This window comes from Pseudonocardia sediminis, assembly GCF_004217185.1.
GTDB lineage: Bacteria > Actinomycetota > Actinomycetes > Mycobacteriales > Pseudonocardiaceae > Pseudonocardia > Pseudonocardia sediminis.
This window is the reverse complement of the sequence record NZ_SHKL01000001.1, coordinates 1,408,593-1,505,000: the sequence shown is the minus strand read 5'-3', so window position 1 is coordinate 1,505,000 and position 96,408 is coordinate 1,408,593. Positions and strand designations below refer to the sequence as shown.

Genomic DNA, 96,408 nt, shown 5'->3' with positions numbered 1-96,408 from the left:
TCGGCCAGGGCCTGTTGCTCGAGGTTGTCGGTCGCCGCGACGAGCGCGTTCGACATCTCCTCGGCCAGGTCGACGTCGCTGAGGTCCCGGGGCAACCGCGCGTCGAGCTCGGTCAGGGCCGCCACCGTCACCGCACTCGCGATCTCGCCGTGCGCGTGGCCGCCCATCCCGTCCGCGACCACCAGCAGCCGGCCGGTCGTCGCTCCGGAGTCCTGGTTCGACGTCCGGCGGCGACCCACATCCGACCCGATCGCGGATCGCAGTCCCAGAACCATGGGGACAGTATGGAGGCCACCCCGTCCCGGGGTTGCAGGCGAGGCCCTTTCCGCGTGCGTGTCAGCCGTAAGGATGGCTCCGACCGGCGGGCCGGGCCCGTCGCACCAGGCGATCTTGGTCCGACGACGGGTGACGCCCGAGTTGGGCTCCGGCGTGTTGCGCTCGGACGATAGGCTCCGACGGTCGGCGCGGAGTCGCCGACGGACGCCCTCGTAGCTCAGTTGGATAGAGCACGGGCCTTCTAATCCTGTGGTCGCAGGTTCGAATCCTGCCGGGGGCACACAACACCAGGTCAGCAAGTCGGCCCGGTGTGACCGTCAAGATCCACCTACCGAATACCTACCGTTTACCCGGCTCGCCGAAACCGTCCAGGGCGACCGAGGCAGCGGCGCCGGCCACCCGCCGGGACATGTAGACGTCCTGCGTCATCGACACCTTCTCGTGGCCCAGGTAGTCGGCGATCTCTCGTGCCGATAGACCAGCTCCGTCGAGCCGTGTCGCAACCAGATGACGGAACGCGTGGGGGTGCAGGCCCTTCCACTCGGTGGCGGCGAGGACCTGGCGCAACTGCTTCCGGGTGTTGTCGGGATCGCGCAACGTCCCCGCCGTAGACGGGAAGACCCACGGGCCATGCGACACCTCGTGGCGCCGACGCAGCGCGTCCAGCACCCATCCCGGAGGACGGACCGTCCGCATGCTCGCGCGCGACTTGGTGTGCGGTTGCACGATGAGTCCCTCGCCGGGGACGCGGATGACCGTTCCTTCGATTGAGAGCGTGCACGCGACGTCGTCGACCCGGGTCCAGTCGAGGGCGAGCAGCTCCCCGATGCGGCACCCCAGGCCGGCCAGCGCCGTCACCATGTCGACGAGGTCGTACTTCTTCGCATCATCGGAGTCGGCCAGGAACGTGGCCAACCGGTCGACGCTCGCTTCGGTGAGGATGAGCTTCTCCGTCCGCGACTTGCGGCTCGTCGGACTCAGCTCACGAACCGGGTTCGCCTCCAGGGCGTCGTGCCGGACGGCCAGACCGGCGATCCCCGAGAGGACCACCTTGGCGTGATGGGCCGAGCCGCTCCCCCGTCGCTCTCTGATCTCCCGGACGGCCCGGTCGACGGTCGACACGCGAAGGTCGCTCACCCTCAGCTCCCCCACCGCCGACTCAAGAGATCGGCGCCAGGCATCGCGGTACGTCACCTTCGTCCGTAGGGCCCGGTCGGACTCGTCCAGGTCGCGCAGCCACATCTCCGCGACCACACGAACCCGTGTGTCCCCGGTGATCTCCCCTTCCAGGGAGTAGCGGCTGCGGTCCCTCAGAGCCTCCTTCAGCTTCTTCTCGGACGCGGGGCCGGTCGCGGCGTACCTCTGCACCCGGCGGGTGACGCCGTCGTAGTCCCGGTAGTTGGCCCACGACCGGAACCGCCCCGGGCCGAGCTTCCGGGTCAGGATCTTCCCGTAGGTACCGATGGGGAGTGGTGGGCGTGCCATCAGGCCGCCCCGTCCTCGTCGAGGTCGTCGAACCACTGCCGGACCACATCGGCCTCGTAGCGGAGGTATCGGCCGACCTTCTTGGCGCGCGGGCCGTAGCCCTTGCAGCGCCAGTCGTAGAGCGTCCCGACCGGGATGCCCAGGTAGTCCGCTACGTCCTGCACAGTCCATAGACGCGGCTTGATCTCCATCGCTGTCACCTCCTCTCCTCTAGTCCCGGCGCTTCTCGCCCGGTGGTGTGTCGGTCCCATCTCGCTGTCCTTTCAGCCGGCCGTTGCGGTGGTGAGTTCCTCGCGAGCCGTGCGCCTCCTGTCCCGGGCCTGGGCGGCGGCGGTGCTGGCGAGCAGGGCGTCGGCGGTGGTGTGCCAGCCAATCCCGGCGTACTGCAAGGAGCTGATGACGACCTCGGTGGTGTCCTGGCCATCGTCGAGGCGTTCGACGTCGTCGGCCGGGCCGGTGGTGGCGTGCGCGAGCTGCCAGTCACGGCGGGCCTGCCGCAATGCGGTCAACGTCGTGGAGTACCGGCGCGAGCGCGTCGAGAAGTGCCCGGCGAACCCGAGCATGTGCGCCCACCGCCACAGCCGACCCCACGACGTCGCCCACTCCTCGGCGTCGTACCCGCGGAGTCGTTGCCCGAGGCGCCAGCACGCGTCGATCTGACGACCGGTGTGAGTGGCGAGGTCGGTGTAGGACCGCACCGTGTCCGGCCGCAGCCGGGTCGAGAGATGCCCGGCGGTCTCCGTGGCCTTGGTCGCGTACTTGGCGAGATAAGCGGCGACGGCGGTCGTGGTGATCTCGGCCTGGTCGTCGAGATCCTTCGCGGCGAGGCGGATCGGGCGTGGGTCGACCTGGGAGCCCCAGGTGATCTCCCATCCGGCCGGGCGGTAGGGATGCGGCCCGGTGGTGAACGCGGTCCCGCCGACGGCGGAGCGCAGCAGCAGCGCGAGCTGTCCAGCGCTGATCCCGGGCGGCGGCGCCAGGGTGGCGAGCGGGTTGTCGGGGTCGCGGCCGTCGAGGCGGACCAGGGCGTGCAGGTGCACGGCGCCCCGGGCCTGAAACTCGGCAACCTTGGTGTAGCTCAACCGCATCCGGGTCTTGTGCAGGCGCTCGAGATGCCGCAGGTCGCGGTTGGCGCCGATCATCGTGCGGCGCCAGAGCTCACCGACGTGCATGTTCCACACCGCCTGGTGCGGGTGGTCGTAGCAGTCCAAGCACATCGGCTGCCCGACAACGGAATCGGTCTCGGCGTGGCGTTCCCAGCAGGCCGGAGCGACACCGTGCTCGCAGAGCGTCGCGTCGCGTCGCGGGTGGCACGGCAGCAGCCGGCCATTCGAGCCGGTGCGGTGAGAGTGCACCGCACCGAACGAGGGAGCGGTGACGGTCAGGAACACCGTCGGATGCCCGGCCACCGACGCGGGGGTGCCTTTGCCGCCGACGAGACCGGCGGTGACGAGCTGGAAGGTGTCGGCCCGGTAGGTCTCGGCGCACGACGGGCAGACAGAGGCGCGGCGGTTGCCGCAGGCGGTGTAGATCAGCCCGTCGGGCATCTCCGAGGTGTGCCGCTCCGAGGTGATCCGGCCCGTGGACTGCTCGACCCGGTAGACGGTGCCGGAGAGCTTGACCGGGTGCGCACAGCCAGCAGCCGGGGACACGTGGTCGAGCCAGCGCCCGTAACCCTCGTCGCCAGCGCGTGCGAGCGCGTCGGCGGTGCTGAACTCGCGGGCGAGGCGGGCACGGCGACGCGCGCCGATCTCGTCGACGGTCAGCCGGTCACGGGCGGTCGAGGTCATGGCCGGCTACAGCCATAGCGCTGGTGCGCGGCCTGCCGACTGGTGCCCAGACGAGCGGCGATCTCGGCCCAGGAGAACCCTGCGGCGCGCAGTCCGGTGACTGCGTCGGCGGTGATCGCGTCGATCTCGGTGGGGAGGCGGGACAGATCGGTGAGTCCTTCGATGTCCCCGGAGCCGATCCGGCGGGCGTGCGCGGCGAGGATGCGGCGGGTGAAGCGGGCGTAGTCGTCGTTCTCCACCACCCGCCGGGCACCACGTGGGCGGGCCGGTGCGGGGCGGTCGGGTGTCAACCCGGTCCTGACAGTCGGGGCGCTCACGACGCGCCTCCGGGCTGACCGGCGGGCCCGGCATCCGCGGCCGGGGCGTGGGTGCTCAGACCGGCCGCGAGGCGGCGCAGGGCGGCCCGGTCGGCGAGGGCGTAGACCTCGTCGTCGGAGAGGTAGGCGGCTTTGACCCGGCGCGGGATGCCGCCTTCGGCGAGCAGGAACCCGATCCCCTTCGCCTCCGGCGCGACCGAGCCGGCGGTGTAGCCGCGTGAGGCCCAGCCGTGCCCGAGCACGATGTCCGAGCTGGTGTCGGTGGTGCAGCGGAACGCCCACCGGTAGCCGAACAGGTCCCGCAGGCTGGTCGGGATGATGTCCGCGGACGGGCGCTGCGTTGCGGCGATGACGATGATCCCGGCGGCGCGGCCACGGGCGACGACATCCCGGACCAGGACCGAGAAAGCTTCCTGCTCGCGCTTGGTGCCGACGGTGGCTGAGAAGTAGGCCAGCTCATCGAGAACGACCACGATCGGCTCGACCCCGTCGGAGCGTGCGATCTTGCGGCGCCGCTCGTCGTCGAGGACGGCGTAACGGGAGTCCATCTCGGACTGAAGGTCGAGCAGGGCAGCAATGGCATCGTCAAGGCTGTTGGCGACGAACCGGTCTGCGCACGAGCGCCACAGGCCGAGTTCGACGATCTTCCCGTCGAACAACCAGAGTCGGCAGTCCATCGACAGGGCCGCGTGGGCGACGATGTTGTTGAGTCCCACCGACTTCCCGGCGCCGGGTTCGCCAGCGAGGAGCATGTTGCGGTAGATCAGCGGGACGCGGACCGGGCGTCCGTCCTCGCGGATGCCGAGGTGGATCGGCTCCCAGATCGAGGGCCCGGCAGGGTCTCGGCGATCGCGGCGGGCCTGAGCCGCATCGATCATCCGAGCCAGCACCGCCAGCGGACGCACCAGCAGCCGGGGCGACGGGCTGCCATCGACGGCGTGCAGCGAGAGCGTGGGTGGGTTCAGCTCAGACATAGTCCGACCAGTCCCCCGCACGCCCAGCGGCCGGGCCGTCGCCAACAGCCGGCGCCGGAGCCGGAACGGGCCACTCACGTGCCGGACGCTCGGGGCGCGGGGACGGGACGTCGGTCCAGGGGCCGTCGTCGTCGCCGGTGCCGCCCGCCCAGCGGAACACCTCGGAACGGATGGTCGCCGGGGCGAGCGGGTCACGGCGGATGACCTCGACCCGCACCAGGGCAGTCATCGACGGCCAGGGCGTGACACGGGCCTCCCGGGCGTAGCAACCGGCGGCGATCTCCTCGACCTGTTCGGCGACGTCGTTCGGGCTGATCCCGGCACGCAGGAACAGCCAGACGACCTCACCGACCCGCGTCGGCCGGGACCAGAGGAACAGCGGGCAGGCGCGGGAGAAGTTGACTACCCGGCATTCGACGAGGGTCTGACGCAGTCGATGACGGGTGACGACCGCCTGAGCGCGGTGGAACAGGAACCGGCGGGTCCACGGCAGCAACGCGAGCAGCATCAGAGCCCCGACGCACACCGACGCACGGGCAGCGAGGTCGAGGCCGGTCCCGGGGACAGCGACCGGGGCCCCGTCCGCGCCGGTGACGTGGTCCGGGGTGAGCGCGATCCACACCGTGAGGCTCAGGGTCAGGACGAACAGCTCGACGCGCAGCCTGATCAGCAGTCCGAGGACCCGGCCGACCGGGTGGCGCGGCGGGGCGGAGATGATCTCGAAGGAGTCGACGCGGGAACGTCCCCGGGCTGTCGACGGGCGGGCGGGGGATGCGGTGCGAGGCATGACAAGGGCCTTCCGGGCGCAGTACAGGCAGCGAGGTTGATGCGTGACGTGCGCCGGGGAGAGAGGTCCGGGGCTCTGAGGAAGCGAGTCCCGAGCCCCTCTCCACCGACCAGATGGCGGGCGTGGCGGGTGCGCGGCTCAGGACGCCTTGGACGACGGGGCGTGGATCGGCTCGATCGCGTCGGCCTTGAACGCGACACCGGCGCGCTGGCCCTGCTGCCACGGGATCGCGACCAGGTTCACCGGCCGCACCTCCGCGCCCTGATCCACTGCCGGAGCACCCGGCGTTGTGATCGAGAGGATCTCCGCGCCCTCGGCGTCGACCTTCACCAGCTGCGTGGTGAACAGCGACGCACCGGTCACCCGGTCCTGCCGCTGCCGCCCTTCCATGTCCGTCTTCGGCTTCGCGACCGCGCCGACGGTGTAGCGGGCGCCGGTGGTGTCGACCTTGATCATTGCCATGACCGTCCTCCAGGGACTCGATGTGTGGCCCCTCCGTTCGGGGCGATACCGAGAATCCGCATTTAAGAGGGACGCCCACACCACACTGATGGATTTCTAGGGACGTCTCTGTCAAGATTGGACGTCCTAGACGTCCCCAGGGGGTTCGGATGGCGAACGACCGGCTACGCGATGCGATCAACCGCAGCGGACTCAGCGTCGACGACGTCGCCCAGAAGATCGGCCTGGACCCGAAGTCGATCGAACGGTGGATCACCCAGGACCGGGTCCCATACCCGAAGAACCGGCACGCCATCGCCGCGCTGCTGCGCGAATCCGAGTCCTACCTCTGGCCCACCGCAGTCAGCGACGAGAAGGCCACGGAGGTCTCCGGTTCCGAGGTCGTGCAGGTCTTCCCCAGCCGCAACGCCATCCCGCGCGACCTCTGGGATCGACTGCTCGACCAGGCCACCGGCCGCGTGGACATCCTGGTCTACGTCGGCATGTTCATGACCGAGAACCCCGACCTACTCCCCGCGCTCACCGCGAAGGGAGCCGCAGGCGGGCGCATCCGGCTCCTGTTCGGCGACCCCGTCAGCCGAGAGATCGCCCGGCGCAGCGCCGACGAAGGCATCGGGAAGAACGCGATTGCGGCCAAGATCCGCAACGCCCTGGCCTATTTCGGGCGGATCGCCGACGAGCCTGGCGTAGAGATCCGCTGCCACGGCACAACCCTCTACAACTCGATCTACCGCTACGACGACGAGATGATCGTCAATCCGCACGTCTACGGGCTCACAGCCCCGCACGCCCCCGCGCTTCACCTTCGCCGGCTGTCGGCGGGATCACTGTTCGAGACCTACTCCCGCAGCTTTGACGCCGTGTGGGAGACAGCGAAGGCGCCTAGGTGGTAATCCTGGCTGCGTGACCAGGACCGACTACTACGACGACCCCACCGCACCGAAGGCCAACAGCCTCGTCGTGGCCGTCGTCGTCGTGGCCGTAGACGACGGCCGGGTCCTGATGATCCAACGCACCGACAACGGCCGATGGGCACTGCCCGGCGGCGGCCAGGAGCTCGGCGAGTCCGTTCGAGAAGCCGCCATCCGCGAAACCCGCGAAGAGACCGGCATCGACGTCGAGGTGACCGGCGTCGTGGGGATCTACTCCGACCCGCGCCACGTCATCGCCTACGACGACGGAGAGGTCCGCCAGGAGTTCGCTCTGTGCCTCAGCGCGAGACCAACCGGCGGAGTACCTACGCCGAGCGACGAAAGCCACCAGGTCCGGTGGGTGCCGACGGACGAGCTAGACCAACTCGACGCCGCGGAGTCGACACTTCGCCGAATCCGGCACGCCGTGGACCACAACGGGCCTCACGTCGACTGAGCGCCGTTCGCCGCGAGCATCCGCTCCTCGGTGCGGGCGACAGCAGCCCGCAGCGCCGGACCCGCCTCGTCGAGGAACTGCGTCACCACATGCCCCGGCCCGTAGCGCTCGCGAACCTCCGCCCAGCGGTCCTCCGGACTGAAGCGCTCACCCCGTGGGCCGGTCGTGGCGTCGCAGTACCAGAGCGCATCCCGGGTGGCGGTCACGTCGTCGGTGAACGAGTCCAGGCCCTCGACCCCGCGTAGCCGGGCCTCGGTGACGGCGCTGGAGTGGTGCGCCACCAGTGCGACCACCGTCGGATCGAAGTCCCGAGCGGCAAGGAACCGAGCACCGTCGAGCGGGTGGAAACCAGTGTCGGCCAGCTCCGGTGAGTACCCGATGTCGTGGAGCGTCGCGGCCTGGACCAGACGAGCCGCATCGACGCACTCCAACGCGGCGCCGATCATCCGTGCCTGCGACGCGACCGCCTGGACATGGAGCCAGCGATCCGGCAACTGCTGAGCCAGCAAGCCCTCCGCCAGCGCGTAGGCAGCCTGATCCACTTCCGCCACATCACCAACCTTAGAACCGACCACGTTGCGCGCCGCCTGCCGACCTGCCGGACCCGTTCTGCCCGGTGAGGACTTTCTTTACGTCTTCAAGCCGGCCCTGACGGGCCGGACGGGCGGCGTCGCAGCCGGTACGCCTACACCTTCGGCCCGACGACCGGCGCGCGCACGCCCGCCAGACCAGCCTGACACCACTAAGCACCAAGCATCTCAACCGGCCCTTGTGGTTCACTTCGCGAGATGAAGTTGACTCCCCGTGGGCGCACTTTCGATCCCGTCAATGTCGTCCTGTGCTTAGCGCTCTTGATGCTCGGCGCCTCTATCCTAAGCGTTGGAGTCCTCCTAGAGTCAACGGACTTCTGGATCCGGCATCCATTTCTAACTAATGTTGCCAGTGGAGTTGCTACGGCATGTTTCGGCATTCCGTTCGCGATAGTAGTTCTTTCCCGGATTTATAGACGCCAGGCGGCAATAACAGAGCGACAGCAACTAGGGCAATCGATAGACCGAGAAATCGGCCTACTCCAAGATATCTTTAGTCGCCAAGCAACGACCGTAAATGATCCGAAGTTGACAAACGCACTCAGTGGAATTTTGAAAGCGCATGAGGAGATCGAGACAGCTAGATATGACCTTCTGCGAGAGAGACTGAAGCTCCTGAAAGAGATCGAAGCAGATCCCTTTGGTGGGGATCGTCAAGCTCGGACGCCTCTTCTGATGGCCGCCGCCTCATTCGAGTTTAAGGGGCGGACAGAAAAGGCATTAAAGGCTCTTAGTGAAGAGCAGACAAGACTTGCAAACTCACTCCCCTCGCAAGAAACTGACTCTGCATCCTGGCTGAGTGCGTCCACATCGTGGCGGATACTAGAAGAGTCGATTCGGCCGCGTGCAAACGACGCGGACGTTGAGATCCCCAAGCTTGCGACAGCGAGAACATACCTCACAAAGACGTACTCACCCCTGCGCGAACTGATTGATGTCGCCTTTCACAAAGTCCCAACCTATATTGAGTACTGGCAACTTGCAAAGGAAGACTCGACTAAGCTCACCGGCGAAGATCGAATCGAAGATCGAACCGCTGTTGATTTTGACGTCATCCAAAGGGCACGAACTGCCCTTACCGAGATAACTGCTGATTTAAATTCAGCTCGATCGTAAATATCAGGCCGAGAATCGACGACCGACGTATGTTGGGGTGCCGTAGGCCCGCGGGATTAAGTTAGATGATCACCCATCCAGCGATGTGGAAACATAGTGCAAGCTTCATCTTGCAAGGTGATCTGCCAGGAGCTTCTGGACTGCGCTGGCCAGCGCGTCGTCGTCTGACTCGTCTGCCCAACTCACCGGAACTATATCGCTATCACTGCTATCTCGTAGCGCGTCCTGAAGATGCAGCGAAGGTGCGCTATTGGATACCAATAAAATCCGCAAGGAGCGGCTCTTAGCTGCACGACGACCTAGATCCAAGAGCCGGGCCCGGCTCATGGGTCGAGACGTGTACTTGACAACAACACCGACACTACCTTCGGGGAGATCAATGAGAAAATCGATACCCTGATCTTCCTGGAGACTTGCGACCTGAGCATTGGGAAGGACGCGCTTAAGCGCTGCCCGAACATTGGCCTCGTATTCGTCGGCCACACGAGCGAGCGTGGACCTGCGAGCTAACGATTTTGGTCGCGCTGCAGCTATCTGCAGCTTGTCTCGCAGGCGCTGGATTCGACGATTCGCTTCACGCTGTTCGGTCGACTCGAGACGACGAACACGCTCATGAACCAGAGAGTTTCGCAATTTCATTATTCGACTAAAATTCAGCGAATCAAGTTCATTAAATACTCGGCTTCGCTCAAGTTCTTCGAGCACTGTCACGATGCTTTCATCTCTTCGACCAGCAACGAGCTCAGCCGCTGAGCGAGCAAGGAGCTCGAGCTCGGCAACTTCCCGCAAGAACTCTTCGGTACGTCCCCGAAAGTCGTCGTATGCGCGTGCAACTGTCAGATTTGCAGTCAACACACCCACCGAGACTATCAAAGAAGAAGCAACACCAACTAAAATCGCGGCAATGGAAACTGTACGTCCTCCGATCGCACCGAACAGGAATTCGGCGGATACACTAACCAAAGCCCCTGCGAGAACGCTAACAATGACGACTAGGCCGGCCCAATATCGTCTCCATAGCGGAGAATTGCGACCGGAAGCCGCTGCCCGCTTCACATCTCCAAGTCGGATTTCCGACTCTCGCCCACGACCATCACGCACAGCCTGAAGAATTAAGTTCGACCGATACTGGGTTACGTACTCTTCCAGTAGCTCACGCGCTGCCGGCGTAAGATTCGCGTTGTCCTCGACGCCGTCAGTGGAGGGGGGCCCTTGTGTCACTTCCTCAACCTCCCTATTACTGCGACAACTGCGTAGATCTGACAAACGACCGCAAGCGCACTAGCCCCAAGCAGGCCCGTCCACTGCCACCCCGAGTTTAGGTAACTTCCGAAGACTCCGGCAGTGATGCTCGTCGGCAGGACTGCGACCTGAGCAACGATCAAAGCCCAGAGCGGTCCGGCTGCCTCCGGGCGCGGGTTGCGAACAGCGTCGTTTGCCCTGGTCACCATGCTCGGCGTGACTACCGGTTCGCCCTCCCCGTCCGCACGGGCATCAAGTTCGAGTCGAGACGTCTCTTTGGCGAGGTCGACCGCGAAGCGCTCCACGTAGCTCCGAAAACGCTCCGCAGCCGCTCCAGCTGGCTGCCCCGGCAAGTCGACAGAGACGTGCAGCTTCCTCGCGTCCAAGCTGGACGACTCCGCGGACGAGTCACCCGAGGCATGTACCTGGCCTTCCGCGGGGCGCACCTGAGCAGCCCGAGCAGTCGCTTGCTCGTCTTGTCCATCCGGGAGCACTGTCGCGTCCATCCTCCGATTGAGTTGCGCAGGCTACCGCAGACGGACGAAGCAGCTTGATGCAACACAGCATCGCAAGAAGCGAACCTCGACACCACCCGGCCCCGAGCCAGAACACGATGTAGGTGGTCGGGATCCCCGTCTCCTTCAGCGTCCACGCCGCGGCGCCGGCGTCCAGGGCGCTACGCGTCGCTGCGCGATGGCCTGACGGCCACCCTGGACACCACCACCACGACGAGGTGCGGGGTCAGGACGAGGGAGCCGGAGGGGTGTGGGCCCAACCCCTCCGATGGTCGCCGAAGATCGAACCCCACGTTTACCTACCCGGAACCACCCGCAGCGACGGCTATCGGCCACGGACGTCCGGAAACGTTCCCGCAGGTCAACGGCATCATCCGGCACTCCCCCGCACCGTCCGAGACAGCGATCTCGGAATCCTGTGGTCGCAGGTTCGAATCCTGCCGAGGGCACACAGTCAGCAGGTCAGCGCATCGCGGCTGATCCGGCATCAAGATCGACCCCACGTTCATCCCGCGCCTCGACCCGGGCGGAGTGATGCGGGAGGGGCCCGACGTCGGCGCGTCGGCCCCGAGACCGCAGACACCGGGCAAGATCATCACATGATCGCCGTGGAGCGCAGCTTCGCCGTCGCCACCCAGCTCCCCACGGTGGTGGGCTACCTGACCGACTGGGGCAACTCGCGGGAGTGGGACCCGGGCACGGTCACCTGCACGAAGATCAGCGACGGGCCGGTCGGGCTGGGGACCGAGTGGCGCAACGCCCTACGCCTGCTGCACCGGACGGTGATCGTCGACTTCCGGCTCGAGCACCTCGATGACGACCGGCTCGTCTTCTCCGGACGGAACCGGGGAGCCACCTCGACCGACACCATCACGTGCACCCCGCGCGACGGCGGCGGGACCTCGATCCACTACGACTCGGTCGTGCACCTCCACCGGCTGGCCCGGCTGGCCTCGCCTCTCCTGAGGCGGGAGTTCGAACGGATCGGCGACGAGCTGATCGGGCAGATGACCGCCGCGCTGGAGAGGCAGGTCTGATCCCCCGGGCGATCAGACCCGGTGACGGTCGACGGCGTCGTCGTCCCAGACGACGCCGCTGCCCGGTTCCTCGGACAGGACCACCGCGCCGTCGACCACCGTCACCGGCTCACGCCGCAGCCCGGCCGCGACGTCGATGTACTCCAGCAGGAACGCGCCCGGCGACACGGCGAGGAGCGCCGCACTGACCTCCGGCCAGAAGTGGCTCGACAGCGGCAGGCCCGCGGCGTGGGCCACCGGTGCGGCCTGCAGCCAGCCGGTCACGCCACCGATGCGGGCCACGTCGAGCATGGCGTGGTCGCCCGCTCCCGCGCGGATGCTCGCGGTCATCTCGTCGACGCCCCACCAGCTCTCGCCCAGCTGGATCGGCGTCGACACCGAAGCCCGGATGCGTGCGTGCCCGGCGGCGTCGTCGGCACGGGTCGGTTCCTCGACCCAGAGCAGGTTCTCGTCGGCGAGGGCGTGGATGCGCCGCATCGCCTCCGGGACCGGGAGTGTCTGGTTGTAGTCGACGGCGAGGTCGCAGCCGGGACCGACGGCGTCGCGCAGCGCGTGGATCACCTCGCGGTCGCGGGCCAGGCCGGCGGACCCGACCTTGACCTTGTACGCGTCGAACCCCAGTGCCGTGAGCTGCCGGGCCTCGTCGTGGACCGCCTCCGGCGCCATCGACCGCAGGCTGCCGTACGCCCTCACCGGACGCGGTGCGCCGCCGAGCAGCCGCACCAGGGGCAGCTCCGCCCGGCGGGCGAGCGCATCCCAGCAGGCCATGTCGATCCCGGAGATCGCCATCGTCACCAGGCCCTGCGGGCGCAGCAGCCGCATCCGGCCCCGCAGGTCCGCCTCGACGGCGCGCGGCGCGGCCGCCGTCCCGGCGACGGCCTCCCCCATCTCCCGGACCAGGCTCGTCAGGGCACCGAGGACCAGCTCGGTGTAGCAGAAGAGGTAGGCACTCCCGGTGACGCCGTCGGAGGTGGTGACGTCGACGAGGACCAGGGGCGCCACCGGCACCTCCCCGGCGGCGGTCTGCAACGGCGGGTCGAGCGGGGCGAGGACCGGACGCACGGACACGGCTCGCACGGTGGGCTGCTCGGTGGCTGTGCTCACGGCCCCGGACGCTACCGGCTCGGCGCCCGCGGACCAGGGCATCGCGGACGTCACCACGGTGCCGGTCGGATCGGGCTGTTTTTTCGACCGGGTCCGGCGTCCTACCGTCGGTCGATGGACATCCGTACCGCGACGCACGCCACGTCACGTCCGTGACCGGTCTGATGGCCCGTCTGTTCGCGGAGGACTCGGGGCGACGTGATCCGCACGCCGACGTCGGGTGGCCCGCCGTGGCCGGGGGACCGCACGTCACCGATGCCCTCCGGAGCAGCGACGCGCTGGTCGTCGTCGCCGACGACGGGTCGGTGCGCGGGTACCTTCTCGCGCGGCGGGCGCCGGCGAACCCGTTGCGTCCCGGTCTCGTCGTCGCCGACCTCGAGAGCATGTACGACGCGTTCACGTCCTGGGCCGCGTCGATCCCGGCCAACGTGCTCTCGGTGACCGCCCACGCGGCCAACGACGGCGCCCGGCGTCTTTACCGCCGACGGGGCTTCGTCGAGCACTCGATCACGCTGGAGTGCCCGTCCCGGGCCGGTCCGGGCCCTGACTAGCTCGACGAACGCACCGCCACGGCGGCGAACGGTCGTCCACACACCGTCGCAAACACGTCGGGGCCATCACCCGTCGGAGTGCACGGCGGCCGCGGCTGATCGCGTCCGGTGACGATCCGGAGGTGGAGGCCCGGTCCCGGCCGCTAGCGGACGCCCGGACGGCCGCATGCCCGACCCCGGTCCGAACAGGACGCCGCACGGACGCTCGACCACCGATCGCGTCCCCCGCACCGGTCGTCGCGAAAACTGGAACGAACTTTCATTGAGGCTTGATTCCAGTGATCGTGATCCGTACGACTTGTCCTCGCACCGGCGACGGTGCTCGTCCGCAGAAGCACAGTTCGAGAAGAGGAACCACCATGAAGCGTTCGCACCGCGTGGCCGCCATCGCCCTGACCGCCGGGGTCACGATGGCCGGGGTCGCCGGCGTCGCCAGCGCCGGGGACTACTACGACCACGGTTCGGACTCGGAGACGGTCCAGCACGTGCACGAGCACCACTACCCGGCCGAGCAGACCGAGGAGAAGCCCGGCCTCGTCGGCGGCCTCGTGGACGGCGTCGGCGGCCTGCTCGGCGGCGTCGCCGACACCGTCGACGGTGTCCTCGGCCTGTAGTCGCCCCGCCCGGATCGACGGCGGCACCGTGAGCTGGGGAGCCCGCGGTGCCGCCGGGACCCGGGGGCCGGAGCGGTGGCAGGGACGTTCCGGCCCCCGGGCCCGCCCCGCCTCGCGCCCGCTACGCCCGGACGCGAAAATGTTGCGGTGACCGATGGCGACGACACGACGCGCCCCCGTGGCGGGCGCCGCGCGGAGGGCAAGGCCCGTACCCGTGAGGCCGTGCTGTCCGCGGCCCGGACCGTGTTCGCCGAGCGCGGCTACGGCAGCGCCTCGGTGGAGGAGATCGCCCGCGAGGCCGGTGTCGCGATCGGCTCGGTCTACGCCCACTTCGGGGGCAAGCAGGCGCTGTTCGCGGCGCTGATCGACCGCACCACGGCCGACGGGCTGGCCCGCGCGGAGAAGTCGTTGGCCGGCGGGACCACCGAGGCCATGCCGCATCTGGTCGCCCAGCTCGGCGAGATGGCCGACGACCGGATCCAGGCCCTGCTCGAGGCCGAGACCTGGCTCTACGCCATCCGCAACGACGACCCGCTGGCGAAGCACCTCGCCGACGACGACCGCCGCATCCGGGACGGGATCGCGCGGCTGCTCGCCTCGGAACCGAGCGACGGCCGCTTCACCGACTCCGAGCAGGCCACCGTCCTGAACGCGCTGTTCCACGGCCTGATCCGGCAGCGCAGGCTGTGCCCGGAGGCCGTCCCGGACGACCTGTTCCGCCGGGCCATGGAGGTCTTCGGACGGGTGCCCGACGCCGGGGACGCTCAGGCCAGCGCGAACCCCTCGTAGTCCTTCGCCGCGACGTCGTCGCACCGCTGCCGGTATGGCCCCACACCGCCGACGTAGGCCATGAACACCCGCGGTTTGCCGGGCACGTTCGCCCCCATGTACCAGGAGTCGGCCTGCGGGAAGAGCGTCATGTTCCCGACGGCCTCGACGTGGGCGACCCACTCGCCCTCGGCACGGGCTTCCGCCTCGATCGTGGAGAGCCCACGGCCGCGCACGGCCAGGACCGCGTCGGTCACCCAGTCCACGTGCTGCTCGATCGAGACGACCATGTTCGACAGCACCGACGGGCTGCCCGGGCCGGTGATGGTGAACAGGTTCGGGAACCCGGCGACGGCCAGACCGAGATAGGTGCGCGGGCCCTCGCTCCACTTGTTCGTCAGCGCGAGCCCGTCGCGGCCGCGGATGTCGATCGCGTTCAGCGCGCCGGTCATGGCGTCGAAACCGGTCGCGAACACGATCACGTCGCAGCCGTGGTCGGCCTCGGAGGTGCGGACACCGTCCTCGGTGATCTCCTGCAACGGCGTGGCGCGCAGGTCGACCAGGTGCACGTTCTCGCGGTTGAACGTCTCGTAGTAGCCGGAGTCCAGGCAGGGGCGCTTCGTGCCGAACGGGTAGGTGCGCGGGGACAGCGTCTCGGCCGTGGCCGGGTCGGTGACCGTCTCGCGGATCTTGCTCCGGACGAACTCGGCCGCGGTGTCGTTGGCCGCGACGTCTGTGCGGACGTCGGTGAACGCCCCGCCGACGGCGACGAGGACGCCCTTCTCCCACGCCGCCTGGTAGCGGGCGGCACGCTCGGCGTCGTCGACGTCGAACGCCGACTGCGTCGCCGGCACCGTGGGGATGCCGAAGCCGGACGCGCGGGCCGCGGCGCGGTACTCCGGGTAGGCCGCCTTGCGCTCCGCGATCTCGCCGTCGTCGAGCGGGCGGTTGCGGGCGGGCATGGAGAAGTTGGGGGTCCGCTGGAACACCGTCACCTCGGCCGCGGACGCGGCGAGGATCGGGATCGACTGGATGCCCGACGAGCCGGTGCCGATCACCGCGACCCTCTTGCCCGCGACGTCGACACCCTCGTGCGGCCAGTGCCCGGTGTGCGCGACGACCCCGCCGAAGCGCTCCTCCCCCGGCACCTCCGGCGCCTTGGACATCGACAGGCAGCCCGTCGCCATGATCAGGAACTGCGCGGAGACGGTCTCCCCGCCGTCGGTGACGACGGTCCACCGCGCGGCGGCCTCGTCGTAGTGGGCCGACAGCACCGAGGTCGAGAACGTGATGTCGCGGCGCAGGTCGAAGCGGTCCGCGACGTGGTTCAGGTAGGACAGGATCTCGGGCTGGTCGGCGTAGCGCGAGGTCCAGGTCCACTCCTGCTCGAGCTCCGGGGAGAACGAGTAGGAGTAGGCCATCGACTCGACGTCGCAGCGGGCCCCGGGGTAGCGGTTCCAGTACCAGGTGCCGCCGACGTCTCCGGCCGCGTCGAACACGCGGGTGGACAGGCCGGCCTCGCGCAGCCGCAGCAGCTGGTACATCCCGGCGAACCCGGCCCCGACGATCACGGCGTCGACCTGCTCGGTCACGTCGGCGCTCACCGGGAGTGCACCACGACGCCGCGCAGGTTGCGCCCGGCGTGCATGTCCTCGTAGCCCGTCGCGATCTCGTCGAGCGAGTACCGCGTGGTGATCAGCTCGGAGAGCTTGAGCTGCCCGGCGCGGAACATCCGGATCTGGCGCTGGATGTCGTAGTTCGGGTTCGACGAGCCGAACAACGTGCCCTGCAGGCGCTTGCCGTAGAGCGTGAGCTGGCTCAGCGGGATGTCCGCGCCGATCCGCGTCATGTTCCCGACGCCGGTGACGACGCAGGTCCCGGCCTTGCGCACGGTCGCGAGCGCCTCGCCGACGTGCTCGGGCCCGGTGACGCCGACGGTGACGATCGTGGCGTCGGCGCCCTGGCCGTTGGTGTCCTGACGGGCCAGCTCGTCCGCCTCGGCCATCGTCGCGACGGCGTGGGTCGCACCGAGCTGCATCGCCGACTCGCGCTTGAACGCCACCGGGTCGCAGGCGATGATCCGCGTCGCCCCGGCGTGCGCGGCGCCCTGCACGGCGTTGATCCCGACGCCTCCGATGCCCATCACGATCACGACGTCACCGGGTGCGACCTCGGCGTCGTTGACCGCGGAGCCCCAGCCCGTGCCGACGCCGCAGCTCAGCAGCGCCATCTCCGGGAACGGCAGGTCCTTCTCGATCTTCACCACGGAGTCGACGGAGACGACCGAGTCCTCGCAGAACGTCGACACGCCGGCCATCTGCCCGACCGGCGCGCCGTTCTCGGCGAGCTTGAGCCGGAACGATGTCGGGTCGGAGATCCGCGCGCCGCGCAGCGCCCCGGCGCCGAGGTCGCAGAAGTTGTGCTTGCCGATCGAGCAGAAGCGGCAGTGCCCGCAGGAGGAGACGAACGAGAACACCACGTGGTCGCCCTCGCGGATGTTCTTGTGGTTCGGCGGCGCGTCGGTGACGATCCCGGCGCCCTCGTGCCCGCCGGCGAACGGGTAGACCGCCACCGGCAGGTCACCGGTCGCGACGTGGTCGTCGGAGTGGCACAGGCCCGCGGCCTGCACCCGGACCCGGATCTCGCCCGGCTCGGGGGCGTCCACCTCCAGGTCCGTGACCTCGTAGGTACCGGGGGCCTGACGGATGACGGCGCCGCGCGTCTGCATTGACTACTTCCTCCACGTCGAGGTGACGGTTGACCGAATCACCTCGTCGGGAGGGGCGTCAAGCGATCATGGCCGGGCGGTCGGAACAGGCGTTCAGGGGCGGGCCTCGTAGACGGCGTTGAACGGCGTCTCGGCCGCGCGGCGGAACCTGCCGAACCCGGCCTCGGTCGCGATCTCGCGGATCGCGGCCTCGCCGGCCTGCGCGCCGAGGGTGTGTGTCCCGCCCTGCGACTTGGCGTTGGGTACGCACAGGTAGCTGGAGAACGAGTAGTACACCCGGCCGACCGGGTTGAGGTTCTCGGCGACCGTGTCCCCGGCGATCGGCTCGACGATCAGCCAGGTGCCGTCGTCGGCGACCGCCTCCCGGATGTGGCGGGCCGCGGCGAGCGGGTCGCCCATGTCGTGCAGGGAGTCGAACGTGGTCACCAGGTCGTAGCCGGATCCGCCGAACGTGGCCGCGGTGGCCACCTCGAACGACGTGCGGTCGGAGAGCCCGGCCTCGGCGGTGCGCTTGCGGGCCCGGTCGATCGAGGCCGAGTGGTAGTCCGAGCCGGACACCCGGGTGCGCGGGAACGCCCCGGCGAGAAGCGTCGTCGACGCCCCGTGCCCGCACCCGACGTCGGCCACCCGTCCGCCCCCGGTCAGCTTCGCCTCGACGCCGTCCAGCGCCGGGATCCAGGCCGGGACGAGGTTGGCCAGGTAGCCGGGGCGGAAGAACATGTCGCAGCCGTCGAACACGTCGGCGTGCTGCTCGTGCCAGCCCATCCCGGCGCCGGTGCGGAACGCCTCGGTGATCCGCGGCTCCGCGCGCAGCGTGCCCAGGGCCAGCACGAACGCGCCCGGCAGGTAGAGCGGGCCGTCGGGGTCGGCGAGCGCGAAGGCCTGCTCCTCGGTCAGCGAGTACGACTCCGTCGCGGCGTCGTGGGTGACGTAGCCGCCGGCGGCCTGGCTGCGCAGCCACTCGGTGATGTAGCGGGCGTCGGTCGAGGTCCGCCCGGCCAGCTCCTCCGGCGTGGCCGGGCCCTCGGCCAGCGCCCGGAACAGCCCCAGCCGGTGCCCGGTGACGATCCCGCCGGCCGACACCGTCGCCCCGAGGTCACCGACGAACCGGTGCAGGAGCTCCATCACCTTGTCCTGGTCCACTGCCATGTCCGCTCCCGCAGTCTCCGGGCCCGGCGCGCCGGGCCGACCGGAGCGGGTGGCGGCTCGCCGCCCGCTCGGGGCCAGTAGAGCCACCGGCGCGGCGCGCGCCAAGGACGGGAACTACGTACGCGCCGCCTCAGCGCATCGACAGCACGATCTTGGCCTGGCCGCCGGCCGGGGCGACCGCGAGGTCGAACGCCTTCTGGGCGTCGTCGGCGGGGACGACGTGGGTGACGTAGTCCCGCGCCAGCGACGGGTGCCGCACCAGGTACTCGTCGGCGGCGGCGAGGACGCGGCGCCGTTCCAGCGTGACCCCGGAGCGCAGGGTGAGGTTCTTGCGCAGGAACGAGCGCATCGCGAACGGGTAGCTCGTCTCGTCGGCGACGCCAAAGTAGAAGATCTCCCCGCCGAACCCGACGGCGTCGACGGCGTGGTTCAGCGTCGCGCTCTGGTGCCCGATCGCCTCGAACACCACCTCCGGACGCTCGCCGGCCGGCAGGTCGAGCGCCCACGCGTCCGACGAGGCGTGCACGACCTCGTCGACCCCGAACGCGGGACCCAGGTCGGAGCGGTCCACCCGGTCGACACCGACGACGCGGGCCGCCCCGGCGGCCTTCGCGACGTGGCTGAACAGCAGCCCGATCGGCCCCTGCCCGATCACCGCCACCGAGAGACCGGCGAGCGGGCGGACCTGCTCGACCGCGTAGAGCACGCACGCCAGCGGCTGCAGCAGCACCGCGGTCTCCGGGGCGACGTCGGCGCGGTGGCGGTGCAGCCCGTCCCCGGCGCAGACGGCCAGCTCGGCGATGCCGTCGAACCCCGACGCCCAGCCGACGACGTCGTCGCCGACCGCGATCTCCGGGTGCCGCGAGGCGAGCACCCGGCCCGCGACCTCGTGCATCGGGAAACCGGGGTCACCGAAACCGGCGCGTGCTCCGGCGGTGTCCGGTGCGGCCGCGCCGCGGAAGAACGGCAGGTCGCTGCCGCACACTCCCCCGGCCGCCACGTCGAGGAGCACCTGCCCGGGAGCCAGCGCATCCGCGGACGGTGCCGGGGTCTCGCAGGCGGCGAAGCGCTGCGGCGCGACGAGACGCTGGGCCCACACGTCAGGCCCCGGCTCGGGCCGCGCTCGCGCGGACCGGGACGACGTTCCATCCCCACTGGAAGCTCGACGGGTGCCGGACGGCGGCGTCGGCGTCGATCTCGTAGTCCGACACCCCGGCGAGGAACTCCTCGATCAGCACCGCCACCTCCAGCTTCGCCAGGTGCACGCCGATGCAGAAGTGCTGCCCGCGGCCGAACGACAGGCTGCGCGCGATCGTGCGGTCCCAGCGGAACTCGTCGGGGGCGTCGAACTCGCGCTCGTCGCGGGCGGCGGAGGCGACCAGCGCCATCACGCGCTGCCCGGGGCGGACCGGGGTCCCGGCGATCTCGGCGGGCTCGCGGGCGGTGCGCAGGAACCACTGGGCCGGCGCGCAGTAGCGGATGGCCTCGTCGCGGGCCGTCACCGCGTTCGCGGCGAGGTCGGCGCGGACCGCGGCCAGCTGCGCCGGGTCCTTCGCCAGCTCCCACAGCCCGTGCGCGGCGACCTTCGGCACGGTCTCGGTGCCGCCGACGAACACGCACACCAGGTTGACGGCGATCTCGTCGTCGGTCAGCTCGCGCCCGGCGAAGTCCATGTCCAGCAGGCCGCCGACCATCGGGCTGCGCGCGTCGGCGTCCGCCCGGGCCTTCGCCACCTGCGGGGAGAGGATCTCCATCGACCGGCGGAACAGCGTCACCTTGTCCAGGCCGCCCTCGGTCAGGTGCGTGCCGGTCGAGGAGTTGACGACGTTGAGGACGTCGGCGGCCAGCTCGGTCGGCAGGCCCATCAGGCGGCAGACCGCCCCCGCGGCGACGTGCCCGCCGTAGTCCTGGGCCAGGTCGAACGGCTCGCCGCGGTCGAGCAGCTCACGCAGGCGGGTCCGGGCGCGGTCGTGGATCCACCCGGTCAGCCGGCCCACGCCGCCCGGGCGCAGCGGTCGGCCGGTGGCGTGCCGGAACCGCTCGTAGACCGGGGAGCCGAACATGTTCGAGCTGCCCATCGGCTCGGTCGGCGGGTCCGGCACCGGGCCGTCGTTGTGGGTGCGCAGGGTCGAGGGCAGCGGCAGGCTCGACTCGCTGGACAGGAACGCGCCGGAGACGTCGCCGAGGGTGTTCCAGACGTCGTCGAACCGGGAGACCGCGAACGTGTCGTACTCGGGGAGGTAGTGCACCGGGTCGTGGTCGCGCAGCGCCTTGTAGAACGGCAGCGGGTTCGCCATCACCGCGGGCGAGAAGGGGTCGTAGGACTCCACCAACGATGTCGTCAAGATCGCCTCCGCGCGCCGTCGCGCCTCGTTCCCGGTGTGCGGCCCCAGGTCGGTCACCCGTTCCGGACGTTAGCATCGCGCAGGTACGCAGAGATCACGAAGGAGTGCTCGATGGGCCAGTTCGGCGCCAGCGCGGAGACCGTGTTCACCCAGTCCCCGGAGGAGATCTACGACTTCGTCTCCGACCCGCACAACTGGCCCAAGACGTTCAAGGGCAGTGCCGGGATGGCGAGCGGGATGACGCTGCCGCTCTCGATCGGCGACTCCTGGACCGAGCAGATCCGGGTCGGCGACTTCGAGTGCCGCTCGACGTGGACGTTGATCACCGCGGTGCGGCCGTCGAAGTTCGTGTTCCAGCAGGTCAACGGCATCGCCGAGCAGCCCGACGGCACCGGCGGCCTGGACGGGATCACCACGATCTCCTACACCCTCACCCCGCAGCCCGGCGGCGGGACGCTGTTCCACCGCTCGCTGCACTGCGAGGTCCCGCGCGGGACCCGGATCCCCGAGCCGCTGCTGATCGCGCGCTGCCAGGCCGCGAACATCGAGGGCTACCACGACGCCGTCGCCCGCGAGCTGGAGAAGGCCGCGGCGGAGGGCTGAGGACGCCGCACATGATCGGCGGTCCGGTACCGATCGAGGCCATCCGTGGCCACCATCGGGACCGATCCGCCGATCACCGGTCGTTCTGCAGGGCCGCGAGCTCCCTGGCCGCGCCGGCGGCGACGAAGTTCCGGTCGCTGCCGACGGTGACCATGGCGACGCCGCGGGCGATCAGGTCGCGGGCGTGCCCGGTGCTCGACGCCGTCGTGGCGACGACGCGCCCGTGCGCGCGCGTGGCGGCGACGCAGCGGTCGACGGCGGCGAGGACGTCGGGGTGGCGCATCGACGGGTCCAGGCCCAGCCCGAGGCCGAGCGCGAGGTCGACCGGGCCGAGGAACACGCCGTCGACGCCGGGGGCGCCGGCGATCTGCTCGGCGTTCGCCAGTCCGGCCGCCGTCTCGATCATCGGCAGGCAGAGCACCCCGGAGTTCGCCGACGCGACGTCGGGGAACCGGCGCCGCAGCGGGCCGAACGAGCGGTCCCCGTCCGGCGGGTAGCGGCACGCCCGCGCGGCGCGAACGGCCGCGTCGGCGTCGTCGACCATCGGGACGATCACCCCGGCCGCGCCGAGGTCGAGCGCGCGCATGATCGACGCCGGGTCGTTCCACCCGACGCGCACGACCGGCGCCGCCCCGCCCAGCTCGACGGCCTGCAGGACCGGCAGCAGCGTCTCCCAGGTCGGGGCGCCGTGCTGCAGGTCGGCCACGACCCAGTCGAAGCCGGCCGCACCGAGCACCTCGGCGCTCCAGGTGCCGGGCAGCGTGCACCAGGTCCCGATCGCCGGGTCGCCCCGGTCCAGCGCCGCGCGCAGACGATCAACCACCCGGGCGAGTCTCCGCGCCGGCCACGCCCGGCACCACCCGGGGCACCTGCCCGACCCACCCGAGCCCGTCGTTCGGCTCGTCCTCGCAGCCCAGCGGCGTGCAGCCCTCGCCGCCCTGCGGGCCGAGACCGGTGGCCGAGCCGAGGCCCGCGCCCGGCGGGTTCACGAACGGGTCCACGTCGACGGCCAGGTCGGCCGGCCGGTCGTAGGGCCCGGAGTTCTGGATCGTGGACCGGACGTCGCCGGGCATGTCGGTGACGGCGTCCATCAGCAGGCGGAAGAACTCGTGCTCCCCCGGGCCGCCCGCGTTGCCCGGGAACGCGCCGTGCAGGTCGCCGCGCAGCGCGCCCGGGACGGTGTCGAGCTCCTGGTAGCCGCTGCGGGTGACGACCATGTCCAGGCTCGGGATGACGAACGTGTTCGTGCCCAGCCCGAGCGAGTAGTACATGTCCGACGGCGCGCTCCGGATCCACGCCTCACCCGGGTACTCGCGGCGCGACGGGTAGTCGGTGTTGACCTGCGTCTGCCCCGGCTCGCAGCTGTTGAGCCACATCGAGAGCCCGAACCCGCAGTTCGCGTCCGACCCGGTACGCATCTCGTCGACGAAGCCCTGTGACAGGATCCGGCGCCCTCCGAGCTCGCCGCCGGTGCGCAGCATCTCGCCGAAGCGGCCGTACTCCAGCGCGCGGAGCCACAGCTGCGAGTAGCCGGTGGTGGTGCCCGCGCGGTCGCGCTGCCAGAAGTACGCGCTGCGCGGGATGCCCAGCGGGTCGAACAGCTCGCGCTGGGTGAAGTCCTGGAAGTCCAGGCCCGGCTCGTGGGCGTCGATGATCCGTTGCAGGACGTACACGACGACCGACGGCGTCGTCTCGTCGAACTCGTAGTACTCCCCGGCCGGGTGCTCGAGGCGCTGGGAGAAGTACTCCCGCGCCCGCGACTGGTCGCCGACCATGTTCAGGCCCTGCACGTGGTTGACCTGCACCCCGGAGGTCAGGTTCAGGAACTGGCGCAGCGTCCGGGAACGGTGCTCGGCGTCGCCCAGGTCCGGCTGCAGGTACTCGTCGATCGGGGCGTCCAGGTCGACCCAGCCGCGGTCGGCGACGATCCCGGCGACCATCGCGACGACGGCCTTGGTCTGCCCGGCGTTGAGCTCGGGCACCCGTTCCAGCGCGGCGTCCCGGAAGCCCTGCCCGGCCAGGCAGCCGTGGCGGAACACCTTCACCGTGCTCGAGCCGTCGACGGCCGCGTAGTCCAGCGCCGCGCGCAGCTTCGCCGGGTCGAACCCGACCTCCCCCGGCGCGGCGGCCGGGTACTCCTGCTCCGGAACGATCGCGCAGCTGTGTCCGGCCGCCTCGGCGGGGGTCTCGGCGTGCACCACCGACACCCCGGCGACACCGAGGCAGGTGACGACCAGCCCGGCGACGAGACCGGTCCGCACCCGTGTGCGGGTCATCCCTCGCTCCCGCCGTCGGGACGGGTCTCGGCGCCGACGGTCCCGGGCACGACGCGCGGGGCGTCGGTCACGAGACGCTGCACCCCGTCGTTCGGCTCCCCCGCACAGCCGGCCGGGCCGCAGTCCCCCGGCGGCAGGCCGAGACCGGACGTCGTCTCCACCGGCGCGGTGGGCTGGTTCGTGTACTGGGTGACGTCGAAGCCGACCCGCGGCGGCCCGTCGTACGGGCCGGAGTTCTCGATCGTCGCGCGGACGTCGTCGGGCATGTCGGTGACCGCGGCCATCAGCCTGCGGAAGAACTCGTGCGTGCCCGCGGCGCCGGGACGTCCCGGCACGGCGTTGTTCACGTCGCCGCGCGCGACCGACGGCAGCAGGTCGAGCTCCTGCTCGCCGTTGCGGGTGACCACCATGTCCAGGCTCGGGATCACGAAGATCCGGGTGCCGACGCCGTCGGTGAAGATCATGTCGGCGGGCGCGCTCGCCACCCAGGCCCGGCCGTCGTCCACCTCGCGCTCCGGCACGCCGACGCCGACCCGCTGCTCGCCCGGCTCGCAGTTGTTGACGAACGTCAGCACCGAGTAGCCGCAGTTGGCCTCGGTCCCGTCGTCGAACTCGCGCATGTAGTCCTGCGACACGACCTGCTCGCCCTGGAAGGCGCCGTCGCGCAGGATCAGCTCGCCGAAGCGTCCGAACTCCAGCGGGCGCAGGAACAGCTGCGAGTAGCCGCTGGTCAGGCCCGTGCGGTCGCGCTGCCAGAAGTAGGCGCTCCGCGGGACGCCGAGGCGGTCGAACAGCGCCGACTGCGCGAACTCCTGGTAGTCGACGGCGCGCCCGGCCTGCTCGGAGATCGCCCGCTGCGTCACGTAGACGATCACCGACGTCGCGGTCTGGTCGTAGAAGTAGTACGAGCCCGGCTCGTGGGTGATCGGCTGGGCGAACCAGTCGCGCATCCGCGAGTCGTCGGCGACGAAGTTCAGCCCGCGCACCTGGTTGACCTCGGCACCCGACGTCGCGTGCAGCAGCTGGCGCAGGGTCACCGCGCGGTGCGCGGCGTCGCCGAGGTCGGCCGGGAGGTGCTCGGAGATCGGGGCGTCGAGGTCGACCGCGCCGCGGTCGGAGGCGATGCCGGTGAGCAGCGAGACGATCGTCTTCGTGTTGCCCCAGGTGTCGTCGACGACGCGCTCCAGCAGCGGGTCGCGCAGTCCCTCGCCGACCAGGCAGCTGTGCCGGAACACCTTGATCGTGTGCGAGCCCATCACCGAGGCGTAGTTCAACGCGTCCTGCAGCCGCGCCGGGTCCAGGCCCTGCTGCGCGGCCTCGGCCCGCGGGTACTCACCGGTGCGGGTGATCTCGCAACCGTCCGCCGGGGCCGCCGGAGCGGCGTTCGCCGACACCGCCGCCACCCCCAGCGATCCCGCGAGGAGGGCCACCACCACCCCGGCCCGGGCGAGACGCCCGCCCGGTACGCGCCGTCGCATCATGTTCGTCGTCAGCCTTCCCGCCGCACTGCAGGTACTTGAACGGAGTAACGACGGTCACGTGTCCGGATCACGGGGCGGTCCGGACGTCACCCTTTCGGGTCGCGGCGGGGCGTGTCGGGGCACGCGACGGGGGCCGCGTTGCCGCCGCCGTCACCGGAGGTGCAAAGTCGTTAGGGACAGCAACACTCCGACCGGGGACCTGGGGGACAAGGGTGGACGACCGATCCGGTCACGAGGGGACGGACCGTGACGACTCGGGCCGCAACGGTGCCGCGCTCGCAGTGGTCGGCACCGTGTCGGGCGGGCAGGGCGCGCCGATGGCGGGCGCCGTCGTCACCGTGACCGACCTGTCCGGGCGCCAGCAGGGCCGGACCACGACCGACGCCGGCGGTGGCTACCGGATCGGTGTCGGCACCGGCGGCACGTACCTGGTCGTGGCCGGGTCCGGCGCGCTCGCGCCGCACGCGGCGATGGTCGCGGTCGCCGACCGCACGGTCCGCCACGACGTGACGCTCGCCGGCAGCTCCGGGGTGCGGGGCACGGTCGCCGACACCACCGGCGCGCCGCTCGCGCGGGCCACCGTCACGCTGATCGACGCGCGCGGCGACGTCGTCGCGACGACGGTGCCCGACGCCGACGGCCGCTACCTCCTCGACGGCGCACCCCCCGGGCGCTACACGCTCACCGTCAGCGCGGAGGGCTACCAGCCCGTCGCCGCCTCGGTGGACCTCGACGGCGTCCTCGACCGGGACGTGACGATGCCCGGACGCTCCGGGCTGACCGGGACCACCTCGGCCGCGGCCGGCGGGGACCGGGTCGCCGGCGCGCTCGCCACGCTCGTCGACGCCGACGGGCGCACGGTGGCGACCGCGGTGACCGGCCCCGACGGCGGGTTCGCGTTCGGCGACCTGCCGGCGGGCACCTACACGCTGACCACCGCGGGCTACGCCCCGGTGGTGACGGTCGTGCAGGTCGGCGCCGGTATGACGACGACGGTGGACGTCGAGTTCCCGGAACCCGGAACCCCTGGACACACCGGCACGGAGGCGGGACGGCGATGAGCGAGGTCTACGGACGGTTGAGCAGCCCGGACGGCTGGCCGATCGTCGGCGGCACGGTGACCGTGGTGGACGCGACCGGCGTGCAGCGCGGCCGGGCGACCAGCCGGGCCGACGGCGGGTTCACCGTCGACGGCCTGGACCCGGGCACGCACACGGTGGTGGCGGCGGGCGCGGGCTACGAGCCCAGCGCGCGCAGCGTCGCCGTCGGGCCGGCCGGGATCGGGCTGGGCGTGCTGGAGCTGACGCGGGCCGGCGGCGAGATGCTGCCGGCACCGGGTACGTGGCGGATCGACCCGCAGCACTCGAGCATCCAGGCCACGGCGCTGCACCTGGGGATGAGCCGGATCCACGGGCGGCTGCGCCGCTTCGGCGGTCAGATCGTGGTCGCCGACCCGCTGGAGAACTCCTCGGTCGAGGTGACGATCGACCCGTCGTCGGTCGACTCCGACGACGACACCCGCGACGAGCACCTGCGGGCGCCGGACTTCCTCGACGTCGCCGCGCACCCGGAGATCGGCTACAAGAGCGACGGGCTGACGCGGCTGGACCCGCGGCACTGGCGGGTCGACGGGGTGCTGACGCTCAAGGGCGTGAGCGGGCCGGCGGCGCTGCAGGTCACCTACGGCGGGACCGGGCCGGACCTGTGGGGCGGGACCCGTGCCGCGTTCACGGCGACCACGGAGATCTCCCGCGACGACTTCGCGATCGACTGGAACCAGTCGGTGCTGGCCGGCGTCCTGGCCGTGGGCCGGACGCTGCGGATCGACATCGACATCCAGGCCGTCCTGACCTGAGCGGTCGCCGACGGCCCGGGCGGGATCGGTGCCGGCGCCGCCGGGAGCCGGCGCCGGCACCGATCCGCGAGCGGGGTCAGCTGAAGGAGCCGACCACGCCGTAGGCGGGGGCCAGGACGTCGAACACGCCGAACGTCGGGTCCTCGATCGGGACGCCCGGGGCGTCCTTGAGCAGGTAGGTCTGGTTGACCCCCGAGGTCTCCTGCTCGAGCGCCGGGGCGGAGTCGGTCTCGTCCGCCGGGGTGTCGGCGTGCGCGGCTCCGGCGGCGAGGCCGGACAGTGCGCCGGCGCCGGCGACGGTCAGCACGAGACGTGCGGTGGTGCGGTTCATCGGACTTCCTTTCTCAGGGAGCGGTGCGGGGTTCAGCAGATGGAGTCGGCCGGCTTGGGGTTGGCCAGGCCGAACAGCGGACGCAGCCGCAGCCCGACCCAGGTGCCCCCGAGCGCGACGACCCCCCAGATCCAGCCGTGCAGGCTGAACGAGGCGATGCCGGAGAAGTAGGCGCCGATGTTGCAGCCTCCGGCGAGGCGTGCGCCGTAGCCCATCGCGATCCCGCCGAGGATCGACCCGAGCGCGAGCTTCCACGGGATCTTCTTGTGCAGGACGAACGCGCCACCGACCGCGGAGGCGATCAGCGCGCCGACCATGATCCCGAAGTCGAGGTTGGAGACCCGGTCGGCGAGCACCGGCCCGGCCAGCGACTTCGCGTTCGCCGGGACCTGCCAGTACGCCAGGCCCGACAGGTCGATGCCGACGGCACCGAGGATCTTCGAGCCCCACAGCGCGAACGCCGACGTGACGCCCCACGGCTGCGAGGACACGAACAGCACCGCGGCGTTCAGGACGGCCAGCACGATCGCGCCGACCCACATCGGCCAGGAGCCGCGCAGGATCCGGGCCACTCCCCTCGCCGACGGCGGACGCTCCACCGGCGGCGCGTTGCGACGGCGGGCGACGACGTAGGTGGTCACCGCGATCGCGGCGAGCACGAGCAGTGTCAGCAGCACCGCGCCCGGGTAGCCGAGCAGCGTCGCCAGGTTGATCGTCGGTCCCTGCGGGACGGTCTGCGTCCAGAACGTGAAGGTGAAGACCGCCAGCAGCGAGCCGACGATGAAGCCGAACAGCGTGAGCACGATCGCGCTCTGCCCGGACCCGACCGCGAACAGCGTGCCGGACGCGCAGGAGCCGCCGACCTGCATCCCGATCCCGAACAGGAACGCGCCCACGACGAGGCTGATCCCGACCGGGCCGGTGAGGCCGCGCGGGTCACCGGCCAGGCCGAACCCGCCGGCGAGGATCACCGCGAACAGCACGCTCGCCACGCCGAGCATCAGCATGTGCGCGCGGATTGCCGCGCCCTGACCGACGGCCACGAGCTGGCGCCAGCCGGAGGTGAAGCCGAACCGGGAGTGGAACAGGGTGAAGCCCAGCGCGATGCCCAGCGCGGCGGTGCCGACCATCGTCGCGGGCGCGACGGTGGACACCCCCCACAGCAGGAGCGCGGCGAGCACTAGGCCGATCGCGACGACCGGCCACTGGACGGGCTTGGCGTCGCGGTCCTGCGGGCCGAACGACGCGCGCTCGTCGAGCGGCATCTGGCGCAGGGCCCGCACCAGCGGGCTCTTCGGTTCACTGACCACGGACATGGCTTCTCCTCCTCGGTTCGGGTAGTGCGTGCGGGTGGGTCATGACGGGTCCACCGGCCGGCCGATCTGCACGACCGTCCCGTTCGGGAACCAGGCGGCCATGTTCGGGCCGCCGTGGTGGCCGGTCGAGCCCTCCGGCTCGACGCTCATCGGCACGCTCACCGGGGCCGCCCCGTACAGGGTCGGCGACTGCGTGACCGGACGCCCGGCGACGGCCGCCCAGCTCAGGAAGCCCGACGTCGACGGCGCGGCACCGGGGTAGGTCCGGGCCAGGCTCGCGACGTAGTTCTGGGCCAGCGGCTCCTGCGGGGTGAACGTCAGCGGGAGCACCGCGTTCGGGGTGGCGTTCAGGACGTCCCCGGTGAGCAGCCACGGGGCCAGGTACGTGCCGCCGAGGTAGGTCGGCGTCGACGCCGAGCGCAGCTTCGCCTCGTGCAGGGTCGCGGTCGCGCCCTGCCAGCCGGAGACGACCAGGACGGCGCTGTTCGGGTCGGTGGCCGCGTTCGGCGGGAAGTCCAGCCCCGCCTTCGCGCCCTCGGAGCGGACGAGGTTCGCCGCCGCGACCGAGCGCGGCGAGGAGTCCGACACCAGCGACACCGACGGGACGCCGTGCTTGGCGAGCACCTGGACCAGGGCGCGCAGCGCGGTGGCCTGCCCCTGCTCCAGCGACTGGGCCGGGCACTGCGTCGCGGTACCCGCGGACGGTCCCCCGGCGACGATCGCGCCGAGCACCGCGGACGCGCACTCGGGCCCGTCCGGTCCGGTCGCCCCGGCCGGCGCCGCGGCGGCGTCGGTCCCGACGTCGATCGGGACGGTGCGTTCGGTGCCGTCCGCCGAGATCGTCAGCGAGTCGGTCCCGGCGGGGATGTTCACCACGGCCCACTCCCCGGGCGCGCCGCGGCGGGACTCGAACGCGACGGTGGAGTCGCCGGCGGAGACCGTGGCGGCTCCTGACATGTCATGGCCCGCCATGGCCGACATGTCGTGGCCCGCCATGTCGTGGCCCGCCATGTCGTGGCCCGCCGTGTCGTGGCCCGCCATGTCGTGCCCGGCACCGTGCCCGCCGGCCGCCGGAGCGGCGCTGAGCTGGACGAGGTTCGGTCCCGGGCGCATGGGGGTGACCAGCATCGCGACCGGCCCCTCCCCCAGGTCGACGCCGCGCAGCAGCGCCTGTCCGGGGACGGCGTCCGCGGCCGGGACGGGGAGGGCGGCCAGGGCCGCGGCGGCACCGACGCCGGCCGCGGCGACCGCTCCGAGCGCCCGTGAGGGCGAGACGGAGCGCAGGGGTCCGGGCAGCAGGGCCGCGGCCCGGGAGACTCCGGAGGGGACCACCTCGGACGCGACGAGCACCGCGACGACGAGCAGCGGCGCGACGACCGCGGCCAGCGCCGCCCAGCCGTAGCCGGTGCCGAGGAGGTCCTGGGCCGCGTACGGCCCGGAGAGCACGATCTGCACGACCGCCGCGACGACGGCGAGCACACCGGCTCCGATCGTGACGCGGCGCAGCGTGGCGGTGTCGCGGGCGGCGGTGTGCAGCACACCGCCGACGAGGACGGACGCGGCGAGCGCGTAGACGACGTCGACGGCGAACGCGACGCCGGAGTGCACCGAGCTCAGCTGCACCGCGACGAGGGCCGCGACGCCGAGGGACGGCAGCACCACCCACGTCGTCGGAAGCAGCAGGGGGACGGCCACGGCCAGCGCGATCTGCGCCAGCGTGCCGTAGACGTCGACGTCACCGGTGAGGTAACCGGTGGCCGCCGCCAGGGTGACGAGAGCGGCACCGACCCACGCGGTCGGGCGCTCGTGGCGGCCGGCTGCACCCACGAACGGCCGGAGCAGTCCGAGCCCGGCGAGTACGGCACCGGCGACCAGGAGCACGACGCGCACCAGGGTCGTCGTCGACCCCGCGCCGTCGAACGGCCCGGCGGCGGCCGCGAGGGCCGTCCCGGAGGTCGTCAGGGGGGACATCGCCGGGGAGTGCACCGTCTCCGCCGCGAGGGCGGGGACGGCCCCGACCGGGCCGGCGAGCAGGAGCACGCCGGCCGGCACGAGAGAGCGGGCCGCCGCCCGGCGGCGCACCGAGGTGCGCCGCCGGGCAGGGGAACTACTTGATGTCCGCGTCATTGGTGACGAAGAGCATCGAGTGGGGCTTGGCGTTGCCGAAGTCGCCGTGCGGCCAGCTCTCACGGTTGAACGAGACACAGGGTGTGTCGGTGTTCTCGTCCTTGAACGACTCGTCCTGCGTCAGCTTGCCGTCCTCCCCGATGTCCACCATGCAGACGCGGTGGTCACCGTCGGTGCCGGTGCGGGCCACGAAGTAGTTCGCGGTCGCGAGCCGGTCCGGCTGGGAGTCGTGGTGGTAGAAGCCGTCGTCACCCAGGGACAGGTTGTCCAGGGCGCCCCAGTGCGGGCCGTCACCCTTCTTGTCCGGGTTGATCGTCTGGGTGCTGCGCAGCGTCGGGCAGTCGTCCTCGGCTCCGCCGGCGGTGATCTCCTCGGTGGTGTCGATCGAGCAGGTGGTGGCGTCGCCGGAGTTGACCAGCTTCTCGATGTCGAGAGCGATGACGCCGCCCGCGGTGCCCTTGTCCTCCGGGCCCAGCGTGCCGGCCTTACGGCCGATCACGGCGTGGTAGAGCGTCTTGTCGTCCTCGCTCGTCTGCACCCAGCCACCGTTGGCGCTCGGGCCACCGTTGACCGCGCCCGGGTCCAGGTCCGGGTAGGCGGCGGAGAGGTCGAAGACCTCACGCCAGACCGGGTTCTTGGCCGTGATGTCGGGCGTGTAGTGGATCGCCCCGCCCTGCATGGTCTGGGCGAACGCGCCCTTGTGACCCGGCTGGTTGGTGACCGTGGTCTCCATCGCGGCGCGGTTCTCGTTGCGCAGCGGGTCCTCGCCGTTGGACCGCGGCCCGGTCGGGAGGTAGGCGACGGACTTCACCTGGGGACGGTTCCGGTCGGTGATGTCCCAGGTACGCACGGTCGGCCGTCGCAGGTACGGCGACGGGTTCTTGACCGGGTCGAGGATGATCGCGCGCGGCTCGGCGTAGTCACTGGTGACCATCGTGTTCAGGTCTTCGCGGACCTGGACGCCGTGCGGGTTCGCGCACGTCGGCTGCCCGAGTGCCGGGGTGTTGAGGCACTGCGTCGGGTCCTCGGGCGTCTCGGTCGCGGCCGGGGCCTCGACGAGGTTCTTGCCGTCCTCACCGAAGCGGATGACCGCACCCGGGGAGCCCGCGAAGCCGTTGCCGGTGCGGACCTCGCCGTTGGAGTACCTGCAGGGGCCGGGCACGACCGGACCACCCATGTAGGTGCCGTAGGCGGTGCCGTCCTTGAGGACCCAGTAGGCGTCCGGGACCGATCCGCACAGCGTCTGCGACGGCAGGCTGATGCCGGAGAGCTTGAGCTCCGGCAGGGCGGCCACGTCGAAGACGTAGGTCGCGGCGCTGTAGAGGCCACCGGCGTAGATCTTGTCGCCCTTGCTCCACGTGTACTGCATGTGGTGCGGCTCGTTCTCCACCAGCGGCCCGACGGTCGCGGTGTTGACGACCTTGCCGTACTCCGGGGAGCCCTTGGTCGCGTCGATGACGGCCATGAAGTCCGGGCCGGGCGCGGCGTCGCGCACCTTGTCGGCCGGGTCGGTGATCGAGCCGGGGAGCTTCTTGACGTCCGGGACGACGGTGTCGCCGACGTTCTCGTCACCGGCCCAGACGATCATGTACTCCTTGCGCTTGCCGTCGGCGGCCTGCGCGGTGGCCTGCTCCTCCTTGGCCCCGTCCTTGAGGTTGTTCTCGACCCAGTAGTTCTTGCCGTCCGAGCCGGTGATCTCGGACTTGACCTTGTCGATGCTCGACGCGGCCGTGGCCGGGATGACGGTGACGCCGGCCACGACGGCCGCGCCGACGAAGGCGAACAGCGACCGCTTCGCCCAGCGGGAACCCAGGATGCTCATTCGTAGCCCGCCCCGGAGCCGCTGCCGCCGCCACCGAAGGTCGGGGTGATCTTCTTCGGGACGTCGCCGAGGGAGTCGACGAGGCCGGCGGCCGGGACACCGGCAGGCGTGAAGTCACGCAGCTGCTGGACCGGGTCGGTCGAGTCGAACGCGGTGAACGAGGACTCGACCGGGGGCGCCGTCGGCGCCGGGTCGGGCTGGACCTCGTTGTGCTCGGTCAGGTAGGGGGCGAGGTCGGGGACCAGGTCCGGGGTGGCCGCCTGGGCGGCCCCGGACAGCCCGACCAGGGCGGACCCGGCCAGGGCGGCACCGCCGACGATGCGGCGTGCGGTGGATCGTGCGCGATTGCGTGGCACGACGAGCTCCTGTTCTACAAGGTGTGGGGAGCGGACGGTCCGGCCGGACGTCGCGGCCGAGGGCGCGGGATCCCGGTCAGTCCGAAGTGGACCGTCCGGTTCGGGCGCGGTCGGCCGGGGCGTGGGGGTGTTCCGGCGGACGCCGGACCGGTGAGACGAACCCGCGCGAGAGCGCGGGGCCGGTGGCGGTGGGGCGAGGGCAGGCCCCCTCGGGGGCCCGGGCTCAGCTCACCGGGGCCGTACAGAGTGCGCTCGCCTGGCGACGCAGATCGACATGACGTCGAACGGCGAAGCGGGAGTCGAGGCGCATGTCGGAATTGTGCACAGCGACCATTCGGAGGCTTTCCGATACCCCCGTCCGGAGTATGGGAAAGCGTCCTGAGGGGCCTGTTCGGGCAGTGATCAGGTGATCTGGATCACTGATTTCCCGTCCGGAGCAACCTCACGGGGACCTCACGAGACCTCGAGATCGACCCGCGAGGATCACCCGATCGTGTCAGTTTGCGTGGAACCAGACCGGGGCCACCGCTTCTACCTGCGGAAACGCGAGCGAGATCCGCCCGGATGAGAAGTAGTACGGACATGTGCCCTCACGACGTTGGGCCGTCCGGGGCGTCACGGTGTCGCTGCGTGGTCATGCACTCGTACGAACGCGTCCACCGCGACCGCCCCCGACGGGCCCACGACCACCGGGTTCACGTCGACCTCGGCCAGCTCGTCGCGCAGCGCGTGCACCATCGCGGCGAACCCCACGACGAGGTCCACCAGCGCGTCCCGGTCGACGGGATCGGCTCCGCGCAGGCCGCTGAGCAGGGCGGATCCGCGCAACGAGTCCACCAGGCGTCCCGCGGCCGCGGTGCTCAGCGGCGGGAGCGCGACGGTGACGTCGTCGAGCAGCTCGACCAGCACCCCGCCCGAGCCGACCAGGACGACCGGGCCCGCCGTGTCGTCGCGGTGCATCCCCAGCACCATCTCCACCCCGGGCGGCGCCATCGCCTGCACGAGCACCGACGGCGAGCTGTCCGGACCGGTCTGCGCCGCGTCCCCGGCCGGCGACCGCTCCGTAGCGATGTCGAGCAGCCGGGCCGTGGCCTCGCGCACCGCGGACGGGTCGCCGAGGCCGAGCACCACGCCGCCGACGTCGGACTTGTGGGCGAGCACCGGGCTCAGGACCTTGACCGCGACCGGGTACCCGAGCTCGTCCGCGGCCCGGACGGCCTCCTCGACGGACGCGGCACGGGCGCCGGGGGCCACGTCGACGCCGAAGGCGCGCAGCAGCGTCCCGGCCTCCAGCTCGTCGAGGGTGTCGCGGCCCTGTGCGCGGACGCCGTCGAGCAGCGCCCGGACCGGCTCCGGCAGCGGGTCCGGTGCGGCGTCCGGAGGCAGCGGCTCCACCGGGTCCAGGCTGTGCCGGACGAGCAGCGCGAGCGCGTCGATCGCGGCGGTGGGATCGCCGAAGACCGGGACGCCGGCGTCGGTGAACCGGCGCACCGACTCACCCGCACCCAGCCAGCCGACGACGATCGGGACGTCGGTCTCGCCGTGCACCGCACAGATCGAGGTGATCCACGGCGCGGAGAGTGCGGTGTCGCCGCCGAACACGGCGATCAGGTCGGTGCCCGGGTGCTCGACGGCGACCCGCAGGGCGTCCTCCAGCATCCGCGGGTTCGCACTCGCCGAGCCGGTGACGTCGACCGGGTTGCGCGGCGACCCGTAGGCCGGGATGGCCTCGGCCATCCGCGCCTGCCACTCCGGTTCCCACTCGACGACGTCGAGCCCGTGCGCGGACGCGGCGTCGGCCATCATGATCCCGCCCCCGCCGGAGACGGACAGGATGGTCAGCCGCCGCCCGCGGGCGCGGCGTCGCGGGGCGAACACCCGGGCGGCGTCGAGCAGCTCGGTGGTGGTGCCGACGCGCAGCAGCCCCAGCCGGCTCAGCAGCGCGTCCGCGGCCCGGTCGGACCCGGCGAGCGACGCCGTGTGCGACGCCGCGGCGCGGGCGCCCTGTTCGGAGCGGGCCGCCTTGAGCACGACGACGGGTTTGTCCAGCTCGCGGGCCCGGCGGGCGAGCCCGCGCAGCGCGCCGACGTCGTGGATCGCCTCGAAGTAGGCGAGCAGCACCTGCGTCTCGTCCAGCTCGACGATCTCGCGCAGCACGCGGGAGACGGTCAGGTCGGCCTCGTTGCCGGTCGTGACGAACTGGCTGAACCGCAGCCCCGCGCGCTGCGCGCCGGTGTAGAGCCACAGCGCGAGCGCGCCGGACTGGCTGACCATCGCCGTCGTCCCCGGCTCGTGGCGCCCGCGCAGTCCGCTGGAGAACGACACCACCACCGCCCGTGAGGCGGACACCGCGCCGAGACAGTTCGGCCCGAGCACGCGCAGCCCGGTCTCCACGCACAGTGCCGCGATCTCGTCCTGCACGGCGGCGCCGGCGTCGTCGATCTCGGCGAAGCCGGAGGAGAACACGACGGCCAGCGTCACCCCCGCCTCGGCGCACCGGCGCAGCTCGGCGAGCACCGAGGCCGCAGGCACGACGATCGCGGCGATGTCGACGTGCCCGTCGACGTCGGTGATCGAGGGGTACGCCGGCAGGCCCTGGATCTCCGGACGGCGGGGGTTGACCGGCGCGATCCGCCCGGCGAACCCGGCGGTGACCAGGTTGTGCACCGGTCCCCCGGCGAGCTTGCCCAGGTCGTCCGAGGCACCGATCACCGCGATCGTGCCCGGGTCGGTCAGGGCCCTCACCAGCGCGGACGGCTCGTCGCTCACGACAGCACCCCGTCGGCGCGCAGGTGCTCGATCTCGGCGTCGTCGAGACCGGCCTCGCGCAGGACGTCGGCGCCGTGCTCGCCCAGTCGCGGTGCGCCGCGCACGGGTGCGGCGTGCTCACCGTCGAAGGACATCGGCAGCCGCGGCAGCGTGAGCGTCCCCTCGCTGGGGTGGGCGACCTGCTCGAACAGCTCCACCGCGCGCAGGTGCTCGTCGGCGAGGAGGTCGTCCGGGGACAGCACCGGCTGCACCGGGATCCCGAGCGGCTCCATCGCGGCGACCCACTCGGCGTTCGTGCGCGCCGGCAGGGCCTCGGCGACCAGGCCGTAGAGCTCGTCGATGTGCTCGGTGCGGCCGGTGATCGTGGAGTACCGCGGGGTGTGGGCGAGCTCGGGGCGCCCGATCAGCTCGAAGAACGACAGCCACTGCTTGTCGGTGTAGACCATGACGCCGAGGAAGCCGTCCGCGGTGCGGTAGGGCCGCCGGTTCGGCGAGGCGGTGCGGGAGTAGCCGCACGCGCCGTCCGGGTCCAGCACGCGCGCGTTCTGCTGCTCGAGCATCAGGAACGACACCATCGACTCGAACATCGGCACCTCGACGAACCCGCCGCGCCCGGTCCGCTCGCGGGCGAACAGCGCGGCGTTGACCGCGGCCAGGCCCATCACCGCGACCGCCTTGTCCGCGACGACGCTGCGCACGTAGGCGGGGTCGCCGTCGCCGCCCTGGACCGCGGCGAGCCCGCTGGCGGCCTGGATGACGTCGTCGTAGGCGGCGCGGTCGCGGTAGGGGCCCTCCGCGCCGAAGCCGCGCAGGGCGACGTAGACCAGCCGTCCGTCGGCGGCGGTGAGCTCGTCCGGGCCGAGGCCGAGGCGCTCCACCGCGTCCGGGCGCATGTTCGTGACGAACGCGTCCGCGCCGGCGACGAGGCGCCGCATCGCCGCCCGCCCGCCCGGACTCTTCAGGTCCAGCGCGATGCTGCGCTTGCCGTGGTTGGCGGTGAGGAAGATCGGCCCCATGCCCGGGTGACGACCGGTGCCGACGTCGCGCAGGACGTCACCGTCACGGGTCTCCACCTTGATCACGTCCGCGCCCATCCGAGCCATCAGCATCGTGGTGTACGGGCCCAGGAACGTCGTGGTCAGGTCGACGACGCGGACCCCGTCCAGCGGAGCGTTCACCGCCCTCATGCAACGGGCACGACGCCGATCACGTCAAGAGCGCTCCGCCTTCTCGTCCGCCGCCGTGGTCTCGGTCGCCGCCGTGTCCCCGGCCGCCGCCGTGTCCCCAGCCGCCGCCTTCGCCCCGCCCGGGCGTCCGGTGAAGAACGCGACGAGCACGACGACGACCGAGACGACCGCGGCGCAGGTGAAGGCCGCCCGCAGCCCGGTGATGTCGATCCCGCCGTCCGGACGCGCCGAGGCCAGCGTCATCACGGTGATGAACAGGGCCGTCCCGGCCGCGCCCGCGACCTGCTGCAGCGTGGTGAGGATGGCGCTGCCGTGCGAGTACAGGTTCGGGGGCAGCGAGCCGAGCGCGTCGGTCATCAGTGGCGTGAACATCAGGGCGAGCGAGGCCATCAGCACGACGTGGATCGCGACGATCTCCCACAGCGGGGAGGTCTCGCCGAGCGTCGCGAACATCCACAGCGAGGCGCACAGCGTGATCGACCCGGGCACCACCAGCCGCCGCGCGCCGAGCCGGTCGTAGGCCCGCCCGACGATCGGGCCGAGCAGTCCCATCGCCAGACCGCCGGGCAGCACGACCAGGCCGGTGACGAACGCCGTCCGGCCGAGGACGTCCTGCAGGTAGAGCGGCAGCAGGATCAGCCCGCCGAACAGCGACGTGAACCCGAGCGCGACCAGGACCAGCGACAGCGTGTACGTGCGGTGGGTGAACGGGCGCAGGTCCAGCAGGGCGGCGTCGCGGCGCTGCAGCCGGATCTGGCGCAGGACGAACACGGTCAGCGCCACCGCGCCGACGACGACCGGGACCCACGGTGGGAGCCCCTCCGACGCCCCGCGTGCGGCCTCACCGAGGCTGCTCAGCCCGTAGACCAGCCCGGCGAACCCGACCGCGGACAGGATCACCGACGCCACGTCGAGCGGGACCCGTCGGGTCTCGGTGGCCGCGACCCGCAGCCAGGTCGCCCCGCACGCCAGCGCGACCAGCGCGATCGGCAGCACGATCCAGAACATCCAGCGCCAGCCCAGCGACGACAGGATCAGGCCGGAGATCGTCGGACCGATCGCCGGGGCGACCGCGATGACGATCGAGATCGTGCCCATCGTCTGCCCGCGGCGCTCGGCCGGGATCAGGTTGAGCACGGTGGTCATCAGCAGCGGCACCATCACCGCGGTGCCCGAGGCCTGGATCACCCGGGCCACGAGCAGCACGGCGAACCCGGGGGCCAGCGCGGCGAGCAGGGTGCCGAGGCTGAACAGCGTCATCGACGCGATGTAGACGGCGCGGGCCGGGAACCGTTGCAGCAGGAACCCGGTGATCGGGATGACCACGGCCATCGTCAGCAGGAACCCGCTGGTCAGCCACTGCGCGGTGCTCGGCGACACCTGCAGGTCGACGATCAGCGCGGGCAGCGCCACGCTCATGATCGTCTCGTTCAGGATCATGACGAACGCGGACCCGACGAGCAGCCAGATGACCAGCGAGTCGCTCGCGTTCGGCCGTGCGGGGGCCGCCGGATCATGCGTTCCGGTGGACGGTCCGGTGGTCACAGGGATCTCCTGGTGCTGTCGTACGGGAGCGGGTTCGGGAGGCGGTGGTTCGAGTAAACAGGGATCGTGGCCGGGAATCGACCCGGTTCTCCCCCGGCGGACCGGGACCGCGCACCCGACGAAGGCGAGACCTCATGGACGACCTGTACGACGTGGCCGTGGTCGGCGCGGGCCCGGCCGGCGCGGCCGCGGCGATGCAGGTCCGCCGCCTGCGCCCGGACGCGACGGTCCTGCTGCTCGACGCCGCGACGTTCCCCCGGGACAAGACGTGCGGCGACGGCGTCGCGGCCCAGGTGTTCGACCTGCTGCACGGGCTCGACGTGCACGGCGTCGAGGACCTCGGCCCGGTGATGCCGCGGCTGCGGCTGCGCACCCCGTCCGGGCGGTCGGTGGACCGGGACTGCCCGCGGGCCAACCGCGTCATCACCCGGCTGGCCTTCGACAACGCCCTCGTCGAGGCCGCCGTCGAGAAGGGCGCCGAGCTGCGCAAGCACCGCGTGCGGACGCTGGAGACCGAGGGCGACCGGGTCGTGATCGACGGCGAGATCTCCGCGCGGACGGTGATCGGCGCGGACGGCGCGAACTCCACGGTCCGGCGGCTGCTCGGCGCCCCGGCGAGTCCGCCCGGGTCACTGGCGGTGGCGATCCGCGGCTACGCCCCGCGCAGCGCCGAGCGCGACACCCTGACCATCGAGTACGCCGACGGCCCCTATCCGGCCTACGCCTGGTCGTTCCCGATCGCCGGCGGCGGGGCGAACGTCGGCTACGGCGTGTTCGACAAGCGCGGCGGCGGCAACAAGGACGCCCTGGTCGACCGCCTGCACGAGCTGCTGCCCGGCCAGGAGCCCGACCCGTCGACGGTCCGGGCGCACCACCTGCCGCTGTCGACCACCCCGCGCTTCCACCCCGACGGCCGGGTCCTGCTCGCCGGCGACGCCGCCGCGAAGATCAACCCGCTGACCGGCGAGGGGATCTACGACGCGATCGCCTCCGGCATCCTGGCCGGACGCGACGCCCTGCTCGGCGCGGCCGCCGGGGCGACCCACCGGGCGTCGATGGACCGCGCCTTCGCCCGCCACCACCGCCACGTCGGCGCGATCTCCCGCCTGGCCGCCCGCCCGCGGTTCCTCGACGCCGCGATCACCGCCGCGTCGAAGCACGCGCGGGTGTTCGACGCCGCCGTCGAGCTGGGGCTCGCCCGCGGCACCGTCCCGCCGGCCGCCCTCGGCCTGGTCCTCGCCCACCTGGTGACCGGCCGGTAGCCGGGAACGCCGGCGCCTCGTACATCGCCGGGGCCGCGCCGCTCACGCGCCGACGACGCCGGGTCCCGCGGCCAGGAGCAGCGCCACCGCCAGCACCGCGACGATCAGCACGGCGCGGAACGGCGCACGCGACCCGGGGCGCACCCCGAGCCGGAACCCGACGACGAGCAGGACCAGGCCCAGGACCGGGACCCCGGCGGCCAGCCACACCGGCACCGGCGCGCCGAACGCGATCACGACCGTCGAGGCCAGCAGCAACCCGGCGGCGGCGAACCGGCTGACCCGGGCCCCGAGGACGTGCGGCAGGCCGCGGACGCCGGTGGCGGCGTCGTCGTCGAGGTCGGGGAGCACGTTCGCGAAGTGCGCCCCGCCGCCGAGCAGCGCGCCCGCGACCGGGAGCCACCACGGCGGGAACGGCCCGCCGAGCAGCGTGACCACGACGAACACCGGCAGCAGCCCGAAGCAGACCAGGTACGGCACCAGGGACGCGCGGGTGGACTTGAGCCCCAGGTCGTAGGCCAGGCCGGCGCCCACCGCGACCAGGTGCACGACCCCGCCGGCCACTCCCCCGGCCGCCAGTGTCAGCACCACGCAGGCGACCACGGCGACGGCCGTGGCCGTCCACACCGTGCGCGGCGACACCTCGCCGGACGCGATCGGTTTGTCCGTCCGTCCGACCGCGACGTCACGCGGGGCGTCGAGGACGTCGTTGAGCCAGCCGATCGAGAGCTGCCCGGTCAGCACCGCACCGGTCACCAGCAGCACGCCGGTGAGCGAATGCCCGGTCGTGACGGCGAGCGCACCCATCAGGACGGTCACCGCGGCGGTCGGTTCCGGATGGCAACACCGCAGCAACGCCCACATGTTCGGCCAGGCTGCCAGATTCCCGCTGTGGCAGCCTCGGGGCATGGGCACGCATGTGCGCACGACCCCGGCACGGGCCCGCAACGACCCGGGCCAGTACGACGACCTCGCGCAGTACTGGTGGGACCCGTACGGCATGTTCGCGATGCTGCACTGGCTCGCCGTCGCCCGGGCCGCGCTCGTCCCGCCGCCGTCACGCGAGGGCGCGGTCCTCGTCGACCTCGGCTGCGGGGCCGGTCTGATGGCCCCCCACCTGCGCGGATACCGCCACGTCGGCGTCGACTACACGCACTCCGCGCTGCGCCAGGCCGCCGAGCACGGGGTGACCGCGGTCCGCGGTGACATCTGCCGGGTGCCGCTGGCCTCGGGCTGCGCGGACGTCGTCACGGCCGGGGAGATCCTGGAGCACGTCACCGACCTCGACGCCGCGGTCGCCGAGGCGTGCCGGCTGCTGCGCCCCGGCGGCACCCTGGTCGTCGACACGATCGCGGCGACGGCACTGGGCCGTTTCGTCGCGGTGACGCTGGCCGAGAAGGTCCCGGGCGGACCGCCGCCGGGCATCCACGACCCGGCGCTGTTCGTGGACCGCGACCGGCTGCGCCGCGAGTGCGCCCGGCACGGGGTGACGCTCACGCTGCGCGGGATCCGGCCGTCGGTGCGTGATCTCACCCGATGGGTCCGGCGACGGTCCGACCAGGTCCGGATGGTCTCCGTGCCGACGACGGCGGTGCTGTTCCAGGGCGTCGGACGGCGGACAACGGGCGGTTCCACCGTGGACGGGGGACTGTAGAGAGATGCGATCGGCGTACCTGACCGGCCTCGGCACGTCGTTTCCCGGCCCGGCCATCGAGCAGAGCGAGATCTGGGACGGCTACTTCGAGCCCCGCTCCGGCGGTGACCTGGTGGCGCGGCGGATCTTCGCCTCGGCCGGGGTCGACCGGCGGCACTCGGCGGTGAACCCGCTCGTCGAGGACGTCTCCGGGTGGTCCACCGGCGAGCGGATGCGGCGCTACGCCGTGGAGTCGGTGCCGATGGGCAAGGAGGCGGTGGCCGCGGCACTGGACGACGCACGGCTCCCCGCGTCCGACGTCGGGCTGCTCGAGGTCGTGTCCTGCACCGGCTACTCCACGCCCGGCCTCGACATCCGGGTCGCCGCCGACCTGGGCCTCCCACCGGACGCGCAACGCCTGGTCGTCGGACACATGGGCTGCTACGCCGCGATCCCGGGCCTGGGCACGGTCGCCGACTTCGTCGTCAGCCGCGGCCGCCCGGCGGTGGCGCTGTGCTGCGAGCTGACGTCGCTGCACGTGCAGCCCGCCGACGGTGACCGCGGCCAGGTCGTGTCGCACGCGCTGTTCGGCGACGCCGCCGCTGCCGTCACGCTCGTCCCGGACCCGGCCGACGGCGCGCTGGAGGTGCTCGACGTCGCCGCCGTCACCGACCCGTCGACCTCGGACCACATGACGTGGGAGGTCACCGACCTCGGCTTCCGGATGGGGCTGTCCCCGGAGGTCCCCCGCGTCCTGGCCCGGCACGTGCGCGGGATGGTCACCGGGTTGCTGGACCGTAACGGGCTGTCCCTGGGCGACGTCGACGGCTGGGCCGTGCACCCGGGCGGGCCGCGGATCCTCGACGTCGTCGCCGAGCAGCTGGAGCTGGCCCCGGGCGCGCTGGACGCCTCGCGGGCCGTGCTCGCCGAGCGCGGGAACTGCTCGTCCGCGACGGTGTTGCTGGTGCTCGACGCGCTGCGCTCGGCGGGCCTGCCACGATCGGGACGGGCGTGCATCGCGCTGGCGTTCGGTCCGGGGCTCACGCTCTACGCTGCGTTACTCCGGGCGGTCTAGGACCGCTCGGTTCCACGGAAGGAACACATGGAACTGGTCGTACTGCTCGACGACGACGGGAACGCCGTCGGCGTCGCGGACAAGGCGACGGTGCACGGCGCCACCACCCCGCGTCACCTGGCGTTCTCCTGCTACGGGGTGAACGACTCCGGGCAGTTGCTGGTCACACGGCGGGCGCTGGACAAGGCGGTGTTCCCCGGCGTGTGGACCAACACCTGCTGCGGGCACCCCGGGCCCGGCGAGAAGATCGCCGACGCGGTGCAGCGGCGCCTGTTCCAGGAGCTGGGCGTACAGCCGGTGGAGATGCGGCTGGTCCTGCCGAAGTTCAGCTACCGGGCCTCCGCCGACGGGGTCGAGGAGAACGAGCTCTGCCCGGTCTACGTCTGCCGCATCGCCGGGCTGCCCCGCCCGGACCCCTCCGAGGTGGAGACGGTCGAATGGTGGGACTGGTCGCGCTTCCGTGACGCCGCCGCCGACCCGGACAGCGGCCTGTCCCCCTGGGCGCGCCTGCAGGTCCCCCTCCTCGACGCCCTGAACGACCCGCTCCTGGCCGCCTGACCGGGCGGTTCAGCCGGGCCGCGGGGCGGTCGCCGCGACGATCCGGTCGGGGCGCAGCAACGCCGCGCCGGCCCGCCCGGCGGCGAGCCACCCACCGAGTTCGCCCACGCGGACGGTCCCCGCCCCCACCCGCTCGGCCCGGGCCCGCAGCCCGTCGGGCACCGGCCCGTCGGTGACCAGGGCCCAGCCGGGGCCGAGGACGTCGTCGAGGCGCCGGTCGCCGATCCGGACCTGCGGGCAGTGGGCGCCGACGAGGTCGCGGCGGTGCCGCCGCCGGTCCACCGACTCCCCCGCCGGGAACCGGGTCGTCAGCACCCGGGACGCCCGCGCCCGGACGCCGGGGATCCGCAGCGCACCCGCCACGAGCGGGCGGCGCAGCGCCGCGACCGCGCCCGGCCCACCGGTCATCGCCCGCCCCACCCGGACCGCGCCGCGGATCACCGCCTCCGCGTGCGGGGCCCGCTCGAGCCGGTAGCTCTCCAGGAGGGCCTCCGCGGACGCCGGACGGGCGAGCGCGTCCACGAGCTTCCACGCCAGGTTGTGGGCGTCGCGCAGCCCGGCGCCGAGGCCCTGCCCGATGAACGGCGGGGTCAGGTGCGCGGCGTCGCCGAGCAGGAACACGCGGCCGTCGCGCCAGCGGTCGGCCAGCCGCGCGGCGAACGTGTACTCGGCGGCGCGCAGCACGTCGACGTCCACGGCACCGGTCCAGCGGGCCGTCAGCTCCGGGATCCGCTCGGCGAGGTCGGCGGCGTCCTCGCCGTCGTGCATCCGCCACTCCCAGCGGTAGCGGTCACCGGGCAGGGGCAGGAACGTGCCGGCGCGCGCGGGGTCGCAGACCTGGTCCACCCCGCCCCAGGTCGGCAGCGGCTCCGACGAGGCGACGTCGAGCACGAACCAGCGCTCGGTGAACCCGAGGTCGCGCATCCGGGCCCCGATCAGGTCCCGGACGGTGCTGTGCGCCCCGTCGCAGCCCAGGACCGCCGAGGCCGAGATCGTGGTCTCCGGGCGGGGGCGGCCCTCGGTCGGGGCGGCCAGCCCGTCGTGACCGACGGCCCCGTGACCCCGCTCGGTACGCAGCCGGACCGACAGGCCGTCCGGTCGCTGCTCGACGCCGGCCACCTCGACACCCTCGTGCAGCGTGACCAGGGGTTGGGCGGCCACCGCGTCGCGCAGGAGCTCCTCCAGCGCGGGCTGGTCGAACAGGTTCGACTCCGGCCAGCCGTGCAGGCCCGACTCCGAGCGCCGGAACTCCGCGAACGGGCGTAGACGGGCATCGAGAAGTCGGAGCCCCGCGGCCGGGCGGCTGACCGCGGTGAACCCGTCCGCGACGCCCGCGGCCTGCAGGATCCGCACCGACTCGTCGTCCAGGTGCACCGCGCGCGGCAGCGGGTGCACCCCGTCCCGGCGTTCCACGACGATCACCTCGACGCCGTGGCGCGCCAGCAGCAACGCGGCGACGAGACCCGTCGGGCCGGCCCCGACGACGAGGACCGGACCGGGAACGGGCACACCACCAGCCAACCAGAACCGGGCCCGGCGACGGCTGCCCCGGGGCCGGGCGTGGGGACGCGGCGGGGCCGGGACGGGCGGGCGGGCCCGGGAGGGGGTGCCGGTAGCGTCGCCGCGGTGACCGCCCTGCCCGACGACCTGGCCCGGGCCCTGGACGACGCGCTGGACCGGGTCCCGGCGTCCCGGCTGACCCCGGTCGTCGAGCGGCTGATCGGCGACTACCGCGGCGGGCCCGGGAACGTCCGCGGCGGCGTCGCGACGGCCCCGATCCTGCGCACCGACGACGACGCGGCCGCCTACGCCGCCTACCGGATGCCGGCCACCTACACCGCCGTGTATGACGGGCTCTCCCGCGCCGCCGGGGCCGTCGCCGCCCTCGCGCCGCGCACCCATCTCGACGTGGGCGGCGGGACCGGGGCGGCCGTGTGGGCCGCGGCCCGGCTCTGGCCGTCGCTGGGGTCCGCGACCGTGCTGGAGGGCGCCGAGCCGGTGATCGCCCTGGGCCGGCGGCTCGTCACGGGCGCGGAGAACCCGGCGGTGCGCTCCGCGCGCTGGGAACGGACGCTGCTCGGCGAGGGCACCACCCTTCCCGACGCCGACCTGGTGACCGTCTCCTACGTGCTCGGTGAGCTCTCCGAACCCGTCCGTGGCCCGCTCGTCGACGAGGCCGCGCGCCGGGCCGGCACCGTGGCCGTGTTCGAGCCCGGCACCCCGGCCGGGTACCGGCGGGTCCTCGACGCGCGCGCCCGCCTCCTCGACGCCGGGATGACCGTCGCCGCACCCTGCCCGCACGACGGCACCTGCCCGGTCATCGGCGACGACTGGTGTCACTTCGCGGCGCGGGTGGACCGGACGTCGCGGCACCGCGGCCTCAAGGGCGGCACGCTGGGGCACGAGGACGAGAAGTTCGCCTACGTCGTCGCGACCCGCGGCGCCCCCGCGCACGCCGGCAACCGGGTGCTGCGGCACCCGCTGCAGCGCAAGGGACTGGTGACGCTGCGGCTGTGCACCGGCGACGGGGCGATCACCGACCGGCCGGTCCCCAAGAGCCGCCGGGAGCACTACCGGGCCGCCCGGGACACCGGCTGGGGGGACCACTGGCCGCAACTCGATGCGTGACGCGCAACACATCGTGTAACAGCGGAGCTTCCATCGGCGAAACTCGTGTCGCGACGGCCATCCGGTGGGCCGCGAGCGTCACAGCTGCAGAACGAGCACCATCATGAACGACTTCGTCATCGGCGCACCGGCCGACCGCCTCCCGACGCTGGTCAGGACCCCTTCCGGGTACCGCGTCCACGATCCGCAGCTCATCGCGGGAACCCATTACGCGATCGACGAGCAGGGCGATCTCGTCTACACCCGGCTGCCCGCCGGGAGCATCGTCGCGACCGTCGTCCTCGGCTCCGCCGTGGCCGGGCTCTGGATCGGCGGCGACAGCTGGGCGTGGTTCGCGCTCACGTTCCTGCTCGCCCTGCCGACCGGCTTCGCGCTCGCCGCGGGGCTGCTGGGCCTGATCCACGTGAGCACCAACCCGGTCCGGCGCTACCGCGCCGTGCACGGGCACGGGCGGTACGCGATCGACGTCACCGACCGGGAGTCGGGCGCCTGGGCGCTCTGCCGTCGTGCCGAGCGGCTCGCCGCGACCCCGTCCTGGGTGTCGGGCCGGGTCGACCCGACGCGCACGCTCGGGTCGTTGCTGTGGACCGCGGTCGCCGACGAGCAGTCCTGGGCCGCCGAGTCGCTCAACCAGCTCGTCGAGCCCGCGACCGGTCCCGACCTGCAGAGCGTCTGAGCCCGGACCTCTCAGGTCCGGGCCTGCGCCCGGTGCTGCCGGGGCCCGTGCTGTCGGGCACGGTGACCCCCGGCACGGACGATCACCGGGCGGCGTAGCGCAACACCGGGAGCATCGCGTCCGGGTCGCGGCGCGAGTGCTCGTCGGCGACGCACGCCCGCAGCTTCGCGGAGATCGCCTCGGTCTCCAGCCCGGTCCCGATCAGCACCAGGCTGGTCCGGCGGGGCTCACCGGCGTCCCAGCGCGCCTTGTGGAACCGGACGTAGCGGCCGACGGTGTGCAGGTCCCAGCGCTCCCGGGCGGGCGCCGCGGAGAACCGGACCGAGCCCTTGATCCGGTAGATCCCGGCCGGGCGGGTGTCGAGCAGCTCGCGCAGCCGGGCGGCGTCGAGCGGCTCGTCGCACACGAACGAGACGCTCTGGTAGCCCGCGTGCAGGTGCGCCCCGTGGTCGCCGGCAGGGTGGTCGTCGGAGCGCACCTGTTCGCCCAGCATCAGCTGCCGCCCGGGCACGATCTCGATGTCGAAGAGCAGCGCCGGGTCCACGGCACCGTCGCGGACCGGGACGATCGGGGCCCTCGGGTTCGCCTCCCGGCACAGCCGCCGGACCCGCCAGAGCGTCCCGGGGTCCACCCGGTCGATCTTGTTCAGCACGACCAGGTCGGCCAGGCCCACGTGCTTGTCCAGCTGCGGGTGCCGCTTGCGGGTGGCCAGGAACTCGGCCGCGTCGACAACCTCGACCAGCCCGCCGAACACCAGGTGCGGCCCGGCCGCGTCGAGCACGAGCTGCACCAGCGTGCCGGGTTCGGCGATGCCGCTGGCCTCGATCACGATGACGTCGACCTCGTCGCGACGGCGGGTCAACCGGTCCAGGATCTCCCCGACCCCGTCCTCCCCGACCTCGCAGCACAGGCAGCCGTTGCCCAGTCCGACGATCGACCCGGCCTGCCCGGCCAGGCGCATCGCGTCGATCCCGACGGCACCGAAGTCGTTGACGACCACACCGATCCGCGCGTCGCCTCCCGCGACGAGCAGATGGTTCAGCAGGGTCGTCTTGCCGGCTCCGAGGAACCCGGCCAGCACGACGACCGGGATCTTCCGGGGCACCGGTCATGAGTACCAGAGCCGCCGCGGACCGTGGCAGAGTGACCGCCATGTCCGGTCCCCGCATGCCCTCCGACGTGCCCCGAGGCGTGATCGCCGTCGCCGGGGAGGCGCTGGTCGACATCGTGCCCGCCCCCGCGCAGGGCTACTTCGAGTTCGCCCCCGGCGGCAGCCCGGCCAACGTCGCGGTCGGCCTGGCCCGCCTCGGGGTGCCCGCCCGGATGCTGGCCCGGATCGCCGACGACCTGCTGGGCCGGCGGCTGCGCGCGCACCTCGACGACAACGGCGTGGACCTCTCCCACGTCGTCGAGGCCGGCGAGCCGTCCTCGCTGGCGCTGGTGGAGATCGCCGAGGACGGCGTGGCGAGCTACGACTTCCGGATCTCCGGCACCGCGGACTGGCAGTGGACCGCCGGTGAGCTCGCCGGGGCGCTCGAACCGGACGGGACGACGCCGGTCGTGGCGCTGCACTCCGGCTCGCTGGCCCTGACCACCCCGCCCGGCGCCGAGGAGCTGCGCGCCCTGATGGCCCGGGCCGTGGACACCGCGACGATCAGCTACGACCCGAACTGCCGCCCCCTGCTGATGGGCGACCCGGCCGAGGTCCTCGCCGGCGTGCACGAGCTGCTCGGCCTGGCCGACGTCGTCAAGGTCAGCGACGAGGACCTGCGCTGGCTCACCCCCGGCCGCGAGCCCACCGACGTGATCACCGAGTGGCTGGAGCTGGGCCCGGCCCTCGTCGCGGTCACACTCGGGGGCGAGGGCGTCGTCGCCGGGACCGCGAGCGGCCTGCACACCGTCCGCCCGGGGCAGAAGGTCGACGTGGTGGACACGGTCGGCGCCGGGGACAGCTTCTCCGCGGCGATGCTGGCCGGTCTGCACCGGCGCGGTCTGCTCGGGGCCGGTGCCCGCGACGACCTCTACCGGATCGACGCCGGCACCCTGGACGCGGTGCTCGACGAGGCCGGTGCCGCCGCGGCGATCACCTGCTCGCGCCACGGCGCGAACCCGCCCACCCTGGCCGACCTCGGCCTGTAGCGGCGCCCGCTCCCCGCAGGACGCGAGGACGTGGGCGGCGAGGGACGGCCCCAGTTCTTTTCGTCCCTCGCCGCCCACGAATCCGTGGGGCGTCCGGCCTCAGCCGGTGGTCGTGGGGTGCAGTGTGCGCACCCGGGGGGTGGTGGCCGTCTGCTCGGTGTCGCCCTGGGCGCGGGGCTTGCGGTCCGGGTAGTCCCGCGGCTGGCCGGTCGCCGGCGCACCGGGGGCCAGGGTCAGCTCGGCCGGCTCGCTCTCCGGCAGGGCCCACTGATGGGCCCAGTCCATGTGCATCGCCGACGGTCCCCCGGCCTCGGGGAAGTAGTCCATCTGCATGGTCATGTTCATCGGGCCGGGCGGGAGGTGGTCCTTCTCGGTGGTGGAGTACCACTCCTCGCCGTTGACGAAGACCGAGATCTTCTCCGGCGTCCACTCCAGCGCGTAGGCCGACCACTTCGTGGCGTCGTTCTTCACCGTCGCCGACTCCTGGTCGTTGTTCTCCCCGTAGTGCAGGAAGAACCCGGTCTCCTGGCGGGAGTCGTCGCTGATCTCCATCCAGTCGATCTCGCCGCCGACCGGGAAGTTCTCGGCGACCGGCCAGAGCAGCAGCAACGCGTTCAGACCGCCCTGCCCCTCGTCGGACTTCACGCAGGACTCCCAGCGGCCGTACTGCTGCCCGGGGTGCCAGCTGACGGCGCCGGTGGTGCCGTCCTGCTCCGCGTTGATCGACATCATGCCGTCGGCGACGGTGATCGCCTCCGGGGTGCGGGTGCCCTGTTTGTCGTGGCCGGGCTCGGGGCCGTAGGGGTGCCAGTCCGGCGGGACCGTCGAGCCGTCGAAGTCGGAGACCCGGGTCGGGTCGCCCCAGCCGAGCTTCTGCGCGGCGGTGTTCGGGCAGTTCCCGGCGCCGGGGGCGAGCGCTGCGGGGGCGGCGGAGGACGCCGCGGACCGGACCGGCGCGGGCGCAGCCTCGGCCGTGGCGGCCGTGCCGACCACCGTCGCCGCACCCACCGCCGTGGCGGCGAGAACGGCCAGGGATCGGGACATCGCGTGCGTTCGCACCGTTCGTCTCTCCCGTCACTCGTTTCTCAGGACTGCACTCATTTCACCGCAGATCGTGAGCGACGCTAGCTCTTCCACCCGTTCGGAGCGCCCCCGTTCGTGCACCGTTAGCAAGTGTGACCTCACCCGCGGTCACCACCGGTGACGATGAGGGAGACTGCTGCGATGGCCGTCCCGGAGCTCGTCACCGCCCTCGACCTGGCCGCCCATCCCGAGGGTGGGTGGTACCGCCGGACCTGGACCTCCCCGGTCACGGTGCCCACCGCACACGGTCCGCGACCGACCGCGACGGCGATCCTCTATCTCCTCGACGGGGTCTCGCGATGGCACCGCGTCCGGTCCGCGGAGCTGTGGTGCCGGCACTCCGGGTCACCGATCGCGCTCTCGTTCGGGGGCGACGGCGAGGCCCCCGTCGAGGAGCGGACGGAGCTGCTCGGGCCACCGGGACACGACGGGGCGAGCCCGCAGGTCGAGGTCCTGGCGGGCGTCTGGCAGGCCGCCACACTGCAGGGTGACGAGCCCGCGCTCGTCACCTGCGTGGTGTCGCCGGGGTTCGACTTCGCGGACTTCGAGATGGACTGAGAGGCCCGCTCAGGGCGTGGTCATGGTGACCTCGAACATCCGGGCGCCGTGTTCGAGGACGAGCTCCCGGTCGACGTCGGTCTCGGAGTCCAGCCAGGCCAGCGTCATCTCGGTCAGGCCGCCGAGGCAGAAGTGCGCGGCGACCTGCAGCCGCCGCGGCTCGGCGGCGGTACCGACCACCTGCGACGCCATCAGCGCGGCGAACCCGCGGAACGAGCTGCGCCGCCGGGCCCGCAGCTCCGGGCACCCCACGGCCTCGACGAGCACCGCGGCGTGCCGGGGGTCGCGGTCGATGCACGCAACGAACGCCCGCATGCCCGCGCGCAGCCGTTCGTCGTGCGGGGCGGCGTCCATCGCCGTGATCACCGCCGACGCGCGCTCGTCGGTACTGCGGTCGAACACCTCGCACAGAAGGTCGAGCGAGTCCGGGAAGTCCTCGGCCAGGTCGGCGACGGGGACGCCGGCCGCGGCACACGCCGCGGGCAGGGTCACCGCCGTCCACCCCGAGTCCGACCACAGCTGCAGACCCGCATCGAGAACGCTCTCCAGGACGTCACCACCGATGTCACCGTCCACGGGCGCGATCCTTGCAGGTCGGGCTCAGCCGCGGTGCGACAACAATGACGAAACCTCCCAGGTGTTGCGCACCCGCTCGGCCGGGACCCCGCACGCGACCGCCCGGGTACAGCCGAAGTCGAGCCAGTCCAGCTGGCCGGGCGCGTGTGCGTCGGTGTCGATCGAGAAGTCGCACCCGGCCTCCACGGCCAGGCGCAGCAGGCGCTTCGGCGGGTCGAGCCGCTCCGGCCGGGAGTTGATCTCGACGGCGACGCCGTACTCGGCGCAGGCGTCGAACACGCGCGGTGCGTCGAAGTCGGACTCCGGGCGCTTGCGCTTGCCGGTCACCATCCGCCCGGTGCAGTGCCCGAGGACGTCGACGTGCGGGTTCGCGACGGCGGTGAGCATCCGCTCGGTCATCTCGTCGCCGGGCATCCGGAGCTTGGAGTGCACGCTGGCCACGACGACGTCGAGCGCTTCGAGCAGGTCCGGATCCTGGTCGAGCGCGCCGTCGTCGAGGATGTCGACCTCGATCCCGGTCAGCACCCGAAACGTCGACCCGTGCTCGCCCAACGCCGTGTTCAGGTCGGCGACCTGCGCGATCTGGGCGCGCAGGCGGTCCGCGGACAGCCCGTTGGCCACGGTCAGCCGCGGCGAGTGGTCGGTGACGACGAGGTAGGAGTGCCCGAGCGCGATCGCGGTCTCGACCATCTCCTGCAGCGGCGAGCCGCCGTCGGAGGCGTCGGTGTGCGAGTGCAGGTCCCCGAGCAGGGCGCCGCGCAGCTGCTCGGCCGCGGTGTCCAGCGGGACGCCCTCGGTGGCTTCCAGGCGGCGCAGGTAGACCGGCTCCTCGCCGTCGAGGGACTCCGCGACGCACCGCGCGGTGACCTCCCCGACCCCGCGCAGGGCGACGAGCTCGCCGGACTTCCGCATCCGGGCGAGCTCGTCGGCGTCCTTGCCGCGCAGGGCGGCCGCCGCGGTGCGGAACGCCCGCACCCGGTAGGTCGACTCGTGGGCGCGTTCCAGCAGGAACGCGATCCGCCGCAGGTCGGCCACCGGGTCGCGGGTATCACTCACCGCAGTGATGCTGCCACTACTTCATCCAGCGCCGCTGCTTCTTGTCGTTCACGCGCGCCCAGACGTCCGGCACGGCCGACTGGACCGCCTTCGCCCGCTCGACGTCCTGCCCGTAGAGCAGGCCGAACGTGAACCCGTTCTGGTTCTCCGCACCGGCCTGCGCCCCGAGCTCGCGCAGCGTCTCGCGGGCCACGACGGCGTCCTGGTGCGCGCCGAGCGCGTCCTGCAGCTCCTCGAGGCCCTTGGCGAACGTCTTGGCGTCCTTGCCGACGACCGGGCGGACGACCTCGGTCGCGTAGCGCAGCTGCTTGCCGGTGCGCCGCGCGCCGTGCAGGGCCTCGTCGTGGTCGGTGCCCTCGGCGCCGTCCACGGCCGCGTCCATCCGCTTGCCCAGCTTCGCCGCGACGGTCGCGACCATCGCGGGCATGACCTTCGCGGCGGGCTTGCGGGCGGCCGACGACAGCGGCGGGTCGATCAGCAGGCGCGCGAGGGCGCCCTGCAGCGCCCGGTAGCGCGGGCCGTCCACAGTGCCCAGAACGGCCGCGCGGGACTCCGCCTGCTGACGGGCGAAGTGGCGGGTGACCTGGGCGCGGACCGGTCCGAGGACCAGCTCCGGCGGCAGCTCGTCGAGGTGGGACTCGATGCGCTCCTTGATCACCTCGATGTCCCGGTCGCCGGCCAGGGCGCGCCCGAGCCACTTCAGCTCCTCGACCACGTGCTCGACCCGGGGGCCCTCCAGGACACCGGAGTAGGTGCGCAGGGCGCTGCGGATCCGCCGTGACGCGACACGCATCTGGTGCACGGCGTCCGGCTCGTCCTCGCGCAGGCTCAGCTCGCGGGCGGCGAGGCGGTCGGCCTGGCTGCCGATGTAGTCGAGCAGGACGGTGCCCGCGGTGCCCTTCTTGCCGATCCAGCGCTTCGGGGTGTCCGGCGCGAGCGCGGCCAGCATCCGCTCCAGCGCCTCCTCGGCGCCGTGCGGGGCGGCGGTCAGGCCGGTCTCACGCAGGCGGGTGTCGAGCTGGGAGAGCAGCGCGGCGCCGGTGGCGTTGCCCCGGGTCACCTCGGCCTCGGACCAGTTCTCGACGCTGGTGGACGTACCGAGCGTGGACACCTGGACCTCGTCACGGGTCAGGGTGACGATCTCCTGGCCGGACAGGTCGCGCAGGCGCGACGTCGTGCGCACGGTGCGGATCCGGCCGACCGGCGCGACCGGCTCGTCACCACGCACGCCGCGGATCAGGACGTCGATCTGCTCCGGGACCGCGTCCGGGTCGACTCCCTCGACGTCGGGGGCGGCCAGCGGCAGCCGCAGCTGCTCCTCCGGGCCGCCGTCGGGGAGCGTGAGCTGCCAGTGCGCCGAGCCCGGCAGGCGGTGCACGGCGAGCGTGATCCCGGCCGCGGACAGGCGCAGGTCCGGGGTGTCGTAGCGCTCCTGCTCGATGACGTCGTGGTCGTCGGCGACCTCGACGGTCTCGACACCGTCGATGTCGGACAGACGCGGGGCCCCGGTGTGCGCCGGTCCGCGGTAGGTGTCGGGCGCACGGGCCTCGTGCCCGCGGCCGGTGATGTCTCCTGTGTGCACGCTGTCGGTCATCCCTCAGGGTTCCCGGGGACCGTCACCGCCAACCGGGGCCATCCGGGGGAAACACGGCGTTCACCGGAGCAGCTTCTTCTGCACCTTCCCCATGTCGTTGCGCGGGAGCGCGTCCCGGAATCGGATCTCGCGCGGGCGCTTGTGCGCGGCCAGGAGGCCCACGACGTGTTCGACGAGCTCGGCCGGGTCCGGCTGCTCCCCCGCGGCGACGACGTAGGCCACGACCCGCTCCCCCAGGTCCTCGTCGGACTCCCCGAGCACCGCGACCTCGGCGACGCCCGGGTGCTCCAGCAACGCGTTCTCGATCTCGCCGGCGCCGATCTTGTAGCCACCGGACTTGATCAGGTCCGTGGCCTTGCGACCGACGAGTGCGAGCGCGCCGGACGCCGTCCACCGTCCGATGTCGCCGGTGGCGTACCAGCCGTCGGCGGTGGTGGTCTCGGCCGTCGCCTCGGGGAGGTTGAGGTAGCCGGAGAACAGGCCCGGCCCGCGGACCTCGACACCCCCGAGCCCGTCCTCCTCGGCGCCTTCCGGGGCGTCGGCCTCGGCCGGGAGCGGGGCGAGGCGGACCTCGGTGCCGGGCAGCGGGCGGCCGACGGTGCCGACCTCGGGCTGCTCGTCGGCGCGGGCGGCGGTGAGGATCAGCGTCTCGGTGAGGCCGTAGCGCTCCCGGACGCTGTGCCCGGTCAGCGCGGAGATGCGCGCGTGGTCGACGGCGGTCAGCGCGGCCGACCCGGACACCAGCAGCCGGGCGCGTCCGACGGCGGCGGCGGACCCGGCATCGGACTCCAGGTCGGCGGCCAGGCGGTGGTACTGGGTCGGGACGCCGAACACCATCGTCGCGCCGTCGTCGATCGCGGCGGCGAGCTCCTTGCCGGTCAGCGCGCCGAGGTGGTGCAGCGACCCGCCGCGGCGCAGCGGTCCGAGCGTACCGAGCACCAGGCCGTGCACGTGGAACAGCGGCAGCGCGTGCGCGAGGACGTCGTCCCCGGTCCAGCCCCAGGCCTGCCCGAGCGCGTCCAGGTTGGACGCGACGGCGCCGCGCGAGAGCACGGCGCCCTTCGGCGCCCCGGTGGTCCCGGAGGTGTAGACGACGAGCGCCGGCGCGTCCGGACCCGGCTCCTCCCCCGGTGTCCCGGCCCCGGTGTCCGGCACCTGCGACGGGTCGACGTCGATCCGGCGCAGCCCGTCCAGCGCCGACGGCAGCTCGACGTCCGGCGCGACGAGGACCGCCTCCGGCTCGGAGTCCGAGAGGACGTGCCCCAGCTCCCGCTCGCCGTTCTTCGGGTTGACCGGCACCACCGGCACCCCGGCGCGCAGCCCGGCGACGACACCCACCGCGGTCGGCAGCGTCGGCGTCGCCCACACCGCGACGCGGGAGAGCCCCGTGATCGACGCGGCGACCCCGTCGGCGACGCGGGCCAGCTCCCGATGGGTCAGGGCGCCGTCGTGCGAGCTGCCGGAGAAGCGCACCGCCGGTGCGTCGGTCGGGTCGGCCAGGGCCGGGAACAGCGGACCGGTCTGCATCGGGACACCTCCACGTCGTCGGGGGTCGCACCCGCGCCGGTCGTGGCGCGGTGCGGGTGGCGTCGTCGGATCATCGCACCGGCCGGCACCGACGGCCGGTGTGCCGATCGGCACAGGAGCCGTGGGGCCCGCCGGTCAGGCCAGGGCCTTGCCCGGGTTGAGGATGTTCTGCGGGTCCAGCGCCTGCTTGATCGCGCTCTGCATCGCCAGGACACCGGGGCCGAGCTCGCGGGCCATGCCGTCGCGCTTGAGCAGCCCGACGCCGTGCTCGCCGGTCACCGTGCCGCCCAGGTCGACGGCCAGGGTGACGATCTCGTCGAACGCCGCCTGCGCGCGGCGGCGGGCGTCGTCGTCGCCGTGCGGGACGATGATCAACGGGTGCAGGTTGCCGTCGCCGGCGTGCGCGATGTTGGCGATCTTCGTGTCGTACCGGGCGGAGATCTCCACGACGTGGGCGAGCATCTCGGCGAGACGCTGCCGCGGCAGACAGACGTCCTCGGTGAGGATCGCGTCGCCGCCCTGCTCCAGGGCCGGGTAGGCCATCCGGCGGGCGTCGAACAGCGCCTCGGCCTCGACCGGGTCGGTCGAGGCCATCGCGTCGGTGGCGCCGTGCGCGCGGAACGCGTCCAGGATGGCGTCGGCCTCGATCTGCGCGGCGGGCTCGGGCAGGTCGGTCTGGGCGAGCAGCAGTGCGGCGGCGTCCTCGGGCAGCCCGGCGTTCTTCCAGGCGTTCACCGCCTGCAGGCAGACCCGGTCGACGAGCTCGAACGCGGCCGGCTGCAGCCCGGCCTCGGTGACGGCGGCGACGGCGGCCCCGCAGGCGGCGAGCGAGTCGAAGAACCCGACCACCGTGCGCGGCGGTGTGGGACGGGCCGGGCGCAGCTTCACGGTGACCTCGGTGATGATCCCGAGCGTGCCCTCGGACCCGACGAGCAGGCCCGCCAGGTCGTAGCCGGCGACGCCCTTCGCGGTGCGGCGCCCGACGCGGAGCACCTCACCGGACGCGGTCACGACCTCCAGGGCCAGCACGTAGTCGCGGGTCACGCCGTACTTGACGCAGCACAGCCCGCCAGCGTTGGTGGCGACGTTGCCGCCGATCGTCGACCAGGGGGCGCTCGCCGGGTCCGGCGGGTACCAGAGGCCGTGCTCGGCGCACGCGGCGCGCAGGTGGTCGTTGACCACCCCGGGCTGGACGACGGCGAGTCGCTCGCCGCGGGAGATCTCCAGGATCTCCGTCATCTTCTCCAACGAGAGCAGCACGCACCCGTCGACGGCGTTCGCGCCGCCCGACAGGCCACTGCCCGCCCCGCGCGCGACGACCGGCACCCGGTGCCGCGCGCACGCCGTCACCACCGCGGCGACCTCGGCGGTGCTGCGCGCCCGGACCACGAGAAGCGGCGTGCCGAACTCGGCCCACTCGGCGTCGTCGTGCACGTAGGGGCGCACGGTGTCCGGGTCGGTGAGCATCCGGTCGGCCGGAAGCGCGGCGGCCAGCTCGGCGAGCACCGCGCGACCGGCCTCGTCCGGTTCGAGGACGGCCAGCTCCGCCGGCGCGGTGGACACCCCGAACGGGCGGTGCTCCCCCGGCTCGGAGGGTGCGGGGGCGTCGGCGGTGACGGGGTCGCTCATGCCGGAGACGGTAGGCCGCCCCGGCGGGCCCCTGCCACCGCCGGGCCCCGGTTCCTCAGCGCGCCACCGGGGCCGGCATGTCCTCCGGCGACACCCGCGCCGCGGGCGGGGCGGGCGCGGCGGCCCACTCCATCCGCGACCACGGCAGGGCCAGCTCGTCGGTGCCGGACACCTCGTGCGGGGCCAGCGAGTCGATCGGCTCGGCCTCGGCGTGCCGGGCGAAGACGGTGTCGACGTAGCGGTGCCCGGTGTCCGCGGCGATCACCAGCACGGTGCGCTCCGGGTCGCGCCGGCGCTCCCACCGTGCCGCCAGGTACCCCGCGCCGGTGGAGAGCCCGGCGAACACGGCGTGGCGGCGCAGCAGGTCCACGCTGCCCGAGAGCGCGGCGTGGAACCCGGTCCAGTGCACGACGTCGTAGCGGGAGTGCACGACGTTGCCGAACGGGATCGAGCTGCCGATCCCGGCGATGATGATCTCCGGGTCGGACACGTGCTCGCTGCCGAACGTGATGCTGCCGAAGGGCTGCACCCCGACCAGGCGGGTGTCCGGGACGTCGCGGCGCAGGTACCCGGCCAGCGCCCCGGTGGACGCGCCGGACCCGACCCCTCCGACGACCGTCAGCGGCACGTCCCCCAGCGACGCCCGGACCGTCTCGGCGACCGCGCGGTAGCCGAGGTGGTGCACGTCGTCGTGGTACTGCCGCATCCAGTGCAGGCGCGGGTTCTCCGCCAGCAGCGCGCGGATCCGGGCGACCCGGCGGTTCTGGTCGAGCTTCAGGTCGTCGCTCGGCGGCATCTGCTCCAGGTGCGCGCCGAGCACGGCGAGCTGCGTGCGCACCGCCGCGTCCACGGTCGTGGAGCCGACGATGTGGCAGCGCAGCCCGTGCCGGTGGCACGCCAGGGCGAGCGCGTAGGCGTAGATGCCGCTGGAGCTGTCGAGCAGGGTGTCGCCGCGGGCGACGACGCCGGTCTCGAGCAGGTGCGCGACCGCGGCGTCGGCGGAGAGCACCTTCATGGTCTCGAAGCGCAGGCAGATCAGGCGTTCGTCGAGGCGTACGAGGTCGGGCCGGCCGACGGCCTGGCTGACGTGGTCGTCCACTGTCGTCCTCCCGGGGTCTGTGGGCCCGTGACGAACACCGAGGTCACGGGTAGTCCGTGCGCGTCGAGCGCGGTGGCGGCCCGGTTCAGGCCTGCGGTGCGGGCGGGGTCGAACAGCAGCCCGGCGACGTTGCCGCTGTGTGCGACCTGCACGCCGACGGCGCCGGCGTCGGCCGCGACCGCGACCAGCAGGTCGAGCTCCGGGCCCGGCCGGTGCCGCCGGGCACTCGCCGTGGCGACGGCGCCGAGCAGGTCCGCGTCCCGGTGCCGCACCGCGTGGCGGAGCAGGTCGCGCAGGTGCTCGAACTCCTCGACGTCGGTGTCGTCGTAGGTGCGGGTGACGGCGAGGGTGTCCACCGGGCGCCCGCCGCCGGTGACGCAGCCGAGCACCCGCAGCGGCGGCAGCGCCGGGCCGAGGTCCTCCAGCACGTGCCCGTCGCGGTGGGCGAACAGCAGCGGGCGGTCGTCGAACATCGTCGGGTCGCACGCCGTCTCGGCGGCCACCGCGAGCCGGGCCACCACCCGCGGCGGCGGCGTCACGCCCGCCGCGTCGGCCACCGCGCGGATCGTGGCCACGACGTCGCTCGTCGACGAGCCCATGCCCATCCCGATCGGCACCGCGCCGGAGAGCTCCACCCGCCCACCGGTCGCGAGCCCCAGGGCGTCCGCGGTGAGCCGGGCCGCCCGCTCGGCCTTGGTGCGCCCGGCCGGAACGACCGTGATCACGTCCGTGGACGGGTCCGGTACGAACACCGCCCCCGTCCCGGCGCCGGGCATCAACAGCGTCACCAGCCCGTGCCGCGTCACGCCACGGGCGTCGCGGAACGCGCCCTGCAGCAGCTCGCCGTGATGGTTGCGCGCCTGCCCGACCCCGATTCCCACGGGACCGAGCTTCACGACCCGGCCCGGTAGCGGTAGAGCCGGGTCGGCTCCGCGCTGAACTGGGAGAACGGGAACGGCTCGGCGGACACCGCCGCCACCCCCTTCCCGAGGAACGCGCGCGCCACCGCACTGCCGGTCTGGGCGTAGACCGTCAACGGGATCCCGCGGTCCCGACATCGGGCCAGGATCGGGTCGAACGTGCCGTTGGACAGCGTCATGCCGGTCGCGACGACGGCGTCCGCGGCGTCGATCACCTCGTCCGCGGAGTCCGAGACGGGGTCGCCCCACTGCGTCGTGCGCAGGTCCAGGTCGCACGGCAGGCACTCCGCACCACGGTCACGGATGGCCGCGACCAGCGGGTTCACCACGCCGATCAGAGCGACCTTCGCCCCGGCCGGCACGTCGAGCAGCCCGGCGACGGCCGCGTCCCGGGCCACCGCCCGTTCCTCCGGCGTGCCGTCGGGCAGGGTCACCGGCTCCGGGGCCGGGTCGTCGCGGAACGGCAGCCCCTGGGCGAGGTAGGCGTCGAGCGCCGCGATCCGCACCGCGTACGGCACCTCCGCATCGGGTCGCAGCAGGTCCGCGACCGCGCTGCCGGAGAGGTCCTGGCAGGCGGCGGGGTCGAGCACCCCGGCCCCGACGGCGGCCGCGCCGAACGCGCGACCGCACCGGACGAGCACGTAGTGGTTGCGGTAGGTGACCTCTCCCCCGGCCAGGCGGGTGCCGTGGCAGAGCCAGAACACGCTGGTCGCGGCGAGCTTCTCCGGCGGTTCGCCGTGGCGGCCGTCGAGGACCTCGTCGATCAGCGTGTCGACCGCGCCGGTCACGCGGAACCGCCCGCGGTGAAGCGGAACAGGTAGGTGAGCACGCCGTCGTTCCAGTCGTGGCGCAGCGCGACCTCGGGCGAGAACCCGTGGGTGACGGCGTGCGAGACGATCGTCTGCAGGTCGGCGGTGTTGGAGGCGATCACGTAGACCTCGGCGCCGGGGGCGAGCACGTCGCGCTCGGCGATCTGGGCGAAGAAGCGCTCCAGCAGCGGGGCGCCGGCGCAGACGTTGCGCACGACGTCGGGGTCGTCACTGACCGGGCGGCTGACCGCGGGCGGGTTGAACGTGACGACGTCGACCTGCGCGTCGACCGGGAAACCGTCCAGGACGTCGGCGACGACGGCGTGCACACGGGTCTCCCCCGGCGCCAGACGGCGGGCGTTGGCGACGGCGGTCTCCACGCTGGCCGGGTGGACGTCGACGGCGTAGACGTCGGCGGCGCCGCGGGCCGCGGCGGCGGCCACCTCGACGCCGAGCCCGCAGCCCATCGCCAGGTAGCGGCGTCCGCGCACCTCGATCTCGCCGGACAGCACCCGGTCGAAGATCATTGCGCTGGTCAGGCCGGGGCGGAAGACGCCGGGCGGCACCTCGAGGTCCCAGCCGTTCCAGGTGTAGCTCCGCGTCGTGTGCAGGTCACCCTTCGGGCGATTGAGCTCGACGATCCGTTCGGCCGGCAGCGGCGGCGGCAGGGTCAGTTGATCCATGACGTTAACGGTAATCATTTTTGATTAACCGGCAAGAGTGACATCGGTGCGGAGCGTCACGAACCGCCCACTGGACCTGGGAGCGGATCACCTGTTACTAGTATCGACAATCATGTCCAATACAGTCGCGGAGCCGGCCGCCATCGCCACCGGGCCGTCCCGGGGCACCGGGATCCTCGTCGTCGCCGTGCTCGTCGCGGTGCTGCTCGGGTCGATCGTCGTCGCGATCGGGCTGGGGTCGGCCTCGGTCGCGCCGGCCGACACCGTCCGCTACCTCTGGGCCGCACTGGCCGGGGGCCCGATCTCGGCCGACGAGGTGCCGACCTACGAGATCGTCTGGCAGCTGCGCACGCCGCGGGTGCTGCTCGCGGTCGTCGTCGGGGCGGGGCTCAGCGCCGTCGGGGTGGCGGTGCAGGCGATGGTCCGCAACCCGCTGGCCGACCCGTTCGTGCTCGGGGTGTCCTCCGGCGCATCGGTCGGGGCGGTCTCCGTACTGGTGTTCGGGGTACTCGCCGCGGCCGGGATCTACGCGATCTCGCTGGGCGCGTTCGTCGGGGCGCTCGGCGCCGCGGCGCTGGTGCACCTCGCGTCGCGCGGCCGGAGCGGGACGGGCGGGGCCACACCGCTGCGGCTGGTGCTGACCGGCATCGCACTCGCGTACGCGTTCCAGGCCGCGATGGCCCTGCTGATCTACCTGGCGCCGCAGGGCGAGGCGACGTCGACGGTCCTGTTCTGGACGCTGGGCAGCTTCGGCGCCGCGACCTGGGGCGTGCTGCCCCTGGTGGTGGTGATCGTCGTCGTCGGCGTCGTGCTGCTGTGGCGCCGGGCCCGCGACCTCGACGTGCTGGCCCTGGGCGACGAGACCGCGACCAGCATGGGTGTCGACACCACCGTGCTGCGCCGCCGCCTGTTCGTCCTGACCTCGGTGATGACCGGGGCGATGGTCGCCGTCAGCGGGGCGATCGGGTTCGTCGGGCTGATCGTGCCGCACCTGGTGCGGATCGTCGCCGGGTCCACGCACACCAAGGTGCTGGTGATCGCCCCGCTGGCCGGTGCGATCTTCGCGGTGTGGGTGGACCTGCTCTCGCGCACCGTCGTCGCACCGCGGGAGCTGCCGCTGGGCGTGATCACCGCGCTGGTCGGGGTGCCGGTGTTCCTGCTGCTGATGCGCCGCCGCGGCTACGTCTTCGGCGGGAGCTGACATGGACCTGCGTCTGGACTCCCTCGACGTCGCGATCGACGGCCGCGCGATCGTGCACGGGCTGTCCCTCGACGTCGCCTCCGGCAGCGTCGTCGGGCTGGTCGGACCGAACGGCAGCGGCAAGTCGACGGCGCTGCGCTGCGTCTACCGCGCGCTGACGCCGAGCCGGGGCACGGTGTGGGTCGGCGACACCGACCTGGCGACGACGAGCCTGCGCGACGGCGCCCGCACCGTCGCGGCGATGACCCAGAACCACGGTTCCGACCTCGACTTCACCGTCGAGGAGCTGGTCGCGCTCGGGCGCGCGCCGCACCTGCGCGGCAACCGGCGCCTCGGCGAGCACGACCGCGACGTGTGCCGCCGCGCAATGGAGCAGGTCGGGGTCGACGACCTGGCCGGGCGCGGCGTGCTGACGCTGTCCGGCGGGGAACGCCAGCGCGTCCTGGCCGCCCGCGCGCTCGCCCAGGAGCCGGAGGTCCTCGTCCTCGACGAGCCGACGAACCACCTCGACGTCGCCCACCAGATCGGACTGCTCTCGGTGTTGCGGGACTCCGCCGTCACCGTGCTGGTGGTGCTGCACGACCTCAACCTCGCCGCCGCGGTCTGCGACCGGATCGGAGTGCTCTCCCACGGCCGCCTCGTCACGAGCGGGCCGCCGTCGGAGGTGATCACCACCGCGCTGGTCGCGGAGGTGTTCGGGGTGCGCGCGAGCGTCGTCACCCATCCCGAGACCGGCGCGCCCCAGCTCCTCTACGCCCTGCCCACTCCCGCCGCCCACACCCCCGCCACCGTTCCGGAAGGACGCTGACCATGCGCTCGTCACGAGCCGTTCCCCTCACCCTCGCCGTGGTGTTCGCCGCGACCGCCTGCGGTGCGCAGGTCGAGCCCACCGCGGCCGCCGAGACGGTGACCGTCCCCCGGTGCGGGCAGCAGGTCGCCTACCGGACGCCGGAGCGGGTCGTGACCTACGAGGGCGGCAGCTCGGACAAGATGTTCGCGCTCGGACTCACCGACAAGGTCCGCGGCTACGTGATGCCCCCGGCGAACCCGCCGGTCACCGAGTCGCCGTACGCCGCGGAGTACGCGAAGACGGAGCTGCTCAGCGACGACCTGCTCAACCGCGAGCTCGTCGTGGACTCGGGCGCGGACATGGTCGTCGCGGGCTGGCGGTCCGGGTTCAGCGCCGAGCGCGGCATCACCCCGGAGCTGCTGGACCGCCTCGGGATCGCGAGCTTCATGCACACCGAGACCTGCTACAACTACCCCGGTTTCCCGGAGAAGGTCGCCCCGCTCGAGGGCCTCTACGCCGACATGACGCGTCTCGGCGCGATCTTCCGGGTGCCGGAGAAGGCCGCCGAGGTCGTGGGGTCGATGAAGCAGCGCGTCGCCGCCGTCGCCGCGCAGGCGCCGAAGTCCGCGACGCCGCCGTCGGTGTTCCTCTACGACTCCGGGACCGACCGTCCGAACTCCGCGGCGAGCCAGGTCCCGCCGAACGACATCATCCGGATCGCCGGCGGCCGCAACATCCTGGCCGACCAGAACGCCCGCTGGACCGACGTCGGCTGGGAGACCGTCGTCCAGCGTCAGCCGCAGATCATCATGATCCTCGACTACGGCGAGCAGAGCGCGCAGCAGAAGATCGACTTCCTGAAGTCGCTGCCGATCCTGCGCTCGGTCCCGGCCGTGCGGGACAACCGGTTCTTCGTCCTCGACTACAACGAGGGCATCAGCGGTCCGCGCAACATCGACGGCCTGGAGCGGTTCGGCGCCTACCTGCGTGAGCTGCCCCGATGACCGCGCCCGCGCAGCGCGCCGTCCTGCGCGAGCCCGCGTTCCTGCGGCTCTGGACCGGGACGACCGCCTCCGGACTGGCCACGTGGGCGCTGCCGTTCGTCCTCGGGCTGGCGGTGCTGGAGGGGTCGCTCGACGCCGTCGGTCTGGGGATCGTGCTCGGCGTGCGGACGGCCGGGTTCCTGGCCGCCGTCCCGATCAGCGGCGTGATCGCCGACCGCTACTCCCGGCGCGCCGTCGTCTGGTGGTCGGGACTGTCCGCCGCGGTGGCGAGCGCGGCGATCGCGGTCGGCCTGGGCACCTCGCTGTGGCTGATGATCGCCGGGGCCGTCGTCGCCGGGGCCGGGCAGGGCGCGTGCCGCCCGGCGTTCCAGGCACTGGTCGCCGAGATCGTCACCGACGAGCAGCGCCAGCAGGCCAACGCGGCGATGACGTTCTCGGTGCGGGTCACCACCCTGATCGCGCCGGCCGCGATCGCACTGCTCGGCACGCTGCTCTCGACCCGCGCACTGACCGTCGGCATCGCGCTGCTGTGGCTGGTCGCCGCGGTGCTCCCGCCGCGGGGCACGTTCCGCCGGGAGGCCCCCGCGGGCGCGGGCCTCGCGTTCTTCACCGAGTTCGCCGACGGCGTGCGCGAGGCCCGTCGCCACCCCTGGTTCCTGGCCGGGTTGGGTGCGCTGACGACGGTGATCGCGACCGGCTACTCGGCCACCGGCGTCGCGCTGCCGCTGGTCTCGCGCGACGTCTACGGCAGCGAGACCGTGCTGGCCGCCGCGCTGACCGGCTACACCGCGGGTGCCCTGCTCGGTGCCGTGATCATCTCGCGGTGGCGCCCACACGCCCGCGGCTGGTCCGCGCTGGCCGGGCTCGGGGTGTACGCGGTCGCGCCGCTGGCGCTGCTGGTGCCGCTGCCGATCGCGGTGGTGGTCGCGGCGTACGTGGTGGCCGGGATCGGGATCGAGCTGTTCAACGTCCCGTGGTTCACCGCCGTGCAGCGCGAGGTCGACCCGGCGACACTGGCCCGGGTCTCGTCGCTGGACTTCCTGCTCTCCTACGGCCTGGCCCCGCTCGGCCTCGCGCTGATCGCACCGGCGATCGCCGCGTTCGGTCTCGCGCCCGTGCTGCTGACGTGCGCGGTCGCCTGCGTCCTGGGCCCGGGGCTCGCGGCGCTGGTCCCGGGGACGCGACGCTTCTCCCGGGAGCCCGCCCGTTCCCCGTCGTGATCTCTCGTGATCCGCGCCCCGTCGGGGTCCCCGGTGATCAGCGCCCGGGGAGCGGGACCGACCCACACGGTCGGTCCCGCTCCCCGGGCGGGGATCACCGGTGGGGTCGGCCGAGTCGCTCGGCCAGGGCCCGGCCGAGCTGCACGCCCGACAGGTAGGCCGTCTGCACCTTGGACTTGCCCCAGCCGTCGCCGGCGAGGGCGATGCCGTCGTCGCCGAGGTGGAAGGCGTCCTCGCGCGGCCGTGCCGGCGCGGCGAAGCGCCAGCGGTGCACGTGCGTCCAGTCCGGCGGTTCGTGCAGGTCGAGCAGCTCGGCGACGGCCGCGGTCATCTCCGGCGCCGCCGCCTGCGGGTCGGCGTCGTGGATGCGGGCGACCGCCGCGGTCGAGTGCGCGACCAGGACCGGGGCGCCGTCGCCGCGGCGCAGGCCGTCGTCGGCCAGCAGCGACAGCGTCGGGTGGTCGTTGACGAACGCGGCGGGCAGGTCCGGCCAGACCCGCGCCGGGTAGCCGGCGACCATCGCCAGCACCGGGTTCCACTCCCGCCCCTGCACGGCGGCCGCGGCCGGGGAACCAGGGTCGAGCAGGCGCCGGGCCTGCGGGTCGGGCATCGCGACGACGACGGCGTCGGCCTTCTCCCCGTCGACGACCGGCCCGGGCCCCACGGCGGCGACCTCGCGCCGGTACTCGATCGTCAGTCCCTCGGCGAGGTCCGCGACCAGGCTCCGCAGCCCGGACGGCGCGGCCCACCGCATCGGGCCGGGCTTGCCCTCGTCCCGCTCGGTGCCGGTGAACACGGCGAGCCGCTCGGTCCACGGGCGGGCCAGGCCGGCGGACTCCCACCGCTGCACCTGCGCGCCGAACCCGTCGTCGTCGACGGTGAAGTAGGCGGCCCCGGTGTCGGCCGGACGTCCGTCGTGCCGGTGCACCCCCAGCCGCCCGCCGACCGAGTGCGACCGCTCCAGCACCCGCACGTCGACGCCGCTCGACGCCAGCTCCCGGGCGCACGCCACACCGGAGATCCCCGCTCCCACCACGATCACGCCCATGCCGCCGACCCTAGGTCCGGCCAGCGCCCGGGGCGCGTCCACCGGGAAGTTAGGTCACCCTTACTCATCGGTGTACGGTGGCCGAACGGCGACCACGGAGGGGCGGCATGGAGGAGATCACCGACGAGACTCGGTTGCGCGAGATCATCACGAAGCCGGTGAGGGCGGTGGCCGAGAAGGCCGTCGACCGGGTGGACGCCGAGTCCCGCCGGTTCCTGGAGGCCTCGCCGTTCTTCCTCCTCGCCACGACCGGACCCGAGGGCGCGACGGACGTCTCCCCTCGCGGCGACCCGCCCGGCAGCGTGCTGGTCCTCGACGACGGCCGGTCGGTCGCGTTCGGGGACCGCAAGGGCAACCGGCGCCTGGACTCGCTGCGCAACATCCTGCACGACCCACGGGTCGGGATGCTGTTCCTCGTCCCCGGCTCCGGCGACACCCTGCGCCTCAACGGACGCGCCCGGATCGTGCACCACCCGGACTTCGCCGAGCGGCTCGCCGTCTCCGGGTCGGTGCCCGAACTGGCGATCGTCGTCGAGGTCGAGGAGCTGTTCCTGCACTGCGCGAAGGCGTTCCTACGCTCGTCGCTGTGGGACACCGCGACCTGGCCGGACCGCCGCGACGTGCCCAGCGCCGGCCGGATCGCGAAGAGCCAGAGCGGGGTGAAGGTCCCCGCCGGGGTGATCGACGCTGCGCTACGCCTGGAGGCGCGGTTCAACCGGTACTGACCGGTCGCGGTCCTCCGCCCGGCCCGCCCCCACTCGACCCGGCCCACTCAGCCCGACCCCCTCCGCTGCGCCGGTCCTCCCGCATGCCCTACGCCAACTCGACCCACTCGGCCGAGTCCCACACGGCCCGACTCCTTCCCCTCGGTCCGGCCCGACCCGGTCCGGCCTCACTCGACCCAGCCTGTCCCTGTCGCCCAACGCCACTCGATCTGGTTCCCACTCGGTCCGTCCGATCTCGCTCGGCCCGCCCCATCCCGCTCAATCCGGCCCATCCGGCTCGATCCGGCCCATCCCACATGGTGCGGCCGCGCCCGCTCGGTCGTCATTCGGTCTGACCCAACCCCGGTCCTGCCCCGCTCCCCGGAGCTCCTCCCGTTCAGCGGATTCGGTCCCGCACGGCCAGGCCGCGTCCGACTGGTCGAACCGCTCCCGCCGGGAGCGATCTCACCCGCTCGGTCGGGTGTTGTTCGACCGGCCGAGCACCGGGTCGACGAGTCGCCGAATCCGTCCACATTCCACTGGATCAGCGCACGTCGTTACGGTAGAATCGAACGCATGTTCGCAGTCGTCGAGGATCTCCCGCCGGTCGAGGACCCGTGCCCCCACGGCATCCCCGCCTGGCTCTGCGGCGACCTCTGCCCCGAGAACGGAACCCTCGACGACGAGCCGCCCGCCGAAGCGGTCGTAGACCTCGACCAGGCACCGGGAGCGCGGCTGGCGCTGCAGTGCCAGTCCGCCGGATCCGTGCCCGAGCTGCTCTCCGACGGCGAGGTCCTCGACGTCGTGCAGGGCACCGAAGCCATCCTGCGATGGGCCTCCGGACTCCGGACGCGGATGCTGGCGACCTTCGCCGACCGCCACCCCGCCGGCACCACCGCCGCCCCACCCGGAGCGGACCCCGTCCTCGGTCTCGCCCCGGTGCAGCGGTGGCTACCCGACGAGGTCGGACTCACCCTCGGCATCCCCCGCCTGGAGGCATCGGGCGAGATCGCCCGCGCACGACGGTTCACCCACGTCCTGTCCGACACCCTCGCCGCCCTCGAACAGGGCCGCATCGACGAACGCCGGGCGGATGCGATCGCCCGCGCCACCGCCGTCCTGCCCGATGAGAAGGCCCGCGAGGTCGAAGCCGCGGTTCTGTCGAAGGCCTCCGATGCGACGTTGCGGCAGGTCCGCGACCGGCTGCGGCGGGCGATCGCGAAGATCGACCCCGACGGGGAGTACCGCCGCCACACGACCGCGAACACCGAACGACGGGTCTCCATCCGCTCCCTCGAGGACGGAATGGCCTCACTCTGGTTCTACGGCTCCGCCGAACAGATCGAAGCCGCCTGGCAGATGGCCGACCGCCTCGCCCGCGCCCTCGGACCCGACGACCCCCGCACCCTCGACCAACGCCGTTTCGACCTGGCCATGCAGGTCCTGCAGGGCCGGCTCACCGTCACCGACCTCAACGACCTCGACACCGCGGTCACCGACATCCTCGCCAGCGGGGACGGCAGCGGCACCGACGACGGCTGCGGTATCGGTAGCGACAGCGGAACCGACCAAGGCTGCACCGGCGGTGGCGGTGGCACCGATAGTGGCGGCACCACCGGCGGTGGCGGAATGACCGGCCACCAGGACGACACCCATGACCCGGGCGACAACGGCGGCCCCCACGGCTCCGGCACCCACGACTCGGAGGCCGGTGTCGGCTCCAACGGCCCCGACACCAGCCCCGCACCCGAAGCGGATTCCGCCGACCGGCCCACGACCCGGTCGCGACACGACCCATCCACCGACCCACCCGCCGAGCGATCGACCGACCGCTCACTGGCCGGGCCGCGGGTCGACCCCGACACACTCGCCGACGCCGTCGCCCAAGCACTCACCCGACGCCCCGACCTCCACACCACCGTGCGCACACCGTTGATCCACGTCGTCGTCGGCCTCGACGCCCTCCTACCCGGCAGCGACGGACCCGCCGAACTCATCGGCCACGGCCCCATCACCGCAGACACCGCACGAACACTCGCCGCCGACGGACTCTGGAAACGCCTCGTCACCGACCCGCTCTCGGGCACCCTGCTCGACCTCGGCCGCACCACCTACACCCCCTCGGCCGGACTACGCGACCACGTCCTGGCCCGCGACCACACCTGCCGCGGACCCCACTGCGGGCGCAAGATCCGCGACCTCGACCACCACCAGGAATGGACCGCCCAACACGGCCCCACCGCCGAACACAACCTCCACGGCTACTGCCAACACCACCACCAACTCAAAGACGCACCGGGCTGGCAGGTGATCGCGCATCCCGACCGCTCATTGACCTGGATCAGCCCCACCGGACGCCGCCACACCACCGAGCCCTACGACTACCGAGCCTTCACCGACCGACCGGCTGAACACTTGCCGGAGCAGGTGGAAGGCGACGGTCCCGCCACCCGCTCGGTGGACACAGACGACGACCCACCACCGTTCTGACGCGGTGGTGGGCACCGTCCAGCGGGTCGACGACGCATCGGTAACAGAGGCTGGTCATGCGCGGACCGGGAACGTGGGCGGCGACAACACTCCGACCTGGGCGCCCGGGTCGTCGGCGCGAGCACGGACGCGTCGTACGTCGTGACGAAGCGGTGACGTTCCCGGCCGACGATCTCGTCGACGGCCCCGGCCAGGTTCTTGCGACGGCGTCCGCGGCGGCCGGAGGCATCACCCCAACGCCGGCCGAACCTGCTACTGCCCGCCGAGCAGCTCCGCCACACGGTCGAAGCGCTCACGCCACCAGGCGGTCCGCTCGTCATCCGCGGCCAGAGCGGCGCGGCGAACCGGGTCCGGAGCGCGGCGCGGGACCGGCAACGAACCGCTGTCGGGCACCAGCCGCTCCCCCGGGTCGACGACGTCGTCGGAGAGCAGGGAGGCAGTGCCCAGACCGCAGGCGAACGGCAGCTCGGGCAGTGCCCCGGCCAGGGCGAGACCCGCCGCCAGACCCACGCTCGTCTCGACCGCCGAGGACACCACGACCGGCAGCCCGCACGCCGCGGCGATCTCCAGCGAGCGGCGCACGCCGCCCAGCGGCGCGACTTTCAGCACGGCGACGTCGGCGGCCTCGGCGAGCACCACCCGCATCGGGTCCTCGGCGCGGCGGATCGACTCGTCGGCGGCGATCCGGACGTCGACGCGGCGGCGCACCTGCGCGAGCTGCTCGATCTCCGGACACGGCTGCTCGACGTACTCCAGCCCACCCGCGGCGCGCTCGAGCTGCCCGATCGCGTGCACCGCCTCGCTCACGGTCCACGCGCCGTTCGCGTCCACCCGGACCGCACCGGAGGGGCCGAGCGCGTCGCGGACCGCCTCCACCCGCTCCTCGTCCTCGGGCAACGACCCGGGCAGGTCGGCGACCTTGACCTTCGCGGTCGTGCACCCCGACTCCCGCACGATCCGGTGCGCGGTCGCGGCGTCGACGGCGGGGACGGTGCAGTTGACCGGGACCCGGTCGCGCACCGGTTCCGGCCAGCCCAGCCGCGCCGCCTCCACCGCGGACGCCAGCCAGGGCGCGGACTCGCGGTCGTCGTACTCGGTGAACGGGCAGAACTCGCCCCACCCGGCGTCACCGGAGAGCAGGAGCCCCTCGCGCACGGTGATCCGGCGGAACCGGGTGGTCATCGGGACCGCGTAGACGGAGACGTCGTCGTTCACGGTGCCCGAAACTACGCCGGTCAGGCGATCAGCTCGTGGTGTGACGGGTCGATCCGCCGCGTCCGGCGCCGGAACGTGAACGTGTAGCCGGGCCAGAGCGTGCGGTTGCGGCCGTGCTCGTCGAGATACCAGCTGGCGCAGCCGCCCCGGCTCCAGACGGCCTTCTCCAGCTGGCGCTGGATGTCGGCGTTGAACTCGTCCTGCGACTCCTGACGGGTGTCGATCGCGACGGCGCGGTGGGTGTCGACCGTGCGCATCGCGTCGAGGACGTAGTTCACCTGCGACTCGACCATCAGCACCATCGAGCTGTGACCCAGGCCGGTGTTCGGACCGACGATCGTGAACAGGTTCGGGAACCCGGCGATCGTCGTACCGAGCAGGGCCTGCGAGCCGTCGCGCCAGGCGTCGGTGAGCTTGACGCCGTCGCGGCCGGTGACCGCCATCCGGCTCATCCCGTCACCGACGGCGAACCCGGTGCCGAAGATGATCGTGTCGACCTCGTGCTCGACGCCGTCGTCGGTCACGACGCCGCGCTCGGTGATCCGGGTGATCCGGCCGGTCTCCACGGCGACGTTGTCGCGGCGCAGCGCCGGGTAGTAGTCGTTGCTCATCAGGACGCGCTTGCAGCCCATGGTGAACGTCGGCGTGACCTTCTTGCGCAGCTCCGCGTCACCGGCGAAGGCCTTGCGCAGGTAGAGCTGCCCGATCCGCTGCGCGGCCTTCATGACGGCCGGGTGCAGGAACCCGAGCACGAACGCCTCGTGCCGCCAGTACAACGACGCCCGGTAGGCCGCCCGGACGAGCGGGACACGCCGGAAGATCCGCCGGGTGCGCTCGCTGATCGGCTTGTCCGGCTTGGGCAGCACCCACGGCGCGGTGCGCTGGAACAGCGTCAGCGCCTGGACCTGCGGCGCGATCGCCGGCACGAACTGGATGGCGCTGGCGCCGGTGCCGATCACGGCGACCCTGCGGCCGGTCAGGTCGCGGCCGTGGTCCCACTGCGCGGAGTGGAAGACGGAGCCGGTGAAGCGGTCCAGTCCCTCGATCTCCGGGACGCTCGGCTCGTGCAGCGCGCCGGTGCCGAACACGACGTAGCGGGCGCGGATCGTCTCGCCGTCGGCCAGGCGCACGTCCCAGCCCTCGCCGTCCCACTCGGCGCCGGCGACGGTGACGCCGAAGCGGATGCGGTCGCGCAGCCGGTAGCGGTCCGCGACATCCTCGAGGTAGGAGCGGATCTCGGCCTGACGGGCGAACGTGCGCGTCCACTCGCTGTTCGGGAAGAACGAGAACGAGTACAGGTGCGACTCCACGTCGCAGGCGCAGCCCGGGTAGACGTTGTCGCGCCAGGTGCCGCCGAGCGAATCGCCCTTCTCCAGCATCACCCAGTCGCGGCGGCCGTCCTCGTCGAGCTTCACCGCGGCGCCGAGACCGGCGAACCCGCTGCCGACGACGACCGTGTCCACGGACCTGTCCATCCCCGCTCCTCCCGTAGGTGTTACCGGCGGTAACCTACCACGGGTAACCTACCTCCGGTACGGTCCGCGGGTGTCGTCCAGCCCGTCCGGCGGGACCCGTCGCCGGGTCAGCCGCTCCCAGCGTGAGCGGCAGATCCTCGACGCGGCGGTGGACCTGTTCAGCGAGTACGGGTACGCCCACGCCTCGATGGACACCGTCGCCGAACGGGTCGGCGTCACGAAGCCGGTGCTCTACACGCACTTCGGCTCCAAGGAGGGCCTGCTGCTGGCCTGCATCAGCCGGGCCCGCACGGAGCTGCTCGACGCGACGACGGCCGCCGCGGCGGGCGCGAGCACCCCGGAGGACATGCTGCGCCGCGGCACCCGGGCGTTCTTCGACCACCTCGACCAGCGCGCCGCGGAGTGGAACCTCCTCTACTCCGAGGCCCGGGTCGGGGCGGACGCGCTCGAGGAGGTCCGCGCCCAACAGACCGACTTCATCGCGACCCTGCTGCGCGCCCAGTCCCCGGAGACCGACGAGGCCCGGCTCACCGGGTGGGCCCAGGTGATCGTCGGCGCGTGCGAGCGACTGGCCGTCTGGCGGGGGCAGGACTCGCGCGTGACGAGCGAGCAGGCCACCGAGTACGTGATGGACGTGGTCTGGACGGGGCTGGCCGGGGACCGTGCGGGACAATCTCCCGCACCATGACCTCCACCGCACCACGACTGCTCCAGGTCCGGCGTACGACGCGGGTCACGCCGGGGATGATCCGCGTGACGCTGACCGGCGACGAGCTCGCCGGCTTCCCCGGCCACGGCCCTGACCGCCGGATCAAGATGTTCTTCCCCGTCGAGGGTCAGGACCGCCCAGCCGTCCCCCGCGCGAGCACCGGCGGGCCGGTGTGGCCGGCCGGCGAGGCGCGCCCGGCGATCCGCACCTACACCGTGCGCCGCTTCGACGAGGCCACCGGTGAGCTCGACGTCGACTTCGTCGTGCACGCCGGGCACGGGCCGGCCGCGGCCTGGGCGCAGGAGGCGGCCCCGGGCAGCTGGGTCGGGGTGTCCGAGCCGGGCGGGCGCTGGACCCCGGACCCGGATGCGGCGTTCCACGTCGTGATCGGCGACGAGTCCGCGCTGCCCGCCGTCGCGACGGTCCTGGAGACCCTCGCCGACGGCCCCGAGGTCCCCGTCCGGGCGTTGATCGAGGTCGCCGACGCGGGCGAGGAGCAGGATCTCCCCGGTCCGGCGCAGGTGACGTGGGTGCACCGCGGCGACGAGCCGGCCGGAGCACCGCTGGTCGCGGCGGTGCGCGCCGCGGAGCTGCCCACCGGCCGGGGCCAGGCGTGGCTCTCCGGCGAGTCGGCGGCGGTGAAGGACCTGCGCTCGCACCTGATCGACGACCGCGGCCTGGACCGCCGCGCCGTCTACGCGACGGGGTACTGGCGGGCCCGGTAGGCACCCACAGAGCCGCTACAGGGCGCGCACAGCTCACGCACAGGGTCGAGGAGTGTGCTGTCTAGCATGACCGAGGTGAGCGAACGCGGACCGAACGCACGCGAGGCGTCCCTGCAGCGTGCGGACGGCAGCCCCATCCGCGTGCTCGTCGTGGACGACGAGTCGACGCTGTCCGACCTGCTCTCGATGGCCCTGCGCTACGAGGGCTGGGAGGTCCGCACCGCCGCCGACGGGCTCACCGCGGTCCGCCACGCCCGCGAGTTCCGCCCGGACGCCGTCGTCCTCGACGTCATGCTGCCCGACCTCGACGGGTTCGAGGTGCTGCGCCGGATGCGCGCCGACGTCCCCGAGGTGCCGGTGCTGTTCCTGACCGCGCGCGACGCCGTGGAGGACCGCGTCGCCGGGCTCACCGCGGGCGGCGACGACTACGTGACGAAGCCGTTCAGCCTGGAGGAGCTCGTCGCGCGGCTGCGCGGGCTGCTGCGCCGCGCCGGGATGGCGGCGGCGAAGCACGACGGCGAGCTCGCCGTCGGCGACCTGGTGATGGACGAGGACGGGCACGAGGTCCGCCGCGGGGACTCCCCGATCGAGCTGACGGCGACCGAGTTCGAGCTGCTGCGGTTCCTGATGCGCAACCCCAAGCGCGTGCTGAGCAAGGCCCAGATCCTCGACCGGGTCTGGCACTACGACTTCGGCGGCCAGTCCAACGTGGTCGAGCTCTACGTCTCCTACCTGCGCAAGAAGATCGACGCCGGTCGCGCCCCGATGATCCACACGGTGCGCGGGGCCGGCTACGTCCTGCGCCCCGCGAGCGAATGACGGCGGTCGCACCGTGGTGACGGCGCGGGTCGCCGGGCGGGTCCGCTCGCTGCGCGCCCGGCTGGTGATCACCGTGCTGCTGCTGTTCACACTCGCCTGCGTCGCGATCGGGGTGGCGACCTCGATCTCGCTGCAGCACTTCCTCGACGGCCGCCAGGACCGCGAGGTCGCGATGTCGGTGGACCGCTTCGAGAAGTCCGGCACCGGGCAGCTGCGCCCGCCCCCGGACCTCGACCCCGGCGGCTCCGACGGGCGCCCCTTCAACGGGTCGTTCCTCGGTCCGCAGGGACCGGGGTCGATCGGTGCGGTCGTGCGCGACGGCACGGTGACCCGCGCCGAGCTCATCGACCAGGGCGGCGTCCGCGCCGACATCCCGGCGTCGGACCTGGCGCGCCTCGCCGCCGTCGCCCCGGACGACCAGCCGCAGGATCTCGAGCTCTCCGGCGTCGAGTACCGGGTGGACGCCGTCGTCGGGTCCGACGGGCTGACCTACGTGCTGGGCCGCCCGAACGACGACGTCTCGGACGTCGTCGGGCGGCTGGTCCTGATCGAGGTCGTCGTCCTGGGCGGCGCGGTGATCGTCGCCGGGGTCGCGGCGACGGTGCTGGTCCGCCGCGAGCTGCGCCCGCTGGAGCGGGTCGCCGGCGTCGCCGGGCAGGTCGGCGCACTGCCGCTGGACCGCGGCGAGGTGCACCTGGCCGCCCGCGTCCCGGACCCGGACCCGCGCACCGAGGTCGGGCAGGTCGGCACGGCGCTGAACCGGATGCTGGACAACGTCGAGGGCGCGCTCGCCGCGCGTCAGGACTCGGAGACGCGGCTGCGGCGCTTCGTCGCCGACGCCAGCCACGAGCTGCGCACCCCGCTGGCCGCGATCCGCGGCTACGCCGAGCTGTCCCGGCGCGAGCGGGACCCGGTGCCCCCGGGCACCGCGCACGCGCTGGTGCGGATCTCCTCCCAGGCCGAGCGGATGTCGACGCTCGTCGAGGACCTGCTGCTGCTGGCCCGCCTGGACGCCGGACGGCCCCTGGAGCGGGCGACGGTCGACCTCACCCGCCTGGTGCTCGACGCCGTCGGGGACGCCCACGTCGCCGGGCCCGCGCACCGCTGGGTGCCGGACCTGCCCGACGAGCCGGTCACCGTCGACGGTGACGCAGGCCGGCTGGCCCAGGTGGTGACGAACCTGCTGGCCAACGCCCGCACCCACACCCCGGAGGGCACGACGGTGACGGTCGGGCTGGCCACCGACCCGGGCGGCGGGGCGACCCTGACGGTGACCGACTCCGGGCCGGGGATCGCGCCGGAGGTGCTGCCCCGGGTGTTCGAGCGGTTCGCCCGCGGCGAGGCGTCGCGGACCCGCGCCGGCAACGACACCCCGAGCACCGGGCTGGGCCTGGCGATCGTGTCCGCGGTCGTCTCCGCCCACCACGGGACGGTCGCGGTGGACAGCGGCCCGGGGCGCACCACGTTCACGGTGCGGCTGCCGGGGACTCCCCCGGGTACGGCTACTTCTCCCGACGGTCCCGCGGCACGAGATCCTCGGACAGCTCTGCGATGAAGGAGTCCATCGTCTGCTGCATGGTGGAGCGGAACGCCGCGAGCAACGCCTGGGTGGCCACCGGCTGCAGCGCCTCGACGGCGGTCCGGACCTCCGCACCCCCGTCGCGCGGCAGACCCGCGGCCACGTGCGGGTTCCACAGGTGGTCACGGAACATCGCGACGAACAGCTCCGCGATACCGCGCGTGCGGTCCTCCAGGGAGAGGCCCACCTCGAGCACCGCCGCGGCCGGGACGCCGATCGCCACCGCCTGCGCACCGGCCATGACCAGGCCGGGGTTCATCACCCGCAGCCGGCCGTGGCCGGTCTCCTCGATCAGCCCGGAGGTGCGCAGCTCGTCCAGGGCACCGTCCGGGAGGGTCACCCCGAGCCAGCCGGGGAACTCCTCCGCCGCCATCTCCACCGGCTTCTCGGGCTCCCAGGGCGCGAGCATCCCCCGGTAGAGGCGCAGCGCCTCCTCGGCACCGCCCGACGACGTCTGGTTGATCAGTACGCCGATCGCGGCGAGGGAGAACCCACGCCGTTGCAGCCCGGAGATGAGCTCGAGACGGGCCAGATGCGTGGTCGTGTAGTAGGCCGTGCGGCCCCGCAGCTCACCGGCCGGGAGCAGCCCACGGGACAGGTGTGCGCGCACGTTGCGGACGGTCATGCCGGCCCGCGCCGCCAGACCGTCGATCGTGAACTCGTCGCCCGTCTCGCTCATCGGGGCAGACCCTATCCGCGCGAACCTGACCGGATGTCGCGAGATGGTGGGACCGCACCGTCCACGATGGCCGCCGGGTCCATTCAACATGATGTCGACATGACCTGATGTCTCATGATCGCGTCGTCGACGACGTTCCGACCCAGACCCTGTTCCTGCAGCTCATAGCGCTCGCCTTCCTCCACGTTGACATCGACCTCGTCATGGATAGTACTGTCCGCGCAACAGAAGCGTCACTTCTCCCCCGTGAGACGAGGGCAACTCGATGAGCAGTCCGACGGCCCGGTTACCGCGCGGTACGCGCCGGCTGCGCCGGACCGCGGCCCGGTTCACCACCCCGTTGCTGCCCGACGACTACCTGCTGCTGCTCAACCCGCTCTGGTCGGCACGTGAGCTGCGCGGGCGCGTGGTGAAGGTCGTCCCGGAGACCGACGACGCGGTCACCCTGGTGATCAAGCCGGGCTGGGGCTGGGCGTTCGACCATCAGCCGGGCCAGTACGTCGGGATCGCGGTCCAGGTCGACGGCCGGTACCACTGGCGCTCCTACTCGCTGACCTCGCCGCCCAAGCGCGACCAGGGCCACATCTCGGTCACGGTGAAGGCGATGCCGGAGGGCTTCCTGTCCCGGCACCTCGTCGGCGGCGTCGAGCCCGGGACCCTGGTCCGCCTCGCCGCGCCCCGCGGCGACTTCGTGCTGCCCGACCCGCCGCCGTCGAAGATCCTGTTCGTGACCGGCGGCAGCGGCATCACCCCGATCATGGCCATGCTGCGCACGCTCGACCGGCGCGGCACGATGCCCGACGTGGTCGCCGTGCACACCGCCCCGGACCGTGAGTCGGTGATCTTCGCCGAGGAGCTCGACGCGCTCGCCGGTCGCCACCCCGGCCTGACCGTGCGCCACCACCACACGGCCACCTCGGGACGGCTCGACCTGACCCGTCTCGACGACGTGTGCCCGGACTGGCGGGAGCGGCAGGCCTGGGCGTGCGGGCCGTCGGCGATGCTGGACGACGCCGAGCAGGCCTGGGCCGACGCCGGCGTCGAGGAGCACCTGCACATCGAGCGGTTCTCCGCGGACCTGTCCGGGGTCGAGGCCGAGGGCGGCACCGTCACCTTCTCCGGCTCCGGGACCAGCGTCGACGTCGACGGCGCGACCACCCTGCTCGAGGCCGGGGAGAAGGCCGGGCTGTCGCTGCCCTACGGCTGCCGGATGGGCATCTGTCACACCTGCGTCGTCCCGCTGCGCTCGGGCGCCGTCCGCGACCTGCGCGACGGCACCGAGACCCGTAATGACGGCGGCACCCCGACCGACAAGATCCAGACGTGCGTCACGGCCGCGGCCGGCGACTGCGTGATCGACATCTGAGAGATCCGGAGGAACCTGCGTGGCCATCGCCGACGTCAAGGAGTTCGCCCACCTCACCGAGGCGGACGTGGAGGCTCTCGGACGGGAGTTCGACGCGATCCGGCGCGACGTGGAGGAGTCGCGCGGCCAGTCCGACGCCGACTACATCCGGACGATCATCACCATGCAGCGGCGGCTGAACGTGGCCGCGCGGGTCGCGCTGTTCGGCAGCCGGATCCCCCCGCTGTGGGTCGCGGGGACGGCGATGCTGGCCGTGGCGAAGGTCCTCGAGAACATGGAGATCGGCCACAACGTCATGCACGGCCAGTGGGACTGGATGAACGATCCGGAGATCCAATCGTCGACGTGGGAGTGGGACAACGTGTGCCCGGCCGACCAGTGGCGGCATTCGCACAACTACCTGCACCACACCTATACGAACGTGATCGGCAAGGACAAGGACGTCGGGTACGAGATCCTGCGCGTCCGCTCCGACCAGCCGTGGCACCCGTACTACCTCACACAGCCGGTCGTGAACTTCCTGCTCATGCTGCTGTTCGAGCACGGGGTGTCGCTGCACGACCTGGACATCGACAACCTGGCGAAGCTCAACGTCGAGGACCCGGCGGAGTTCCGGCGCAAGCTCGCCGACGTCGGGCGCAAGCACGCGCGCCAGATGAGCAAGGACTACCTGCTGTTCCCGATGCTCACCGGCCCGGCGTTCCTGTCCACGATCGCCGCGAACGCGACCGCGAACGTCGTCCGCAACATCTGGTCCTACGCGATCATCTTCTGCGGGCACTTCCCGGACGGCGCCGAGGTGTTCACCGAGGACGAGCTCGACGACGAGACGCGCGGCGAGTGGTACCTGCGCCAGCTGCTCGGGTCGGCCAACTTCCACGGCGGCAGGGTCATGCACGTGATGTCGGGCAGCCTCGGCTACCAGATCGAGCACCACCTGTTCCCGGACCTGCCTTCGAACCGCTACCCCGAGATCGCCGAGAAGGTCCGGGCGCTGTGCGAGAAGTACGACCTGCCTTACACCACGGGCCCGTTCCCGCGGCAGTTCTGGCAGGCCACCCGCTCGATCTGGCGGCTGTCGCTGCCGCAGCGCGGGCTGGCCGCGGCGGAACGTCGTCGGCAGGCGCGCGGTCTCGTCCGGCGCCGCTCCGGCGCCCGGGACGGTGCCGCGGTCGCCTAGAAGCTCCCGGGGCGCGCGTGTGGAACCCCCGTCCACATGCGCACCACCCCGGTGAGAGCCGGCTGCATGCCCGCAGCCGGACACCGGCCCGGTCGGCGCGTACCCCCCTCTCGCCGACCGGGCCGGCCCACATCCTCGCTCCGTTCCCGCGTCCTGCTGGTCCCGCTGTCCCGGAACCGCTGGGCCGGGATCGCGGTCGGCGTCGCGCTGGTCGCCTCGCTCGCCGCACCCGCGGCCGACTCGGTGCAGACCGCACTGACCGCGCACACCGGCTCCACGCCCGTCGCCGGACCGACGGTCGCGGGGAGCACCGGTGGTCCCGGTGGTGGCGGGCAGGGCGGCAGACCCGGAGGCGACGGCGCTCCCCGAGCCGCGACGGTGCGTCGGGCACGGCCGCGACGACCACGGGCACCGCGACGACGGCCGCTGCCACGGCGACCGACGCCGCGCAGGGTGGCGACCCCGGTGGCGGTGGCGAGGAGGCCACCAGCGCCGAGCCGACCACGCTGCTGGAGAACGCGGACACCACGTGGGCCGCGGCGACCGTCGGCTCGCAGACGGCCGCGTCGCTGGAACTGTCCAGCTCGGACAGCAGCATCGCGGTGATGGCCATCGGCGGGTTCACCGGCACCGACTCCTCCCCACGCTGGCCCAGTTCCAGGCCTACGCCGCCGACGGGCGGATCCACTACTTCGTCAGCGGCGGCGGCCAGGGTGGTGGCGGCCAGGGTGGCGAGGACGGCGTCGGCTCCCAGATCACCGCCTGGGTGCAGGCGCACTACACGGCGACGACCGTCGGCGGGCAGACCGTCTACGACCTGACCCGGCCGACGAGCTGATCCCCGACGCGTCAGGACCGCAGGTGAGATGACGTTCATGGCTCTCCGGCTCGACCGGAACGCCATGGACGTCATCTCACCGCGTGCCGGACGGGCCGGCCGGGACCCGCGGCCGAAGAGGGCCGTCATCACGGGTCACGAGCGTCGACGGTCAGCGCTTCCCACGTCAGCGACACCCGGGCACGCTACCGGGACGACGAAGGCCCGGTCGTCCTCCTGCGGGAGGGCTACCGGGCCCGAGTGGTCGTGCGGGTCAGCGCGAGGCGCGGACCGGGGTGCAGTCCGGACAGTCCCGCCACGGGCGGGTCCGGGCGGTGGCCGAGCGGTCGGCGCCGCAGCGGCAGGTGTCCGCGACCGGACCGAAGGCGGGCATGCCCTTCACCGGGCGCGTGGCGCGGGTGAGGACGGAGCCGCCGCGGCGGCGCGCGGAGCTGGTCGTGGTGGTGGAGGCAAGGTACAGGCGCATCGAGGTCCCCGACGGTCGTGACGCGACGGCGGACCGGTGGACCCGCCATCAGTCACATCGTCGTCACGGTGCGAAACATTATGGTCATCCGCCGTGACGTCCGGCACAGATCGACTACCCGGCGTCCACATGATCGCCTGCGGCACTGACAGACTGCCTCCATGGCCCCGTCCTCGATGCCCGGATCCATCGCCGACGCCGCCCGCTCGGCACTCGAGATCGGCACCGGTACCGCCCGCGCGGCGATCGCCCTGACCCGCTCCGGCGTCGTCCGCCCGATCCGCCCGGAGCGGCTCTACGGGATGGGCAAGGCCCTGGTCCGCTACGGGCACAGCGCGACCGCGGCGTTCTGCGTCGGAGCGGCACGTCACCCGTACCGGCTCGCCGTGGTCGACGACGACGGCGTCGAAACCTACGCCGAGCTCGACGCCCGGACCGACCGGATCGCGGCGGCGTTGCTCGCCTCCGGAGCCGCACCGGGCGGGACCGTCGGCATCCTGTGCCGCAACCACCGGGCCCCGATCGAGGTGATGGTCGCGGCCGGCAAGGCCGGAGCGGACGTCGTACTGCTCAACACCGGCCTGTCCGCCGAGCAGATGCGCGGAGTGGCCGACCAGCAGAAGCTCCACACGATCGTCACCGACGCCGACTTCCTCGACATCGTCCCGGACGGGCCGCAGGTCGTCCGCACCGACGGCGACGGTCCCGGCACCCTGAACGCGCTGGCGGAGTCCGGCGGGCCCGCGGAGCTGCCGTTCAAGCCCGAGCGCAGCAAGATGATCGTCCTGACCTCGGGCACCACGGGCACGCCGAAGGGTGCCAAGCGCCCGCACCCGTCCAGCCTCGCGCCGGCCGCGTCGATCCTGTCCGCGATCCCGCTGAAGGCCGGCGAGCCGGTCCTGATCGCCGCGCCGCTGTTCCACACCTGGGGCAACGCCGCGCTGCTGCTCGCCTCCCTGCACGGCTCGACGGTCGTGCTCCAGAGGAAGTTCGAGCCGCGGGCGTTTCTCGACGTCGTCGAGCGCCGTCGTGCCACGACGATCTTCGCGGTGCCGGTGATGCTGCAGCGGGTGCTCGAGCACGTCGGAGAGTCGGGCGGCTGGGCCGGTCCGCACCGCCCGAGGATCGTCGCCGTCAGCGGCTCGGCGCTGCCGGCCGCGCAGGCGCTGAGCTTCATGGACCGCTTCGGCGACTGCCTCTACAACCTCTACGGCTCCACCGAGGTCTCGTGGGTCTCGATCGCCGGGCCGGCCGACCTGCGCGACGCCCCGGGCACCGCGGGGCGCGCCCCGGCCGGGACCACCCTGATCATCCTGGGCGAGGACGACCAGCCGGTCGGGCCGGGCGTCGAGGGACGCGTGTTCGTCGGCAACGACCTGCCCTTCGACGGCTACACCGGTGGTGAGAGCGAGCTGGAGGTCCGCGACGGCCTGCTCGGCACCGGCGACGTCGGGCACCTCGACGACGAGGGCCGGCTGCACCTCACCGGCCGGGCCGACGACATGATCGTCTCCGGTGGGGAGAACGTGCACCCGGGACCGGTCGAGGACCTGATCGCGAACGCCGAGGGCGTGCGCGAGGTGGCGGTGCTCGGGGTCGACGACGAGCAGTTCGGCCAGCGGCTCGCGGCCTACGTCGTCCGCGCCGAGGGATCCACGCTCGACGAGGACGCCGTCCGCGAGCTCGTCCGGGCCGACCTGGCGAAGTTCGCGATCCCGCGCGACGTGCACTTCCTCGACGAGCTGCCCCGCAACCAGACCGGGAAGGTGCTGCGCAAGGAGCTCCCGGGGCAATAGATCCCGGGCAGTGGGTCCCGGAACGACCCGGCCGGCCGGTCCCTCGGATGGCGTAAATCAGAGGTCTCCGGTTGAGCTGAGGCTGTCCTTGCCTAGACTGTATCGATGACGGCAGGCGTTCTGGGCGACATCGCGGTGCGAGGCTGCGCCGCGCTGAGCCGGGACGCCGGGGAGCCGCTCGCCGGGTCCGCCCCCGCGATGCGCCGGGTGATCGCCGTCGAGCACGTCGGGATGTGGCCGCCGCGGGTGGCCGAACACCCCGACGAGGCCGTCGCCGGGCTCGCCGGGCGTCTGCGCGCCGAGGGCGTGATCCTGCTGCTGATCCGCCGTCCGGGCCGTCGCGGGCGGGAGACCGAGAGCGAGCGCGCGGTGTTCGTCGCCGACCTCGCCCCGGGACGGTCCCGCGTAGTGCGGACGACGGTGCGCGGTCCCGAGGACCTCGACCGGGTGTCGTTCGACCTGTCCGCCGGCGAGCCGGTCGTCGACCCGCTGCTGCTGGTGTGCGCGCACGGGCGTCGCGACGTCTGCTGCGCCGTTCGCGGACGCGCCCTGGCCGCGAGCGTCGTCGAGGCCGAGTCCTCCGTCGACGTGTGGGAGTGCACCCACCTCGGCGGGCACCGCTTCGCGCCGACGGCGCTGGTGCTGCCGACCGGGTACGCCTACGGGCGCCTCGACGCGTCCAGCGCGATCCAGGCGAGCAAGGCCGCCGGCCTGGGCGAGGTCGAGGTCAGGGACTGCCGCGGGCACGTCGGGCTCGAGCCGGTCCCTCAGGTCGCCGAGATCGCCGTGCGGGAGCACACCGGGATCCGGGACGCGACCGGTCTGGTCGTCGACGCCGTCGACGGTCCGGGGCTGGTCGAGGTACGCGACCCGCAGGGCCGCCACTGGGCCGTCGACGTGCGGGTGGACACCGGCACCGACGCCCGCCCGCCGTCCTGCGGTGCCGCGCTGGAGCCGGTCACGCCGCTGGTCGCCGGGCCGCCGCAGCTCCTGTCCTGAGCCACCGCCCGCTCCGTCCTGGACCACCGCGCGCGGATGATCGTGCGAAGGTGACCGGGTGACCGCGACCCACTCCCCCGTCGTCGATCTGTTCGCACCGTCGCCGGAGCTCGCCGCGCACCCGGCCGTCGCCGCCGCCCGCACGATCTGCGACGACGTGCTCGCGCCGCACGCCGTCGAGGCCGACGACCCGGCCCGCGGGGTGACCGCATCGGCGTTGGGCCGGGTGGCCGGGGCCGGGCTCATCAGCGTGACGATGCCGGAGGACGAGGGCGGGTTCGGCGGCACGCCGCGGGTCGAGGCCGAGGTCGTGGAGCTGCTGGCCGGGACGTGCGCGGCGACCTGGTTCGTCGGCACCCAGCACCGCACCCCGCAGCAGTTCTCCCGCGGCGGCCCCCGGGGTCTCGACGACGGCGACGTCGTGCTGGGCCCGGCCGCGGAACGCCACCGCACCGGTCTGGCGAGCGCACGGGAGAAGGCCGGGATCGCCGTCGCGCACCTGCGCCGCCCGGGACGGCCGGCCGTCACCGCGGAGCCGGAAGGGACGGGCTGGCGCCTGCGCGGGCGCGCCGACTGGTGCACCGGCTGGGGCCTGGTCGACCTGGTGATGATCGGCGCCACGACCGCGGACGACCGGTACCTGTTCGTGCTCGTCCCGGCCCGCTCCGCGCCCGGGCTGCGCGCCGGGGAGCCGCTGCCGCTGACCGTCATGGGCGGCACGCGGACCGTGGCACTGGAGTTCGACGACCTGGCCGTCGCGGCCGACGACGTCCTGGCCGACGTGCGGGGCGCCGGGTTCCGCGAGCAGGACCTGGCCCGCACCGCGAACACGACCCCGGCGTCGATGGGGCTGCTGCGCCGCGTCCTGACCGAGCTCGACGCCCTGGGCCGGGAGCGGGACCGTCCGGAGGCCTCCGAGCTGGCCACGGAGCTGGCGGGCGTGGCCGTCGAACGGCGGGCCGAGGCCTACGCGCTGCTCACCGGGGTGCCGTTGCACGAGCGGGTGCGCGAACGGGTCGCGCTGCGCGGGGAGCTCGGCGCGCTGACCGTGCGTGCGGCGCAGGCCCTGGTCGCGGCGCGGTCCGGGTCGGCGCTGCTGGCCACGAGCCCCGAGCAGCGCTGGGCGCGTGAGGCCGCGTTCCACATGGTGCAGGCCCAGACCGAGCCGGTGCGCCGGGCGCAGCTGGAGGCGCTGGGCCGCTGAGGGCCCTCGCGGGGCGGGAACCGGCTCAGGCGCTGGCGGCCTCGGAGGAGTGCACCTCGGCCGGTGCAGGCCGGCGTGCGGCAGGGACGATCGGGTGGACCTCGGCGTCCGGTCCGTCCTCGGTCCCGTCCTGGAACTCGGGGACCGGTGCGGTCGACCACGTCGTCCGACGGGCGTCGGCCGGTGTCTCCTGAACCCAGTGTCGTGCCATCGACATCCCACCCCCGCCGGACTTGTCGTTGATCTGACAATGACTCTAGGACGGGGTCGACCGGGAGTCAGCCCTCACGATCCATCAGGACTCCGAACGGTTCTCCCGATCGGACCGGCGGTCGTGCCGCCGGTGGGGACGAACAGGCGTTCCAGGGTCTCGGCCAGGCCGTCGGCCGTGACGGGGGCGGTCACCTCGTCGGCGTCGGAGCGGACCGTGTCGGGCGCCTGGCCCATCGCGACGCCGTGCCCGGCCCAGCGCAGCATCTCCCGGTCGTTGTCGCCGTCGCCGACGGCGAGGACGTCGGCCCGGTCGATCCCGAGCCGCTGCGCCACCCGGGCCAGGCCGGAGGCCTTCGACACCCCCGCGGCGACGACCGTCACCCACGGCACCTCGTGGTCGAGCGTGAGTGTGGCGTCCGGGAGGTCCAGGCCGGCCGCGCGCTCGCGGGTCTCGGCCGGGGTCCGCCCCGGCCAGTACATGATCAGCTTCGGCGACGGCTCGGCCAGCAGCCCCGCCACCCCGACCTCGGTCACCCGGCCGGCCAGGATGCCGTCCGGGAACGGGGCGCTCACCCGCTGCCCGACGCCGACGTGCTCGGACGCGAAGTGCGCGTCCGGGAACCGCTCGTGCAGGCGGGCCAGGGCGTCGGTGACGTCGAAGCGGACGACCGTGCGCACCTCGCGGGTCGCGGTGTCGAGCTCCACGGCGCCGTTCGAGGTCAGCGTGGTGCCGCGGGTCATCCCGAGGTCGTCGAGGGCCTTCGCGACCCCGACGACGGTGCGTCCGGTGCACAGCATGACCTCGGCGTGCCGGGCCGCGAGGTCGATCGCGTCCTTCACCCTCGGGGTGGGCGGGGAGGCACCGTGGACGACGGTGCCGTCGATGTCCAGGGCGACCAGACGGGGACGCCAGCCGAGAGGTCGCACCTCTCCACCGTAGTGCCGGGCCCGGCCGTCCGCGTGTGACGTCCGCCGGGGCGGATCAGCCGGTCGAGGTCGGGGCGGTGGCCGCGACCGACGCGCACGCCTCCTGGGCCTTCGCCCACACCGTGGCGTCGACGCCGGGCGGCGCCTGCCCGGTGCCCGCCTGACCCCCTGCAGCCTGACCCCCTGCGTCCTGACCACCACCCGCTGCCTGGCCACCGGCGTCCGGGGCGCCGCTGGGCGGGGTCGAACCGTCGGCCGGGGCGGCGCCGGACGCCGGCGCGCCTCCCTCACCACCACCCGAGGGCGGGGCAGGGACGCCGTTCTCCTGCAGGCACGTCATCAGCGCCTCGTTCGCGGTGCCGCCGGGAGCGGCCGCCCCGCTCGCCGTCCCGGACGTGCCGGACGTCGAGGCGGCCCCACCCTGGGACGTGCCGCACGCGACCAGGCCGAGCAGGGCGATCCCGACGGCCGCGCCACCGGCCAGACGTCGACGGCTCCGCACCGTGACCCGGGGCCCGGCGGGAGCAAGGTCGGGTGTGTCCGGGCCGGTGCCGTCGTCGGGGAGATCAGCGGGCTCCAGGCTGGTTCGGTGCTCGCCGGGGCCCGTCTCGGAGGGGGACATGACTTCTCCTGTTCCGGTCGCGCAGCGGGAGAGGATCGGGGTGACCCCCACCGACGCGGCCGGGACCGAGCCTGTCCGGGACGTCTGTGACGGGGCTGTGCCGGACCCCGGTGATCGTTGTGTGTCCGGTCCGCACCGGCTCGTCCCCGTTCGGAGGAGTCCGGCTCACAGCCGGTGCACAGGTCCGGCACCGGGCGCGCACAGCGGGCCCGACGATCGTCGCCGGCGTGACCAGCACGCTGCGCGAACCCCGCACCGATCCCCCGCCCCGCCCACCGGTACCCGAGGGTTCGCCACCGGAGCGACGGGGCGGCGGCGGGCGCGTCACGCTCCCCCGCGTCCTGCTCGCGCTGCTGCTCGCCGGCACCGCGGCGCTCTACCTGTGGGGGCTCTCGCGCTCCGGATGGGCGAACGCGTTCTACTCCGCGGCCGCGCAGGCCGGCGGCACCAGCTGGAAGGCCTGGTTCTTCGGCTCCTCCGACGCCGCGAACGCGATCACCGTGGACAAGGCGCCCGGCGCACTGTGGATCACCGGCCTGTCCGTGCGGATCTTCGGGCTGAGCAGCTGGGCCATCCTGGTCCCGCAGGCACTGATGGGCGTCGGCTCGGTCGCGCTGCTGTACGCCGGGGTGCGACGGGTGGCCGGGAACGGCGCCGGCCTGATCGCCGGCGCGGCGCTGGCCCTGACCCCGGTCGCAGTCCTGATCTTCCGGTTCAACAACCCGGACGCGTTGCTGGTCCTGGTCCTCGTCGGCGCGGCGTACGCGGTGCTACGGGCGGTCGAGGCCGGGAAGGCGCGCTGGCTGGCGCTGGCCGCGGCGCTCGTCGGGATCGGTTTCCTGGCCAAGATGCTCCAGGCGTTCCTCGTCCTGCCCGCGTTCGCGCTGGTCTGGACGGCCTTCGCCCCGGTCGGCATCGGCCGCCGGATCCGGGGGCTCGCGCTGTCCGCGGTGGCGCTCGTCGTCGCGGCGGGCTGGTGGGTGCTGGCCGTGGAGCTGTGGCCGGTCGCGGACCGCCCGTACATCGGCGGGTCGCAGACCAACAGCGTCCTCGAGCTCGTGTTCGGCTACAACGGCTTCGGCCGGCTCACCGGTGACGAGGTCGGCAGCGTCGGCGGCGGGGGTGGCGGTGCCGGCGGCGGTACCTGGGGCTCGACCGGACTCCTGCGGCTGTTCGGCTCCGAGATGGGCGCCGAGGCGTCCTGGCTCCTGCCGGCGGCCCTGCTGCTGCTCGGCGCCCTGTTGTGGTTCACCCGGCGCACACCCCGAACCGACCCGCTGCGCGCGGCCGTCGTCCTCTGGGGTGGGTGGCTGCTGGTCACCGGCCTGACCTTCAGCCTCATGGCCGGGATCATCCACCCGTACTACATGGTCGCCTACGCACCGGCGACCGCGGCACTCGTCGGCATCGGCGCGGTGTACCTGTGGCGACGCCGGGCCGCGACGTCCGCGCGGCTGCTGATGGCCACGACCGTGCTGGTCAGCGCCGCGTGGTCGTCCACGCTGCTCGCCGAGGCGTCGACCTGGATGCCGTGGCTGCGCTGGACCGTTCTCGCGCTCGGGATCGTGTCCGCGGCCGCGCTGACCGGCGTGCACCGGATGCCGCGGGCTCTCGCCGCGGGTGTGGTGACGGCGGCGCTCCTGGCCGGCGTCGGCGGCTCGGCCGGATGGGCGGTCGCCACCGCGGCGGCCTCGCACACCGGCGCGATCCCCAGCTCCGGACCGTCCGGGTACGGGCAGGGGCCGGGCGGCATGGGCGGCGGGCCGGGTGGTCGCGGCGGCGGTCAGGGCGGTCCGCCCGGGATGGGCCGGGGCGGACCGGGCGGAGGCGGCGGTGGTCCGGGCGGAATCCTCTCCTCCCCCACCCCGAGCGCTGCGGTCACGGCACTGCTGAACGCCGACGCGGCGCGCTACACCTGGGTCGCGGCGGCCGTCAGCTCCAACCAGGCTGCCGGCTATCAGCTCGCCACCGGCAACCCGGTGATCGCCCTCGGCGGCTTCAACGGCACCGACCCGTTCCCGACGCTGCAGGGCTTCCAGCAGCTCGTCGCCGACGGCGAGGTCCACTTCTTCGTCGGCAGCTCGAGTTCGGGACGGGGCATGGGTGGCGGCACCTCGGCCGACACTGGCGGCAGCGACGCCGCGGCACAGATCGCGGCGTGGGTGGCCGAGAACTACACCGCGCGGACCGTCGACGGCATCACGCTCTACGACCTGAGCGCGGGCACCTCCGGGTGACCGGCGGGAAGCGCACCGCGGGCGCGGCCGGGGACGGATCCCCGGCCGCGCCCGCACGCGTGCATCCGGACCCGGCCGGGCACGTGACGCGCACGACACCGGACGCCTGCACAGCCCACACACAGGTCGATCACACGGCCCCGACAGCGCCGCCCACGAGTGTTCGGTCCATGAGCCCCGTACTCACCGATCTCCCGGGCGTCGGCTCCCGGACCCCCGACAGCGCCGAAACCGCTCCCCTGCCGGTCCCGGGTCCCCGCGACCGCACGGTCCTCGACATCGTCGTCCCGGTCTTCAACGAGGAGACCGACCTCGAGCCGTCGGTGCGGCGGCTGCTCGACCACCTGCGCGAGTCGTTCCCCTACTCGTTCCGGATCACGATCGCCGACAACGCCAGCACCGACGACACCCCGGTCATCGCGCGCCGGCTCTCCGCCGCGCTGCCCGAGGTGCGGACCGTGCGTCTGGACCGCAAGGGCCGCGGCCGGGCGCTGCGCGAGGTCTGGTCGGCCTCGGACGCCGAGGTCCTCGCCTACTGCGACGTCGACCTCTCGACCGACCTCAACGCCGTCCTCCCGCTCGTCGCGCCGCTGGTGTCCGGGCACTCCGACCTCGCCATCGGCACCCGGCTGGGCAGGGGATCGCGGGTGGTGCGCGGGGCCAAGCGCGAATTCATCTCCCGGTCCTACAACCTGATCCTGCGCGGCGCGCTGTCCGCGCGGTTCTCCGACGCCCAGTGCGGCTTCAAGGCGATCCGTTCCGACGTCGCCCGCGAGCTGCTCCCGCTGGTCGAGGACACCGGATGGTTCTTCGACACCGAGCTGCTGGTGCTCGCCGAGCGGGCCGGGATGCGGATCCACGAGGTCCCCGTCGACTGGGTGGACGACCCGAACTCATCCGTCGACATCGTCGCCACCGCGACCGCCGACCTCAAGGGCGTGTGGCGGGTCGGTCGCGCGCTGGCCACCGGCGCGCTCCCCCTGGCCGACATCCGCGCCCAGCTCGGACGGGCCCCGCTCGCCCCGACACCGGTGCCGGGCGTGCCGCGGGCGATGCCGTTCCAGCTGGCCCGCTTCGCCGCGATCGGGGTCGCCAGCACGCTGGCCAACCTGATCCTCTTCGTCGCGCTGCGCGGGCTGATGGGCGCGATCGCGGCCAACGTCCTGGCGCTGCTGATCTGCGCGGTCGCCAACACCGCCGCCAACCGCCGCTTCACCTTCGGCGTGCGCGGCCGCGACGGCGCCGCCGTCCACCAGTTCCAGGGCCTGATCGTGTTCGGCATCGGTCTCGGCCTGACGACCGGGGCGCTGGCCCTGCTCGGTGCGTTCGTGCCGGGCGCGCACCAGGCCGCCGAGGTCGTGACGATCGTCGTCGCCAACGCCGTCGCGACCGTCGTCCGGTTCGTGCTCTTCCGCTCCTGGGTGTTCCGGCGCTCCGCCGCGGCACCCGCCACCACCTCCCCGCAGGAGATCGCAGCCTGATGGCCACCACACTCGACACCGGAGCCGCCCGTGGGCACGCGGGCGGCTCCGGCCCCGTCTCCCCCACCGCGGTCCCGGCCCCGCCGGAACCCGGCCGTCGCTCCGGACGCGAGTGGGCGGCCCTGGCCGTCCTGCTCGTGGGCACCGGCGCGCTGTACCTCTGGAACCTGGGCGCGTCCGGCTGGGCGAACTCGTTCTACGCCGCCGCGGTGCAGGCCGGGACCCAGAGCTGGACCGCGTTCTTCTTCGGCTCCCTGGACCCGTCGAACGCGATCACCGTCGACAAGCCGCCGGCGTCGCTGTGGCCGATGGAGATCGCGGGCCGGATCTTCGGCTTCTCCTCCTGGAGCATGCTCGTCCCGCAGGCGCTGATGGGCGTCGGCGCGGTCGCGCTGCTCTACGCCGCCGTCCGCCGGGTCGCCGGTCCGGGCGCCGGGCTCCTGGCCGGTGCGGTGCTCGCGCTGACGCCGGTCGCCGCGCTGATGTTCAGGTTCAACAACCCGGACGCGCTGCTGGTCCTGCTGATGGTGGCGGCCGCGTACGCCACGACGCGGGCGGTGGAGAAGGGCGACAGGGCGGCCGGGACGCGCTGGCTCCTGCTGGCCGGGCTGGTCATCGGGTTCGCGTTCCTGGCCAAGAGCCTGCAGGCGTTCCTGGTGCTGCCGGGCCTGACGCTCGCCTACCTCTGGGCGGCGCCCGGGTCGGTGCGCCGACGGATCACGCAGGTGCTCGGGGCCGGTGTCGCGATCGTCGTCGGCGCGGGCTGGTGGCTGCTGGCCGTCGCGCTGTGGCCGGTGTCGTCGCGGCCCTACATCGGCGGGTCGACCGACAACACCCCGCTCGAGCTGGCCTTCGGCTACAACGGCCTGGGCCGGATCTTCGGTGAGAGCCGCGGTGGTGGTGCGCCTGGAGCCGGTGGCGCCGGGCAGGCCGGTGGAGTAGCCGGTCAGGCGGGTGGCGCGGCCGGTCAGGCGGGTGACGCCGCTGGTCAGGCGGCCGGCGTTGCGGGCACGGCACCGAGCGGGATGCCCGGGGCGGGCGGCCTGGGTGGCATGGCGGGCGGTCCCGGTGGGATGCCCGGTGGTGGCGGCGCGATGTTCGGCGGTGAGCCGGGCCTGCTGCGTATGTTCACGTCCGCGTTCGGCACCCAGGTGAGCTGGCTGCTGCCGGCCGCGCTGGTGCTGCTCGTCGTCGCGATCTGGCTGACGCGACGCGCGCCGCGGACCGACCGGACCCGCGCCGGGCTCCTGCTGTGGGGCGGCTGGACCGTGGTCACCGCGGCCACGTTCAGCTTCATGAGCGGCATCATCCACCCCTACTACACGGTCGCCCTGGCACCCGGGATCGCCGCACTCGTCGGTATCGGCGGGGCCATCCTGTTGCGGCACCGGTCCGTGCGGCGGAGTGGCGATGCCCGGTCCGCCGAAGCTCCCGGCACCGGGTCCGCCGACGCCGTTCTCGCCCGCGTCGTCCTCGCCGTCGTGACGGCCGGGACGGCGGTGTGGGCGTTCGTGATGCTCGGCTGGTCGGCCGAGTTCCTGCCGTGGCTGCGCTGGCCGGTGCTGGTCATCGGGGTGCTCACCGGACTCGCGTTCCTGATCCCGTCCGGACGTCGCCGCTGGGCCGCGGCCGTGGTCGGGGCGGCCGTAATCGCCGGGATCGCCGCACCGGCGGCGTACGCGGCCCAGACCGCGGTCACCGCCCACAACGGCTCCATCCCCACCGCGGGCCCGGCCGTGGCCGGAGCCGACGGCGGTATGCGCGGCGACCGCCGCGACCGCACCGGACAGGCCACGGACGGACAGACCGGCCGGCTTCCCGGTGGTGCCGCACCCACCGGCACGGCACCCGGCGGAACCGGCCAGCCGGACGGCGGCGCACAGGCCGGTCCGGCGGCGGGTACGGCGTCCGGCGCCACGGGTGGCATCGGCGGCGGAACGGGCGGGCGCATGGGCGGCCCCGGGGCTGAGGCGACGAGCGCCGAGCTCGTCACGCTGCTGCAGCAGGCCGGGACGCGCTGGTCCGCGGCGACGATCGGGTCGCAGGGCGCGGCGTCCATGCAGCTCGCAAGCGGTGACGGCGTCGCGGTGATGGCGATCGGCGGGTTCAGCGGCAGCGACGCCTACCCGACGCTGGAGCAGTTCCAGTCCTACGTCCACGACGGGCAGATCCGCTACTTCGTCAACGGCGGCGGTGGCGGCCGCCCGGGCGGTGACCGCGGCGTAGGAGCCCAGATCACCACGTGGGTCTCCGAGCACTACACGGCGACGACGGTCGGTGGCCGCACCGTCTACGACCTGAGCTCCCCGCCACGCTGATCCCTGCTTCGCACGGGAAACGGTGGTCTCGCACGTGACATGTCGCGTGCGAGACCACCGTTTCGGCTGCGAGGTGGTTTCCACGGCCGGACCCGATCGACGTCGCACAGGTTGGCGGGTCCTCGCACAGGTTCGAACCCGTGCGAGGACGCCGGAAGGTGTGCGAGGTCGATCGACGCACTTCGATCGCAGGCCTAGCCGTCATCCGAGATCCTCGGGCGGCCCGATCCCACCCCCGCCGCCACGGTGTGACGACCCCATCACCGGAACGTGACGCTCACCGGGTCGACGTCGGCGCCGGCCCCTCGAGAGTCACGAAGCGGTCGCCGGGACGACCATGACGTGACGCCGGGCCCGGCCGCCCGTGGCCTTCCGCTCCACACCGACGCCGGGGTGGGGGCTGACCGTCGAGCGTCACCCGATGGCTGTGCGGACCGCCAGAACGTGACGCCCGGGTCGGCCGTGGGCGGCGAGCGCCGAGGCCGAGGCAGGGTCCCGAGCCTCACCGTGGGCCCTGGCGGGCCCGGGTCCGCGGCGCACCCGGTCCGCGGACCCGATCCGTCCCGTCCACCCCCGACCAGCCCGACTTCGCACAGGTTGTCGGGTCCTCGCACAGGTTCGAACCTGTGCGAGGACGCCGGAAGGTGTGCGAGGTGGCTGGACCTACCGGACCGGTAGGGCGCGTCCGGGTGACCGGAGCGCCGCCGTTCGGCACAGTGGTGGGTATGACGACCGTGACCTCCGACCCGCGTGCACTCCCGCTGCGGCCACCGGCGAACCAGGTGGACCCGCGGGCCGTGCGCTGGTGGCAGCTGCGCGCTCTGCCGTACCTGCTGGTCCTGGTCGTGGCGCAGGTCGTCGGCATCGTGGTGTTCGGTGGCACGACGGCGGTCTGGCTCGGCGTGACGCTCGCGGTGACGGTGGTGACCGGGATCGGCTACGAGCTCGTCGTCCCGAAGCTGTTGTTCCGGCTGCACCGCTGGGAGATCACCGACGAGGCCGTCTACACCCTGTCCGGCTGGCTGGTCCGGGAGTGGCGGATCGCGCCGATCTCGCGGGTGCAGACCGTCGACACCGAGCACGGACCGTTGCAGCAGATCCTGAAGCTGGCCACGGTCACCGTCACCACGGCGTCCGCGCGGGGCCCGGTCAAGATCAGCGGTCTCTCCGCCGACGACGCCGCGGAGCTGGCCCGCACGCTGACCGAGACCACCCAGGCCCACCCCGGGGACGCGACGTGACCGAGCCCGCCCCGGCGGCCGCGGCGCCGGTCGCGCACCCGGAGATCGAATGGCGACGGCTGCCGCCGAAGATGCTCGTCGTCGCACCGGCGTCGATCCTGCTCAAGTTCATCCCCGCGTTCGTCGTCGTGCTGCTGTTCGGCGGCAGCGAGAGCCCGGTCAAGATCTGGATCACGGTCGCGATCGCGGTGTTCGCCGTCGCGGCGGGGCTGATCCGCTGGCGGACCACCCGCTACCGGATCACCCCGGAGCGGGTGGAGCTGCACAGCGGCCTGGTGAGCCGCCAGCGCCGCTCGGTGCCGCGCGACCGGATCCGCACCGTCGACCTGACCTCGACGTTCCTGCACCAGATGTTCGGTCTCAGCGTCGTGAAGGTCGGCGCGGGCCAGTCGTCGACGGCGGGCAAGGACGGGCAGGGGCTCGACCTGGACGCCGTCTCCGGCGCCGAGGCCGAGCGCCTGCGACGCGAGCTGCTCGCCGTCCCCGCCCCGGCGTCCGACGCACCGGCCACCGGACCCCCGGCCACCCGGACCCCGGAGACGGAGCACGTCACCGCGACCGAGCCGATCGAGCTGGACCGCCTGAGCTGGTCGTCGCTGCGCTACGCCCCGCTGACGGTGTCCTCGCTGGCCGCCGTCGGTGCCCTCGCCGCGGCCGGCTGGAACCTGGTCAACGAGGCCGACATCGACCCGCGGACCCTGCCCGGCGTGAGCACCGCGACCGGCGAGCTGTCCACCGCACCGTTGTGGGCGGCGATCGGGGTCGGGATCGGTCTGCTGCTCCTCGTCCTCGTCGCCGGCGCCCTGGTCCTGTTCACCGAGCGCTGGTGGAACTTCCGGCTCACCCGCGAGCCCGACGGCACGCTGCGGGTCCGCCGCGGCCTGCTCACCCAGCGGTCGCTGTCGGTCTCCGAGCAGCGCCTGCGCGGCGTGACGGTGGCCGAGCCGCTGCTGGTCCGGCTCGTCGGGCGCGGCGCGCAGGCCGGCGCGCTGTCGGTCGGGCTCGGCGGGTCCGAGGGCAGCGACGGCGGCGGCGGCGCGCTGCAGCCGCCGGTCCCGGCCGCGCACGCGCACGAGGTCGCGGCCGTCGCGATGCGCTCGTCCGAGCCCGTCACCGACGTCGCGCTGCGGGCGCACCCGGTGGCCGCGCGCACCCGGCGGCTGACCCGCGCCGTCGTGCCCGCCCTGGTCGTGATCGCCGCGGCGTGGGTGCTGGGCGGGGTGTGGGACCTGGCCTGGCTCGGCCCGGTCTCGCTGGTGCTGCTGCCGATCGGGGTGCTGCTCGCCCTGGACCGCTACCGCTCGCTGGGCAACCGCCTCGACGAACGGTTCCTCGTCTCCCGGCAGGGCTCGCTGGTCCGCAGCACGGTCGCCCTGCAGCGTGACGGCGTGATCGGCTGGCGGATCCGGCAGAGCGTCTTCCAGCGCCGTGCCGGCGTCGTCACCCTCGACGCGATCACCGGCGCGGGGGCCGGCGCCTACGAGATCCTCGACGTCGACCCGGCCGTCGCCGTCGACCTCGCCCGCTCCACCACCCCCTCGGCACTCGACGCGTTCGTCCCCGGCGGGCATTCGACGCAGAGCCCCTGACCGCGGGTTGCTCTACCGTCGGTGGTCCGGCCCCCGCACACGGGACGCCGGACGCGTCGAACCCTGATCGGGGTCTGCACCCATGTCCGGTCCACCGCCCGACCCGGGTGAGACCCCGTCCGACGACGCCACCACCGTCACCGCCCCGAAGGACAGCTCCTGGTCCGACGGCATCGCGCTGTCGGCGTCGGCCGGGCTCAGCGCCGTCGCCGGGATGCTCACCTGGGTGATCGCCGCCCGGCTGGTCTCGCCGACGACGATCGGTGAGGTCTCGGCGTTCGTGTCGGCGTTCCTGCTGGTCGCCGGGCTGACCGAGTTCAACCTGGGCGTCGCGCTGATGCGCTGGGTCCCGGCGGCCGGGCGCCGCACCACGGCCGTGATCACCCGCAGCTTCCTGGCCGCGGCGGTCGCGTGCGCCGTCGTCGCGCCTGTCTACCTCCTGCTGCCCGGTGCCGACATCATCCTGTCCGCGGCCGGCGGCGGACCGACGGCGGTGGCGCTGTTCGCCCTGGCCACGATCGGCTGGGGGATCCTGCACCTGACGGACTTCGCGTTCGTCGCGCTGGAGCGCCCGTGGTGGTCGGTCGCGCGGAACCTCGTGCTGGGCGCCGGTCGGATCGTCATCCTGCTGGTGCTGGGCGCCGGCGTCGCCTCCACCGACCTGGTCTGGGCGTGGACCGGTCCGATCACGCTGTGCGCGGTCGTGTTCGGCGTCGCGGCGGTCGTGCTGGCGGGGCGTCGCTCCCGGGCCGCGACGAGCGCGCCGTCGGCGCTGCCCGGACGTCGTCAGGTCCTGGCGTTCCTCGGCCCGACCTGGGTCGGCACGCTCGGCCTGGCCCTGCTCTACAGCCAGGTGCCCCTGGTGGTCACGTTCCGGTTCGGGCCGGAGGTCGGCGGCGGGTTCTTCATCGTCTGGCAGGCCATCACGGTGATCGACATCGTGGCGACGTACTTCGTCAGCTCGCTGGCCGGGACCGTCGCCCGCGAACCGCACCGCAGCACCGAGCTCGCCCGCACCGCCCTGCGACGGCTGCTGGTGCTGTTCCTGCCCGCGCTGGCCGTCGGCGCGCTGCTGGCGGAGCCGCTGCTGGCGATCTTCGGGCCGAACTACACCTACCTGGCCGGGGCGCTGCGCATCCTGCTCGCGGCGGCCGCGGTCCGCCTCGTCGTCGTGCACACCCTCGGGGTGCGCCAAGCGGTCGGCGACGCGGTCGGCTTCGCCCGGCCGAACATCGTCATCGCCGCGACCACGATCATCGCCCTGATCCTGCTCCCGGCTGGGCTGGGTGCGGTCCCCACCGTCGTGGCCTGGGCGTTCCTCGGCCTGCAGGTCGTCGCCGCGGTGACGCTGCTGGTCACGCAGCGCTCGCGGGCCCGCACGGTCCCGGCCTTCCTGCGCCCGGGCCCGGACACCGCGGCCGAGAGCTGAGCTCAGCGACGCCGGCGCGTACCGAACAGGCTGCGGGTGATCTCCCGCCCGGCCGCGCTGGCCGCCGAGCGCATGAACGACTTCGCCGCCGGCGAGGAGATGATGTCGCTGAACCAGCTCGAGCCGCCCTGCTCCTCGGCCGGGGGCGGCGGGGGCGGCGGTGCGTCCGCCGGAGCCGGCGGGGCCTGCTGCTCCTGGGCCTGCTGCTGGGCGGCCATCCGCCCGGTCAGCGTCTCGTAGGCGGACTCGCGGTCCACCGTCTCGCCGTACTTGGCCCACAGCGGCGACGCGTGCGCGGCCTCGGTGACCGCCTCCGGCCCGATCGCGGCCATGAGCGAGCGCGGGGCCCGCAGCCGGGTCCAGGCCACCGGCGTCGGGGCGCCGGTCTCGGACAGCACGGTCACCACCGCCTCGCCGGTGCCCAGCGAGGTCAGGGCCTCCTCCAGGTCGTAG

At 73.0% G+C, this 96,408-nt stretch carries 88 protein-coding genes, 1 tRNA gene and 1 pseudogene (2 of these 90 running past the window's edge); 41 read left to right on the top strand and 49 right to left on the bottom strand.

Annotated elements, in window-relative coordinates; genetic code table 11:
• Positions 1-275: the 5' end (the start) of a PP2C family protein-serine/threonine phosphatase gene (locus tag EV383_RS07255; RefSeq protein WP_130289193.1), read on the bottom strand. The gene continues 532 nt to the left of window position 1, outside the view; the window shows 275 of its 807 coding nt (coding positions 1-275); the start codon lies at positions 273-275; the stop codon falls past the left edge of the window.
• A gap of 207 nt (positions 276-482) precedes the next feature.
• Between EV383_RS07255 and EV383_RS07250 the strand changes: the two genes are divergently transcribed.
• A tRNA-Arg gene (locus EV383_RS07250) sits at positions 483-556 on the top strand.
• Between the two features lie 59 nt (positions 557-615).
• Here the strand turns inward: EV383_RS07250 and EV383_RS07245 are convergent.
• From EV383_RS07245 to EV383_RS07215, 7 genes are all read right to left on the bottom strand, one after another.
• Positions 616-1,518, bottom strand: a complete 903-nt coding sequence (locus tag EV383_RS07245; RefSeq protein WP_207223457.1) for a site-specific integrase — start codon at positions 1,516-1,518, stop codon at positions 616-618.
• Between the two features lie 242 nt (positions 1,519-1,760).
• Entirely contained in the window at positions 1,761-1,952 is a 192-nt protein-coding gene (locus tag EV383_RS07240; RefSeq protein WP_130294033.1) for a helix-turn-helix transcriptional regulator, read from the bottom strand.
• 72 nt (positions 1,953-2,024) lie between these two features.
• Entirely contained in the window at positions 2,025-3,551 is a 1,527-nt protein-coding gene (locus EV383_RS07235; protein WP_130289191.1) for a replication initiator, read from the bottom strand.
• Positions 3,548-3,793, bottom strand: coding sequence for a helix-turn-helix domain-containing protein (locus tag EV383_RS07230; RefSeq protein WP_242622949.1), 246 nt, complete (start codon positions 3,791-3,793; stop codon positions 3,548-3,550). Before EV383_RS07230 ends, EV383_RS07235 begins: the two co-directional genes overlap by 4 nt.
• Positions 3,794-3,864: 71 nt before the next feature.
• Positions 3,865-4,842, bottom strand: coding sequence for an FtsK/SpoIIIE domain-containing protein (locus EV383_RS07225; protein WP_130289190.1), 978 nt, complete (start codon positions 4,840-4,842; stop codon positions 3,865-3,867).
• Complete coding sequence (locus EV383_RS07220) at positions 4,835-5,629, bottom strand: hypothetical protein (protein WP_130289189.1); 795 nt, start codon at positions 5,627-5,629, stop codon at positions 4,835-4,837. Before EV383_RS07220 ends, EV383_RS07225 begins: the two co-directional genes overlap by 8 nt.
• Positions 5,630-5,767: 138 nt before the next feature.
• Complete coding sequence (locus EV383_RS07215) at positions 5,768-6,091, bottom strand: hypothetical protein (RefSeq protein ID WP_130289188.1); 324 nt, start codon at positions 6,089-6,091, stop codon at positions 5,768-5,770.
• A 149-nt stretch (positions 6,092-6,240) separates the two neighbouring features.
• Here EV383_RS07215 and EV383_RS07210 point away from each other — a divergent pair, with 149 nt between their 5' ends.
• Together EV383_RS07210 and EV383_RS07205 are read left to right on the top strand one after the other, a co-directional pair.
• On the top strand, positions 6,241-6,984 hold the full coding sequence (locus EV383_RS07210; protein ID WP_130289187.1) for a DUF5919 domain-containing protein: 744 nt from the start codon (positions 6,241-6,243) through the stop codon (positions 6,982-6,984).
• A 10-nt stretch (positions 6,985-6,994) separates the two neighbouring features.
• Positions 6,995-7,459, top strand: a complete 465-nt coding sequence (locus EV383_RS07205) for an NUDIX hydrolase (protein WP_130289186.1) — start codon at positions 6,995-6,997, stop codon at positions 7,457-7,459.
• Here EV383_RS07205 and EV383_RS07200 read toward each other — a convergent pair.
• Positions 7,447-8,010: an HD domain-containing protein gene (locus tag EV383_RS07200; protein WP_130289185.1), complete on the bottom strand. Its 564-nt coding sequence runs from the start codon at positions 8,008-8,010 to the stop codon at positions 7,447-7,449. The genes EV383_RS07205 and EV383_RS07200 overlap by 13 nt on opposite strands.
• A gap of 237 nt (positions 8,011-8,247) precedes the next feature.
• On the opposite strand from EV383_RS07200, the gene EV383_RS07195 reads away from it, so the two are divergent.
• Positions 8,248-9,165: a hypothetical protein gene (locus EV383_RS07195; RefSeq protein WP_130289184.1), complete on the top strand. Its 918-nt coding sequence runs from the start codon at positions 8,248-8,250 to the stop codon at positions 9,163-9,165.
• 105 nt (positions 9,166-9,270) lie between these two features.
• Here the strand turns inward: EV383_RS07195 and EV383_RS07190 are convergent, their stop codons facing one another.
• A complete protein-coding gene (locus tag EV383_RS07190; protein WP_130289183.1) occupies positions 9,271-10,386 on the bottom strand; it encodes a hypothetical protein in 1,116 nt (371 codons plus the stop codon).
• Positions 10,387-11,521: 1,135 nt separating this feature from the next.
• Between EV383_RS07190 and EV383_RS07185 the strand changes: the two genes are divergently transcribed.
• The gene (locus tag EV383_RS07185; RefSeq protein ID WP_130289182.1) at positions 11,522-11,959 is read left to right on the top strand and encodes an SRPBCC family protein; all 438 of its coding nucleotides are present in this window, start codon (positions 11,522-11,524) and stop codon (positions 11,957-11,959) included.
• 12 nt (positions 11,960-11,971) lie between these two features.
• On the opposite strand, the gene EV383_RS07180 is transcribed toward EV383_RS07185, so the two are convergent.
• Positions 11,972-13,063, bottom strand: coding sequence for an enolase C-terminal domain-like protein (locus EV383_RS07180; RefSeq protein WP_242622948.1), 1,092 nt, complete (start codon positions 13,061-13,063; stop codon positions 11,972-11,974).
• A 152-nt stretch (positions 13,064-13,215) separates the two neighbouring features.
• Here EV383_RS07180 and EV383_RS07175 point away from each other — a divergent pair, with 152 nt between their 5' ends.
• From EV383_RS07175 to EV383_RS07165, 3 genes are all read left to right on the top strand, one after another.
• Positions 13,216-13,614 (top strand): GNAT family N-acetyltransferase, encoded by a 399-nt coding sequence (locus tag EV383_RS07175; protein WP_242622947.1) that lies wholly within the window; start codon positions 13,216-13,218, stop codon positions 13,612-13,614.
• A 359-nt stretch (positions 13,615-13,973) separates the two neighbouring features.
• Positions 13,974-14,228, top strand: coding sequence for a hypothetical protein (locus EV383_RS07170; protein ID WP_130289180.1), 255 nt, complete (start codon positions 13,974-13,976; stop codon positions 14,226-14,228).
• 147 nt (positions 14,229-14,375) lie between these two features.
• Positions 14,376-15,017 carry a TetR/AcrR family transcriptional regulator gene (locus tag EV383_RS07165; RefSeq protein ID WP_130289179.1) on the top strand — a complete coding sequence of 214 codons (642 nt, stop codon included), beginning with the start codon at positions 14,376-14,378 and terminating at the stop codon, positions 15,015-15,017.
• Here the strand turns inward: EV383_RS07165 and EV383_RS07160 are convergent.
• From EV383_RS07160 to EV383_RS07140, 5 genes are all read right to left on the bottom strand, one after another.
• Complete coding sequence (locus EV383_RS07160) at positions 14,993-16,600, bottom strand: flavin-containing monooxygenase (protein WP_130289178.1); 1,608 nt, start codon at positions 16,598-16,600, stop codon at positions 14,993-14,995. The two genes, EV383_RS07165 and EV383_RS07160, sit on opposite strands and share 25 nt — an antisense overlap.
• The gene (locus EV383_RS07155) at positions 16,597-17,724 is read right to left on the bottom strand and encodes an NDMA-dependent alcohol dehydrogenase (protein WP_130289177.1); all 1,128 of its coding nucleotides are present in this window, start codon (positions 17,722-17,724) and stop codon (positions 16,597-16,599) included. Before EV383_RS07155 ends, EV383_RS07160 begins: the two co-directional genes overlap by 4 nt.
• 93 nt (positions 17,725-17,817) lie before the next feature.
• On the bottom strand, positions 17,818-18,873 hold the full coding sequence (locus tag EV383_RS07150) for a class I SAM-dependent methyltransferase (protein ID WP_242622946.1): 1,056 nt from the start codon (positions 18,871-18,873) through the stop codon (positions 17,818-17,820).
• Positions 18,874-19,003: 130 nt separating this feature from the next.
• Positions 19,004-19,972 carry a zinc-binding dehydrogenase gene (locus EV383_RS07145; RefSeq protein WP_130289176.1) on the bottom strand — a complete coding sequence of 323 codons (969 nt, stop codon included), beginning with the start codon at positions 19,970-19,972 and terminating at the stop codon, positions 19,004-19,006.
• Position 19,973: 1 nt separating this feature from the next.
• Positions 19,974-21,218: a cytochrome P450 gene (locus EV383_RS07140; RefSeq protein WP_207223455.1), complete on the bottom strand. Its 1,245-nt coding sequence runs from the start codon at positions 21,216-21,218 to the stop codon at positions 19,974-19,976.
• 111 nt (positions 21,219-21,329) lie between these two features.
• Here EV383_RS07140 and EV383_RS07135 point away from each other — a divergent pair, with 111 nt between their 5' ends.
• A complete protein-coding gene (locus EV383_RS07135; RefSeq protein ID WP_130289175.1) occupies positions 21,330-21,821 on the top strand; it encodes an SRPBCC family protein in 492 nt (163 codons plus the stop codon).
• Between the two features lie 73 nt (positions 21,822-21,894).
• Here the strand turns inward: EV383_RS07135 and EV383_RS07130 are convergent, their stop codons facing one another.
• The 3 genes from EV383_RS07130 to EV383_RS07120 are packed head-to-tail and all read right to left on the bottom strand — an operon-like array spanning position 21,895 to position 25,575.
• Complete coding sequence (locus tag EV383_RS07130) at positions 21,895-22,644, bottom strand: HpcH/HpaI aldolase family protein (RefSeq protein WP_130289174.1); 750 nt, start codon at positions 22,642-22,644, stop codon at positions 21,895-21,897.
• Positions 22,637-24,097, bottom strand: coding sequence for a serine hydrolase domain-containing protein (locus tag EV383_RS07125; RefSeq protein ID WP_130289173.1), 1,461 nt, complete (start codon positions 24,095-24,097; stop codon positions 22,637-22,639). Before EV383_RS07125 ends, EV383_RS07130 begins: the two co-directional genes overlap by 8 nt.
• Positions 24,094-25,575 (bottom strand): serine hydrolase domain-containing protein, encoded by a 1,482-nt coding sequence (locus EV383_RS07120; RefSeq protein ID WP_130289172.1) that lies wholly within the window; start codon positions 25,573-25,575, stop codon positions 24,094-24,096. The genes EV383_RS07125 and EV383_RS07120 overlap by 4 nt, the downstream gene beginning before the upstream one ends.
• Before the next feature lie 215 nt (positions 25,576-25,790).
• Between EV383_RS07120 and EV383_RS07115 the strand changes: the two genes are divergently transcribed.
• Both EV383_RS07115 and EV383_RS07110 read left to right on the top strand, forming a co-directional pair.
• Positions 25,791-26,639, top strand: coding sequence for a carboxypeptidase-like regulatory domain-containing protein (locus EV383_RS07115; protein WP_130289171.1), 849 nt, complete (start codon positions 25,791-25,793; stop codon positions 26,637-26,639).
• The gene (locus EV383_RS07110) at positions 26,636-27,433 is read left to right on the top strand and encodes a YceI family protein (RefSeq protein ID WP_130289170.1); all 798 of its coding nucleotides are present in this window, start codon (positions 26,636-26,638) and stop codon (positions 27,431-27,433) included. Before EV383_RS07115 ends, EV383_RS07110 begins: the two co-directional genes overlap by 4 nt.
• A 76-nt stretch (positions 27,434-27,509) precedes the next feature.
• Here the strand turns inward: EV383_RS07110 and EV383_RS07105 are convergent, their stop codons facing one another.
• The 8 genes from EV383_RS07105 to EV383_RS07070 all read right to left on the bottom strand — a co-directional run bounded on the left by EV383_RS07105 (position 27,510) and on the right by EV383_RS07070 (position 38,886).
• Positions 27,510-27,764, bottom strand: coding sequence for a hypothetical protein (locus EV383_RS07105; RefSeq protein ID WP_130289169.1), 255 nt, complete (start codon positions 27,762-27,764; stop codon positions 27,510-27,512).
• A 32-nt stretch (positions 27,765-27,796) separates the two neighbouring features.
• Positions 27,797-29,080: a YeeE/YedE family protein gene (locus EV383_RS07100; protein WP_130289168.1), complete on the bottom strand. Its 1,284-nt coding sequence runs from the start codon at positions 29,078-29,080 to the stop codon at positions 27,797-27,799.
• Between the two features lie 39 nt (positions 29,081-29,119).
• Positions 29,120-31,162 (bottom strand): hypothetical protein, encoded by a 2,043-nt coding sequence (locus tag EV383_RS07095; protein ID WP_207223454.1) that lies wholly within the window; start codon positions 31,160-31,162, stop codon positions 29,120-29,122.
• Between the two features lie 25 nt (positions 31,163-31,187).
• Complete coding sequence (locus tag EV383_RS07090) at positions 31,188-33,029, bottom strand: FHA domain-containing protein (protein ID WP_130289166.1); 1,842 nt, start codon at positions 33,027-33,029, stop codon at positions 31,188-31,190.
• On the bottom strand, positions 33,026-33,385 hold the full coding sequence (locus EV383_RS07085) for a hypothetical protein (protein WP_130289165.1): 360 nt from the start codon (positions 33,383-33,385) through the stop codon (positions 33,026-33,028). The genes EV383_RS07090 and EV383_RS07085 overlap by 4 nt, the downstream gene beginning before the upstream one ends.
• Positions 33,386-34,000: 615 nt before the next feature.
• Positions 34,001-36,154, bottom strand: a complete 2,154-nt coding sequence (locus tag EV383_RS07080) for an acetate--CoA ligase family protein (protein WP_130289164.1) — start codon at positions 36,152-36,154, stop codon at positions 34,001-34,003.
• Entirely contained in the window at positions 36,151-37,332 is a 1,182-nt protein-coding gene (locus EV383_RS07075) for a CaiB/BaiF CoA transferase family protein (RefSeq protein ID WP_165438265.1), read from the bottom strand. Before EV383_RS07075 ends, EV383_RS07080 begins: the two co-directional genes overlap by 4 nt.
• 33 nt (positions 37,333-37,365) lie before the next feature.
• Positions 37,366-38,886 (bottom strand): DHA2 family efflux MFS transporter permease subunit, encoded by a 1,521-nt coding sequence (locus EV383_RS07070; RefSeq protein WP_130289162.1) that lies wholly within the window; start codon positions 38,884-38,886, stop codon positions 37,366-37,368.
• A gap of 134 nt (positions 38,887-39,020) precedes the next feature.
• Between EV383_RS07070 and EV383_RS07065 the strand changes: the two genes are divergently transcribed.
• Entirely contained in the window at positions 39,021-40,148 is a 1,128-nt protein-coding gene (locus EV383_RS07065; protein ID WP_130289161.1) for a geranylgeranyl reductase family protein, read from the top strand.
• 42 nt (positions 40,149-40,190) lie between these two features.
• Here the strand turns inward: EV383_RS07065 and EV383_RS07060 are convergent, their stop codons facing one another.
• Positions 40,191-40,967, bottom strand: coding sequence for a UbiA family prenyltransferase (locus tag EV383_RS07060; RefSeq protein ID WP_242622945.1), 777 nt, complete (start codon positions 40,965-40,967; stop codon positions 40,191-40,193).
• 88 nt (positions 40,968-41,055) lie between these two features.
• Here EV383_RS07060 and EV383_RS07055 point away from each other — a divergent pair, with 88 nt between their 5' ends.
• From EV383_RS07055 to idi, 3 genes are read left to right on the top strand one after another with little or no spacing between them, the layout of a single operon-like run.
• A complete protein-coding gene (locus tag EV383_RS07055) occupies positions 41,056-41,802 on the top strand; it encodes a class I SAM-dependent methyltransferase (RefSeq protein WP_130289159.1) in 747 nt (248 codons plus the stop codon).
• A 4-nt stretch (positions 41,803-41,806) separates the two neighbouring features.
• Positions 41,807-42,856 (top strand): type III polyketide synthase, encoded by a 1,050-nt coding sequence (locus EV383_RS07050; RefSeq protein WP_130289158.1) that lies wholly within the window; start codon positions 41,807-41,809, stop codon positions 42,854-42,856.
• Positions 42,857-42,883: 27 nt separating this feature from the next.
• On the top strand, positions 42,884-43,414 hold the full coding sequence (gene idi / locus EV383_RS07045; protein WP_130289157.1) for an isopentenyl-diphosphate Delta-isomerase: 531 nt from the start codon (positions 42,884-42,886) through the stop codon (positions 43,412-43,414).
• Between the two features lie 9 nt (positions 43,415-43,423).
• Here the strand turns inward: idi and EV383_RS07040 are convergent, their stop codons facing one another.
• Positions 43,424-44,923, bottom strand: coding sequence for a bifunctional 3-(3-hydroxy-phenyl)propionate/3-hydroxycinnamic acid hydroxylase (locus tag EV383_RS07040; protein ID WP_130289156.1), 1,500 nt, complete (start codon positions 44,921-44,923; stop codon positions 43,424-43,426).
• Positions 44,924-45,040: 117 nt separating this feature from the next.
• Here EV383_RS07040 and EV383_RS07035 point away from each other — a divergent pair, with 117 nt between their 5' ends.
• Positions 45,041-46,042: a small ribosomal subunit Rsm22 family protein gene (locus EV383_RS07035; RefSeq protein ID WP_130289155.1), complete on the top strand. Its 1,002-nt coding sequence runs from the start codon at positions 45,041-45,043 to the stop codon at positions 46,040-46,042.
• 103 nt (positions 46,043-46,145) lie between these two features.
• On the top strand, positions 46,146-46,718 hold the full coding sequence (locus EV383_RS07030; protein WP_130289154.1) for a hypothetical protein: 573 nt from the start codon (positions 46,146-46,148) through the stop codon (positions 46,716-46,718).
• 82 nt (positions 46,719-46,800) lie between these two features.
• Here EV383_RS07030 and EV383_RS07025 read toward each other — a convergent pair whose 3' ends face one another.
• On the bottom strand, positions 46,801-47,823 hold the full coding sequence (locus tag EV383_RS07025; protein ID WP_130289153.1) for a CobW family GTP-binding protein: 1,023 nt from the start codon (positions 47,821-47,823) through the stop codon (positions 46,801-46,803).
• A gap of 47 nt (positions 47,824-47,870) precedes the next feature.
• On the opposite strand from EV383_RS07025, the gene EV383_RS07020 reads away from it, so the two are divergent.
• Complete coding sequence (locus tag EV383_RS07020; RefSeq protein WP_242622944.1) at positions 47,871-48,857, top strand: carbohydrate kinase family protein; 987 nt, start codon at positions 47,871-47,873, stop codon at positions 48,855-48,857.
• Positions 48,858-48,956: 99 nt separating this feature from the next.
• Here EV383_RS07020 and EV383_RS07015 read toward each other — a convergent pair whose 3' ends face one another.
• Positions 48,957-49,901 carry a glycoside hydrolase family 16 protein gene (locus EV383_RS07015; RefSeq protein WP_130289152.1) on the bottom strand — a complete coding sequence of 315 codons (945 nt, stop codon included), beginning with the start codon at positions 49,899-49,901 and terminating at the stop codon, positions 48,957-48,959.
• Between the two features lie 162 nt (positions 49,902-50,063).
• Here EV383_RS07015 and EV383_RS07010 point away from each other — a divergent pair, with 162 nt between their 5' ends.
• Positions 50,064-50,498: a cupin domain-containing protein gene (locus tag EV383_RS07010; RefSeq protein ID WP_242622943.1), complete on the top strand. Its 435-nt coding sequence runs from the start codon at positions 50,064-50,066 to the stop codon at positions 50,496-50,498.
• A 9-nt stretch (positions 50,499-50,507) separates the two neighbouring features.
• Here EV383_RS07010 and EV383_RS07005 read toward each other — a convergent pair whose 3' ends face one another.
• The 9 genes from EV383_RS07005 to EV383_RS06965 form a co-directional block, all read right to left on the bottom strand.
• Complete coding sequence (locus EV383_RS07005; protein WP_130289151.1) at positions 50,508-51,074, bottom strand: TetR/AcrR family transcriptional regulator; 567 nt, start codon at positions 51,072-51,074, stop codon at positions 50,508-50,510.
• A gap of 24 nt (positions 51,075-51,098) precedes the next feature.
• Positions 51,099-52,130 (bottom strand): PHP domain-containing protein, encoded by a 1,032-nt coding sequence (locus EV383_RS07000; protein WP_130289150.1) that lies wholly within the window; start codon positions 52,128-52,130, stop codon positions 51,099-51,101.
• 16 nt (positions 52,131-52,146) lie between these two features.
• Positions 52,147-53,712 (bottom strand): CYTH and CHAD domain-containing protein, encoded by a 1,566-nt coding sequence (locus EV383_RS06995; RefSeq protein WP_130289149.1) that lies wholly within the window; start codon positions 53,710-53,712, stop codon positions 52,147-52,149.
• A gap of 72 nt (positions 53,713-53,784) precedes the next feature.
• Complete coding sequence (locus EV383_RS06990; RefSeq protein WP_130289148.1) at positions 53,785-55,251, bottom strand: AMP-binding protein; 1,467 nt, start codon at positions 55,249-55,251, stop codon at positions 53,785-53,787.
• A gap of 135 nt (positions 55,252-55,386) precedes the next feature.
• Positions 55,387-56,880, bottom strand: a complete 1,494-nt coding sequence (locus EV383_RS06985; RefSeq protein ID WP_130289147.1) for an FAD-binding oxidoreductase — start codon at positions 56,878-56,880, stop codon at positions 55,387-55,389.
• A 55-nt stretch (positions 56,881-56,935) separates the two neighbouring features.
• A complete protein-coding gene (locus EV383_RS06980) occupies positions 56,936-57,979 on the bottom strand; it encodes a pyridoxal-phosphate dependent enzyme (protein ID WP_130289146.1) in 1,044 nt (347 codons plus the stop codon).
• The gene (locus tag EV383_RS06975; protein WP_130289145.1) at positions 57,916-58,860 is read right to left on the bottom strand and encodes a GHMP family kinase ATP-binding protein; all 945 of its coding nucleotides are present in this window, start codon (positions 58,858-58,860) and stop codon (positions 57,916-57,918) included. The genes EV383_RS06980 and EV383_RS06975 overlap by 64 nt, the downstream gene beginning before the upstream one ends.
• Before the next feature lie 11 nt (positions 58,861-58,871).
• Complete coding sequence (locus EV383_RS06970; RefSeq protein ID WP_130289144.1) at positions 58,872-59,687, bottom strand: Rossmann-like domain-containing protein; 816 nt, start codon at positions 59,685-59,687, stop codon at positions 58,872-58,874.
• Positions 59,684-60,391 (bottom strand): methyltransferase domain-containing protein, encoded by a 708-nt coding sequence (locus EV383_RS06965; RefSeq protein WP_130289143.1) that lies wholly within the window; start codon positions 60,389-60,391, stop codon positions 59,684-59,686. Before EV383_RS06965 ends, EV383_RS06970 begins: the two co-directional genes overlap by 4 nt.
• A 112-nt stretch (positions 60,392-60,503) precedes the next feature.
• Between EV383_RS06965 and EV383_RS06960 the strand changes: the two genes are divergently transcribed.
• From EV383_RS06960 to EV383_RS06945, 4 genes are read left to right on the top strand one after another with little or no spacing between them, the layout of a single operon-like run.
• The gene (locus EV383_RS06960; RefSeq protein WP_130289142.1) at positions 60,504-61,592 is read left to right on the top strand and encodes a FecCD family ABC transporter permease; all 1,089 of its coding nucleotides are present in this window, start codon (positions 60,504-60,506) and stop codon (positions 61,590-61,592) included.
• Position 61,593: 1 nt separating this feature from the next.
• Positions 61,594-62,400 (top strand): ABC transporter ATP-binding protein, encoded by an 807-nt coding sequence (locus tag EV383_RS06955; protein ID WP_130289141.1) that lies wholly within the window; start codon positions 61,594-61,596, stop codon positions 62,398-62,400.
• A 2-nt stretch (positions 62,401-62,402) separates the two neighbouring features.
• Positions 62,403-63,386: an ABC transporter substrate-binding protein gene (locus EV383_RS06950; protein ID WP_130289140.1), complete on the top strand. Its 984-nt coding sequence runs from the start codon at positions 62,403-62,405 to the stop codon at positions 63,384-63,386.
• Entirely contained in the window at positions 63,383-64,606 is a 1,224-nt protein-coding gene (locus EV383_RS06945) for an MFS transporter (RefSeq protein WP_130289139.1), read from the top strand. Before EV383_RS06950 ends, EV383_RS06945 begins: the two co-directional genes overlap by 4 nt.
• A gap of 94 nt (positions 64,607-64,700) precedes the next feature.
• On the opposite strand, the gene EV383_RS06940 is transcribed toward EV383_RS06945, so the two are convergent.
• Positions 64,701-65,654 carry an NAD(P)/FAD-dependent oxidoreductase gene (locus EV383_RS06940; protein ID WP_130289138.1) on the bottom strand — a complete coding sequence of 318 codons (954 nt, stop codon included), beginning with the start codon at positions 65,652-65,654 and terminating at the stop codon, positions 64,701-64,703.
• Positions 65,655-65,761: 107 nt separating this feature from the next.
• Between EV383_RS06940 and EV383_RS06935 the strand changes: the two genes are divergently transcribed.
• Together EV383_RS06935 and EV383_RS06930 are read left to right on the top strand one after the other, a co-directional pair.
• Positions 65,762-66,379, top strand: a complete 618-nt coding sequence (locus EV383_RS06935; protein WP_130289137.1) for an MSMEG_1061 family FMN-dependent PPOX-type flavoprotein — start codon at positions 65,762-65,764, stop codon at positions 66,377-66,379.
• A gap of 555 nt (positions 66,380-66,934) precedes the next feature.
• Complete coding sequence (locus EV383_RS06930) at positions 66,935-68,848, top strand: DUF222 domain-containing protein (protein WP_130289136.1); 1,914 nt, start codon at positions 66,935-66,937, stop codon at positions 68,846-68,848.
• A 252-nt stretch (positions 68,849-69,100) separates the two neighbouring features.
• Here the strand turns inward: EV383_RS06930 and EV383_RS06925 are convergent, their stop codons facing one another.
• Together EV383_RS06925 and EV383_RS06920 are read right to left on the bottom strand one after the other, a co-directional pair.
• The gene (locus EV383_RS06925) at positions 69,101-70,063 is read right to left on the bottom strand and encodes an o-succinylbenzoate synthase (protein WP_130289135.1); all 963 of its coding nucleotides are present in this window, start codon (positions 70,061-70,063) and stop codon (positions 69,101-69,103) included.
• Between the two features lie 20 nt (positions 70,064-70,083).
• Positions 70,084-71,538, bottom strand: coding sequence for a flavin-containing monooxygenase (locus EV383_RS06920; RefSeq protein WP_130289134.1), 1,455 nt, complete (start codon positions 71,536-71,538; stop codon positions 70,084-70,086).
• A gap of 70 nt (positions 71,539-71,608) precedes the next feature.
• On the opposite strand from EV383_RS06920, the gene EV383_RS06915 reads away from it, so the two are divergent.
• The 4 genes from EV383_RS06915 to EV383_RS06900 all read left to right on the top strand — a co-directional run bounded on the left by EV383_RS06915 (position 71,609) and on the right by EV383_RS06900 (position 75,346).
• Positions 71,609-72,226, top strand: a complete 618-nt coding sequence (locus EV383_RS06915) for a TetR/AcrR family transcriptional regulator (RefSeq protein WP_130289133.1) — start codon at positions 71,609-71,611, stop codon at positions 72,224-72,226.
• The gene (locus tag EV383_RS06910) at positions 72,223-72,972 is read left to right on the top strand and encodes a siderophore-interacting protein (protein ID WP_130289132.1); all 750 of its coding nucleotides are present in this window, start codon (positions 72,223-72,225) and stop codon (positions 72,970-72,972) included. Before EV383_RS06915 ends, EV383_RS06910 begins: the two co-directional genes overlap by 4 nt.
• A 66-nt stretch (positions 72,973-73,038) precedes the next feature.
• On the top strand, positions 73,039-73,791 hold the full coding sequence (locus tag EV383_RS06905; protein WP_130289131.1) for a response regulator transcription factor: 753 nt from the start codon (positions 73,039-73,041) through the stop codon (positions 73,789-73,791).
• Between the two features lie 13 nt (positions 73,792-73,804).
• Positions 73,805-75,346: a sensor histidine kinase gene (locus EV383_RS06900; RefSeq protein ID WP_130289130.1), complete on the top strand. Its 1,542-nt coding sequence runs from the start codon at positions 73,805-73,807 to the stop codon at positions 75,344-75,346.
• On the opposite strand, the gene EV383_RS06895 is transcribed toward EV383_RS06900, so the two are convergent.
• On the bottom strand, positions 75,294-76,049 hold the full coding sequence (locus tag EV383_RS06895; protein ID WP_165438264.1) for a MerR family transcriptional regulator: 756 nt from the start codon (positions 76,047-76,049) through the stop codon (positions 75,294-75,296). The two genes, EV383_RS06900 and EV383_RS06895, sit on opposite strands and share 53 nt — an antisense overlap.
• Before the next feature lie 265 nt (positions 76,050-76,314).
• On the opposite strand from EV383_RS06895, the gene EV383_RS06890 reads away from it, so the two are divergent.
• The 3 genes and pseudogenes from EV383_RS06890 (at position 76,315) to EV383_RS33250 (ending at position 79,433) form a co-directional block, all read left to right on the top strand.
• On the top strand, positions 76,315-77,415 hold the full coding sequence (locus EV383_RS06890; RefSeq protein ID WP_130289128.1) for a ferredoxin reductase: 1,101 nt from the start codon (positions 76,315-76,317) through the stop codon (positions 77,413-77,415).
• 19 nt (positions 77,416-77,434) lie between these two features.
• Complete coding sequence (locus EV383_RS06885) at positions 77,435-78,595, top strand: fatty acid desaturase family protein (protein ID WP_130289127.1); 1,161 nt, start codon at positions 77,435-77,437, stop codon at positions 78,593-78,595.
• 17 nt (positions 78,596-78,612) lie between these two features.
• Positions 78,613-79,433, top strand: a pseudogene (locus EV383_RS33250) (mannosyltransferase YkcB-related protein).
• Positions 79,434-79,686: 253 nt separating this feature from the next.
• Here EV383_RS33250 and EV383_RS06875 read toward each other — a convergent pair.
• Complete coding sequence (locus tag EV383_RS06875) at positions 79,687-79,899, bottom strand: hypothetical protein (protein ID WP_130289125.1); 213 nt, start codon at positions 79,897-79,899, stop codon at positions 79,687-79,689.
• 161 nt (positions 79,900-80,060) lie between these two features.
• Between EV383_RS06875 and EV383_RS06870 the strand changes: the two genes are divergently transcribed.
• The 3 genes from EV383_RS06870 to EV383_RS06860 all read left to right on the top strand — a co-directional run bounded on the left by EV383_RS06870 (position 80,061) and on the right by EV383_RS06860 (position 83,898).
• Complete coding sequence (locus EV383_RS06870; RefSeq protein WP_130289124.1) at positions 80,061-81,695, top strand: AMP-binding protein; 1,635 nt, start codon at positions 80,061-80,063, stop codon at positions 81,693-81,695.
• Positions 81,696-81,800: 105 nt separating this feature from the next.
• Positions 81,801-82,694: a sucrase ferredoxin gene (locus EV383_RS06865; protein ID WP_130289123.1), complete on the top strand. Its 894-nt coding sequence runs from the start codon at positions 81,801-81,803 to the stop codon at positions 82,692-82,694.
• A 58-nt stretch (positions 82,695-82,752) separates the two neighbouring features.
• Entirely contained in the window at positions 82,753-83,898 is a 1,146-nt protein-coding gene (locus EV383_RS06860; RefSeq protein ID WP_130289122.1) for an acyl-CoA dehydrogenase family protein, read from the top strand.
• Between the two features lie 25 nt (positions 83,899-83,923).
• On the opposite strand, the gene EV383_RS06855 is transcribed toward EV383_RS06860, so the two are convergent.
• The 3 genes from EV383_RS06855 to EV383_RS31055 all read right to left on the bottom strand — a co-directional run bounded on the left by EV383_RS06855 (position 83,924) and on the right by EV383_RS31055 (position 85,660).
• Positions 83,924-84,109 (bottom strand): hypothetical protein, encoded by a 186-nt coding sequence (locus EV383_RS06855; protein WP_130289121.1) that lies wholly within the window; start codon positions 84,107-84,109, stop codon positions 83,924-83,926.
• 74 nt (positions 84,110-84,183) lie between these two features.
• A complete protein-coding gene (locus EV383_RS06850; RefSeq protein ID WP_165438263.1) occupies positions 84,184-85,038 on the bottom strand; it encodes an HAD family hydrolase in 855 nt (284 codons plus the stop codon).
• Between the two features lie 55 nt (positions 85,039-85,093).
• The gene (locus tag EV383_RS31055; protein WP_165438262.1) at positions 85,094-85,660 is read right to left on the bottom strand and encodes a hypothetical protein; all 567 of its coding nucleotides are present in this window, start codon (positions 85,658-85,660) and stop codon (positions 85,094-85,096) included.
• Between the two features lie 227 nt (positions 85,661-85,887).
• On the opposite strand from EV383_RS31055, the gene EV383_RS06845 reads away from it, so the two are divergent.
• From EV383_RS06845 to EV383_RS06820, 6 genes are all read left to right on the top strand, one after another.
• Positions 85,888-87,897 carry a glycosyltransferase family 39 protein gene (locus EV383_RS06845; RefSeq protein ID WP_423213635.1) on the top strand — a complete coding sequence of 670 codons (2,010 nt, stop codon included), beginning with the start codon at positions 85,888-85,890 and terminating at the stop codon, positions 87,895-87,897.
• A 170-nt stretch (positions 87,898-88,067) separates the two neighbouring features.
• Complete coding sequence (locus EV383_RS06840) at positions 88,068-89,378, top strand: bifunctional glycosyltransferase family 2/GtrA family protein (protein WP_130289119.1); 1,311 nt, start codon at positions 88,068-88,070, stop codon at positions 89,376-89,378.
• Positions 89,378-91,696, top strand: coding sequence for an ArnT family glycosyltransferase (locus EV383_RS06835; RefSeq protein WP_130289118.1), 2,319 nt, complete (start codon positions 89,378-89,380; stop codon positions 91,694-91,696). The genes EV383_RS06840 and EV383_RS06835 overlap by 1 nt, the downstream gene beginning before the upstream one ends.
• A 725-nt stretch (positions 91,697-92,421) precedes the next feature.
• Positions 92,422-92,937: a PH domain-containing protein gene (locus EV383_RS06830; RefSeq protein ID WP_130289117.1), complete on the top strand. Its 516-nt coding sequence runs from the start codon at positions 92,422-92,424 to the stop codon at positions 92,935-92,937.
• Entirely contained in the window at positions 92,934-94,526 is a 1,593-nt protein-coding gene (locus EV383_RS06825; protein WP_130289116.1) for a PH domain-containing protein, read from the top strand. Before EV383_RS06830 ends, EV383_RS06825 begins: the two co-directional genes overlap by 4 nt.
• An 82-nt stretch (positions 94,527-94,608) precedes the next feature.
• Positions 94,609-95,955, top strand: a complete 1,347-nt coding sequence (locus EV383_RS06820) for a lipopolysaccharide biosynthesis protein (RefSeq protein ID WP_130289115.1) — start codon at positions 94,609-94,611, stop codon at positions 95,953-95,955.
• A gap of 2 nt (positions 95,956-95,957) precedes the next feature.
• Here EV383_RS06820 and EV383_RS06815 read toward each other — a convergent pair whose 3' ends face one another.
• On the bottom strand, positions 95,958-96,408 hold the 3' portion of the coding sequence (locus EV383_RS06815) for a helicase HerA-like domain-containing protein (protein WP_130289114.1). It continues 1,106 nt past the right edge of the window; only the last 451 of its 1,557 coding nucleotides appear in the window; its start codon lies off the right edge, out of view; its stop codon occupies positions 95,958-95,960.

Excerpts from the sequence above, each read along its gene's own strand:
- EV383_RS07245 (WP_207223457.1), bottom strand. The coding sequence starts at position 1,518 with ATGTGGCTGCGCGACCTGGACGAGTCCGACCGGGCCCTACGGACGAAG.
- EV383_RS07240 (WP_130294033.1), bottom strand. The coding sequence starts at position 1,952 with ATGGAGATCAAGCCGCGTCTATGGACTGTGCAGGACGTAGCGGACTAC.
- EV383_RS07235 (WP_130289191.1), bottom strand. The coding sequence starts at position 3,551 with ATGACCTCGACCGCCCGTGACCGGCTGACCGTCGACGAGATCGGCGCG.
- EV383_RS07225 (WP_130289190.1), bottom strand. The coding sequence starts at position 4,842 with ATGTCTGAGCTGAACCCACCCACGCTCTCGCTGCACGCCGTCGATGGC.
- EV383_RS07220 (WP_130289189.1), bottom strand. The coding sequence starts at position 5,629 with ATGCCTCGCACCGCATCCCCCGCCCGCCCGTCGACAGCCCGGGGACGT.
- EV383_RS07215 (WP_130289188.1), bottom strand. The coding sequence starts at position 6,091 with ATGGCAATGATCAAGGTCGACACCACCGGCGCCCGCTACACCGTCGGC.
- EV383_RS07210 (WP_130289187.1), top strand. The coding sequence starts at position 6,241 with ATGGCGAACGACCGGCTACGCGATGCGATCAACCGCAGCGGACTCAGC.
- EV383_RS07195 (WP_130289184.1), top strand. The coding sequence starts at position 8,248 with ATGAAGTTGACTCCCCGTGGGCGCACTTTCGATCCCGTCAATGTCGTC.
- EV383_RS07185 (WP_130289182.1), top strand. The coding sequence starts at position 11,522 with ATGATCGCCGTGGAGCGCAGCTTCGCCGTCGCCACCCAGCTCCCCACG.
- EV383_RS07170 (WP_130289180.1), top strand. The coding sequence starts at position 13,974 with ATGAAGCGTTCGCACCGCGTGGCCGCCATCGCCCTGACCGCCGGGGTC.
- EV383_RS07155 (WP_130289177.1), bottom strand. The coding sequence starts at position 17,724 with ATGCAGACGCGCGGCGCCGTCATCCGTCAGGCCCCCGGTACCTACGAG.
- EV383_RS07150 (WP_242622946.1), bottom strand. The coding sequence starts at position 18,873 with ATGGCAGTGGACCAGGACAAGGTGATGGAGCTCCTGCACCGGTTCGTC.
- EV383_RS07135 (WP_130289175.1), top strand. The coding sequence starts at position 21,330 with ATGGGCCAGTTCGGCGCCAGCGCGGAGACCGTGTTCACCCAGTCCCCG.
- EV383_RS07125 (WP_130289173.1), bottom strand. The coding sequence starts at position 24,097 with ATGACCCGCACACGGGTGCGGACCGGTCTCGTCGCCGGGCTGGTCGTC.
- EV383_RS07120 (WP_130289172.1), bottom strand. The coding sequence starts at position 25,575 with ATGCGACGGCGCGTACCGGGCGGGCGTCTCGCCCGGGCCGGGGTGGTG.
- EV383_RS07110 (WP_130289170.1), top strand. The coding sequence starts at position 26,636 with ATGAGCGAGGTCTACGGACGGTTGAGCAGCCCGGACGGCTGGCCGATC.
- EV383_RS07105 (WP_130289169.1), bottom strand. The coding sequence starts at position 27,764 with ATGAACCGCACCACCGCACGTCTCGTGCTGACCGTCGCCGGCGCCGGC.
- EV383_RS07100 (WP_130289168.1), bottom strand. The coding sequence starts at position 29,080 with ATGTCCGTGGTCAGTGAACCGAAGAGCCCGCTGGTGCGGGCCCTGCGC.
- EV383_RS07090 (WP_130289166.1), bottom strand. The coding sequence starts at position 33,029 with ATGAGCATCCTGGGTTCCCGCTGGGCGAAGCGGTCGCTGTTCGCCTTC.
- EV383_RS07065 (WP_130289161.1), top strand. The coding sequence starts at position 39,021 with ATGGACGACCTGTACGACGTGGCCGTGGTCGGCGCGGGCCCGGCCGGC.
- EV383_RS07055 (WP_130289159.1), top strand. The coding sequence starts at position 41,056 with ATGGGCACGCATGTGCGCACGACCCCGGCACGGGCCCGCAACGACCCG.
- EV383_RS07050 (WP_130289158.1), top strand. The coding sequence starts at position 41,807 with ATGCGATCGGCGTACCTGACCGGCCTCGGCACGTCGTTTCCCGGCCCG.
- idi (WP_130289157.1), top strand. The coding sequence starts at position 42,884 with ATGGAACTGGTCGTACTGCTCGACGACGACGGGAACGCCGTCGGCGTC.
- EV383_RS07030 (WP_130289154.1), top strand. The coding sequence starts at position 46,146 with ATGAACGACTTCGTCATCGGCGCACCGGCCGACCGCCTCCCGACGCTG.
- EV383_RS07020 (WP_242622944.1), top strand. The coding sequence starts at position 47,871 with ATGTCCGGTCCCCGCATGCCCTCCGACGTGCCCCGAGGCGTGATCGCC.
- EV383_RS07015 (WP_130289152.1), bottom strand. The coding sequence starts at position 49,901 with ATGTCCCGATCCCTGGCCGTTCTCGCCGCCACGGCGGTGGGTGCGGCG.
- EV383_RS07010 (WP_242622943.1), top strand. The coding sequence starts at position 50,064 with ATGAGGGAGACTGCTGCGATGGCCGTCCCGGAGCTCGTCACCGCCCTC.
- EV383_RS06990 (WP_130289148.1), bottom strand. The coding sequence starts at position 55,251 with ATGCAGACCGGTCCGCTGTTCCCGGCCCTGGCCGACCCGACCGACGCA.
- EV383_RS06985 (WP_130289147.1), bottom strand. The coding sequence starts at position 56,880 with ATGAGCGACCCCGTCACCGCCGACGCCCCCGCACCCTCCGAGCCGGGG.
- EV383_RS06965 (WP_130289143.1), bottom strand. The coding sequence starts at position 60,391 with ATGGATCAACTGACCCTGCCGCCGCCGCTGCCGGCCGAACGGATCGTC.
- EV383_RS06960 (WP_130289142.1), top strand. The coding sequence starts at position 60,504 with ATGTCCAATACAGTCGCGGAGCCGGCCGCCATCGCCACCGGGCCGTCC.
- EV383_RS06955 (WP_130289141.1), top strand. The coding sequence starts at position 61,594 with ATGGACCTGCGTCTGGACTCCCTCGACGTCGCGATCGACGGCCGCGCG.
- EV383_RS06950 (WP_130289140.1), top strand. The coding sequence starts at position 62,403 with ATGCGCTCGTCACGAGCCGTTCCCCTCACCCTCGCCGTGGTGTTCGCC.
- EV383_RS06945 (WP_130289139.1), top strand. The coding sequence starts at position 63,383 with ATGACCGCGCCCGCGCAGCGCGCCGTCCTGCGCGAGCCCGCGTTCCTG.
- EV383_RS06940 (WP_130289138.1), bottom strand. The coding sequence starts at position 65,654 with ATGGGCGTGATCGTGGTGGGAGCGGGGATCTCCGGTGTGGCGTGCGCC.
- EV383_RS06935 (WP_130289137.1), top strand. The coding sequence starts at position 65,762 with ATGGAGGAGATCACCGACGAGACTCGGTTGCGCGAGATCATCACGAAG.
- EV383_RS06930 (WP_130289136.1), top strand. The coding sequence starts at position 66,935 with ATGTTCGCAGTCGTCGAGGATCTCCCGCCGGTCGAGGACCCGTGCCCC.
- EV383_RS06920 (WP_130289134.1), bottom strand. The coding sequence starts at position 71,538 with ATGGACAGGTCCGTGGACACGGTCGTCGTCGGCAGCGGGTTCGCCGGT.
- EV383_RS06910 (WP_130289132.1), top strand. The coding sequence starts at position 72,223 with ATGACCTCCACCGCACCACGACTGCTCCAGGTCCGGCGTACGACGCGG.
- EV383_RS06905 (WP_130289131.1), top strand. The coding sequence starts at position 73,039 with ATGACCGAGGTGAGCGAACGCGGACCGAACGCACGCGAGGCGTCCCTG.
- EV383_RS06895 (WP_165438264.1), bottom strand. The coding sequence starts at position 76,049 with ATGAGCGAGACGGGCGACGAGTTCACGATCGACGGTCTGGCGGCGCGG.
- EV383_RS06890 (WP_130289128.1), top strand. The coding sequence starts at position 76,315 with ATGAGCAGTCCGACGGCCCGGTTACCGCGCGGTACGCGCCGGCTGCGC.
- EV383_RS06875 (WP_130289125.1), bottom strand. The coding sequence starts at position 79,899 with ATGCGCCTGTACCTTGCCTCCACCACCACGACCAGCTCCGCGCGCCGC.
- EV383_RS06870 (WP_130289124.1), top strand. The coding sequence starts at position 80,061 with ATGGCCCCGTCCTCGATGCCCGGATCCATCGCCGACGCCGCCCGCTCG.
- EV383_RS06865 (WP_130289123.1), top strand. The coding sequence starts at position 81,801 with ATGACGGCAGGCGTTCTGGGCGACATCGCGGTGCGAGGCTGCGCCGCG.
- EV383_RS06855 (WP_130289121.1), bottom strand. The coding sequence starts at position 84,109 with ATGGCACGACACTGGGTTCAGGAGACACCGGCCGACGCCCGTCGGACG.
- EV383_RS31055 (WP_165438262.1), bottom strand. The coding sequence starts at position 85,660 with ATGTCCCCCTCCGAGACGGGCCCCGGCGAGCACCGAACCAGCCTGGAG.
- EV383_RS06840 (WP_130289119.1), top strand. The coding sequence starts at position 88,068 with ATGAGCCCCGTACTCACCGATCTCCCGGGCGTCGGCTCCCGGACCCCC.
- EV383_RS06835 (WP_130289118.1), top strand. The coding sequence starts at position 89,378 with ATGGCCACCACACTCGACACCGGAGCCGCCCGTGGGCACGCGGGCGGC.
- EV383_RS06830 (WP_130289117.1), top strand. The coding sequence starts at position 92,422 with ATGACGACCGTGACCTCCGACCCGCGTGCACTCCCGCTGCGGCCACCG.
- EV383_RS06820 (WP_130289115.1), top strand. The coding sequence starts at position 94,609 with ATGTCCGGTCCACCGCCCGACCCGGGTGAGACCCCGTCCGACGACGCC.